Source organism: Polaromonas sp. P4_F6 (assembly GCF_056401275.1).
Genome location: NZ_JBFUJQ010000006.1, coordinates 1 through 114,898, shown reverse-complemented (window position 1 = coordinate 114,898; position 114,898 = coordinate 1). Strand labels below are relative to the sequence as shown.

At 63.6% G+C, this 114,898-nt stretch carries 94 protein-coding genes and 2 tRNA genes (1 of these 96 cut by a window edge); 44 read left to right on the top strand and 52 right to left on the bottom strand.

Annotation, left to right across the window (positions count from 1 at the left end; all coding sequences use genetic code 11):
* The 5 genes from AC1DUN_RS15720 to AC1DUN_RS15700 all read right to left on the bottom strand — a co-directional run.
* Window positions 1-413, bottom strand: the 5' portion of a protein-coding gene (locus tag AC1DUN_RS15720) for a TerC family protein (protein ID WP_477714770.1). It extends 364 nt beyond the left edge of the window; 413 of the gene's 777 nt are visible here — the first part of the coding sequence; it begins with the start codon at window positions 411-413; its stop codon lies beyond the left edge, outside the window.
* A gap of 59 nt (window positions 414-472) precedes the next feature.
* On the bottom strand, window positions 473-1,636 hold the full coding sequence (locus AC1DUN_RS15715) for an AI-2E family transporter (protein ID WP_477714769.1): 1,164 nt from the start codon (window positions 1,634-1,636) through the stop codon (window positions 473-475).
* A 17-nt stretch (window positions 1,637-1,653) separates the two neighbouring features.
* Window positions 1,654-2,376, bottom strand: coding sequence for an FkbM family methyltransferase (locus AC1DUN_RS15710; protein ID WP_477714768.1), 723 nt, complete (start codon window positions 2,374-2,376; stop codon window positions 1,654-1,656).
* 68 nt (window positions 2,377-2,444) lie between these two features.
* A complete protein-coding gene (locus AC1DUN_RS15705; RefSeq protein ID WP_477714767.1) occupies window positions 2,445-3,182 on the bottom strand; it encodes a LytR/AlgR family response regulator transcription factor in 738 nt (245 codons plus the stop codon).
* Window positions 3,179-4,243, bottom strand: coding sequence for a sensor histidine kinase (locus AC1DUN_RS15700; protein WP_477714766.1), 1,065 nt, complete (start codon window positions 4,241-4,243; stop codon window positions 3,179-3,181). Before AC1DUN_RS15700 ends, AC1DUN_RS15705 begins: the two co-directional genes overlap by 4 nt.
* A 224-nt stretch (window positions 4,244-4,467) precedes the next feature.
* Between AC1DUN_RS15700 and argH the strand changes: the two genes are divergently transcribed.
* The 4 genes from argH to AC1DUN_RS15680 all read left to right on the top strand — a co-directional run bounded on the left by argH (window position 4,468) and on the right by AC1DUN_RS15680 (window position 9,601).
* On the top strand, window positions 4,468-5,877 hold the full coding sequence (gene argH, locus AC1DUN_RS15695; protein ID WP_477714765.1) for an argininosuccinate lyase: 1,410 nt from the start codon (window positions 4,468-4,470) through the stop codon (window positions 5,875-5,877).
* A 76-nt stretch (window positions 5,878-5,953) separates the two neighbouring features.
* Window positions 5,954-6,613 carry a response regulator gene (locus tag AC1DUN_RS15690; RefSeq protein ID WP_074577708.1) on the top strand — a complete coding sequence of 220 codons (660 nt, stop codon included), beginning with the start codon at window positions 5,954-5,956 and terminating at the stop codon, window positions 6,611-6,613.
* The gene (locus AC1DUN_RS15685; RefSeq protein ID WP_477714764.1) at window positions 6,610-8,004 is read left to right on the top strand and encodes an ATP-binding protein; all 1,395 of its coding nucleotides are present in this window, start codon (window positions 6,610-6,612) and stop codon (window positions 8,002-8,004) included. The genes AC1DUN_RS15690 and AC1DUN_RS15685 overlap by 4 nt, the downstream gene beginning before the upstream one ends.
* Window positions 8,005-8,083: 79 nt before the next feature.
* Entirely contained in the window at window positions 8,084-9,601 is a 1,518-nt protein-coding gene (locus AC1DUN_RS15680) for a DegQ family serine endoprotease (RefSeq protein ID WP_477714763.1), read from the top strand.
* A gap of 44 nt (window positions 9,602-9,645) precedes the next feature.
* Here AC1DUN_RS15680 and AC1DUN_RS15675 read toward each other — a convergent pair whose 3' ends face one another.
* Both AC1DUN_RS15675 and AC1DUN_RS15670 read right to left on the bottom strand, forming a co-directional pair.
* A complete protein-coding gene (locus AC1DUN_RS15675) occupies window positions 9,646-10,293 on the bottom strand; it encodes a class I SAM-dependent methyltransferase (protein WP_477714762.1) in 648 nt (215 codons plus the stop codon).
* On the bottom strand, window positions 10,290-10,766 hold the full coding sequence (locus AC1DUN_RS15670) for a hypothetical protein (protein WP_477714761.1): 477 nt from the start codon (window positions 10,764-10,766) through the stop codon (window positions 10,290-10,292). The genes AC1DUN_RS15675 and AC1DUN_RS15670 overlap by 4 nt, the downstream gene beginning before the upstream one ends.
* A gap of 297 nt (window positions 10,767-11,063) precedes the next feature.
* On the opposite strand from AC1DUN_RS15670, the gene AC1DUN_RS15665 reads away from it, so the two are divergent.
* Window positions 11,064-11,921 (top strand): YhjD/YihY/BrkB family envelope integrity protein, encoded by an 858-nt coding sequence (locus AC1DUN_RS15665; protein WP_477714760.1) that lies wholly within the window; start codon window positions 11,064-11,066, stop codon window positions 11,919-11,921.
* A 33-nt stretch (window positions 11,922-11,954) separates the two neighbouring features.
* Here AC1DUN_RS15665 and AC1DUN_RS15660 read toward each other — a convergent pair whose 3' ends face one another.
* From AC1DUN_RS15660 to AC1DUN_RS15635, 6 genes are all read right to left on the bottom strand, one after another.
* Complete coding sequence (locus AC1DUN_RS15660; RefSeq protein WP_477714759.1) at window positions 11,955-12,689, bottom strand: hypothetical protein; 735 nt, start codon at window positions 12,687-12,689, stop codon at window positions 11,955-11,957.
* 24 nt (window positions 12,690-12,713) lie between these two features.
* Window positions 12,714-13,502, bottom strand: coding sequence for a DUF899 domain-containing protein (locus AC1DUN_RS15655; protein WP_477714758.1), 789 nt, complete (start codon window positions 13,500-13,502; stop codon window positions 12,714-12,716).
* A 47-nt stretch (window positions 13,503-13,549) separates the two neighbouring features.
* Window positions 13,550-14,161: a glutathione transferase GstA gene (gene gstA / locus AC1DUN_RS15650; RefSeq protein WP_477714757.1), complete on the bottom strand. Its 612-nt coding sequence runs from the start codon at window positions 14,159-14,161 to the stop codon at window positions 13,550-13,552.
* A 150-nt stretch (window positions 14,162-14,311) separates the two neighbouring features.
* Window positions 14,312-14,980: a Vgb family protein gene (locus tag AC1DUN_RS15645; protein WP_477714756.1), complete on the bottom strand. Its 669-nt coding sequence runs from the start codon at window positions 14,978-14,980 to the stop codon at window positions 14,312-14,314.
* A 44-nt stretch (window positions 14,981-15,024) separates the two neighbouring features.
* A complete protein-coding gene (locus tag AC1DUN_RS15640; protein ID WP_477714755.1) occupies window positions 15,025-16,245 on the bottom strand; it encodes a helix-turn-helix domain-containing protein in 1,221 nt (406 codons plus the stop codon).
* A gap of 64 nt (window positions 16,246-16,309) precedes the next feature.
* A complete protein-coding gene (locus tag AC1DUN_RS15635; protein ID WP_477714754.1) occupies window positions 16,310-17,212 on the bottom strand; it encodes an AraC family transcriptional regulator in 903 nt (300 codons plus the stop codon).
* 103 nt (window positions 17,213-17,315) lie between these two features.
* Between AC1DUN_RS15635 and AC1DUN_RS15630 the strand changes: the two genes are divergently transcribed.
* Window positions 17,316-18,053, top strand: coding sequence for an SDR family oxidoreductase (locus tag AC1DUN_RS15630; RefSeq protein WP_477714753.1), 738 nt, complete (start codon window positions 17,316-17,318; stop codon window positions 18,051-18,053).
* A 25-nt stretch (window positions 18,054-18,078) separates the two neighbouring features.
* Here AC1DUN_RS15630 and AC1DUN_RS15625 read toward each other — a convergent pair whose 3' ends face one another.
* Together AC1DUN_RS15625 and AC1DUN_RS15620 are read right to left on the bottom strand one after the other, a co-directional pair.
* A complete protein-coding gene (locus AC1DUN_RS15625; RefSeq protein WP_477714752.1) occupies window positions 18,079-18,792 on the bottom strand; it encodes a hypothetical protein in 714 nt (237 codons plus the stop codon).
* 45 nt (window positions 18,793-18,837) lie between these two features.
* Window positions 18,838-19,359, bottom strand: a complete 522-nt coding sequence (locus AC1DUN_RS15620) for a DinB family protein (RefSeq protein ID WP_477714751.1) — start codon at window positions 19,357-19,359, stop codon at window positions 18,838-18,840.
* 570 nt (window positions 19,360-19,929) lie between these two features.
* Here AC1DUN_RS15620 and AC1DUN_RS15615 point away from each other — a divergent pair.
* The 7 genes from AC1DUN_RS15615 to AC1DUN_RS15585 all read left to right on the top strand — a co-directional run bounded on the left by AC1DUN_RS15615 (window position 19,930) and on the right by AC1DUN_RS15585 (window position 32,578).
* Window positions 19,930-25,890, top strand: a complete 5,961-nt coding sequence (locus AC1DUN_RS15615; protein WP_477714926.1) for an alpha-2-macroglobulin family protein — start codon at window positions 19,930-19,932, stop codon at window positions 25,888-25,890.
* On the top strand, window positions 25,887-27,092 hold the full coding sequence (locus AC1DUN_RS15610; RefSeq protein ID WP_477714750.1) for a serine hydrolase domain-containing protein: 1,206 nt from the start codon (window positions 25,887-25,889) through the stop codon (window positions 27,090-27,092). The genes AC1DUN_RS15615 and AC1DUN_RS15610 overlap by 4 nt, the downstream gene beginning before the upstream one ends.
* Window positions 27,089-27,520: a GxxExxY protein gene (locus AC1DUN_RS15605; protein ID WP_477714749.1), complete on the top strand. Its 432-nt coding sequence runs from the start codon at window positions 27,089-27,091 to the stop codon at window positions 27,518-27,520. The genes AC1DUN_RS15610 and AC1DUN_RS15605 overlap by 4 nt, the downstream gene beginning before the upstream one ends.
* A gap of 82 nt (window positions 27,521-27,602) precedes the next feature.
* Entirely contained in the window at window positions 27,603-29,864 is a 2,262-nt protein-coding gene (gene pbpC / locus AC1DUN_RS15600) for a penicillin-binding protein 1C (protein ID WP_477714748.1), read from the top strand.
* Window positions 29,865-30,011: 147 nt separating this feature from the next.
* A complete protein-coding gene (locus AC1DUN_RS15595) occupies window positions 30,012-31,247 on the top strand; it encodes a TPM domain-containing protein (RefSeq protein WP_477714747.1) in 1,236 nt (411 codons plus the stop codon).
* A gap of 114 nt (window positions 31,248-31,361) precedes the next feature.
* Window positions 31,362-32,510 carry an alpha-hydroxy acid oxidase gene (locus AC1DUN_RS15590; RefSeq protein WP_477714746.1) on the top strand — a complete coding sequence of 383 codons (1,149 nt, stop codon included), beginning with the start codon at window positions 31,362-31,364 and terminating at the stop codon, window positions 32,508-32,510.
* Window positions 32,494-32,578, top strand: a tRNA-Leu gene (locus tag AC1DUN_RS15585). Before AC1DUN_RS15590 ends, AC1DUN_RS15585 begins: the two co-directional genes overlap by 17 nt.
* Window positions 32,579-32,616: 38 nt before the next feature.
* On the opposite strand, the gene AC1DUN_RS15580 is transcribed toward AC1DUN_RS15585, so the two are convergent.
* The 4 genes from AC1DUN_RS15580 to AC1DUN_RS15565 form a co-directional block, all read right to left on the bottom strand.
* Complete coding sequence (locus tag AC1DUN_RS15580; RefSeq protein WP_477714745.1) at window positions 32,617-32,877, bottom strand: hypothetical protein; 261 nt, start codon at window positions 32,875-32,877, stop codon at window positions 32,617-32,619.
* A 542-nt stretch (window positions 32,878-33,419) separates the two neighbouring features.
* A complete protein-coding gene (locus tag AC1DUN_RS15575) occupies window positions 33,420-36,143 on the bottom strand; it encodes an Ig-like domain repeat protein (RefSeq protein WP_477714744.1) in 2,724 nt (907 codons plus the stop codon).
* Between the two features lie 38 nt (window positions 36,144-36,181).
* On the bottom strand, window positions 36,182-39,346 hold the full coding sequence (locus AC1DUN_RS15570; RefSeq protein ID WP_477714743.1) for a LamG-like jellyroll fold domain-containing protein: 3,165 nt from the start codon (window positions 39,344-39,346) through the stop codon (window positions 36,182-36,184).
* 56 nt (window positions 39,347-39,402) lie between these two features.
* Complete coding sequence (locus AC1DUN_RS15565; RefSeq protein ID WP_477714742.1) at window positions 39,403-43,539, bottom strand: LamG-like jellyroll fold domain-containing protein; 4,137 nt, start codon at window positions 43,537-43,539, stop codon at window positions 39,403-39,405.
* A gap of 412 nt (window positions 43,540-43,951) precedes the next feature.
* On the opposite strand from AC1DUN_RS15565, the gene gspG reads away from it, so the two are divergent.
* From gspG to AC1DUN_RS15510, 11 genes are read left to right on the top strand one after another with little or no spacing between them, the layout of a single operon-like run.
* Window positions 43,952-44,395, top strand: a complete 444-nt coding sequence (gene gspG, locus AC1DUN_RS15560) for a type II secretion system major pseudopilin GspG (RefSeq protein WP_477714741.1) — start codon at window positions 43,952-43,954, stop codon at window positions 44,393-44,395.
* A gap of 31 nt (window positions 44,396-44,426) precedes the next feature.
* Window positions 44,427-45,665, top strand: a complete 1,239-nt coding sequence (locus tag AC1DUN_RS15555; protein WP_477714740.1) for a type II secretion system F family protein — start codon at window positions 44,427-44,429, stop codon at window positions 45,663-45,665.
* Window positions 45,666-45,695: 30 nt separating this feature from the next.
* Entirely contained in the window at window positions 45,696-47,489 is a 1,794-nt protein-coding gene (locus tag AC1DUN_RS15550) for a GspE/PulE family protein (protein WP_477714739.1), read from the top strand.
* Window positions 47,486-48,340, top strand: coding sequence for a hypothetical protein (locus AC1DUN_RS15545; RefSeq protein ID WP_477714738.1), 855 nt, complete (start codon window positions 47,486-47,488; stop codon window positions 48,338-48,340). The genes AC1DUN_RS15550 and AC1DUN_RS15545 overlap by 4 nt, the downstream gene beginning before the upstream one ends.
* Window positions 48,337-49,029 carry a hypothetical protein gene (locus tag AC1DUN_RS15540; RefSeq protein ID WP_477714737.1) on the top strand — a complete coding sequence of 231 codons (693 nt, stop codon included), beginning with the start codon at window positions 48,337-48,339 and terminating at the stop codon, window positions 49,027-49,029. The genes AC1DUN_RS15545 and AC1DUN_RS15540 overlap by 4 nt, the downstream gene beginning before the upstream one ends.
* On the top strand, window positions 49,026-49,673 hold the full coding sequence (locus AC1DUN_RS15535) for a hypothetical protein (RefSeq protein WP_477714736.1): 648 nt from the start codon (window positions 49,026-49,028) through the stop codon (window positions 49,671-49,673). The genes AC1DUN_RS15540 and AC1DUN_RS15535 overlap by 4 nt, the downstream gene beginning before the upstream one ends.
* Entirely contained in the window at window positions 49,670-50,314 is a 645-nt protein-coding gene (locus tag AC1DUN_RS15530; RefSeq protein WP_477714735.1) for a hypothetical protein, read from the top strand. The genes AC1DUN_RS15535 and AC1DUN_RS15530 overlap by 4 nt, the downstream gene beginning before the upstream one ends.
* The gene (locus AC1DUN_RS15525) at window positions 50,311-52,389 is read left to right on the top strand and encodes a secretin N-terminal domain-containing protein (protein ID WP_477714734.1); all 2,079 of its coding nucleotides are present in this window, start codon (window positions 50,311-50,313) and stop codon (window positions 52,387-52,389) included. The genes AC1DUN_RS15530 and AC1DUN_RS15525 overlap by 4 nt, the downstream gene beginning before the upstream one ends.
* A gap of 11 nt (window positions 52,390-52,400) precedes the next feature.
* Complete coding sequence (locus AC1DUN_RS15520) at window positions 52,401-52,811, top strand: type II secretion system protein (RefSeq protein ID WP_477714733.1); 411 nt, start codon at window positions 52,401-52,403, stop codon at window positions 52,809-52,811.
* Window positions 52,808-53,293 carry a type II secretion system protein gene (locus AC1DUN_RS15515; RefSeq protein ID WP_477714732.1) on the top strand — a complete coding sequence of 162 codons (486 nt, stop codon included), beginning with the start codon at window positions 52,808-52,810 and terminating at the stop codon, window positions 53,291-53,293. The genes AC1DUN_RS15520 and AC1DUN_RS15515 overlap by 4 nt, the downstream gene beginning before the upstream one ends.
* A 9-nt stretch (window positions 53,294-53,302) precedes the next feature.
* Window positions 53,303-53,785 carry a type II secretion system protein gene (locus AC1DUN_RS15510; RefSeq protein ID WP_477714731.1) on the top strand — a complete coding sequence of 161 codons (483 nt, stop codon included), beginning with the start codon at window positions 53,303-53,305 and terminating at the stop codon, window positions 53,783-53,785.
* A gap of 304 nt (window positions 53,786-54,089) precedes the next feature.
* Here AC1DUN_RS15510 and AC1DUN_RS15505 read toward each other — a convergent pair whose 3' ends face one another.
* The 8 genes from AC1DUN_RS15505 to AC1DUN_RS15470 form a co-directional block, all read right to left on the bottom strand.
* The gene (locus AC1DUN_RS15505; protein ID WP_477714730.1) at window positions 54,090-56,681 is read right to left on the bottom strand and encodes an Ig-like domain repeat protein; all 2,592 of its coding nucleotides are present in this window, start codon (window positions 56,679-56,681) and stop codon (window positions 54,090-54,092) included.
* Between the two features lie 41 nt (window positions 56,682-56,722).
* Window positions 56,723-60,586, bottom strand: coding sequence for a LamG-like jellyroll fold domain-containing protein (locus AC1DUN_RS15500; protein WP_477714729.1), 3,864 nt, complete (start codon window positions 60,584-60,586; stop codon window positions 56,723-56,725).
* 64 nt (window positions 60,587-60,650) lie between these two features.
* A complete protein-coding gene (locus AC1DUN_RS15495; protein ID WP_477714728.1) occupies window positions 60,651-63,662 on the bottom strand; it encodes a LamG-like jellyroll fold domain-containing protein in 3,012 nt (1,003 codons plus the stop codon).
* Window positions 63,659-66,508, bottom strand: coding sequence for a LamG-like jellyroll fold domain-containing protein (locus AC1DUN_RS15490; protein ID WP_477714727.1), 2,850 nt, complete (start codon window positions 66,506-66,508; stop codon window positions 63,659-63,661). Before AC1DUN_RS15490 ends, AC1DUN_RS15495 begins: the two co-directional genes overlap by 4 nt.
* Before the next feature lie 152 nt (window positions 66,509-66,660).
* Window positions 66,661-69,465 carry a LamG-like jellyroll fold domain-containing protein gene (locus AC1DUN_RS15485; RefSeq protein WP_477714925.1) on the bottom strand — a complete coding sequence of 935 codons (2,805 nt, stop codon included), beginning with the start codon at window positions 69,463-69,465 and terminating at the stop codon, window positions 66,661-66,663.
* Window positions 69,466-70,036: 571 nt separating this feature from the next.
* A complete protein-coding gene (locus tag AC1DUN_RS15480; RefSeq protein ID WP_477714726.1) occupies window positions 70,037-70,291 on the bottom strand; it encodes a hypothetical protein in 255 nt (84 codons plus the stop codon).
* Window positions 70,292-70,306: 15 nt separating this feature from the next.
* Window positions 70,307-70,708 carry a DUF3224 domain-containing protein gene (locus tag AC1DUN_RS15475; protein WP_477714725.1) on the bottom strand — a complete coding sequence of 134 codons (402 nt, stop codon included), beginning with the start codon at window positions 70,706-70,708 and terminating at the stop codon, window positions 70,307-70,309.
* 133 nt (window positions 70,709-70,841) lie between these two features.
* Window positions 70,842-71,606 carry an ArsR/SmtB family transcription factor gene (locus tag AC1DUN_RS15470; protein ID WP_477714724.1) on the bottom strand — a complete coding sequence of 255 codons (765 nt, stop codon included), beginning with the start codon at window positions 71,604-71,606 and terminating at the stop codon, window positions 70,842-70,844.
* Between the two features lie 17 nt (window positions 71,607-71,623).
* On the opposite strand from AC1DUN_RS15470, the gene AC1DUN_RS15465 reads away from it, so the two are divergent.
* Window positions 71,624-72,004, top strand: a complete 381-nt coding sequence (locus tag AC1DUN_RS15465) for a nuclear transport factor 2 family protein (RefSeq protein WP_477714723.1) — start codon at window positions 71,624-71,626, stop codon at window positions 72,002-72,004.
* Between the two features lie 216 nt (window positions 72,005-72,220).
* Here AC1DUN_RS15465 and AC1DUN_RS15460 read toward each other — a convergent pair whose 3' ends face one another.
* A complete protein-coding gene (locus AC1DUN_RS15460) occupies window positions 72,221-73,123 on the bottom strand; it encodes a c-type cytochrome (RefSeq protein ID WP_477714722.1) in 903 nt (300 codons plus the stop codon).
* Window positions 73,124-73,423: 300 nt separating this feature from the next.
* On the opposite strand from AC1DUN_RS15460, the gene AC1DUN_RS15455 reads away from it, so the two are divergent.
* Entirely contained in the window at window positions 73,424-74,605 is a 1,182-nt protein-coding gene (locus tag AC1DUN_RS15455) for a Y-family DNA polymerase (RefSeq protein ID WP_477714924.1), read from the top strand.
* Window positions 74,606-74,610: 5 nt separating this feature from the next.
* Here AC1DUN_RS15455 and AC1DUN_RS15450 read toward each other — a convergent pair whose 3' ends face one another.
* The 3 genes from AC1DUN_RS15450 to AC1DUN_RS15440 form a co-directional block, all read right to left on the bottom strand.
* Window positions 74,611-75,612 carry a phosphotransferase enzyme family protein gene (locus AC1DUN_RS15450; protein WP_477714721.1) on the bottom strand — a complete coding sequence of 334 codons (1,002 nt, stop codon included), beginning with the start codon at window positions 75,610-75,612 and terminating at the stop codon, window positions 74,611-74,613.
* Window positions 75,613-75,732: 120 nt separating this feature from the next.
* Window positions 75,733-76,185, bottom strand: a complete 453-nt coding sequence (locus AC1DUN_RS15445) for a GNAT family N-acetyltransferase (RefSeq protein ID WP_477714720.1) — start codon at window positions 76,183-76,185, stop codon at window positions 75,733-75,735.
* Between the two features lie 212 nt (window positions 76,186-76,397).
* Window positions 76,398-76,859: a DUF1569 domain-containing protein gene (locus AC1DUN_RS15440; RefSeq protein ID WP_477714719.1), complete on the bottom strand. Its 462-nt coding sequence runs from the start codon at window positions 76,857-76,859 to the stop codon at window positions 76,398-76,400.
* A gap of 836 nt (window positions 76,860-77,695) precedes the next feature.
* Here AC1DUN_RS15440 and AC1DUN_RS15435 point away from each other — a divergent pair.
* The 3 genes from AC1DUN_RS15435 to AC1DUN_RS15425 are packed head-to-tail and all read left to right on the top strand — an operon-like array spanning window position 77,696 to window position 79,762.
* Window positions 77,696-78,607: a DUF3034 family protein gene (locus tag AC1DUN_RS15435; protein ID WP_477714718.1), complete on the top strand. Its 912-nt coding sequence runs from the start codon at window positions 77,696-77,698 to the stop codon at window positions 78,605-78,607.
* Window positions 78,608-78,635: 28 nt separating this feature from the next.
* Entirely contained in the window at window positions 78,636-79,097 is a 462-nt protein-coding gene (locus tag AC1DUN_RS15430; RefSeq protein WP_477714717.1) for a group I truncated hemoglobin, read from the top strand.
* Window positions 79,094-79,762, top strand: a complete 669-nt coding sequence (locus AC1DUN_RS15425; RefSeq protein WP_477714716.1) for a cupredoxin domain-containing protein — start codon at window positions 79,094-79,096, stop codon at window positions 79,760-79,762. The genes AC1DUN_RS15430 and AC1DUN_RS15425 overlap by 4 nt, the downstream gene beginning before the upstream one ends.
* 8 nt (window positions 79,763-79,770) lie before the next feature.
* On the opposite strand, the gene AC1DUN_RS15420 is transcribed toward AC1DUN_RS15425, so the two are convergent.
* On the bottom strand, window positions 79,771-80,364 hold the full coding sequence (locus AC1DUN_RS15420; protein WP_477714715.1) for a hypothetical protein: 594 nt from the start codon (window positions 80,362-80,364) through the stop codon (window positions 79,771-79,773).
* Between the two features lie 12 nt (window positions 80,365-80,376).
* Window positions 80,377-80,958, bottom strand: a complete 582-nt coding sequence (locus AC1DUN_RS15415; RefSeq protein ID WP_477714714.1) for a DUF3455 domain-containing protein — start codon at window positions 80,956-80,958, stop codon at window positions 80,377-80,379.
* A gap of 235 nt (window positions 80,959-81,193) precedes the next feature.
* Between AC1DUN_RS15415 and AC1DUN_RS15410 the strand changes: the two genes are divergently transcribed.
* From AC1DUN_RS15410 to AC1DUN_RS15375, 8 genes are all read left to right on the top strand, one after another.
* Complete coding sequence (locus tag AC1DUN_RS15410; protein WP_477714713.1) at window positions 81,194-81,805, top strand: RNA polymerase sigma factor; 612 nt, start codon at window positions 81,194-81,196, stop codon at window positions 81,803-81,805.
* Window positions 81,802-82,545: an anti-sigma factor gene (locus AC1DUN_RS15405; RefSeq protein WP_477714712.1), complete on the top strand. Its 744-nt coding sequence runs from the start codon at window positions 81,802-81,804 to the stop codon at window positions 82,543-82,545. Before AC1DUN_RS15410 ends, AC1DUN_RS15405 begins: the two co-directional genes overlap by 4 nt.
* A 25-nt stretch (window positions 82,546-82,570) precedes the next feature.
* Window positions 82,571-83,335, top strand: a complete 765-nt coding sequence (locus AC1DUN_RS15400) for an alpha/beta hydrolase (RefSeq protein WP_477714711.1) — start codon at window positions 82,571-82,573, stop codon at window positions 83,333-83,335.
* A gap of 152 nt (window positions 83,336-83,487) precedes the next feature.
* The gene (locus AC1DUN_RS15395; RefSeq protein ID WP_477714710.1) at window positions 83,488-84,327 is read left to right on the top strand and encodes a PhzF family phenazine biosynthesis protein; all 840 of its coding nucleotides are present in this window, start codon (window positions 83,488-83,490) and stop codon (window positions 84,325-84,327) included.
* Between the two features lie 112 nt (window positions 84,328-84,439).
* Complete coding sequence (locus tag AC1DUN_RS15390) at window positions 84,440-84,910, top strand: tetratricopeptide repeat protein (protein WP_477714709.1); 471 nt, start codon at window positions 84,440-84,442, stop codon at window positions 84,908-84,910.
* Between the two features lie 107 nt (window positions 84,911-85,017).
* Entirely contained in the window at window positions 85,018-85,395 is a 378-nt protein-coding gene (locus AC1DUN_RS15385) for a DUF6632 domain-containing protein (RefSeq protein WP_477714708.1), read from the top strand.
* Window positions 85,396-85,410: 15 nt separating this feature from the next.
* Window positions 85,411-86,094 (top strand): cupredoxin domain-containing protein, encoded by a 684-nt coding sequence (locus AC1DUN_RS15380; RefSeq protein WP_477714707.1) that lies wholly within the window; start codon window positions 85,411-85,413, stop codon window positions 86,092-86,094.
* Between the two features lie 118 nt (window positions 86,095-86,212).
* A complete protein-coding gene (locus AC1DUN_RS15375) occupies window positions 86,213-87,520 on the top strand; it encodes an aminotransferase class V-fold PLP-dependent enzyme (RefSeq protein ID WP_477714706.1) in 1,308 nt (435 codons plus the stop codon).
* A 56-nt stretch (window positions 87,521-87,576) separates the two neighbouring features.
* Here AC1DUN_RS15375 and AC1DUN_RS15370 read toward each other — a convergent pair whose 3' ends face one another.
* Genes AC1DUN_RS15370 through AC1DUN_RS15360 form a run of 3 tightly spaced genes read right to left on the bottom strand, consistent with a single transcriptional unit; the run spans window position 87,577 to window position 89,100 of the window.
* Complete coding sequence (locus AC1DUN_RS15370) at window positions 87,577-88,188, bottom strand: DNA-3-methyladenine glycosylase I (RefSeq protein ID WP_477714705.1); 612 nt, start codon at window positions 88,186-88,188, stop codon at window positions 87,577-87,579.
* Window position 88,189: 1 nt separating this feature from the next.
* Window positions 88,190-88,483 (bottom strand): YciI family protein, encoded by a 294-nt coding sequence (locus AC1DUN_RS15365; protein WP_477661217.1) that lies wholly within the window; start codon window positions 88,481-88,483, stop codon window positions 88,190-88,192.
* A 23-nt stretch (window positions 88,484-88,506) separates the two neighbouring features.
* On the bottom strand, window positions 88,507-89,100 hold the full coding sequence (locus AC1DUN_RS15360; RefSeq protein ID WP_477714704.1) for a TetR/AcrR family transcriptional regulator: 594 nt from the start codon (window positions 89,098-89,100) through the stop codon (window positions 88,507-88,509).
* Between the two features lie 207 nt (window positions 89,101-89,307).
* On the opposite strand from AC1DUN_RS15360, the gene AC1DUN_RS15355 reads away from it, so the two are divergent.
* Window positions 89,308-89,640, top strand: a complete 333-nt coding sequence (locus AC1DUN_RS15355) for a hypothetical protein (RefSeq protein WP_477714703.1) — start codon at window positions 89,308-89,310, stop codon at window positions 89,638-89,640.
* Window positions 89,641-89,654: 14 nt separating this feature from the next.
* Window positions 89,655-90,515 (top strand): enoyl-CoA hydratase-related protein, encoded by an 861-nt coding sequence (locus AC1DUN_RS15350; protein ID WP_477714702.1) that lies wholly within the window; start codon window positions 89,655-89,657, stop codon window positions 90,513-90,515.
* Between the two features lie 11 nt (window positions 90,516-90,526).
* Here the strand turns inward: AC1DUN_RS15350 and queF are convergent, their stop codons facing one another.
* The 7 genes from queF to AC1DUN_RS15315 all read right to left on the bottom strand — a co-directional run bounded on the left by queF (window position 90,527) and on the right by AC1DUN_RS15315 (window position 96,720).
* On the bottom strand, window positions 90,527-91,354 hold the full coding sequence (gene queF, locus AC1DUN_RS15345; protein ID WP_477714701.1) for an NADPH-dependent 7-cyano-7-deazaguanine reductase QueF: 828 nt from the start codon (window positions 91,352-91,354) through the stop codon (window positions 90,527-90,529).
* Between the two features lie 17 nt (window positions 91,355-91,371).
* Window positions 91,372-92,271, bottom strand: coding sequence for an alpha/beta fold hydrolase (locus tag AC1DUN_RS15340; protein WP_477714700.1), 900 nt, complete (start codon window positions 92,269-92,271; stop codon window positions 91,372-91,374).
* A gap of 197 nt (window positions 92,272-92,468) precedes the next feature.
* Window positions 92,469-93,302 carry a 2OG-Fe(II) oxygenase gene (locus AC1DUN_RS15335; RefSeq protein ID WP_477714699.1) on the bottom strand — a complete coding sequence of 278 codons (834 nt, stop codon included), beginning with the start codon at window positions 93,300-93,302 and terminating at the stop codon, window positions 92,469-92,471.
* Between the two features lie 24 nt (window positions 93,303-93,326).
* On the bottom strand, window positions 93,327-94,103 hold the full coding sequence (gene yaaA, locus AC1DUN_RS15330; RefSeq protein WP_477714698.1) for a peroxide stress protein YaaA: 777 nt from the start codon (window positions 94,101-94,103) through the stop codon (window positions 93,327-93,329).
* An 88-nt stretch (window positions 94,104-94,191) separates the two neighbouring features.
* A complete protein-coding gene (locus AC1DUN_RS15325) occupies window positions 94,192-94,782 on the bottom strand; it encodes a DUF3501 family protein (protein ID WP_477714697.1) in 591 nt (196 codons plus the stop codon).
* 23 nt (window positions 94,783-94,805) lie between these two features.
* Window positions 94,806-96,155 carry a (Fe-S)-binding protein gene (locus tag AC1DUN_RS15320; protein ID WP_477714696.1) on the bottom strand — a complete coding sequence of 450 codons (1,350 nt, stop codon included), beginning with the start codon at window positions 96,153-96,155 and terminating at the stop codon, window positions 94,806-94,808.
* Window positions 96,156-96,297: 142 nt separating this feature from the next.
* Window positions 96,298-96,720 (bottom strand): rubrerythrin family protein, encoded by a 423-nt coding sequence (locus tag AC1DUN_RS15315; protein WP_007867167.1) that lies wholly within the window; start codon window positions 96,718-96,720, stop codon window positions 96,298-96,300.
* A gap of 301 nt (window positions 96,721-97,021) precedes the next feature.
* Here AC1DUN_RS15315 and AC1DUN_RS15310 point away from each other — a divergent pair, with 301 nt between their 5' ends.
* The 3 genes from AC1DUN_RS15310 to AC1DUN_RS15300 all read left to right on the top strand — a co-directional run bounded on the left by AC1DUN_RS15310 (window position 97,022) and on the right by AC1DUN_RS15300 (window position 102,047).
* Window positions 97,022-98,806: an FAD-dependent oxidoreductase gene (locus AC1DUN_RS15310; protein WP_477714695.1), complete on the top strand. Its 1,785-nt coding sequence runs from the start codon at window positions 97,022-97,024 to the stop codon at window positions 98,804-98,806.
* The gene (locus AC1DUN_RS15305) at window positions 98,803-99,018 is read left to right on the top strand and encodes a DUF2783 domain-containing protein (RefSeq protein WP_477714694.1); all 216 of its coding nucleotides are present in this window, start codon (window positions 98,803-98,805) and stop codon (window positions 99,016-99,018) included. Before AC1DUN_RS15310 ends, AC1DUN_RS15305 begins: the two co-directional genes overlap by 4 nt.
* Before the next feature lie 80 nt (window positions 99,019-99,098).
* Window positions 99,099-102,047, top strand: a complete 2,949-nt coding sequence (locus tag AC1DUN_RS15300; RefSeq protein ID WP_477714693.1) for a valine--tRNA ligase — start codon at window positions 99,099-99,101, stop codon at window positions 102,045-102,047.
* Window positions 102,048-102,112: 65 nt separating this feature from the next.
* Here AC1DUN_RS15300 and AC1DUN_RS15295 read toward each other — a convergent pair whose 3' ends face one another.
* Window positions 102,113-103,126, bottom strand: coding sequence for an NAD(P)-dependent oxidoreductase (locus tag AC1DUN_RS15295; protein WP_477661230.1), 1,014 nt, complete (start codon window positions 103,124-103,126; stop codon window positions 102,113-102,115).
* Window positions 103,127-103,251: 125 nt separating this feature from the next.
* Here AC1DUN_RS15295 and galU point away from each other — a divergent pair, with 125 nt between their 5' ends.
* Window positions 103,252-104,172 (top strand): UTP--glucose-1-phosphate uridylyltransferase GalU, encoded by a 921-nt coding sequence (gene galU, locus AC1DUN_RS15290; protein WP_477714692.1) that lies wholly within the window; start codon window positions 103,252-103,254, stop codon window positions 104,170-104,172.
* 41 nt (window positions 104,173-104,213) lie between these two features.
* On the opposite strand, the gene AC1DUN_RS15285 is transcribed toward galU, so the two are convergent.
* From AC1DUN_RS15285 to cysM, 3 genes are all read right to left on the bottom strand, one after another.
* Window positions 104,214-104,441: a sulfurtransferase TusA family protein gene (locus AC1DUN_RS15285; protein ID WP_007867181.1), complete on the bottom strand. Its 228-nt coding sequence runs from the start codon at window positions 104,439-104,441 to the stop codon at window positions 104,214-104,216.
* A gap of 73 nt (window positions 104,442-104,514) precedes the next feature.
* A complete protein-coding gene (locus AC1DUN_RS15280) occupies window positions 104,515-105,048 on the bottom strand; it encodes an NUDIX hydrolase (RefSeq protein WP_477714691.1) in 534 nt (177 codons plus the stop codon).
* 86 nt (window positions 105,049-105,134) lie between these two features.
* Window positions 105,135-106,037 (bottom strand): cysteine synthase CysM, encoded by a 903-nt coding sequence (cysM, locus tag AC1DUN_RS15275; protein ID WP_007867183.1) that lies wholly within the window; start codon window positions 106,035-106,037, stop codon window positions 105,135-105,137.
* A gap of 39 nt (window positions 106,038-106,076) precedes the next feature.
* Here cysM and AC1DUN_RS15270 point away from each other — a divergent pair.
* Window positions 106,077-106,161: transfer RNA gene (locus AC1DUN_RS15270), tRNA-Leu, on the top strand.
* Window positions 106,162-106,248: 87 nt separating this feature from the next.
* On the opposite strand, the gene AC1DUN_RS15265 is transcribed toward AC1DUN_RS15270, so the two are convergent.
* From AC1DUN_RS15265 to AC1DUN_RS15245, 5 genes are all read right to left on the bottom strand, one after another.
* Window positions 106,249-106,758, bottom strand: a complete 510-nt coding sequence (locus AC1DUN_RS15265; RefSeq protein ID WP_477714690.1) for a 2OG-Fe(II) oxygenase — start codon at window positions 106,756-106,758, stop codon at window positions 106,249-106,251.
* A gap of 161 nt (window positions 106,759-106,919) precedes the next feature.
* The gene (locus AC1DUN_RS15260; RefSeq protein ID WP_477714689.1) at window positions 106,920-107,108 is read right to left on the bottom strand and encodes a hypothetical protein; all 189 of its coding nucleotides are present in this window, start codon (window positions 107,106-107,108) and stop codon (window positions 106,920-106,922) included.
* A 17-nt stretch (window positions 107,109-107,125) separates the two neighbouring features.
* A complete protein-coding gene (locus AC1DUN_RS15255; protein WP_477714688.1) occupies window positions 107,126-109,438 on the bottom strand; it encodes a YcaO-like family protein in 2,313 nt (770 codons plus the stop codon).
* Between the two features lies 1 nt (window position 109,439).
* Window positions 109,440-110,447 (bottom strand): hypothetical protein, encoded by a 1,008-nt coding sequence (locus AC1DUN_RS15250; RefSeq protein WP_477714687.1) that lies wholly within the window; start codon window positions 110,445-110,447, stop codon window positions 109,440-109,442.
* 22 nt (window positions 110,448-110,469) lie between these two features.
* Window positions 110,470-114,855, bottom strand: a complete 4,386-nt coding sequence (locus AC1DUN_RS15245) for a putative Ig domain-containing protein (RefSeq protein ID WP_477714686.1) — start codon at window positions 114,853-114,855, stop codon at window positions 110,470-110,472.
* Between the last annotated feature and the right edge of the window lie 43 nt (window positions 114,856-114,898).

Here is a 114,898-nt window from a genome sequence, read left to right as displayed (position 1 = left end):
ATCATGTCGACGATCATGATCTGCACGATCACGGCGGCAAAGGTCGCCTTGACGGCGCTAGAGGCATGGCCCTCTTCGCCTTCCATGGACTGGTGAATTTCACCAGTGCTCTTCCAGATCAGGAACAGGCCCCCCGCGATCAGGATCAGGTCGCGGCCCGAGATTTCCTGCTTGAACACGGTAAACAGCGGCTCGACCAGCCCGATGATCCAGGACAGCACCAGCAGCAGGCCTATGCGCATGAACATGGCCATGAACAGGCCTATCCGCCGTGCCAGCTCCTGTTTGGCCTTGGGCAGCTTGTCGACCAGGATGGAGATAAAGATGATGTTGTCTATGCCCAGCACCAGCTCCAGCGCGGTCAGGGTGGCAAAGGCAATCCAGGCTTGCGGGTCGGTGAGCAGTTCCATCATGTGCATCTTTCCTGGCGCCTGGCCATCAACGGGACTATCCCCGCGTGCAGTTTATTCGGTCAAGAACCTAGAAATTCACCGATGGGTTTCAAGTCCTCCACCCGGTCGCAAATCGCCTTGACAATCATCAGGATGGGAATGCCCAGCAGCAGGCCCCACACCCCCCACAGCCAGCCCCAGGCCAGCAGCCCGATAAAGACCGCCACCGGGTTCATGCGGCTGGTGCGGCTGGTGAGCCAGGGCGTGAGCAAATTGCCGACCAGGGTGTGGATCAGCAGCGAGGCACCGCCCACGGCCAGCGCCATGTTGAGCGAGCCGAACTGCAAAAAACCGACCAGCGCCGAGCCGGCCGCCGTGACCAGCGAGCCGACGTAGGGCACCAGGTTCAGCACGGCCGCCGCAACACCCCAGACCGCGGCGTTGTCCAGGCCCAGGGCCAACAGCGCGAGCCAGGTCAAGAGGCCCACCAGCGCGCTGGTCAGCAGCTGCACCTGCAGGTAGCGCTGGATCTGGCCGGTGATTTCATTGAGCGCCTGCAGCGTGATCTTCTTGCTGCTCAGGCTGTCGCCCGCCAGCTTGAGCAGCTTGCGCCTGAAGGTGTCGCCCGAGATCATCAGGAAGTAGGTGAGGAAGACCACCACCGTAGCCTGGCCTATCAGCGCGATCAGGCCGACGGTGCCCGACCACAGGTAGTGCCTGATGTCGAAGCGCGCGGGCTCGACCACCACACGCATGGCGCCGCGCGTGGTGCCGGGTGCCGAGCTCTCCTGCGCGGCCTGCTCTATCTGCGATGCGGCTTTCTGCACGGTTTCCAGCGCGCTGTCGGAGCGGCCGCTGCGCGCCTTCACGGCCTGGCGGAACTTCTGCGCCGCCGCCGGCAGCGCCTCCACCAGCTGCGTCGCCTCGTCACCGAGCGACCAGGCGGTGCCGCCCAGGCCGCCCAGAATCGCCAGCAGCAGCACGGCCGCGCTCAGCCAGCGCGGCACCCGCCTGACTTCAAACCAGTTGACCACCGGCGAAAACGCATAGCTGAACAGCACGCCCAGCATCACCGGGATAAAAACGGCCTTGGCCCAGTGCAGCACGAACAGGAAAGCCAGGCCGGCCAGCACCACCAGCGACATGTTGCGGATATCGACCGGCATGTGAAGAAGCACACGCTGTGTTTCGGCGGCCAGGGCCGCGTCGGCCGGCCTCGTCGAGTCGGCTTCTTCCTGTGTCATGTGTCCCCCGTGTCCGTTCAAGTCGCCTGGCGCGAATAGCGAAACTTCCGCGATGGAAGCCCCAGGTAGTACTTACGCAGATATTCAAACCGGGCGGCCCAGGAAAACGTGTAGGACGCTTTCGCCGGAACGTACCAGCTGTTAAGGCCGGTTCGCAGCAGCAGCTGGTAGCCGTTGCGCTGCATCAGCGCATGTTTGTGGTGGTGGGTGACGTGGTCCTCGATCAGCACCAGCCGGGGCTGCCAGTGCGTGAAGTCAAAGCCCGACAGGGCGACCAGCTCATGCCCCTCGATGTCGATGGACAGCAAATCAAAGCCCACGGGCGCGCCGTGCTCGCGCAGCATGGTGTCCAGGGTTTCGCAGCGCACCGCCACGGTGGAACGCACCACCGCGCCCAGCGCGATGGGCCGGTCTTCCAGCGTCGAATGCGGGCCCGCGCGGTTCAGCTGCAGCAGCTTGCCGGCGTTCTCGGGGCTGGAGCAGGCCATCTCGATCACCGTGCCCTTGCGGCTTTGGCGCAGCAACGCGCAGCAATCCGGATCGGGCTCGACCAGCAGGCCGGTCCAGCCCAGCGCCTCCAGGTGCTGGGACTGGGAGTCCAGCACCGGGTCGTTGGCGCCCACATCCACGTAAAAACCAGGTTTGCCGGCAAAAAAGTCGCGCACCAGCTGCTGCTCGACGGCGGGCTGGTTGCTGAAGCGGTGGATGTGGCGCTGGGTGAAATCGGCGTATGGGGGCATGTGGAGAGGGAAAACAGGAAACGGAAAAAATAGAACCGGGGAATGCAGTGGGACAGGCGCCGCGCGCGTCAGGCCGTGATGGCCTCGCGCACCGCGCTGAGCTGGCGGCGCGAGACGGCCAGCAGCTCGTCGATGCCGTTGAGCCGCACCGCCCAGCCTTCGCCCTCCTCGGGGTCGAAATGTTTTTCGAGCGCGCGCACCGCATGCCGCGCGATCAGCGCGTTGCGGTGTATGCGCATGAAGCGCGCCGCGTGGCGCTCCTCCAGCTCGCTCAGCGAGCCGTCCAGGATGTAGCTGCGGCTGGCCGTGCGCACGGTGATGTACTTGAGTTCGGCCTTGAAATAAATCACCTCGGCCAGCGGCACCCGCTCGGTACGGCCCCGGTCCTGGATGATGAGCATTTCCTCGGCGGCCGGCTGGCCGGGGCGCGCGGCCTGCGCCAGGCGCTCCACCTTCTGCAGCGCCTGCTGCAGGCGTTCCAGGCGCACCGGTTTGGTCAGGTAGTCGATGGCTTCGAGCTCGAAGGCCTGCACCGCGTGCTCGGCATGGGCCGTGACAAACACCACGGCGGGCCTGCGCGCCAGCGTGGCGATCATCTGGGCCAGCGCGATGCCGTCGGCGCCCGGCATGCGGATGTCCAGCAGCACGGCGTCAAAGGCTTCGCGCTGCAGGGCTCCCATGGCCTCCGCGGCATCGGCCGCTTCCGCGCCCACCACCGCGGCCGGCGCCGTGCAGTCGCCCAGCAGGGTGCGCAGGCGCGACCGGGCCAGCGCTTCGTCGTCCACCACCAGCACCTTGAGTTTCATGCGGGAATCTCCATGCGTACCTGAAATATGCCGTCCTTGAACACAGTCTTGAATTTCGCCTCGACATCATGCAGCAAGGCCAGCCGCTCCCGCACATTGGCCAGCGCCAGGCCGTGGCCGCGCTCGCCGGCGCCCGCCGGCGTCGAGTTGGTGACCTTGATCACCACCGTGCCGCCGCGCTTGAGCGTGGAAATCCTGAGCTGCGCGCCGGTAGCGCTGGGCTCCACGCCGTGCTTGACGGCATTCTCCACCAGCGGCTGCAGCAGCAGCGGCGGCAGCTTGGCCTGGTCGGCCTCGGCGTCCAGGCTCCACTGCACCTGCAGGCGCTCGCCGAAGCGCACCTGCTCTATGGCCAGGTAGCGCTGGGCCAGCGCGATTTCCTGGCCCAGGGTGACCGATTCCGCGGGGTCGGCCAGCGCGTGGCGGAACAGCTCGCTCAGGTCTTCCAGCACGGCCTCGGCCTTGGCCGGCTCGGCGCGCACCAGCGCGATGGCGCTGTTGAGGGTGTTGAACAAAAAATGCGGGCGTATGCGCGACTGCAGCTCGGCCAGGCGCGCCGCCGTGGCCGCCGGTGTGCGCGCCTTGGCGCGCCAGTACAGGCCCGCCAGCAGCATGGCCGACAGCAAGGCGCCCGCCGCCGCGCTGGCCCACCAGGGCGCCGGGTTCAGGACCCCCATCAGGGCCAGCGCGCCGCAGCCATAAAGGCCTGCGGCGGCGCCCAAAACCGTGCCGGCCAGCCACTGAAGCGGCAGCCGCAGCCTGCCCAGGCGGTCCTTGAGGGCACAGGCGGCAATCAGCCAGGCCAGCGTGGCCGGCAGGATGCCGCCGGTCAGCAAGGCAAAGCGCAGCAGCCACCCCGTGAAATGGTCGGCGACGAACATGGCGGCCACGGCCGCCACCGCCTCGACGAACAGCACGGCCCGCAGTACCACCCCGACCTGGCAGGCGTCAAACATGCTGCTGCGCGCGCTGCCGCGGCGCGCGGGCTCCTCATAGCCGGAGACCACGCTGCCCAGCAAGGTGGATTCCCCGAAGTTGTGCGGATCAGGCGAAGGCTTCATGGCGTGCTTACATGGGTGAAAACGAAGCGGCGGGGCCGGGTTTGGCGGGTGGATAAAATCACCGTGATGCCGAGTATTGCACCGGTCGCGCCCCCGCGGCGGCGGCCTGGAAGACAATTAAAGGCCGTCGCCGGCCCGTGGCTGCCCAGAATAGCGCATCCGGCGCCCTGAATCCACGGCCCGGCACGGCCGGCACCCTGACCGCCACCCAAAGAAAGCCTGACGTGAACCAATTCGACAAAAAGTCCCAAGCCTGGTCTGCCCTCTTTTCCGAGCCCATGAGCGACCTGGTCAAGCGCTACACGTCCAGCGTGTTCTTCGACAAGCGCCTGTGGCAGGCCGACATCGCCGGCTCGCTGGCCCACGCCGAGATGCTGGCCGCGCAAAAAATCATCCCCGCGGCCGACTATGCCGACATCCAGAAGGGCATGGCGCAGATCACCTCGGAAATCGAGTCCGGCGCTTTTGAGTGGAAGCTGGACCTGGAGGACGTGCACTTCAACATCGAGGCGCGCCTGACCCAGCTGGTCGGCGACGCCGGCAAGCGCCTGCACACCGGCCGCAGCCGCAACGACCAGGTCGCCACCGACGTGCGCCTGTGGCTGCGCGGCGAGATCGACCTGATAGGCGGGCTGCTCACCGACCTGCAAAAAGCCCTGGTCGACATCGCCGAGAAAAACGCCGAGGTCATACTGCCCGGCTTCACCCACCTGCAGGTGGCCCAGCCCGTGAGCTTCGGCCACCACATGCTGGCCTACGTCGAAATGTTCAGCCGCGACGCCGAGCGCATGCGCGAGATCAGGAAACGCGTGAACCGCCTGCCCCTGGGCGCCGCCGCGCTGGCCGGCACCAGCTACCCGCTGGACCGCGAACGTGCCGCCAAAACCCTGGGCATGGTCGACGAGGACGGCAAGCCCCAGGTCTGCCAGAACAGCCTGGACGCGGTCAGCGACCGCGACTTCGCGATCGAGTTCACGGCCGCCGCCTCGCTGTCCATGGTGCACATCAGCCGCATGAGCGAGGAGCTGATCCTGTGGATGAGCCAGAACTTCGGCTTCATCCACATCCCCGACCGCTTCACCACCGGCTCGTCCATCATGCCGCAGAAGAAAAACCCCGACGTGCCCGAACTCGCGCGCGGCAAGACCGGCCGCGTGGTCGGCCACCTGATGGGCCTGATCACCCTGATGAAGGGCCAGCCCCTGGCCTACAACAAGGACAACCAGGAAGACAAGGAGCCGCTGTTCGACACCGTCGACACGCTCAAAGACACGCTGCGCATCTTCGCCGAGATGGTGGCCGGCATCACCGTCAAGCCCGAAGCCATGGAACAGGCCGCGCTGCGCGGCTATGCCACCGCCACCGACCTGGCCGACTACCTGGTGAAAAAAGGCATCCCCTTCCGCGACGCCCACGAAACCGTGGCCCATGCCGTGAAGGCCGCCACCACCCATGCGGTGGACCTGTCCGAGCTGCCGCTGGCCGTGCTGCAGGAATTCAACCCAAAAATCGAAAAAGACGTCTACGACTGCCTGAGTCTGCGCGGCTCGCTCAACGCCCGCAACATCCTGGGCGGCACGGCGCCGGCCCAGGTCAAGGCGCAGATCGCGCGCCACCGTGCGCGGCTGGGCTAAGCTGAACGCCAGCCGGCCAGCCTAAGTTCCGGCTAAGCTGCCCTTTGTAGACTGAAACGCTGCGAAGGACACAACAATGCGTTTATTGCTCGTCGAAGACGACGCCATGATCGGCGAAACCGTTTTGCAGGTGCTGCGCGCCGAGCACTACGCGGTCGACTGGGTGCGCGACGGCCGCATGGCCGATGAGGTCCTGCGCAGCGAACATTACGACCTGGTACTGCTGGACCTGGGCCTGCCCCAGCGCGACGGCCTGGAGGTGCTGCGCGCCCTGCGCGCGCGCCGCGACACCACGCCGGTGCTGGTGGCCACCGCGCGCGACGCGGTCGGCGACCGCATCGCCGGGCTGGACGCCGGTGCCGACGACTACGTCGTCAAACCCTATGACACCGACGAGATGCTGGCGCGCATACGCGCGCTGCTGCGCCGCAGCGCCGGCCGCGCCGAGCCGGCTTTTGAGCACAAGGGCGTGAGCTTGAACCCGGCCACGCGCGAAGCCAGCCTCAACGGCCAGCCCGTGACGTTGTCGGCGCGCGAGTGGGCGGTGCTCGAACCCCTGCTGGCCCGCCCCGGCGTGGTGCTCTCGCGCGCCCAGCTCGAGGAAAAACTCTTCAGCTGGAAGGACGACGTCAGCAGCAATGCCGTCGAGGTCTATATCCACGGCGTGCGCAAAAAACTCGGCAACGACATCATCCAGACGGTGCGCGGCCTGGGCTACCTGGTGCCCAAGCAATGAAGAATCCGGCGCCGCACTCATTAAGACGCAGGCTGCTCTGGTTTGTGCTCGCCGCGATCTTCCTCGCCGCCTTGTTGCAGGCAGCCACCGCCTACCGCGGCGCGCTGCAGCAGGCCGACTCGATGTTCGACGAGCACCTGCGGCAGATGGCGCGTTCGCTGCGCAGCGGCGTGCCCTTCAACCTGCCGCTGGACGAGACCGACGCCGACGACCGCTTCGAGGTCTATGTGCAGATCTGGGGCCAGGACGGCACGCAGATCTTTCGCTCCACGCGCTCGGCGCTGCCGCCGCGCGCGGTGCTGGGCTTTTCCGACGTGGAGGCCCACGGCAACCGCTACCGCGTCTACACCCTGCAGACCGCGCTGCAGACGGTGCAGATCGCCCAGGACCTGGACGCGCGCTCGGCCCGCGCGCGCGCGCTGGCGGTGCGCGCCGTGCTGCCCTTTGTGTTCCTGACGCCGCTGCTGATGCTGGCCGTCTGGTGGGTCATCAGCCGATCGCTGGCGCCCATTGAACGCGCCCGGCGCCAGGTGGCCGGCCGGCGCGCCGACGATTTGTCGCCGCTGGCCGCCGAAGGCCTGCCCGACGAGGTGCGGCCCCTGGTGGACGAACTCAACCTGCTGTTCGGCCGCGTGCGCGGCGCCTTCGAGGCGCAAAAACATTTTGTGGCGGACGCGGCGCACGAGCTGCGCTCGCCGCTGACCGCGCTCAAGCTGCAGGCCCAGGCCTTGCGCCGCAATGGCGGCACGCCCGCCGAACACGAGGCCGGCATCGCCCGGCTCAACCAGGGCATAGACCGGGCGATACGCCTGGTCGAGCAGTTGCTGGTGCTGGCCCGTGAAGAGGCCGGCGAAACCGCCGGGACAGCCGGCGCGGGCCAGGCCGCGGCCGCCGTGCCGGTGGACCTGCAGGAGGTCATCAAGCTTGCCGTGGCCGACGTGCTGCCGCACGCCCTGCACAAGCAGATAGACCTGGGCATGGTCGCGGGCAACCCCTTGCCGCAGCCGCCGCAGGTCACGGGCCAGGCCGAGGCCCTGCGCGTGCTGCTACGCAACCTGCTGGACAACGCCGTCAAGTACACACCGGCCGGCGGCCGGGTCGACGTGTCGCTGGCCCCGCAGGACGGCGAGACCGTGCTCGCGGTGGAAGACAGCGGCCCCGGCATAGACGAGCAGGACCGCGAACGCGTGTTCGACCGCTTCTTCCGCGCGGCCCAGGAGGGGAACGGCGCCGATGCGGCCCCGCCCACCGGCAGCGGCCTGGGCCTGGCCATCGTCAAGGCGATTGCCGGGCACCATGGGGCCACGCTGGAGCTGGGCCGCTCCGAACGCCTGGGCGGGCTCAGGGTTGAGGTGCGTTTTCCGGTTGCGCCGGATACTGGCTCCGCTTAAGCCCCGTCTAAGGCAGTGTCCCCATAGTTAGGTCCATCGGCACCGCGGAGTGCCGTAACCCAACCCAAGGAAGCACGCCATGTCATCCACTGCATTGAAGAACACCCGGCTTGTCGCCGCATTGCTGGCCGCGGGCGCCATTGGCGGCGCCGGCGTCGGCGCGATCAACATCCTGCATTCCGCCGCAACGGCCGCCACGCCGCCCGCCATCACGGCGCCCGCCGCGGCCGGCGGCGCGGCCTCCGTCCCCATGGCCCTGCCCGACTTCTCGCAGATCACCGAACGCTACGGCCCGGCCGTGGTCAACATCAGCGTGACCGGCACCACCAAGGTCCGCAATGAAGTCGCCCAGGGCGACGATGATGAGGATTCGCCTTTCTCCGGTGACCCCTTCTTCGAGTTCTTCAAGCGCTTCCAGCAGGGCCAGGGCCGCCCCGGCGCCCGCGGCAACGCGCCGCAACAGGAAATGCCCACACGCGGCCAGGGCTCGGGTTTTATCGTCAGCGCCGACGGCATCATCCTGACCAACGCCCATGTCGTGCGCGATGCGAAAGAAGTCACCGTCAAGCTCACCGACCGCCGTGAATACCGCGCCAAGGTGCTGGGCGCCGACCCCAAGACCGATGTCGCCGTGCTGCGCATAGAAGCCAAAAACCTGCCGGTGGTCACCCTGGGCAAGGTCAGCGAACTCAAGGTCGGCGAATGGGTGCTGGCCATAGGCTCGCCCTTCGGTTTTGAAAACACCGTCACCGCCGGCGTCGTGAGCGCCAAGGGCCGATCCCTGCCCGACGACAGCGCCGTGCCCTTCATCCAGACCGACGTGGCCGTCAACCCCGGCAACTCGGGCGGGCCGCTGTTCAACACGCGCGGCGAAGTGGTGGGCATCAACTCGCAGATCTACACCCGCAGCGGCGGCTACCAGGGCCTGTCCTTCGCGATTCCCATCGACGTCGCGGCCAAGATCAAGAACCAGCTTGTGGCCACCGGCAAGGTCGAGCATGCGCGCCTGGGCGTGGCGGTGCAGGAGGTCAACCAGGCTTTCGCCGACTCCTTCAAGCTCGACAAGCCCGAGGGCGCGCTGGTCTCCAGCGTTGAAAAAGGCGGCCCCGCCGACAAGGCCGGCCTGCAAAGCGGCGACGTGATCCGCAGCGTCAACGGCCAGCCCATCGTCTCCTCCGGCGACCTGCCCGCCCTCATCAGCCTGGCTGCGCCCGGCGACAGCCTCAAGCTCGACGTCTGGCGCCAGGGCTCGGCCAAGGAGATCAGCGCCAAACTCGGCAGCGCCAACGACAAAACCGGCGATGTCGTGGCCAAGAAGGACAACACCAACCACGGCAAGCTGGGCCTGGCCCTGCGCCCGCTGCAGCCCGATGAAAAGAAGGAAACCGGCATCGACGGCGGGCTGGTCGTCGAGCAAGCCAGCGGCCCCTCGGCCCTGGCCGGCGTGCAGCCCGGCGACGTGCTGCTGTCCATCAACGGCGTGCCCGTGAAAAACATAGACCAGGTACGAGCCACCGTGGCCAAGTCCGAAAAATCCGTGGCCCTGCTGATACAGCGCGGCGACAGCAAGATTTTTGTGCCGGTGAACCTGGGTTAAGTCAAACCTGAAGCGCGCAGCCCCTGGCGTGTTGCCCGGGGCCGCTAGCCTTCCTGCCTGAAGCCGAGCCGGGTCCAGGTGACATCGGCGGCAACATTGCCCGGCAGCAATGACCCGGTCTGGGTATTCAGCACGGCCTTAAGCCCATGCTGGTGCGCAAGCTCTATCGTCTCCTCCCCCGACACCTCAAACATGCGCCGCCCGGCGGGAATGGGCCCATGCCTGAGCGACAGCAGCATAAGCCCGCCCGGCGCCAGCAGCGACACCAGCCTGGGCATGCCGGCACGGCGCTCCGCTTCGTCAAGGTGCATCCACACCGCGCTCAGCATCACGACATCAAAGCGCTCCCCTCGCGACAGCACACCGTCCAGCCCGGGCAAGACATCGTCCAGCCATTCGATCAAAGGCGAAGGGTGAAGCCGCATGGCCGCCGTCCGAAACTCCGCCGTCGGCTCCACGGCCAGGACACTATGACCCTGCTCCGCGAACCAGGCCGCATCGACGCCGGTCCCCGCCCCTATGTCCAGGATGCGGCTCGGAGCCTTTGGCAAAAGATGCAGCTCGGCCTCGTGGCGTTTGACAAAGGGAATGGACTCGTACTGGGGAATCAGCGCCTCGGCTTGCTCGGCGTAGCCTTGGGTGCCTGGGGGGATGATGTTGTGGCCAATGGCCTTCAGTGTTCCGGGTTTCATGTTTCAGCCTGACCACGGGCTTTAAACGCCTCGACCAAAGCATAAAGCCGCCCCAAAGCCTGAGGCAACTCCGGCTCTGCCTCCAGAACATCTATCCTGTACCTCACAAGATGGAACTCGGCCTCGGTCCTGATTTCCCCCCGCGCCATCACCTTCTCGAGACGCGCAGCTTCAAGCAGCAGAAATTCGGAGTACTCCGCCGCCAGCGCATCGTGCAGCGCCTTTGACACCGCCCCACGCCACTGGCTATCCACTTCGCTAATAAGGTTGGGCATGTCCCTCAATCCCTGCTCCAGGCCGGAGACGATCTGTGAACTTGTGGGCTTGGCACCCTGTGGACGGGCCTCGGCAACAAAGGTTGGAACCCCGGTGGCGACCAGCGCGATTTCCCACGCCTTTTCATCCGGAATGGTGGAAATGGCCTGCGCAAAGCGTGCATAGGTCGCAAGGAGTTTTTCTGATTTTGATGCCAAGTTATTTTCTTGCAGATCTAGAGATCGGACAGCTGATTACAGCTCACGACTTTACCTGCGAGTGCCTTTATCTGCGTAAATCTGCGAAATCTGTGGATAAAAGAATCATCCGCAGATTTCGCAGATTTACGCAGATTGAAAACAAGATGTTTGTGCTCCCTTGCATGAAGGCCTGACCGCTACGCCGCAGCGCGCCCAGCCCTACTTTGTCGCGCAAACGCCGCGTTCATTCCTCCAGATCCCCGCATTTCTCAAGCCCCCAGCGTAAAACCGCACCACCCCCGCTATATTCCCCGCATGGCAACGACAACGAGCACAAGCAGCAGAAATCAAGGCGGCCTGATCAGCCGGCTGCTGCGGCGTGGCCGGGAGGAGCGGCTGCCCCAGGCGGCGGGCGGGCTGACCTTCACCATGGTGATGTCCATGGTGCCTTTGCTGGCGCTGAGCTTTGCCTTGTTCGCGCGCATACCGGCCCTGCATGCGGCCGGGGATGCGATACGTGAGCACTTGCTGCGCGGGCTGCTGCCGGACGGCATCGCGCGTACGGTGCTCAAGTATCTCGCGCAGTTCGCGGGCAATGCCGGCGGCCTGACGCAGCTCGGCTTTGCATTGCTGCTGGTGTCGGCGCTGGCGCTGCTCATGAGCGTGGAGACCACGCTGAACCGGATCTGGCAGGTCAAAAGACCGCGCCCGCTGCTGCGCCGGCTGGGCCTGTACCTCGGCATGCTGCTCACGGGGCCTGTGCTCATAGGCGCCAGCCTGTGGGCCGCGTCCTATCTGGCGACCGCCTCCAGCGGGCTGCCGGTGGCGCGGCCCGGCTGGCTGCCGCATGCGCTGAACATCGGGCCCATGGCGCTCAGCGCCGCGGGCTTTGCCTGTTTGTTCCGCTTTGTGCCGCACACCGTGGTGCGCTGGCGCGATGCGATCGCGGGCGGCCTGCTGGCCGGTGTCGCCTTCGAGCTGGGCAAACAGGGCTTTGCGATCTACCTTGCCAATGTGCCGACCTACCGCACGATTTACGGCGCCTTCGCGCCGCTGCTGGCTTTCCTGCTGTGGGTGTATTACTCGTGGTTGGTCACGCTGGCCGCCGCGCTGCTCAGCGCCAGCCTGCCGCGCGGCGGCTCGCAGGCCACACGGCGGCTTTCACGCGCGTAGGTTTCCAGCCACAGCCGTTGTTTTCGGGCCGAATTACGGCGCACAAGGCTTTACCATTGCCGCATGAAAACAACTTACATCCTCGGCGCCATCCTGGCCTGCAGCGTGATCGGAACTTTGGTCGGTGGCCGCGGCGTCAAGACCGGCATGCTGGTGTTGACGGCCCTGCTGTCGCTTTACGGCCTGTTTCGCCTGCTCGGTTAAATCCCTGAGGCGGCCCAGCCAAGGGGCAGCGGCCTTCACACCCCGGCAAACCCCGCTGGCCACCAGGCCGGTGACGGCCAGCATGGCCGCGGTGTGAAGCACCAAGGCCGCAAACGCCAGAGCCAACGGGCCCAAGCCGTCCATCCCTGCCAACGATGCCTGTCCCGCGCACAGCGGAACCAGCGCAGGCACCAGCATCAGGCCCGCGCCCTGCGCGCTGGCCATCATGAAAGACCACAGCGCCAGGCCGGCATGGCCCGCGGGCGCGCGTGCCGCCCTGGGCGCGCGGCCCCACAGGTGAAGCACAAGGCAGGCAAGCAACAAGCTGCCGGCCAGGACTTGCAACACAAAGCGGTCCATGGCCAGGCCCCACAGCACAACGCCGGCCACCAGCGCAATCGAGGCGGCATGCCCCACGGCAATAGGCCATAGCGCCCGCAAGGCCTGCGCACGGTCGCGCGAGCGCAGGCCCCAGGCGGCGGCGCAAGCCCAGCCGTTGGCGGGGTTGAGCCCATGCAGGGCGCCAACCCCCGCCACCACCAGCCACGGCCAAAGGCTTGCCATGATGCTTGCGCCGGCCTGTCCGCGTCAGGCTTTCGTGCTGCAGCACGAAGCGGCTTCGGGCGCGGGCGCGAACACAGCCTGGGACTCGTAGCGGTCGTGGTGGCGCACCCAGTCCATCTTGTAAAAGCCGTCATGCTCATCGCGGCCCTTGGGCGTGAGGTCCAGCATGTTGTAGGTGCCCATCATCACTTCCACACCGCGGCCGTAGGTGGAATAGGTGTGAAAGACCCGGCCCTCGCCGTCCTTGTAGAACAGGCTGATGCCGGGCGCTTCCTCGGCCGGGAATTCCGTCATGCCGTAGTTGTAGTTGACGGTGCCGTCGACGCGGTCCTGCGGCCTGAAGCTCACATGGAAGTCGTAGTTGAAGTCGCTGCCGTTGGACGACACCCAGGCGAACTGCCAGCCCATGCGCCGGCGAAAGCGCTCAATCTCGGGCAGGGTTGCGCGCGAGACGGCCACAAACGTCACGTCGCGGTGCTCCAGGTGCACCTGCATGCCGGCCGTGTGGTCGGCCATGTAGGAGCAGCTCGGGCAGCCCTGCTCCCAGCCCGGGCCGAACATAAAGTGCTGCACCATGAGCTGGCGCCGGCCTTCAAACAGCTCGGCCAGCGAACGTTTTCCTTGGGGCGTGTCGAAGACGTAGTTCTTCTCGATCTGGACCCAGGGCAAGGCGCGGCGCTCGCGGGCAACCTGGTCGCGCAGGCGTGTGAGTTCCTTCTCCTGCGCAAGCAGGGTTTTGCGCTCGGCCAGCCATTGGTCCCTGGGCACGACGCTGTGCTGGGTGGTGGATGTTTCGGTCATGGTGCTGTTCATGCTGTGCTCCTTGATGATGAGTAGGGGTGGTGACGGAAAGGTTTTGCTCAGGCGCTGGCGGCCTGTTCACGGCGCATCGCTGCCTGCACGGCGGGCCGGTCGGCGATGCGCGCCTGGAAGGCCAGCAGCCTGGGGAAGGCCGACAGGTCCAGCTTGACGAACTCCGCCCAGCGGGTCATCACAAACAGGTAGGCATCGGCCACGGTGAAGCGCTCGCCCAACAGGAAGGGCGCGCGGCCCAGCGCGGCTTCCAGCAGGCCGTAGTGTTTATGCAGGTGGGCCATGCGCGCGCCGCGCACCTCCTCGCTGCAGGCCGGGTTGAACAGCGGCATATAGCCCTGGTGCAGCTCGGAATTGAGGTAGCCCAGCATCTCCTGCAGGCGATAGCGCGCCATGCTGCCGTGGGCGGGCACCAGCTGCGCCTCAGGCTTGAGGTCGGCCAGGTATTGCACGACGGCCGGGCCTTCCGTGAGCACGCTGCCGTCATCCAGGCGCAGCGCGGGCACCAGGCCCTTGGGGTTGATGGCGAGGTAGTCTTCACCGTGCTCGGTGCGTTTGGCGACCACGTCGACCTTCACAAGTTCGATGGGCAGGCCCAGCTCATGGGCCACGATGTGCGGCGACAGCGAGCAGGCTGAGGGGCTGTAATACAACTTCATGGTGATCTCCTGGGTGTGCGATGCGGTTTGCGTCAGTCAAGGCGCTGCCCGACCCGTGCTGGTTCCGGGTGCGCTCGTTGTGGCCCTAAGGCCGGGGAAACTCTCAGCGCAAGGGCTCTAGCTGCCTTGCGCGCTGCGTTCTATGCGGCTTTACGCAGCCTTGGGCCGCCGCACGGCGCGGACCTTGCCGCTCTTGCCGCCGCCCGCGTAAAACAGGCCGGCGCCGTCGGACTCCAGCCCGCTGACGCCCACGCCCTGCGGCATTTCGAGCCGCGTGATCACGGCGCCGCTCTGGGGGTCTATGCGGCGTATCTCGCTCTCGTCGCCCTCCCAGGTGCCGTGCCAGAGCTCGCCGTCCACCCAGGTCACGCCGGTGACGAAGCGGTTCGATTCAATCGTGCGCTGGATGGCGCCCGTCTTGGGGTCGATCTGGTGGATTTTGCGGTCGCGGTACTGGCCCACCCACAGGCTGCCTTCAGCCCAGGTCAGGCCCGAATCGCCACCGCCGCCGGGCGCCGGGATGGTGGCCAGCACCTTGCCGCTGGCCGGGTCTATCTTGGCGATGCGCGATTCGGCGATCTGGTACAGGTATTTGCCGTCAAAGGCGGTGCCGGCATCGCCCGCGCAGTCCAGTGTGCGTGTCTGCTCACCGCTGGCCGGGTCGAAAGCGATCAGCTGGCTGCCCGCGGCGGCCCAGACGCGCTGGCCGTCATGGGTGACGCCGGCGATGTCGTTGATGCCGGGGAAGCCGTATTCGCGCACGATCTCGGCGGGGCGCGCCTTGGGTTCGGGTGTCTTGCTGAGGGTCTTGCTTGTCATCGTGCTTCCTTGTCGCGCCGTCCATCGACGCCATGGAGACAACTCTATCCAATCGGCAGCGCAGCGGGGAGTAACAAGATCGTCGTGAATCCCGCAAGCGGCGGCGCCAGCCAGCGTTGGGCCCGCGCCCGGCCCAGGGAGCGCACCCGCTGCTCGCCTTCCAACTCGGCCAGCGCGCGCTGCACCGTGCGCTGGCTGGCGCCCAGGGCCAGCGCCAGGGCCGAGGTGGACCAGGCCGCGCCATCCGACAGCAGCGCCAGCAGCGAGGCCTGGTCGCCGTCCAGCGGCGGCGCCAGCACGGCCACGTCGCGCCCACCCAGCGGCCTCAGGATAAAACCCCGGCCGGTCGCCTCAATCGCCGCGAGCGGCTTGACCAGCGCGCGCAGCCGGCCTATCTCCACCCTGAGGCGCGCCCTGTGTGTCTCGTCAGGGTGCCTGGTGCGAAACACCTTCGCAATCAAGGCCTCGCGCTCCACATCGCCGGGCCAGGCTTCGGCCAGTGCCCGGGCCAGCGCAAACAGCACAGGCCGGCGCGCCAGCGGCCGCCACTGCCCGCCGGCACCAACCCCATGCCGGCAGGCATCGACCACCAGCGCATCCGAAGCCAGCAGCGCCGACACCTCATCCAGGCGCAGCGCCTGCTCGCCACCCGAAGTGAGCCGCCGGGCCGCGGGCCTGTCCAGCGCGGCGCGTGCCTCCGCCACCTCGGCCTGCAGCGCAGGCACCTGCGCGCGTTCGGCCGCCGCCTGCGCACGCGCCAGCGCCAGGCGCGCCTCGCCGACCTGCAGCGAACGCAGCGCCAGCTCGGCCGCGGTCATTTCAGCCACCGCCCTCAGCGAGGGCCTGAGGCCGCGCGCATCAAGCCGCGCCAGCGCGGCCCTGGCCTCCTCAAGCCGGCCCAGCAATAAAAACCGGCGCGCCGTGACCAGCCAGGCCTGCAGCGCATTGGCATGGTCGGCATGCGCGTCCAGCGTGGCGGAGGCCGCCGCCAGCGCGCGCGGCGAGCCCGTGAAGTCGCGCATGGCCAGCGCCACCTCGGCCTCGGCCACCACACAGCGGGCACGCGACAAGGCCTCATGCGCGCCGAAGCCGCGCGCCGCGCGCCGCAGCAGTTCACGCGCGCGCGGGTGCTCACCGAGCTGGGCCATAGCAATGCCGCGCAAGGCCAGCGCCGGCGGATCGTCGCGCAGCGCCACCCGCTTGAGCGCGCCCAGCGCGTCACCGGCGGCCAGCGCGCGCGAGGAGGCGGTGATCAGGGAATCCATGGGCGTAGGCTACACCGTCCTGCGAATGTTGATAGACGCGCCGCAGGATCCGGAGCGGGCGCCATCACGCCGGGGACCGCCGCGCATAGCGACCTGGCGCCTGTCCCACATGGCGGCTGAACGCGGTGCTGAAGGTACTGGCCGAGCTGTAACCCACGCGCTCGGCCACCTCGACCAGCGCGACGTCCCCGCGGCTGAGCAGGTCTTTCGCGATGGCCATGCGCCAGGCCAGCAGGTACTCCATGGGCGGCAGGCCCACGGCGCGCGAGAAGCGCTCAAAGAAAGCCGACCGCGACAGCGCCGCCGTCTTCGCGAGCTCCACCACTGTCCATGCGCGCGCGGGCTCGCCGTGCATGTGCCGCATCGCGGCGGCCAACCGGGTGTCGGCCAGGGCGCGCAGCAGTCCCGGCGGAGCGCCTTCGGTGGGCGCGCCACGCAGCGCTTCGATGAGCAGCACTTCGATGAGCCGCCCGAGCACCAGCTCACGGCCGGGCCGCTGCGCCGTGGACTCCTCCCTCACAAGCTGCACCAGCAGCGGCAGCCGCCCTATGCCGCGCACATGCAACACGGCCGGCAGCAGCGAGACCATCAGGGCCGCATCGGGTGAATCAAAAGCGAAATAGCCGCCCAGCATGCGCACGTCGGGCGGGCCTTCAGGATTGCCATGGCGAATTTCACCCTCGGGCGCAGGCCCTGCCTTGGGATCGATCCACACGGGAGCGGCCGGCGCCACCGCGGACATCGTGAACCCGGGAGTGGCCGGCATCAGCAAAAAATCGCCGGCCACCAGCGTGATGGGCTGCTGCCCGTCCACGGCCAGGACGCATTCGCCCTCCAGCATGGTGCAGAAGCTCGGCTGGCCGAATTCCGCATAGCGCACGGCCCAAGCACCAGCGCCGCTGATCACCTTGGAATACACGGCGCGCGGCCTGAGCAGCGCGATGACTTCAGCGAGGGGGTCAACCATATCCGGACTTTTGCCAATTAATTACGGACTCTGAATTGTAGTAAGTCCTGTCTCTGAGCGATATCGTTACGCCACCTCAAACCCACACCCAAGGAAACACAGCATGAAAACCATTCTGATCACCGGTTGTTCTTCCGGCTACGGCCTGGAAACCGCGCGCCACTTCCACGCCCAGGGCTGGAGGGTCATTGCCACCATGCGGACGCCGCGAACGGAGGTGCTGCCGCCTTCGGAACACTTGCGCGTGCTGCCGCTGGACGTGACCCGGCCCGAGAGCATCGCCGCGGCGATCGAGGCCGCCGGCCCTATCGACGTCCTCGTGAACAACGCCGGCCTGGGCCTCTTCGGCGCCTTCGAGGCGACGCCCATGGCCACGGTGCGCGAGATCTTCGAAACCAACACTTTCGGCATGATGGCCATGGCCCAGGCCGTGTTGCCGCAGTTCCGCGCCCGCCGGGCCGGCCTGGTGGTCAACGTGACATCCACCGTGACGCTGGCGCCCATGCCGCTGGTGGCCGCCTATACCGCGAGCAAGACGGCGATCACCGGTTTTACCGAGTCGCTCGCATTGGAGCTGGCGCCCTTCAACGTCAACGTGAAGCTGGTCGAGCCGGGTTACGGGCCGGGCACGCGCTTCACCGCGAACGGGGCCGAACGCATGCAGGGCCTGATTCCCGAAGCCTATGCACCATTCGCGCAAAGCATTTTTGCCTCACTGGGAACGATGACGGCCGTGACCACCGCGGCAGACGTGGCGCAGGCGGTGTGGCGTGCCGTGAACGATGCGGACGGGACGCTGCACTACCCGGCGGGTGCCGATGCGGTCGCGCTTGCCCGGTAGTCCTGCTCTTTAACCTGCGTAAATCCTAGCTGCAACCACTTCCCGCCTGGGTCTTGCTACGGTCCACGACCACCACACCCTTGTCCAGCAAGGGCTTGACCTTGGCCATAAAGAGCGCGAGGTCTTGCGGTGTGTCACTCCCCGGCATGGACACTTCCAGAAGCCGGCCCTGGGGGAGTTGCCACTCCTCCACCTTGAACCCGCCGACGGCCACCCGTTTCATGCGGTTCTTGCAGCCCATCGCCTTCGCGCGCATGGTTTCGGGAAAATCAAGCGTCTTCTTCGCTTCACGCTCACAGGAAATCGAATAGGCCCGGCCGGGTTGCAGCGTCTGCAGCACCGAAATATCGGTTTCCTGCTTGACGCTGGTGTTTTTCCCCAGGGCGCAGGCAGCCTCCGTATCAAAGCCGCTGCCGAAGGGCTGCGGGCTGCGGTATTTCAGCGTCAGCTCGACCTTGCCGTCGGACCGGATGCGCCTGCGGCCGATTGCCGGCGGGTCGGTAAGCACCGGCGGCGCCGACACCGTGAAGTACTCCACCTCATACTCCGTGACCTTGCGGCCGCCCTCCAGGCCCATCACCGCCACGGCCTCCTCGGCGGACACCGGCCCGCCGCTGCTCCAGCGCAACGCAAATTCCGCGCCGCCGGCCCATGAGAGCACGGGCATCAGCAGGCATGCCACGCAGGCGCCGCGCAGCACGGAAAAACCGGCGCCGGCAAGGGTTGGCTCTTTTTTCATCACTGACTCCCTGTGTGTGTACAGCCCATCATGCGTGGGTGCTGCTTATTGTCGGCGCCCGGGCTCGCTCGCATGCAAAAACCGGGTGTACAAATCACGCGGAGGCGCCACCGACGCGCCGCTGATGACCTCACCCGCCGCGCCTCTGTGGTAACCGCCGTGGGTAATGATGTGCAGCAGGATCTCCTCCCGGCGCATCCGGCCCGAGTCCCCGTCGGTGAAGGTAAACCGGACCTCTTCCTGCAGCGCCGCCGGCGAAAGGCCGCTGGCGTAGGCCAGATACCAGGCATCCAGTGCCTGGACCGCCGCCGCCAGGGCCTCCAGCGCAGGCGTCTCTTTCGTATTGGTGGCGGTATAGCCATGGGCGCGGCCCTCCAGGTGCGCCTGGAAGATGCTGTCCGCCACATAGACATGGTTCAGGATGCGGATGGCCTTGTGCGCCTGGGCGGGATAGGCCGCCGCATCCACACCCGCAAGCGCCGCGAACAGCTCCTTGTTGGCCCAGGCCTTGTAGGCGAACAGGGACTTGAGGGATGAAAGGCCTGGTGAGGGATTTGTGTTTGGCACTGCGTGCTCCCAAGAAATGTGAAGAGTGTCAGCTGGACTTTGGTGACCCAATGAGGTTGGATACACGACTTTGCCTCATCAATGTCTCTATCGGCGTTCATCTGTGCCCCCTCGGGACAAAAAAGCTATCCGCAGATTACGCAGATTTACGCAGATTGAAAACAAGGCGTTTTGTGCTCAGGGGGTTGAAACTGATCTTCGTCCTTATCTCCATATGCCGGGCAGGCTAGTTTTTACTTCGGTTGTCTTATCTGCGTAAATCTGCGAAATCTGCGGATAAAAAATCGTCCGCCGATTGCGCAACTGAACGCAGATGGGGGGCAAGGCGCCTGTCATCAGATTGAGTGCTCGCGCTGCGACTTTCACGCGCTCAACAAGATTCGCATCATCATCTCTTATCTGGGTAAATCTGTGGATCGCGACTCGTCCCCAGAGGAAGGGACACCAAGGCCCGGTGAAAAGCCACCCCGACATCCACCCTGCATTTCCCCCCTTCATCGTACATATTTTGTTACATATAAATCAGCTACGCTCTGGCTTCCCGAAGGAGAAGGAAACGTGAGCCAAATAATGAAAAAAGCCGCCCTGGCACTGATCGCGGCGGCTTCGCTGCATGCCCATGCCCTGCAAGTCACCAGCCTCTCGCCCCAGGGCGAGGTCGCGCGCGTGCGGCAGATCGTCGCCAAGTTCGATGAAGGCGCCGTCAATTTTGGCGACCCGAAAGCGCCCGCCCCGCTGTCGCTGAGCTGCAGCGACGCCCAGGCCACCAAGGGCTCGGGCCGCTGGGTCAACGAGCGCGAATGGGCGTTTGAATTCGAGAACGACCTGCCGCCCGGCGTGAGCTGCACAGTCAACCTGGTCGGCACCTTCAAGTCGCCCAAGGGCCTGCCTGTGGCCGGCCCCTCTTCCTACAAGTTCAACACCGGCGGCCCGTTCATCCAGAACCTGCGCCCCGGCACCTACCAGCGCATCGACGAAGAGCAGTACTTCCTGCTGCAGCTCAACGGCCCGGCCACGCTGCAAAGCGTTCGCGAGAACGTCTGGTGCGCCGTTGAAGGCCTGGGCGAGCGCGTGCCCGTCAAGCTGATCGACGGCAAGGAGCGCGAGGAGCTGCTCAAGTCCCAGGGTCTGGACAAGGCCGCGGCCGGCGAGCCGCTGCGCTACGTCACCCTGGCCTGCAACCGGCGCCTGAGCTCGGCCAGCAAGCTGCAGCTGGTTTACGGCAAGGGCGTGAGCACACCCAGCGGTGTGCCCAACTCGGTCGAAAAACGCTACAACTTCCAGGTGCGCGAGCCCTTCTCGGCGTCCTTCAGCTGCGAGCGCGAGAACGCGCAGTCGGCCTGCCTGCCGATGCGGCCCATGAGCCTGTCCTTCAACGCGCCCGTGCCGCGCAAGCTGGCCGAGGGGATACGCCTCAAAGGCGACAAGGACACGCTCAAGCCTTCTTTTGAAGAGGGTAACAGCGACGGTGACAACGTGGTCACCAACATCACCTTCAAGCCGCTGTTTCCTGAGCAGGCCCAGTTCTCGCTTGAACTGCCCAGCAACTTCAAGGACGCCTCGGGCCGCACGCTGCGCAATGCCGACAGCTTTCCGCTGAAGGTGGCCACGGGCGCGATGCCGCCGCTGGCGAAATTCGCCGCCTCGCCCTTCGGCATCGTTGAGCGTTTTGCCGAACCCAATACCAAACCCGGCGACCCGGCCCTGCTGCCGGTCACGCTGCGCAATGTGGAAGCGGCCCTGCAGGTCAAGGGCCTGGCCCCGGGCGCCGGCAAAGTCAGCGACCTGCAGCCGCGCACCGACGCCGACATCATTGCCTGGTTCCGCAAGGTGCAGCGCTATGACGAGTACGAGATTCCGCGCAAGGCGGCCGCCGCCGACATCAAGGGCCCGCTGCCCAAGGCACTGGACTCGCAGGGCAAGGACTATGTGCAGTCGCGCATGCTGTCCTTGCTGGGCGGCCAGGCCGGTGTGAAGACGCTGGACCTGCCCAAGCCCGTGGGCGGCGACCCGCGCCCCTTTGAGGTCGTCGGCATCCCGCTGGCGCCCGGTTTTCACGTGGTCGAGATCGCCTCGCAAAAACTCGGCACCTCGCTGCTGGACGAGCGCCACGGCGCGAGCCGGACCATGTATGTGCGCACCTCGGCCCTGGTGACCAACCTGGGCGTGCATTTCAAGCTGGGCCGCGAAAATTCGCTGGCCTGGGTCACCACACTCGACAAGGGCACGCCGGTGGCGGGTGCCACGGTGCGGGTCTCGGGCTGCAATGGCACCGAAGTCGCCAAGGCCGCGACCAATGCGCAGGGCATCGCGAACTTCGCCGACCTCTCGTCGGAGCCGCCACACTGCGCGGGCAGTGACTCCCGCGACGCCTACTTCGTCAGCGCGCGCAGCACGGTGGCCGGCGTCGAAGACCTGGCCTTTACCTGGAGCGACTGGCACAAGGGCATAGAGCCCTGGCGCTTTAATGTGCCGACCAGCCGCGACCCTATGCCCGACGAGCGGGCCCACACGATTTTTGACCGCACCTTGCTGCGCGCCGGCGAGACCGTGTCCATGAAACATGTGCTGCGCACCGAAACCAGCAAGGGCTTCGGCCTGCCCGAGGGCACGCCGGCCACCCTGGTCGTCACCCATGTGGGCAGCGGCCAGCAATACACCCAGCCCATCAGCTGGCGCAAGACGGCCACCGGCGGCCTGAGCGCCGAGAACACTTTTGCGATCCCGCCGGCCGCCAAGCTGGGTATTTACGAAGTGCAGCTCAAGGCCCCGAACGACAGCGGCAAGGGCCGCGGCAACCGTGCCCGCAGCTTCACCAGCGGGCAGTTCCGCGTGGAAGAGTTCCGCCTGCCGGTGCTCGAAGGCCGCATCAACCCTTCCGAGAAGAAGGCGCTCATCAATGTGAAGTCCGTGCCCACCGACGTGCAGATCAACTACGTCTCGGGCGGCGGCGCCGTCAACCTGCCGGTGCGTGTGTCGGCGCTGGTGCGCGCCAAATCCCTGAGCTACAGCGACTATGAGGAATTCAACTTCATGCCGCCGCGCAACAACCGCGACAGCGGCGGCAACCAGGACAACGAAGAACGCACGGCCTCACAGGACCAGCGCGTGATCGCCGACAAGCTGCCGCTCACGCTGGACCGCAACGGCGCGGGCAAGCTCACGATCAACGACATTCCCGCGCACAGGCAGCCGCAGGAGCTGCTGATGGAAGCCAGCTATGCCGACCCCAACGGCGAGGTGCAGACGATACGCAGCGTCTCCACCGTCTGGCCGGCTGCCGTGGTGGCCGGCATCAAGACCGAGGGCTGGGTCTCGAGCAGCCAGAAGATACGCTTCCAGGCGCTGGCGCTGGACCTCACGGGCAAACCCGCGGCCGATGTGTCGCTGGAAGTGAAAGCCGTGGCGCGCATCACCACCACCAGCCGCAAGCGCATGGTGGGCGGCTTTTACACCTATGACAACAAGACCGAGACCAAGGACCTCGGCAGCGTCTGCAGCGGCAAGAGCGACTCGCGCGGCCTGCTGCTGTGCGACACCAAGCTCGGCGAGCCGGGCGAGGTGGAACTCATCGTGACGGCCAAGGACAAGGACGGCAACAGCATCCAGGCCGCCAGCAATGTCTATGTCACGCGCCAGGGCGAGCTCTGGTTCGGCGGCGAAGACCACGACCGCATGGACGTGCTGCCCGAAAAGAAAAGCTACCAGCCCGGCGAGACCGCCAAGTTCCAGGTGCGCATGCCTTTCCGCTTCGCCACGGCCCTGGTCGCGATTGAACGCGAAGGCGTGATCGAAACCCAGGTGGTGCAGCTCAACGGCCAGGACCCGACCGTCAACCTGCAGATCAAGGACGGCTGGGGCCCGAATGTGTACGTCAGCGTGCTGGCCCTGCGCGGCCGGCTGCGCGAGGTGCCCTGGTACAGCTTCTTCACCTGGGGCTACAAGGCGCCGCGCGAATGGTGGACCTCCTTCTGGTACGAAGGCCGCGAATACGTGGCGCCCACCGCGCTGGTTGATTTGAGCAAGCCAGCCTTCCGCCTGGGCGTGGCGGAAATCCGCGTGGGCACCAAGGCCCACCAGCTTGAGGTGAGCGTGAAGGCCGACAAGGAAAGCTACGCGGTGCGCGGCCAGGCGAAAGTCACCATCACGGCCAAGCTGCCCAACGGCCAGCCGGCCGCCAATGCCGAAGTGGCGCTGGCCGCGGTGGACCAGGCGCTGCTGGAACTGATGCCCAACGACAGCTGGGATTTGCTGGGCGCGATGCTGCAGCGCCGCTCCTGGGGCGTGGAGACCTCGACCGCGCAGATGGAAATCATAGGCCGCAGGCACTACGGGCGCAAAGCCGTGGCGGCCGGCGGCGGCGGCGGGCGCAGCAACACGCGCGAGCTGCTGGAAACCCTGCTGCTGTGGAACCCGAGTGTGGTGCTGGACGCCAAGGGCCAGGCCGTGGTGACGGTGCCGCTCAATGACGCGCTGACGACCTTCAAGATCGTCGCGGTGGCCGATGCCGGCACCGGCCTCTTCGGCACCGGCCAGACCTCCATACGTGCCACGCAGGACCTGCAGATCATCAGCGGCCTGCCGCCGCTGGTGCGCGAGGACGACCAGTTCCGCGCGCAGCTGACCTTGCGCAACACCACCAAGGCCGCGATGAAGGTCGAAGTGAGCCCGCGCGCCACCCTGCTCGACCTGAAACCGCAGACCGTGGACATCCCCGCCGGCGAGGCGCGCGAGGTGGCCTGGATGGTCACCGCACCCGCGCAACTCGCGCTCACGCGCGCCGAAGCCATCCTGTGGGAGATTGAGGCGAAAGACACCATCAGCGGCGCGCGCGATGGCCTCAAGGCGCGCCAGCGCATCATCCCCGCTGTGCCGCTGACGGTGCAGCAGGCCACGCTGGTGCAGGTCGACGGAAGCTTCACGCTGGACGTGAACCCGCCGGCCGACGCCCTGCCGGGCCGCGGCGGCCTGAAGATGTCGCTGCAACCCAAATTGGCCGAAGGCATGGACGGCGTGCGCGATTACTTCGCGATGTACCCCTTTATCTGCCTGGAGCAGAAAACCAGCAAGGCCGTGGGCCTGCGCGACGGCAAGCTCTGGCAGACCGTGCTGGCGCAACTGCCCACCTACCTCGACAGCGACGGCCTGGCCAACTACTTCCCGCCGCGCGACGGCGAAGCCAACCGCGGCAGTGATGCGCTGACGGCCTATTTGCTGGCCGCCACGCACGAAGCTTCGGGCATCAACCCGGCTTTTGCCCTGCCCGACGAGGCCCGCGCGCCCATGGAGCGCGGCCTGATCGCATTCGTGGAAGGCCGGATCCAGCGCGATTTCTGGAGCCCGCGCAAGGACCTGGACGTGCGCAAGCTGGCCGCGCTGGAGGCGCTGTCGCGCTACGGCAAGGCCCAGGGCCGCATGCTGGGCAGCATCACCATCGCGCCCAACCAGTGGCCCACGCATGCGGTGATCGACTGGCTCAACATCCTCAAGCGTGTGGCCGACGCGCCGCAGCGCGAGCAGCGCATCGCCGAGGCCAACCAGGTGCTGCGCTCGCGCCTGTCCTTCCAGGGCACCAAGCTGGTCTTCAGCACCGAGAAGGACGACTACTGGTGGTGGCTGATGACCAACGGCGACGTCAACACCGCGCGCCTGATGCTGGCCGTGATGGACGACCCGGCCTGGAAGGACGACATGGGGCGCCTGGCCAACGGCTTTATCGCGCGCCAGCAAAAAGGCGCATGGCACACCACCACGGCCAACCTCTGGGGCGGCCTGGCACTCGACAAGTTCTCGGCGAAGTTTGAAGCCACGCCGGTGGCCGGCGTGACCAAGGCCACACTGGCCGCGGCCGCCGCGAGTGCGGCCAGCGTGGAGTGGGCCAAGGTCGACCGCGTCAAGACCACGGACGCGGCCGGCGCGCCCAACCAGACCACCTTCTTCGGCGCACCCGCCTCGCCCGGCAACCTGCGCAACAACAGCATGTTCCTGCCCTGGGGCAGCGCCGCGAAAGACACGCTGACGGTGACCCACCAGGGCCCGGGCAAGCCCTGGCTCACCCTGCAGTCCATCGCGGCCATCCAGCTCAAGGAACCGTTTAATGCCGGTTACCAGATCAAGAAGACCATCACGCCGGTGGAGCAGGCCGTCAAGGGTGTCTACACCCGCGGCGACGTGGTGCGCATCTCGCTGGAAGTCAACGCGAGCGCCGACATGACCTGGGTGGTGATCAGCGACCCGGTGCCCGGCGGCGCGACCATCCTGGGCGGCGGCCTGGGCCGCGATTCTGAAATCGCCACCAGCGGCGAGAAAAAGACCGGCACCGGCTGGCCCGCGTTTGAAGAGCGCAGCTTCGAGGCCTTCCGCAGCTATTACGAATACCTGCCCAAGGGCGTGGTCAAGATGGAATACACCGTGCGCCTGAACAACGTCGGCGACTTCGCGCTGCCGCCCAGCCGCGTGGAAGCCATGTACGCGCCCGAGATGTTCGGTGAATTCCCGAATGCGCGGGTCAAGGTGGAAGCCGCGAAATGATCCAGCGCCGCGCCGTAGCCGCTTCGCTCGCAGCAGGCATTGCCCTGCCGCGCGTGGCGGCCGCGGCCGCCGCCGACTGGCAGCGCAGCCTGGGCTATCCCACGGGCTGGGGGCCCAACCGCAGCTGGACCGACAAGGACTACCGCATCGGCAATTATTCGGGCGGCTATGAGGCCATGTTCCGCGCGCGGCCCATCGCCGCGCCGGCGCAGGCTTCTTCCTTAGTCGTGGCCTCGGCTGACAACCTCAAGGCCTTTGCGCCGGTCGCGGAATCGGCGGCGGACTACCTCAAGGCCTGGCCGGTGAGCGGCCTGCTGGTGGCGCGCAAAGGCCAGGTGCTGCTGGAGTCCTACCAGTTCGATCGCAAGCCCGAGATGCGTTTGACCAGCTGGTCCATGGCCAAGAGCGTGACCTCCCTGCTGCTGGGCATCTGCCTGGACCGCGGCCTGGTCCGCTCCATGGACGACACGCCGCAGATGTATGTCGAGGACCTCAAGGGCACGCTGCACGGCGGCATTGCCCTGCGCCACCTGGCGAATATGTCCAGCGGCGCGGCCATACTGCACGACCGCGACAACCCCACCATCTACCCGCGCGCCTTCTCCGGCGCCAACACCGACCTGGAAGCCGTGGTGCGCGGCTGGAATACCGTGCAGGAGCCGCCCGGCACCCGCTACAACTACAACGAGCTGTGCCCGCTGACCATAGGCATGGTGATTCGCCAGGTCACCGGCCAGCCCCTGGCCTCCTTTTGTGAGCAAGCCCTGTGGCAGCCCCTGGGCGCCGAGGGCGGCGCCAGCTGGCTGTGCGACAGCAAAGGCAAGGAGTTCAACTGCATAGGTTTTGGCGCGCGGCTGCGCGACTGGGCCCGGCTGGGCCAGCTGATCGCGCAGAACGGCGCCATCGAAGGCCGCCAGGTCGTCAGCAAAAAATGGATAGACGAATGTTCCTCCTGGTCGGCCGCCGATACCCAGGGCCGGCACGGCACGGCCATGCGCTACTTCGGCTACAAGAATTTCTTCTGGCACCCCAAGGCCGACGGCAGCTGGATGATGATGAACGGCCACCACGGCCAGCGCGTGCTGGTGGACCGCGTGACCCAGACCGTGCTGGTGCAGACCGCCGTGGAGGCCGAAGGGCCTTGGCAGGCGCAGCTGCTGCAGCTTTTTGGCGCGGCGACCAAGCTGGGGTTGGCGGTATGACAGCCCCTTTCCGGGAGATGAATCCGCAGATGAACGCAGATACAGACAAGCGTGATACACAAACTTTCGCGGTCATTGGTGCCGCCATGGCTGTTCATACTGAACTTGGTCATGGCTTTCTGGAGCCCGTCTATCAGGAAGCACTTGCCTGGGAGTTTCAACAACGGGGGATTGCATTTGAACGGGAAGCTGCCCTACCCATTCATTACCGCAACGTTACGCTGTCCACTGTCTATCGTTCAGATTTCATTTGTTTTGGCGAAGTTATCGTAGAGTTGAAAGCTCTCAATAGGCTATCGGGGACTGAAGAGGCACAAGTCATCAACTATCTAAAAGCCGCCAAACTTCAAAAGGCACTCTTGATTAATTTCGGCGCGCCAAGCCTCGAATACAAACGTCTTATCTTCAATCTGCGTAAATCTGCGTAATCTGTGGATGATTTTTTTATCCGCAGATTACGCAGATTTACACAGATTAAGAAATCCGAATGCGAAGTTGCAGGTAAAGCGTATGGAAATACAGGTGAAGAATAGTTTCAAGGCAGGTTTGCTTGTCTTTTCGTTCCTGATGAGTTGCGCCTGCCCCGCCCATGCCGTCGCCACCTTCGACGAAGTCAAACGCGACTTCAAACCCTCAGAGACCCTGGTGCTGGACCGCAACGGCGAGCTGCTGCAGCGCCTGCGCACCGACAAGGCTGTGCGGCGCGGCCAGTGGGTTGCCTTGCCCGATGTATCGCCGGCCCTGCGCACAGCGCTGGTCCTCAGCGAGGACAAGCGTTTTTACGAACACAGCGGCGTGGACTGGCGCGCCGTCTCGGCCGCGGCCTGGGGCAATCTGTGGAACACCAAGACCCGCGGCGCCTCCACCATCAGCATGCAGCTGGCCGGGCTGCTCGATGAAGACTGGCGCGCCGGCGCGGGCGGGCGCAGCCTCACGCAGAAAGTCGGCCAAACCGTTTCGGCCCAGGTGCTGGAAGCGCGCTGGCGCAAGGACCAGATCCTGGAGGCTTACCTCAACCTGGTGCCGTTTCGCGGCGAGATGGTGGGCATAGACGCGCTGAGCCGCACGCTGTTCGGCAAGGCCGCGCACGGCCTGGACGAACGCGAGGCGGCGATCGCGGCCGCGCTGGTGCGCGCACCCAATGCCAAGGCGGCGCAGGTCTCGCAGCGTGCCTGCGGTGTGCTCAAGGTCATGCAAGCACCCGCCAAGGTGGATTGCACGGGCCTGGATTTGTTTGCCAGCGCCGCGCTGCAGCGCAAGGCTTTTGACGCGAGTGAGGGCGTGGCGCCGCATCTGGCGCGCAGGCTGGTAGCCGCCCAGGCCGGCAACACCCAGGGCCGGGCTAACGCGCCCCGGGCATTGGCCTCCACCGTTCGCGCCCCACTCCAACGCTTCGCCGTGCAAACTCTCACCCAGCAGCTGCGCGAGCTGCGCGGCCGCCACGTCGAAGACGGCGCCATCGTGGTGCTGGACAATGCCACGGGCGAGGTGCTGGCCTGGGTGGGCTCCTCGGGTGAACTGAGCGACGCGGCCGAAGTCGACGGCGTGTTGGCGCTACGCCAGCCCGGCTCCACGCTCAAGCCCTTTTTGTACGCGCAGGCGATGGCCGAACGCCGCATCACCGCGGCTTCGCTGCTCGAAGACTCGTCCTCGCAGATACAGACCTCGGGCGGCCTTTACATCCCGCAAAACTACGACCGGCAATTCAAGGGCCTGGTGTCGGCGCGCACCGCGCTGGGCGCTTCGCTCAATGTGCCGGCCGTGCGCACGCTGGTCATGGTCTCGCCCGACGCCTTCCACAAACAGCTCAAGGCCGTCGGCCTGCCGCTCAAGGAATCGGGCGACTACTACGGCTACAGCCTGGCGCTGGGCAGCAGCGAGGTTTCGCTGCTGTCGCTTACCAATGCCTACCGCACCTTGGCCAACGGCGGGCGCTACAGCGCGCCCTCGCTCGCGAAAAATCCCAAGCCCGTCTTCAAGCCGGCGCTGGACGCGCGCGCCGCCTTTATCGCCACCGACATCATGGCCGACCCGCTGGCGCGCGCGCGCACCTTCGGCACCGACAGCGTGCTGGCCACGCGCTTCTGGACGGCCGTCAAAACCGGCACCAGCAAGGACATGCGCGACAACTGGGCCATGGGCTTTTCGCAGCGCTACACCGTGGGCGTGTGGGTGGGCAATGCCAGCGGCGCCCCCATGTGGGACGTGAGCGGCACCAGCGGCGCGGCGCCCATCTGGGCGGCGCTGATGAACTACCTGCACAGGACAGAACGCAGCCGCGCGCCCACACCGCCCGCCGGCCTGGTGCAAAGCCGCACGCAGTTCGGCAATCAGGGCGGCACGCCGCTGGAGGCGGCGCGCAGCGAATGGTTTATCCAGGGCACGGAACAGGCAATGTTTGCCGCGAATTCCAGCACCGGCGATTTCGGCCCGGCCAAGGCCTCCAGGCCAGGCAAAAAAACGGCGGCCGAGCCCGACGCCCCGCCCCGCATCACCGCCCCGGCCTCGGGCACCATCATCGCGCTGGATCCGGACATCCCGCCCAAACACCAGCGCATCAGCTTCAGCGCCGAAGGCCGCGGCACACGCTGGCTGATGGACGGCAAGGAGTTCGCGCGCGGCCCGCAAGCCCAGTGGCTGCCCTGGCCGGGCCGGCATGTGGTGCAGCTGCTCGATGCCGGCGGCAAGGTCGCCGACGAGATCAAATTCGAAGTGCGCGGCGCCGGGGTGCGCGAGGCCAGCGCACGTGGCGGCGCGGCCGCCAAACGTTGACCCTCAGCCATCCGCATGCCCCAACGCCAAACCGCCCTGCCATCCCCGGCATCCCTGCCTCCCCCGGTAACGAGGCGCCTCTTCCAAACCCTGCTTGTACTCTGTGCGGCGCTGTGCATGCTGAGCGCCGGCGCCCGGCAAATGGCCGTGCCGACAGACACCGCACAAACAGCCGAAGCGGCCGACGCCGCGCAAATTGCAACCCCGACCGACGCTGCGCAGATAGCCGTGCCGACCGACGCCATAAAGGTGCCCGTGCCGCGCTACAGCGCGCGCGTGGTCGACACCACCGGCACTCTGAACAGCACGCAGATCGCGAGCTTGAACGAACAGATCCTGGCGCTCGAGGCAGACACGCGCGCGGCGGTGGTCGTGTTCATGTTGCCGACCACGGGGGAAGATGCCATTGAGGAATACGCCATGCGCGTGTTCGAGGCCTGGAAATTGGGTGACACGAAGCGCGATGACGGCATCCTGATCCTGGTCGCCACAGAGGACAGGCGCATGCGCATCGAGGTCGGCCAGGGCCTGGAAGGCAGCGTGCCCGACGTGCTGGCGGGCCGCATCATCGACGAGCAGATGAAGCCACGTTTTCAGGCCAGGGACTACGCGGGCGGGCTGCAAGCGGCCATCGACCACATAGGCGCCGCGGTCCGCGGCGACGCGCAGCCCGTGGAAGACACGGGCCGCGGCGTCACGCCCTTTGGCTGGGCTTTTTTGGCCTCCTTGCTATGGGGTTTCGCCGTAGGTGCGGCTCGCGCGCACCGCAAGTGGAAATGGAAGTGGCCGGTGACGATGGGCGTGGCCGCCGCCCTGCCGCTGGTGGCGGCCGCCGCCCTGAAGGCGCCCGGCCTGGCGGTCGTCTTGCTGACTTTCCCGGTACCGCTGGCGTTTGCGCTGGGTTTCGGCTGTGGCCGCTCGCGCACCCTGCGCAGGGTGGTCGGCGGTATCGCATTGGTGATCTGCCTGATGGCCGGCATGGCCTATGCGGTGGGCGCCAACAGCTTCGGCCTGGGTCTGCTCTACGTCGCAGGGGGCGCTGTTGCCTGCCTGCTGCTGGGCATCATCGGTGCGGGTGCTTACATGGCCTTCAAGCGCAGCCTGCTGGAGTTCGGCGTGCGCTGCGCGCTAGTGGCCGCCATCGTGGGCTATGTGGCTTTCCAGAATCCACCCGACCTGCTTTTTATAGACTTGGAATCCTGGTTGCCCACTGGGATCGCGGCCGGCCTGGCCATGCTGTTTGGCTTCTTCCCGGGCAGCGTCAGCACCAGCAGCGGGGGCGGCAGTTCATCGGGCAGCAGTTCGAGCTCCAGCTCCAGTTCCAGCAGCCGGAGCTCGTCGGGCGGCTCCAGCAGCGGCGGCGGGGCTTCCGGCAGCTGGTAGAGGGACGGCCGTGGCCGGCGTACCCTTGTTGAAATAATTTGAAGCCCGGCAAAATTTATTCAATCGCCGGACTGCCCAAACCCTTAGCATTGGGCGACCAAGGAGACTATCACCGTGCCCGTGATCACCAATATTGAAGACCTGCGCGTCCTGGCCAAAAAACGCGTGCCCCGCATGTTCTACGACTACGCCGATTCCGGCTCGTGGACCGAAAGCACCTACCGCGCCAATGAAAGCGACTTCCAGAAGATCAAGCTGCGCCAGCGCGTCGCCGTCAACATGGAAAACCGCAGCACGGCCACCACCATGATAGGCCAGCCGGTCGCCATGCCGGTCGCCATCGCGCCCACGGGCCTCACGGGCATGCAGCACGCCGACGGTGAAATCCTGGGCGCCCGCGCCGCCAAAAAATTCGGCATCCCCTTCACGCTCTCGACCATGAGCATCTGCTCCATCGAAGACGTGGCCGCCGGCACGGATCGCCACCCCTTCTGGTTCCAGCTCTATGTGATGAAGGACCGCGCCTTTATCGAAAGCCTGATAGACCGCGCCAAGGCGGCGAATTGCTCGGCACTGGTGCTCACGCTGGATTTGCAAATCCTCGGCCAGCGCCACAAAGACCTGAAAAACGGCCTGAGCGCCCCGCCCAAACCCACACTCTCCACCATCCTCAACCTCATGACCAAACCGCGCTGGGGCCTGGGCATGCTGGGCACAAAGCGCCACGGCTTCGGCAACATCGTCGGCCATGTCAAAGGCGTGGAGAACATGGGCTCGCTCTCGGAATGGACGGCCAAGCAGTTCGACCCGGCCCTGAACTGGGGCGACGTGGAGTGGATCAAAAAACGCTGGGGCGGCAAGCTGATCCTCAAAGGCATACAGGACGTTGAGGACGCAAAACTGGCCGTCAACTCAGGCGCCGACGCGCTCATCGTCTCCAACCACGGCGGCCGCCAGCTGGACGGCGCGATGTCCTCCATCTCCTGCCTGCCCGAGATCATCGCGGCCGTCGGCAGCCAGATCGAAGTGCATATGGACGGCGGCATACGCTCCGGCCAGGACGTGCTCAAGGCCATTGCCCTGGGCGCCAAAGGCACTTATATAGGCCGCGCCTTCCTCTACGGCCTGGGCGCCATGGGCGAACAAGGCGTGACCAAGGCGCTGGAGATCATCCACAAGGAGCTGGACCTGACCATGGCGTTTTGCGGGCGAACGGATATCAAGGCGGTGGATAGCGGGATTTTTGTGCCTGGGACTTATTGAGGGCTGGGTGCGGGGGACTCAAAATCCCCCGCTGCAAGGCGTGCCGGTTCGATTCCGGCGTCGGGCATCATGGCTCTTCAGCCATGAGCACAGTTCTCGCCGGAGTTCAGCCTGGCGACTGATTCTTTAGAACGAACCTGATGCCGTAGCCATACGCGCCTAGAAAGACCACGATTAATAAGCACTTGACCAGAGTGGGATAGGACGACGCCCCAAGCGGGGCTATCAGCGCCAGCCCGCCGATGAACCAAGTGAACCACGCCGCCGGCTTCACGTTGATCATTTCAAGTTCAATCGCCCCTATCACAAGCGAGGCCAGCAGCACCGCAAGACTAGCCAAGATGGGATAGTTGTGAAAGAAGGTCACGGCATCGAATTGTGCTGAAGCTTGCCCCATACTGCGTTGAGTTTCGCGTCGATGGATCCGTCTTTTTCGCAGTCGCTTGACCCTATCACAACCCTGAAATGTGGCTCTTCAGTCTTGTGTGAAGGGCACGACCAGTGGCTCCTCATTGATGGAAAAACGGATCAACCAAGCACGGAAATCCACACCCCTGGGTCAAACCTCAGTGGACTTCGACAACTATCCTTCAACAACTCCATTGAATAGAGGCGGCACATTTTGAAATGCTCGTATCGATCCGCACTCTAAAAAGAACTTGGCTTTGTGATCGATCAATATTAATCGATCACTTTCGAATCTCTGAACCTCAAAGTCAACAGGACCCCACGCAGCTGAGGATTCGATGCGTGTACAACCATTGCAAATGAGATGGATATTCTCCGCATTATTTTTCCAAGTAACACGGATAATTAGCTCGCTTAGAGAAGCAGAATACTCCCATATAGTGGCCGCTCCACTCCGAGAACTCTCAATTGCTTCATGCAACTCAATACGTTGGTGGGTCATCATTTAAGTAGAAAGCCGCGTAAATAGAAATATGTTTTCTCAAAAAGACTTTGATTGTTGAGGACTGTCGCCAGTTCAGAATTAGTAACATTATTGCGCATACCAAAATCTATAGGCGCCTTAACTGCCGCTGCTACATTAATCCCCTCTAAATTAAAGTGAATCGTTTTTGCATTTGAAGCAGCTTGATTGAAAAATGGTTCAAAAGGGCCATTCCACTTCCCAAGACCAGCGCCCTCCCATTGGTGATAATTTAGAGCCCCAACGCTCTTAGAAAATTTTCCAAGCGCATTCGCATCTTCGCCTATTTTAGAAAGCCCCAAAGCAATGCTTGGTGTGCATTGTTCCGCCGCCGGTGATTTCATTAACGTTTGCGCAGCCTGCGCCACGGGCGTCAATTTTGAGACTGCATTGGGCACTGCCGCAATTGTAGGAACTGCGCCATTGACATAACCATATCCAGCACCGGTGGCGAATGATGCTGTTGTGATCACCCAAGGTGCTTCTACCGCAAGCCAGACACACACAGCCGCTACAGGGCCAATGCACAGCCCAGTTGGATCAATCTGGCTTAACGGATTGCCCTGTACGTAGCCAAATGTGTTGACTCCACCGGCCAAGCCGATAGGGTCGCTTTGCATGTATCTACCCAGTCTGGAGTTGTACTCCCGATGCCAGTTCTGGAGTAGTCCGCTCTCGGCATCAAACATCTGTCCGGGGAGTCGCTGGTTAAAGCTGAAAGTCCCCAGGCTACTCGGGTTTTGATCTGGTGCCGTGGCCCCAAATGCCTCGGCCGAGTCCCAGCGCCAGGCAATCGCTTCATCGCTCTGGCGCGTGATGATGCGTGGCACACCAAGCTGATCGGTCGAGACGTTGTAGAGGCTAATCGCGATGTTTCCGGCAGCAGCAGCCCCCGTCTGCTTGACCACGCCCACTGGACGACCTAAGTAAATGGTTTCGTAGAGCGGAATGCCGTTAGCATCGTACTCGCCCAGCAGCTTGCCTTCTTCGTCATAGACGTAGTAGGTCGCACCTGTCGGCACCAGCGCCGTTGGCCCAGTCTTGCCAACCCGCAGTTCCAGCGCGTTGTAGCTATAGGTGACCGTACCACCCGCATTGGTCATGGTTGCCAGTCGCCCCCGGTCGCTATAGGTATAGGTATTGGTACCGTCACTCGTGATATTGCCGGCGGCGTCATGCACCACCGTAGCCGTACCGCCCACATCTTGAATCTGGGTCAGCTTGTTGCTGGTGGCCGAGATGGTGTTGGGGTAGCTGGTGCCGCTGATGACTTTGGCCGTGCGATTGCCCGTGGCGTCATAGCTGTATTGGATGGCCGTGCTGCCCAAGGTCGCGCTGATCAGTCGGTTCAGGTTGTCATAACCAAAGCTTTGGTCCACTGCGGGAACCGGGCTTCCATTGCTGACATGGGTGTAACCCGTGATGCGCCCTGCGGTGTCACGAAGAATGGTACGGCGAATGCCGGTGGTTGTCGGGTCACCCAGGTTGTACGCGCTGATCTGGCCGTTGGCGTCGTAGCTGATGGCCTGTGTCTTGGTGCTGGCCCAGGTCCAGCCGGTCATCTTGCCCTCCGCATTGGTGGTGATGGCATTCAACATTGGCAGCGTGCTACCGGTATTGGTACTCACACCATTGGCATTCGGCGGGTTGACCGTGATGCCCGAAACCACACCTTGTGCGTCATAGCTGTAGTTAACACGCGTTCCGCTGGGGTAAGTGATTGCGGTCAGCTTGTCCAGCGCACTTCCGCTATCCCCCCAGGTGTAGCCCACGGTGAAGGTTTTAGCCCCCGTGGTCTGGGTTTTACCGGTCTTGCGGCCCATGCTGTCATAGCTGTAAGTCACCTGGCCACTGGCGTCGGTGATTTTGGTCAGTTCGCCTACGGTCGCCGGTGTTGGGGTCGTTCCACCGTCGTATTCAAAGACGCTCCCAGTGCCCGTGGCATAGCTGATGGTTTTGAGGCGGTCCAGGTTGTCGTAGCTGTACTGGGTCAGCTTGCCCCTGGCGTCGGTCTTGGTCAGGACGTTGCCTTTGGCGTCATAGGTGTACTGGCTGGCACCCGTGTCCGGGCTGGTCTGGGCCGTGACGTCACCAAGGCCGTTCGGGCTGTAGGTCGTGGCCAGGTTGCGCGGGTCGGTGACCTGGGTCAGGCCGTCGGCGGCGTTGTAGGCAAAGCCCGTGGTCGTTGGCGTCGCGCTGCCGATGTTCGCCGGCTGCTGGGTCTGGATGGGACGGCCCAGGCTGTCGTAGTAGGTGTAGGTCGCCAGGCCGTTGGGGTCCAGCACCGTGGTGGGCCTGCCCATGGCGTCGTAGCCGTACTGCCAGGTCAGGGTGCCGGTGTTGATGGCAACCACGACAGCGCCGGAGGTCGAGGGGTCGTTGTTGGTGTCGCCGGCGTATTCAGCGCTCAGGGTGTGACTCCCGAGGGCGAGCGAATTGGTGGCAAAGCTTGCCACGCCACCACTCAAGGCGCTGCTGCCGACCGTGGTGCCGCCGTCCTTGAAAGTAACAGTGCCTGTGGGGCTGGCGCCCGTGACCGTCGCAGTCAGCGTGATGTTTTGCCCGACCGGGGCGGTGCCGGTGCTGCTTGAAAGTGCCGTGGTCGTTGGGCCGGCCAAAGCCATGGCCGGAGCAACAAGGAGCAGCAGCACCACGCGGCTTAGCCATGCGGTAAAGGCTTTGAAAGGGCTAGGACTGCTCATGCGGGCTCCTGCTTCGGTGAGGGTTGTGGTTGTAGTGTTCAATTGCTCGCTCCCGTGACTTGTTGCACGCGGTTCAGGGCGTCATAGACGCGCGTGATATTTCTTTGCAGGTTGCCGGAGGGGTCTTTGACCTGCTCGCCTGTCTTGTTGCCGGCGTTGTCGAGCGTGTAGGTGACGGTGTTGCCTTTGGCGTCGGTCACGCCGGTCAGGCGGTGCGCGGCGTCGTAGCTGTAGCCCAGGGTTGTGCCGTCGGGCAGGGTCGCGCCCGTCATCTGGCCCGCGTTGTCGTAGGTGTAGGTCGTGGTCCGCGCGGTACCGCCGGGTGGCGTGACCGTCACGCTGCTGGTCCAGCCCCTGGCCGTGTAACTCATGTCCGTCACGATGCCCTTGGGGTCGACCATCCGGCTTACACGTCCCATTCCGTCGTACAGAGGGAATTGCGTTACGTGGCCGGACGGGTTGGTGATCGACTGGAGGTCACCCGCCGTATGGCCTGTGGCGCCTGGGTCAATGACAAGGCCAGTATTCGCATGCGCTTGCGTGGGCGGGGTGAAATTGGCCGTGTAACGGGCCACGCCCTTGGTGATGCGAATATCGTCCAGATAGCCATTGAACTCACGATCACCTCCGGTGTAGCCCCCACCAATGCGAAGCGGGTTGGGTGAATCCATCTTGGGCCACGTGGCCCGCGAGGCTTGCAGCACTCCGTTGATAAACAGCCGGGCCGTTGTCCCGTCGTCGGAAAGTGCAACGTGGCTCCAGGTGCCAACCTGCAATGCCGTTGTGCTCGAGAGCCCGGTTGTAAACAGCCAGGACACGTTATCTGACGAACCAAGGATGTTGATGAGACCGGTCGATGCAGTCATATCAATCCTGATTGGCGCGTATCCGATGTGATCGGTTTGCATCAGCAACCACGTACCAATCGCCTTGAGACTTGACGGCCGGATCCAAAATTCAATCGTATAAGCGCCGGGCAAATGGAAGTCGGGACTGTCAGCCACCGTGAGCGAGGTATTAGATGCATCCACCCCGTCAAAGTACAGCGAAGAGCCGCCGAATTTGCTCTGCGCGGTCCCTATGCTCGCGCCGCCCACCACCGTCACGGTTTTGGGATTCGGGCTGCTGTCGACAATGGTGGTCGACCCATTGGCGCCGTCGCCATGCAGCAGCAAGCTGACGTTGTCAAAGTTCGAGTCCCCATTGACGCCGGCACCGGTGTCGGAGTAATAGCTGCTCGCATCGGTGCGGCTAAGGAGACGGCCGCTTGCGTCATAGCTAAATACCGTGGCCCGGCCGGGAACGGCTGGATCGGGCGTGCCGTTGCCCAGGGTCGCCTGTACGACCTGCTTGCACACCAAAGGCATGGACTTGCCGTTGGGCAAAGCCGGCACGCTGCTGCAGTTGGCGGGGATGCTACCCTTAAACGGATCGGGCTGGCCGTGGTAAACCGTGCTGGTGAGCAGCAAAGGCTGGCTTACTTTGACGGGCAGTCGCCAATCAGGATGCCAGCTGGTTTCAGTCTTGCGGCTTCCAGCGGGCAAGATGGAGCCGCTAGGCAGGACACTGGTGCAGGCCACCGTGGTGGACAGGCCTTCGACTCGCACGGTCTCGCGGTTACTGCTGTCATAGGCATAGCAGTTGCGCTGGCCGCTGAAGTCGTCGGCGGATGTCAGGTTGCCGCTGGCGTCAAAGGTAGAGGCATTGCTAGAGGCCCCATAGCCAGAGCCCGCAGGCTGTGAAAAACCCGTCGGCAACGGATAACCCAGCACATTGCTGTTACTGGCATTGGCAGTCCCCCCGTTAGGCCGGGTGAGTTGCACGCCGGCCGGGGCTTGCCATTCATGCGTACGGGTGGTGAGCTGTGTTCCGGTGTCGTAAGTCTGCGTCACGGTGACCTGCGGTGGCGTCGTGTAACTCACCGAAAATTTGTCCACGCCGCCGGCATGCTCGGTCGACAGCGCACGGCCGGCAGTGTCATAGGCAAAGGTCGAGTAGCGTACGCCCAGCTCGTCAACCACACCCGTCAGGGCCCAGGGCAAGGAGGTGTTCTCATAAACGAACTGGCGGGTCTTGGCGTCCGGCCAGGTCAACTGCTTCAGGTTGCCGTTAGCGTCAAAGCCGGTGGTAATGATGCGCCCTATGGAATCGCTCACGCTGGCGATCAGCCCATCGGTTGCGGCCCCGCCGGCCAGCAGGCTATAGGTAAAGCTCAGGCTGCGTCCGTTGTTGTCCGTGATTTTTTGCAGGTAGCCGGCCGCAGGTGCTGTGACGCTTGCGGCTGTGCTGTAGCTGAAGGCGAGCGTGTTGCCGCTGGTGTCCGCCCAGCTGAGGAGCTGACCTGCCGCGTTGTAGGTTTCGATACTGCGCGACTTCGCATCGACATAACGATAGCCGCCGGAGACGGCCGTGAAAGCTCCATTCACATCCGCATCGGCGATATAGGCGCTACCCGAGTAACGAAAGCTGACCGTGTGGCCGTTGCCGCGGTACAAGGTTACTCCCATGCCGCCGGTTCCCAGCACCAGGTTTCGGTGCAGGCTGCTTTCCCACAAACCGCCGAGCGCGGGCATGTTGCCAAAGGTTCTGGCAGTCTTGCCCGCGGCCAGCGCTGCGGCCTGCTTGGCACTGTCGTAGGTGAAGACCAGCGGCTGCCCTCCCACGCTCATGCCGGTGGCAACGGGCTCCACCTTGGCACCAACCAGTGGATAGATGGGATTGCCTTCGCACCATGGGCAACTTGAAACCTTGGTGGACCGAAGGATATCCACGACCGTGCCGCCTACACCTCCTGGAGTGCACCCGTCATGGGCGGCATTTTCTGCATAATTGGCGTTGCAGACGCAGCTGGTTCCCGACTGCGTCGAATGGGCCGGGCAACTGGTCGCTATGGTGCAGTAACCAGAGTCGTATGCGTAAACCCCTTTGTGCGAAACACCGCAAATTACCTGCTCCGGAGTCGTGTAATAGGGCTGAGGGACCAACACGTCATAGTTGACAGAGTCTTTAAGCAACATAAACGGGACTCCCTCAAACGATCCAAGCGCTTGGCAAGATGTCGCCAGATCCGTGGAGCATGGCCCATTCCCCGCATAGACGCCTTGATGGGCCGGGATCATCGGGAAAGCAGCCTGGACTGCGGGAGAAACCGCAAACGCCAGGACGAAAACCGCGAGAACACGACGCATCAGGTTTTTCAACATAAGAAGCCTTTAAAAACGACTGGGATGAGCTTGGGTACGGTGCGTCTGCACTGTTCTCAATGGCTCGCACCCGTAACTTGTTGCACGCGGTTCAGGGCGTCGTAGACACGCGTGATGTTTCTTTGCAGGTTGCCCGAGGGGTCTTTGACCTGCTCGCCGGTCTTGTTGCCGGCGCTGTCGAGGGTGTAGGTGACGGTGTTGCCTTTGGCGTCGGTGACGCCGGTCAGGCGGTGCGCGGCGTCGTAGCTATAGCCCAGGCTTGTGCCGTCGGGCAGCGTTGCACCGGTCAGCTGGCCTGCGTTGTCGTAGGTGTAGCTGGTCGTTCTGGCCGTGCCGCCCGGAGGCGTGACCGTTACGCTGCTGGTCCAGCCGCGTGGGGTGTAAACCATGTCGGTCACCACACCTTTGGGGTCCACCATCTGGCGCACACGCCCTGCCCTGTCGTACAGCGTGAACTGCGTGACATGGCCCGCGGCGTTGGTCACGGTCTGCAGGTCGCCGGCGGCATGGCCGGTTTCATTGGGCGCGGTGCCGCTAAAGGCGGCCGCCGTGTAATAGGCATAAGTCGTGGTGCGGTTCAGCGTGTCCTTGGCGGTCAGCACGCGGCCGGCGGCGTCGTAGGTGTACTGGGTGGTGACGATGGAGGTATCCACCGGCACGCTTGCGACGTTGGGCGCGGGATAGGCTAAGGGTATGAAGTTGCCGGTATAGCGCCCCTGCCCCTTGGTGATCCGGATATCGTCGTAGTAGACGGCGTTGGAGGTGTTGTTAAAGCCAAAAACCACGAACCCGTCGACGCTGCCGACAGCGGTGGCCCAACCACAATTCACGCCGCTCTGACCATTGACATAGCTGTACACGGTGCCGGCAATTCTCACAAAGGCCACATGAATCCAGGTATTGGCCAAACCGGTCAGGCTTTCACCGAATACACAGGATGGTTGACCAGTGCTGCTTTGCAGTACAAAACGGTTGTTCACAAAAACGAATTCTTGATACGGTGCGCCGCTGCCGCCCAGTCGAACCGCAATCACCGCGGCCGTGGTGCTCGCGGGCTTCATCCAGAACTCCACCGTGAAGTCGCCGGAAAGCGCGAAGTCGCCGTTCACCCTACCGAAATTGCTGTAATTGGTCGCGCCAGGAACATAGAAGGACGAGCCCCCAAACTTGCTCTCCGTGGTGCTGATTTCCGCATTCCCGTTGAGCGTGCCGCTTCTTGCCAGCGGGCTACTGTCGACAATCGCCTTGGAGCCATGGACGCCGTCGCCGTGCAACAGCAGTATGTTTTTCGCGTAATGGGCGTCCGCCATCTTGGGCTGCGCGGGATTGAAGTCCAGAGGATCGCCAAACTGCTGGGCTGGTGGCGTGAATGCTCCCCAGTAGCGAACCGCGCCGTTGGTGATCCGCACTTCGTCCAGGTAGCCATTCAGACTGCCTCCCCCATTGAATTGCTGGCGCCCCAACTCGAAGCGCCCGAGAGCAAATGCTTCCGAGTCGTTGTAGTAGGTGGTGGCACCGGCCTGCACGCCGTCCAGGTGCATGATCCAGTTGCCGTTGCTGCGGCTCAATGCGATGTGATGCCACACGCCGGGCGTGATGACGGGACCCGTGATTGTTCGGTCGCTGCTGTAACCCGTCCAGTACGCATAGAGTTTTCCTGTCGAGTCAACGCCGACGCGGCCGTTGCGCTGGTTTGAACTCGGGTCACCACCCCAACCAAATATGATGCGGTCCGAGTTGATGGGCGCATTGAGTTTCACAAACATCTCGATGGTGAAATCACCGGTGATCTTGAGTGTGTTGTCGGGGCCGTAGCCGTATGCACCACCGCTGGTCGTGCTGTCCAGGTTGATGGCCCCTGTGCCGAATTTGCTCTGGGCCGTCGTGGCGGAGGCTGCACTCCCCCGGCTGGTTAGGTTTTTCCGGTAAATACTGCTGTCCGCGATCACCGGTGAACCATTGCCGTCTTCACCATGCAGCAACAGCACCACCTTGTCGATCAAGGCGTCGCCGCTGGAAGCCGACGGGTTGTCAAAGTAGGGGCCGTTGGCCATCTCGACCACCGATTTACACAACAGGTTCAGGGGCGCGCCATTGGCCAGCGCGGCAGCGGGCGAGCAACTGGCTGTCGCGCCGCCGTTCTTGGGATCAGGCTGGCCCTGGTAGACCAGGGTGGTGACCGACCCTGGCTGGGTCGTCTGCTTGGGTACCCGCCAGTTGTCATCCCAGGTGGTGGTGTATTTACGCGCGCCGGCCGGCAAGGCGGCCGTGGTCGGCAGCACGGTGGCGCAGTCCACCGTAGTGGCCAGGCCCTCTACACGCGTGACCTCCTGGTTCTTGCCGTCATAGGCGTAGCAAGCGCGCACGCCCTGGAAGTTGTCATGCGACAGCAGGTTGCCACGCGCGTCGTAAGTCGAGGCATTGCTGGTCGCCGGGGAACCGGATCCCGCGGGCTGGCTGATGCCGGCCAGCACGGGGTAGCCATTGGGCATCACGACATTGGTTGTTGATGTCGTCCCGGTGGCATCCGTGACCTGCAGCCCCGTCGGCGCCTGCCAGGTGTGGGTGCGGTAGTAAGTGCCGGCCACCAGGGTTTCAGTGACGATCGCCCGCGGCGGCGTGGTGTAAGTCGCACTGTAATGGTCGATGCCCAGGGCCCCGTCGCTCGAAATCGCCCGACCCGCCGTGTCATAAGCCCAGGTGGCCAGGCGCACATTGTTCTCGTCGGTCTTGCCGGTCAGGGCCCAGGGCAGGCCGGTGTTCTCATACTGGAAAGTACGGACCTTGCCGTCCTGCCAGGTCAAGCTGCTCAGGTTCTTCGCGCCATCGTAGGCAGCCGTGATGGTGCGGCCGTCGGGCGCGGTGATGGTGGCAATCAGGCCATCCGAAGTGGCGCTTCCGCCCACTGGCAGCGTGTATGTGAAGCTGATAGCGCGGCCCATGTTGTCGGTCACCTGCGTCAGGTAGCCGGCCGCCGGCGCGGTGGCGCCCGTCGCGGTGCTGTAGCTGTATGTGAGGGTATTTCCGTTCTTGTCGGCGGACGAAGTGATTTGGCCCGCGCCGTTATAGGTTTCGAGCACGCCCGAGGCCGAATCAAAGAAGCGGTAGCTGCCGGAAACCACGGTCAGGGTGTCATTGATGCCGGCATTGGCCACATAGCTGCCGCCGGGTGCGCTCAAACCAAAGCTGGTGACGCGGCCGGTGCCGCGATAGGCTTCAATGCCGACGTTTCCGGCCTTGACGTTCAGGCGCTTGTGAAAGCTGCTGCTCCACAAGGGGCCAAACGAAGGCAGGTCCTTGAACTGAGCCGCGGAGGCAAGTCCATCGGCCTTGGCCACCATCTGGCGCAGGGTGTCATAGGTGAGGTACAGCGGCTGGCCGCCTATGCTCAACTCGGTGGGAACGACCTCTATTTTGGCGCCCGTCATGGGGTAGATCGGGTTGCCCCCGAAGAGCCGGCCCTGGCAAACCGGGCAGTCCTGCAGCCCTGAATAGATGTCGACAACGTTGGCGCAGACCCCCTCGGTGCTGTTGGCACCCGTCTTCACCAGGCGCGCATCCTGGCAGGAAAATCTGACGTAGGCGTGCATATCGGCATCCCCGCCGTCAGAAACCTGCACAACACCATCCCAGCCCTGGCAAGAACCGGTGTTGCAACTCCAGGTGGTGGTGTCGGTTCTCTTCAAGCCGCAATAAGCATTGTTGTTGGCCGCAGCCGGACTCGAAGGCTCAAGGCAATTGTTGAGCTGGCCTTGGCCGGCTTGCGTACCAAAGGCTTGCTTGGAAAAAACAGAGGTCGTTACATAGGTGGCGCCATAACAGGAGCCGAAATCGCACACGCCTGGCTTTCCAGAGGGCCAGGCCGCGTTGTAATTAAGCTGGACCGTTGACACCATCGCGTCATAAAAATCATTGACGGTCGCGAAGCAATTGCCGACCAGATGCCGGTCTCCATAAATCTCGGTGGTGGAATTTGTCTGTGCCCCACCGTTGGTCCAGCAATAGTCCAGGCGCGGACTGGCCGCCGTCGTCGCGGCCAGAGCCGGCGCCATGCAAGCCAGCAAGACCAGGCCGCAAAGCCAGCGCGCAAAGCTCATGTAGAGGAAGCCGACGTGTTGTGAACCTGCCGCCGCGCCCGAACGCAGTCGCTCCACCCGCACCCCACCCGGCGCAAGCCCTTGAAACAATCCCATGGAATCCCTCGTTGATTTTTCTTGTCGCGCTTATCGCTTATCGCGCGCGTCAGCCGCACAAACGAGCCCGAAGTCTAGTGAGGGGCATTGCGCCTGTCACCCTTCATCTGGATGAGGCAAATCGTGAGTGTGCATATGAGACAACGAAATCTTCCGCTGTGAATATTTCGCCCTTATCAATGCCACACTCTTCTGGCAGAATCCGACCGGCCTTGGCGTTGGTATGCGGGGCTTCAGTTCAATTTCAATTTGAATTGAGTACCTTTTCAGTATCAAGCTGCGCGAAATTAAGAAGAACGCAGACAGCGAGCGGCACCGCCGTTCAAGCAAAAATAAATATTTATCGCGTTGGCAATATGCATCCAAGCATTTCCCTGGGAGGGGAAACTTTTTGAATCTCTTCATGCCCCCGATGCAAACCCGTTCCGTGCCTGCGGGCCAGCAACGCGCGCGCGGCTTCACGCTGCTGGAGCTGCTGGTGGTGGTGGTCATCATCGGCCTGCTGGCCGGGCTGGTCGCGCCGCGCTACTTTGACTCTGTCAGCAAATCCAAGTCCAAGATCGCCAAGGCGCAGATCGAATCGCTCGACAAGGCGCTGGACCAGTACCGCCTCGATGTCGGGAGCTACCCGACAGCCGAGCAGGGCCTCAATGCGCTGAACACCCAGCCTTCGGGCGTCAGCAAATGGCAGGGGCCCTACCTCAAGAAAGCCCTGCCGGCCGATCCCTGGGGCAATGACTACGCCTATGTGCTGCTGCCGGGTTCAGGCGGCATCGACATCATCTCTTACGGTTCCGACGGCAAGCCCGGCGGCACCGGCGAGGCGCAGGACGTCTCGCTGCGTTCGGCCAACTGACGGCGCTACCCCAAGCGCCGGAAGCTTTCATATGGCCGCGGCTCACGCCACCTACGAGGTCGTCACCCGCGACAGCGCGGGGCGCATCGCGTCGCGCCAGGTGCGCGCGGCCACGGCGGCCGAAGCGCTGGCGCAGACCGCGCGCGGCGGCTTCACGGTGCTGAGCTGCGAGGCCGCCCAGGAGGCAAGCGCCGGCCTCGGCGGCCTTGGCAAACTGGTGCGCGGCAAGTCCGCGGCGCCCTCACGCGCGGGACTGGACACCGCTTCTTTCTCGCAGGACTTCGCGGCGCTGATAGACGCGGGCCTCAGCGTCACCGAAGCGCTGCAGACCCTGAGCATCAAGGAAACGGCCGGCGCGCGGCGCGAGCTCATGGAGCAGGTGACGCGCGCGGTGTCGGAAGGCCGCAACCTTTCCGCGGCCATGCAGCTGACGGGCGCTTTCCCGGAACTGCTGGTCGCCACGGTGGAGGCCAGCGAGCGCACCGGCGACCTCGGCAAGGGCCTGGCGCGTTACGCCGCCCACCAGCGTGAAATGCAGGCGCTCAAGGACAAGCTCATAGGCGCTTCGGTCTACCCCCTGGTGCTGCTGGTGGTGGGCGGGCTGGTGGTGATGTTCCTGATGGGTGTGGTGATACCGCGCTTCGCGGGCCTCTTGGACGGCACGCGCACGCAGCTGCCCATGCTGTCCTCGGGCCTCATGGCCTGGGGCCGGCTGGTGGCCGACCGGCCCTGGGTGCTGGCACTGTTCTTCGGCGGCGTGTTCGCGCTGGGGGCCTGGGTGGTCGCGCACTTTCGCGCGCACGGCGTGCGTTCGCGCTGGCTGCAGCGCATTCCTTATATCGCCGGCGTGATTCGCGAGTTCCAGCACCTGCAGCTTTACCGCACCATGTCGATCCTGGTTTCGCGCGGCATTGTGATCCACCGCGCGATGGCGCACGGCGCCAAGCTGCTGGGCGACGCGGACCGCGAACGGCTGGAGCGCGCCATCGTGCTGATGCGCGAAGGCCTGAGCATGAGCGCGGCCCTGTCGGGCGCGGGCCTGTCCGATGCCGTGGCCACCAGCATGCTCAAGGTGGCGGAACGCACCGGCTCCATGTCGGAGATGCTGGAGCGCATCGCGCAGTTTTACGAACGCCGGCTGCAGCGCTCCATCGACGTGGCCACGCGCGTCATCGAGCCCGCGCTGATGATCGTGATAGGCACCGTCATTGGCGCCATCGTGGTACTGATGTATTTGCCCATCTTCGACCTGGCTTCCACCTTGTCCTGATCCTTGTCCTGATACCTGAAGCGCCTTCCCATGAACGCCCCCCTCCCCCTTGTTTCCCTTGCGCCGCCGGTCGAAGCGGCCGCCGGCCAGGTCGGGCGCGCGCTGATGCAGCAAGCCGTGCAGGCGGCGGCAGTGGGTTCGCGCCTGCAGTGGATGGTGCAGCAAAGCGGGCTGGAGGCCGAGCAGGTGCTGGCCGAGGTCGCGGCCGCACTGGGCCTGCGCGCCATGGCCACGCAAGAACTGCAGGGCATAGCACCCGACTTCGAGCTGATCGCGTTTGCCGACTGCCAGGCGCGCGGCTGCCTGGCCGGCTGGTCCACGGCTCCGTCCGGCGAGAGGCTGCGCACCGTGGTCGTCAGCGACCCGCTGGACCTCAAGGGCCAGGAATGGATAGACCTGCAGCTGGGCGGCACGGGCGCGGATGAAGTTGTGCGCGGCCTGGCGCTGATCGAAGACGTGCAGGCCTGGCTGGCCCATGCCGAGCGCAACCTGATGGCCATGGGCAGCGCGCAAGAGGAAGATGCCGGCGGCCTGGCGCAGGCGGAATCCGTCGATGCCTCCGTGGTGGTCCTGTCCATCGCGGGCATAGAGACCACGGCCAACCCGCTGGTGCGCCTGGTCGATTCGATTCTGTACGACGCGCTCAAGATGGGCGCGTCCGACATCCACTTCGAAACCCAGCCGGTCGGCCTGCACGTCAAGTACCGCATCGACGGCGTGCTGGAAAACGTCAAGCGCATCGACAGCGCCGAGATGGGGCAGCAGGCGATTTCGCGCATCAAGGTGCTGTCCGAACTCGACATCTCCGAGCGGCGCACGCCGCAGGACGGCCGCTTCAAGGTGCGCGTGGAGCGGCGCGAGATCGACTTTCGCGTCTCCATCATGCCCAACCTGTTCGGCGAGGACGCGGTGCTGCGCGTGCTGGACCGCAAACACCTGACCGGCCAGTTCCAGACCCTGAGCCTGGACACGCTGAGCTTCGCGCAAAGCGCCAAGGACTTTATCCGCCAGGCCTCGGGCCTGCCCTACGGCCTGCTGCTGGTGACCGGGCCCACCGGCAGCGGCAAGACGACAACGCTGTACGCGGCGATCTCCGAGATCAACACCGGCCTGGACAAGATCATCACGATTGAAGACCCCATCGAGTACCAGCTCAAGGGCGTTCTGCAGATTCCCGTCAATGAGAAAAAAGGCCTGACCTTCGCGCGCGGGCTGCGCTCGGTGCTGCGCCACGACCCGGACAAGATCATGGTGGGCGAGATACGCGATGCCGAGACCGCCCAGATCGCGGTGCAGGCGGCGCTCACCGGCCACCAGGTGTTCACCACGGTGCACGCCAACAATGTGTTCGACGTCATAGGCCGCTTCAAGAACATGAACGTCGACAGCTACAGCCTGGTGTCGGCGCTGACCGGCATCGTCGCCCAGCGCCTGCTGCGCGCGGTGTGCGCGCATTGCGCGGTCCCCGCCGGCCTGGCGCCCGAGCAGCTCACGCGGCTGGGCATTCCCGCGGAGCGCCTGGACCTGGGACAGGCGAAGTTCATGCAGGCCGTGGGCTGCGCGCATTGCCGCGGCACCGGCTACAAGGGGCGGTTGGCGATTGCCGAGACGCTGGAGATGGACGACGACATCCGCGACCTGCTGGTGCGGCAGGCGCCCATCTCGCAGATCAAGCAGGTGGCGCGCGGCAAGGGGTTCATGAGCTTGCGCGACTCGGCCGTGGCCCTGGCCATGAGCGGGCAGACCACGGTGGAAGAAATCAACCGCGTCACGCCGCGTGAAAACCTGCAGGCCGCGCCGCCCGCGGAGGCCGTCCCTTCATGAAGCCGGTGATTGAGCTCGACATCGGCGCCTCCCAGCTGCGGGCGACGCTCAGGCCAGCCGTGGCCGGCTGGGGCAGCCGTGTGCTGCGCAGGCTGCAGCGACAACGCAGGCCGGTTGAACCCACACCGGCCGCCGCGCTGACCGAAACAGCCAGCTGGGCGCCCGGCGCCACACGCGCCGAGACCCTGGCCGCGCTGCTCGAAGCCGGCGCGCAAGCCCTGCAGGCGCTGCGCGCGCGCTACCCCAGCTCACTCGACGGCAGCCGCCTGGTGGTGCGCACAGGCGTGAGCGCTTCTTATGTCGGCGTCGCGCCCATGGATGTGTCTTCGCCCTCGGCGCGTTCGGAGCAACAGCTGCGGGCCGTGGCAAAAGCGGTGACGCAGGAGGCCATGGGCGCGGAGGCGGCGGCGCACGACGTGCGCTGGCGCATGGAGGCCAGCCAGGCGCACCTGTGCGTGATCACGCTCGAATCAGCCCTGGTCGCCGGCCTGCAGGCGCTGGCCCAGGCCCAGCGCATGGCACTGGCGAGCTGCCAGCCGGCGATTGTGGAGCGGCTGGACAGCGAACTCAAAGCCAGCAGGCGCCAGCGCGATGCGCGCACGCTGGTGTGGACGGAGCTGGACGCCTTGGGCTGCCGCCATGCGGCGCTGGGTTTTATCCGCCTGGTGGACGGCAGCGCCGTGAATGCCTGGCGCACCGTCACGCAGGCGCCGTCGGACGCCGGCGACCCCTGGCTGCAGCCCGCGCTGCAGCGCTTCCTGATCGCCTCGGGCGCGGGAACTGACGAGCAGGTCATTCCCTGCGCCTGGCCTGCCGTCGTCGCCACCACCACCACGGAGCTTGCAACATGAGCCGGCGCCTGGTCGAAAGCCCTTTTGAATTCGCGCCGGACGCAGCGCGCTACCGCCCGCTGAGCTGGCTGGTCCTGGCCACGGGCATTTGCATCGCGCTGGCCGGCCTCTACATCAGCTTGCGCGCCGGCGCGCAGCTTGAGGGCGTGCGCTCGCAGCAGGCGAAGATATCGAAACAGCAAAACGCGCTCAGCGAGCAGCTGCGGCGGGCCGAGAACAACCCCGCCATGCTGGAAAAGATCAAGGCCAAGCGCCAGCTCGAAGCCTTGCTGCAAACACCGTGGTCGCTGATGTTTGAAGCCCTGGAGGCCGCGGCAGACACCGTCGAAGGCCGGGTCACCCTGCTGTCCATGGTGCCCAACACCGCCAACCCGGCCAGCCGCAAGATAGAGCTGACCTTGATGGCGTCGAACTACCCCTCCATGCTGGCCTATACCGAGGCGCTCAGCACGGTCAGCGGTTTCTCCGATGTGCGCATCGTGAGCCACCAGTTGGACGAACGCAGCAGCCCGGCCACTTTTCGATTCCGCCTGACGGCGGGCTGGAACCGTTTGAACGAAGGGGTGTTTCTGGCCAAAGAGCCGCCTGCCGGCGCACTCCTCTCACAGACGCCGCTGACACCGTTGATGCCGGCGCAGGTCTCGGCCCCCGCATTGAAGCCCGGCCTCAGCAAGGCGCCCTCGCCATGACGCGCGGCCCCGCTTTTATCACCACGGCGCTGGGCCGCTCGCTTGGCCGTTTTCGCGGCGGCGCGGGCCTGGCGCCGCTGCGCGCCCTGGGCTGGCCTGTGCTCTGCGGCCTCGGGCTGGTGCTGGTGGGCGCCCTGCTGCTGGGGCTTTCGCAGCAGTTGCGCCTGCAAAAAAACACGCTGCAGCTGGAACTGCGCCAGGCCCAGAAGCCGGGCCCCAAACCCGCCGCGAGCGCCGTGCGTGGCGTGCCTGTGATTTTTCCGCCGGCCAGCGACTACACGGCCGACCTGGCGCAGATTTTTGACATTGCCAAAAGCCAGGGCATTGTGCTGGCCAGCGGCGACTACCGCGACGCGGACGCTACAGCCCTGGGCCTGGACACCCGCCTGGTGGACCTGCGCATCAACGAGAACTACGGCACGCTCAAGGAATTCCTCGCGAGCGTGCTCAACGCCATGCCCCACGCGGCGGTGCAAGAGTTGCGCATAGAACGCAAGGACGGCGCCACCGTGAAGCACCAGGTCTTCCTCAAGCTGGCGCTGGTGTATTCACCGCGCACGGCCTCCGCCCAGGGCGCGCAAGCCGCGCCCAGGAAGACGCCGGCCAGCGCCCCCGAAGCGGGCGGCGCGAAAGGCATGCCGTGAACGCGGGCAGCCCCAAAGCCGGCTGGAAAAAAACCGCCGTGCTGGTAGCGGCCGGCCTGGGCAGCTTTGTGCTGGCGGCCGCCATGCAGGGCAAGCTGCAGGCAGGCGACGACGACCTGGACCTGGCGGCGGCACCGCGCCAGCGGCCGGCGCCGGCTGTCCCACCGCAGGCCGGCGCCGCGCCTGCGCCCCCGGTAGAGGAAACATCGCAGCGCGTGGACGTCGCGATGAACAGCCCCAGCCTGCGCATGAACAAAATGGTGGTGCGTGATCCTTTCGGCCCGCTGGCGCCCGAGTTTGTGCCCCCGCCCCAGGTGGTGGCGCCGCCTCCACCGCCGCCCGCTCCCGTCAAGGCCCACAAGCCGCCACCGCCGCCCGTGGCCGTAGAGCCCGCGCCGCCACCACCCCCCACGGCACCGCCGCTGCCCTTTACCGCGGTGGGCGCCATCCAGGGAAAGAAGATCGCCAACGGCCAGCTGCAAGCCTTTATCCAGCATGGCGACAACCTCAGCGTCATCCAAAAAGGCGACACCGTCGCCGGCAGCTACCGGGTGGACGAGATCACGTCCGACCGCGTGGTGTTCACCTACCTCCCCCTGGGGCAAAAACAATCGCTTCAACTTCTGGACAACCCACGATGACAACCATTGAACACAATGCCGGGCTTTCCGGGAGGGCTGCCACAACAAGGGGCTTGGGCGAACTGCGCGGCCGCATGACACCGGTGGCCTCCAGCGTGCTGGCCTGCCTGCTGCTGACGGCCTGCGCCGGCGCGCGCTACCACCAGGACGGCATGAGCCAGATCGGCGAGGGAAATATAGACACGGGCATCGCCTCGCTCAAAAAAGCCACCGAGCTCGACGGCAGCCAGTCTTACAAGATCGACTACCTGGTGCAGCGCGACAGGCATGCCGACACCTTCGTCAAGCAGGCCGACCAGCTGCGGGCCAGCGGCGACATCGCCGGCGCGCGCGACCTTTACGGCCGGGCGCTGGCACTGAATCCCAGCAACATCCGGGCCGCGACCGCGCTCAAGGCGCTGGACCAGGACGCGCGCAACGACCAGCTGCTGGCCGAGGGCGAGCGCTACCTCAAGGAGGGCAAGCTCGACGCGGCCGGCGAGCGCGCGGCGCGCGTGCTGGCCGACCAGCCCACCCACAAGCAGGCGGCGCAGCTGCGCAAAGCCGTGCTGGACGCCAGGGCCGCCGCCGAGCTGGAGCGCGAACGTTTCCGGGAGGCGAAGTCGGTCATGAGCTCGCCGGTAACGCTGCAGTTCCGCGATGCCACCATGCGCACGGTGTTTGAGGCGCTGTCGAAATCCACCGGCCTGAACATCCTGCTGGACCGCGAGGTCAAGGCCGACGGCAGGGTCACGATTTTTGTGAAGGACGTGGCGGTCGAGGACGCGATCGACCTGATCCTGATGCAGAACCAGCTCGAAAAACGCATCATCAACAGCAACACCATGATGGTCTACGCGGCTACGGCCACCAAGCAGTCGGAGTACCAGGAATTGACGGTGCGCTCCTTCCGCGTCACCAACAGCGACCTCAAGTACCTGTCCGGCATGCTCAAGACCATGCTCAAGCTCAAGGACGTGTCGGCCGACGAGCGCAGCGGCCTGCTGGTGATACGCGACACGCCCGAGACCCTGCGCATCGCCGAAAAACTGATCGCCCTGCACGACGAGCCCGACCCGGAAGTCATGCTGGAGGTGGAGGTGCTGGAAATCTCCGAGGGGCGCAACAGCAACCTGGGTGTCCAGCCGCCCAACGCCATCACCATCAGCACGCCCACGGGCGGCGCGACTACGCCGGGCGGCACCGTCAGCAACCTCACCATCAGCCAGCTGCGGCAGCTGGGCATGGGCGGCCTGACCGTGACGCCGATTGCCGGCACCCTCAACTTCAAGCTGCAGGACACCGAAACCCGCATCCTGGCCAGCCCGCGCATACGCGCGCGCAACCGCGAAAAAGCCAAGATCATGATTGGCGACCGCGTGCCCACCATCATCAACAACGTCACGCCGGTCAATGGCGGCTCCTCCGTCGTCACCGGCACCATCACCTACCAGGACGTCGGTCTCAAGCTCGAGTTCGAGCCCCAGGTCTATGCCAGCAACGACGTGGGCATCAAGATCAACCTCGAGGTCAGCAACATCGCGCGTGAGTTCACCGACACGCAGGGCAGCCGCTCCTACCAGATAGGCACACGCAACGCGAGCACCTTTTTGCGCCTGGCCGACGGCGAAACCCAGGTGCTGGGCGGCCTGATCACCGACGAGGAGCGCAACACCGCCGACAAGATCCCGGGCCTGGGGCACCTGCCCGTGGTCGGGCGCCTGTTCGGCAACTCGAGCACCAACAAGTCCCGCTCCGAAATCGTGCTGGCCATCACGCCGCGCGTGCTGCGCAGCTACGCCAACCTGGGCACTGAGCGCTCCAGCGTGTTCTCGGGCACGGCGTTGACCCTGCGCGACCGGCAAATCCTGGCCGACCCCGTGGGCGGCCTGAGCCTGCCCAATTCGACAGGCGCCCGCCCCGCGCCCGCGCCCACACCTGTCAGCGGCATCTCGCCGGCGCCGCAGCCACCCGGTGCGCCCGGGGTGCCGGGGGCGCCATCGCCCGCCGTTCCGCAGGTACCCGCGCAAACGGCTCCCGCCATGCCGCTGGGCGGTGGCGGCCTGCCGCCGCCTCCGCCCATGATCCAGCGTTGACAAGAGGCGTCGTGGTTTTTTCCTCCAGCCGCCCGCGCACGGGCCATCGCCCTGAAGCCGGCTTCACACTGATAGAGCTGCTGGTGGTGTTCTCCATCCTGGCGCTGCTGCTGACGCTGGCCACGCCGCGTTACTTCAAGGCGCTGGACGGCGGCAAGGAAAAAGTCCAGGCGCAAAACATCGCCACGCTGCGCGACGCGATTGACAAATTCCGCGCCGACCAGGGCAAGTACCCGGCGCAGCTGCAGGAGATCGTGGACAAACGCTATTTGCGCGAGATCCCGCTGGATCCGGTCTCGGGCTCACGGGCCTGGGAAACCCTGCCCTTCCCGACCAGCGCCGAGCCCGGCATTTACGACGTGCGCGCGCCCAACGCACCCGCCCCCTTGCCGCCGGCAACCACGGAAAGCGCCGCGCCATGAAGCAGCCTGCGCAGCGCGGCTTCACGCTCATCGAGCTGCTGGTCTCGCTGGCCATTGTGGGCCTGCTGGCCATGGTGGCCGTGCCGCTGACCCAGGTGGTGCAGACACGCGCCAAGGAGGCCGAACTCAAACAGGGTTTGCGTGTGATACGCCAGGCGCTGGACAGCTACAAGGCAGCCTCCGACGCCGGCGTGATTGACAAGGGCGTGGGCGCCTCAGGCTACCCGCCCTCACTGGAAGTGCTGGTCACGGGCGTGCCGCGTTCCGCCGCCTTTGGGTTTTCAGCCCAGCCCTTTGTGCTGCTGCGCCGAATCCCGCGCGACCCGTTTGCCGAAGACCCGGCGCTCAGCGACGCGCAGACCTGGAACACCCGCGCCTACAGCAGCAGCGCCGAGGCGCCGCAGCCGGGCGCGGATGTGTTTGACGTCTCATCAAAATCCGCCAAGCAAGGGCTGGACGGTACGGCTTACCGCAGCTGGTGAGGGCGAGCCGTGAAAGCCATCCGTTCAAGCAAACCTTTGGCCGGCCAGTCAGGCCTGGTCCTGCTCGCGGTCTTGATTTTTCTGCTGCTCACCACGCTCGGCGCATCGGCCATGGTGGAGCTGCAACGCACCCACACCCAGCGCGCCAAGGAGGCTGAGCTGCTGTTTGTCGGCGATCAGTACCGCCGTGCGATCAAGTCTTATTACAGCAGCGTGCCCGCAGGGAAAAGCCAGTCCCCGCCGCGATCCCTTGAGGACCTGCTGGAAGACAAACGTTTTCCTATGCCGGTGCGCCATTTGCGCCGCCTCTACCCGGACCCCATGACGGGCGAAACCGACTGGGTGCTGGTTCAGGGTGCGGGCGGTATTCTGGGTGTGCACAGCCGCTCCACACAAAGCGCTTTCAAGAAGAGGGAGTTCCCGATCCAGTACCGGGATTTCCAGGACAAGGAGACTTATGCGGAGTGGGTGTTTGTGGCTTCGGTGAATTGAGGTAGCGCTCTCAAAATTTCACAGAAATCCCACACCCTGTCTTTTGCCCATTTGGCAAAACGCAGGGGAATTTGTGAATCGAATTCCCGCCAATCCCATCGAGGAGCAAACGTAAGACACCACTTCATTCTTTTGGGCTCGACCCAAACCTCTCTGCGCATAGGCGTAGCACGATCAAGTAGATGATTACCACGCCAAATGCAATTGGATCGCCCAGCGCAGTGCGGAGCCAGCCTTGCCCAAGACCCAGCACAACGACACCCGCTAAATATATAAGTTTTTTACGCATGGGATTCACCGCCTATTACTTTCGACACGTGCATCTGTTTGGGTCGGGAGCATCCGAGACCATCTTCTTTGCCCCTTGGTAGGCTCCCTGGTATACAGCGTTATCGACGATGCGATCCTCGTGAGCAGCCATGCGCTCTGCAATCTTTGAAGCCCGATTCGGCGTTTGCGCCCGCCCTAACTGTTCCGACAGATTTCTCAAAGCACCTCCTGAACCTCGTGAGCTCCCGACAAAAGGCACCCACTTTGGATATAGACCCTTTAGACCATTTAGCGCTCCAGGTGCAAAGGCCCCAACTGCAGCCGCTACACCAATGTTCCACAGGTCGTAGTTCTTCCAGTCAAGGGCGTCGCAGCCATCCTTATAGTTGCCGTACGCTTGCATTGCAATCTCGATACCCGCTCCAATAATGATTCCCGGCACATTGATGAATTGTCCAGTTGGGTCAACGGCGGAGGTCGGATCACCTTCTGCATACGCAAAGGTATTTATACCACCGGACAATCCAATTGGATCGGACTGCATATACCGCCCGATACGCGGGTTGTACTCGCGGTTCCAATTCTGGAACAAGCCGCTCTCGGCATCAAACACCTGGCCGGGCAAGCGTTGGTTAAAGCCGAAGACTCCCAGGCCGGCCGGATTCTGATCCGGCGCAGTCGCACCAAAAGCCTCAGCCGAGTCCCAGCGCCAAGCAATCGCGTCATCGCTTTGACGAGTGATGATGCGTGGTGCGCCGAGCTGATCGGTTGAGACGTTGTAGAGACTGATCGCGATGTCGCTAGCACCGGCTGTGCCGGTCTGCTTGACCACCCCCACCGGGCCACCCAGATAGATGGTTTCGTAAAGAGGAACGCCGTTAGCATCGTACTCCCCAAGCAGCTTTCCTTCTTCGTCGTAGACATAGTAGCCAGCGCCCGTTGACACCAAGGCCGTAGGTCCGGTCTTTCCAACCCGCAGCTCCAGCGCGTTGTAGCTGTAGCTCACGGTTCCCCCGGCATTGGTCATCGTCGCCAGGCGACCCCGATCACTGTAGGTATAGGTATTGATACCGTCGATCGTGATATTTCCAGCGGCATCATGTTGTATGGTCGCCGTGCCACCCACATCCTGGGTCTGGGTCAGCTTGTTGCTGATGGCCGAGATCGTGTTGGGGTAGCTGGTGGCGCTAATGACCTTGGCCGTACGGTTGCCCGTGGCGTCATAGCTGTATTGGATCGCCGTGCTGCCCAGCGTGGCGCTGATCAGGCGATTCAGGTTGTCATAACCAAAGCTCTGGTCCAGCGCCGGAACAGGGCTTCCATTGCTGACATGCGTGTAACCCGTGATGCGCCCTGCGGTGTCACGGACGATGGCGCGGCGAATGCCGGTTGTTGTGGGGTCACCCAGGTTGTAGGCGCTGATCTGCCCATTGGCGTCATAGCTGATGGCTTGCGTCTTGGTGCTGGCCCAGGTCCAGCCGGTCATCTTTCCTTCTGCATTGGTGGTGACGGCATTCAACATTGGCAGCGTGCTACCGGTATTGGTGCCCACACCATTGCTGTTCGGTGGATTGACGGTAATACCCGAAACCACACCCTGCGCGTCATAGCTGTAGTTGACCCGCGTTCCACTGGGATAGGTAATCGCAGTCAGCTTGTCCAAGGCACTTCCACTATCGCCCCGGGTATAGCCCACGGTAAACGTCCTGGCCCCCGTAACCTGGGTTTTACCGGTCTTGCGGCCCATGCTGTCGTATGTGTAGACCACCTGGCCGCTGGCATCGGTGAACTTGGTCAGTTCACCGATGGCGCCTGGGATCGGAGTGCTGCCACCGTCGTATTCAAAGACCGTTCCCGTGCCCGTGGCATAGCTGATGGTTTTGAGGCGCTGCAGGTTGTCGTAGCTGTACTGGGTGAGCTTGCCGCGGGCGTCGGTTTTGGTCAGGACATTGCCGTTGGCGTCATAGGTGTACTGACTGGCGCCCGTGTCGGGGCTGGTCTGGGCCGTGACGTCACCAAGGCCATTAGGGCTGTAGGTCGTGGCCAGGTTGCGCGGGTCGGTGACTTGGGTCAAACCATCGGCGGCGTTGTAGGCAAAGCCGGTGGTCGTTGGCGTGGCGCTGCCGGTATTGGCCGGCTGCTGGGTCTGGATGGGGCGGCCCAGGCTGTCGTAGTAGGTGTAGGTTGCCAGGCCGTTGGGGTCGAGCACCGTTGTGGGCCGGCCCATGGCGTCGTAGCCGTACTGCCAGGTCAGGGTTCCGCTGTTGATGGCCACAACGACCGCGCCAGAAGTCGAGGGATCGTTGTTGCTGTCGCCCGCGTATTCAGCGCTCAGGGTATGGCTGCCCAGGGCAAAAGAGTTTGTACTCAAGGTGGCCACACCACCGCTCAAGGCGCTGCTGCCCACCATGGTGCCGCCATCTTTAAAGGTGACGTTACCCGTAGGACTCGCGCCCGTAACAGTCGCAGTCAGCGTAATGCTTTGCCCGACCGGCGCGGTGCCGGCGCTGCTTGAAAGCGCCGTGGTCGTCGGGCCGGCAAAGGCCATGGCCGGGGCCATGAGGATGAGCAGCACCAGGCGGCTTAGCCACACGGTAAAAGCTCGGATCGGGCTAAGGCTGCTCATGCTGAATCCTCCTGCTTGAGTGATGGTGGTTGTGGTGGTGTTCAATTGCTCGCTCCCGTAACTTGTTGCACGCGATTCAGGGCGTCGTAGACGCGCGTGATGTTTCTTTGCAGGTTGCCCGAAGGGTCCTTGACCTGCTCGCCGGTCTTGTTGCCCATGGCATCCAGGGTGTAGCTCACGGTGTTGCCTTTGGCGTCGGTCACGCCGGTCAGCCTGTGCGCCGCGTCGTAGCTATAGCCCAGGGTTGTGCCGTCCGGCAAGGTGGCGCCCGTCATCTGGCCTGCGTTGTCATAGGTGTAGCTGGTGACGCGAGCCGTTCCGCCTGGCGGTGTCACCGTCACGCTGCTGGTCCAGCCGCGTGGGGTGTAAACCATGTCAGTCACCACGCCTTTGGGGTCCACCATCTGCTTGACGCGCCCTGCCCTGTCGTAAAGCGTGAACTGCGTGATATGGCCTGCAGCGTTGGCAATGGACTGAAGGTCTCCTACGGTATGGCCCACAGCGTTCGGGTCGGTGCTCGGTCCCGAATTCGGAAACGCTTGCGTGGGCGACGTGAAGTTGGCGGTGTAGCGGGCCACACCTTTGGTCACCCGGATATCGTCCATATAGCCCTCAAACTCACGATCCCCCGCGATAAAGGATCCACCGATACGCAGCAGGCTGGGTGAATCCGTTTTGGGCCATGTTGCGCGCGAGGCTTGCAACACACCATTGATAAACAGCCTCGCCGTCGTTCCGTCATCGGCCACTGCAACATGGCTCCAGGTGGCGAGTTGCAGCGCCGTCGGGCTCTTGAATCCATCCGTGAACAGCCATGACACGTTGTCGGACGAACCATAGAGCCAGATGAGGCCTTCGGGCGACAGATTGATCTGCAGCGGGGCCGGAACAGACCCGGTGGTCTGGTTAGCCTGGAAGAACAGCCATGCGTTGGCCTTGAAGCTCGAGGGCCGTATCCAGAACTCAACTGTATAGGCGCCGGGAAAATGGAAGTCGGGACTGTCGGCCAGCGTGATTGCGGTATTGGACGCATCCACCCCGTCAAAGAACAGCGAGGAGCCGCCGAATTTGCTCTGCGCGGTCCCTATGCTAGCGCCGCCCACAACGGTCACGCTCTTGGGATTCGGGCTGCTGTCGACAATGGTTGTCGATCCATTGGCACCGTCACCATGCAACAGCAGGCTGACCGACGCCATGTCCGGGTCCGGCGCCTGGGCAGTGCCAGAGAAATTCGTGTCGCTGTAGTAAGCGTAAGTAGTGACGCGGTTCAACGCATCCTTGGAGGTCAGCGTACGGCCGGCGGCATCATAGGTAAAACTTGCGTCGGGCCCCGACGCGGGAAGGTAGGCGGCAACACCGGGGAATTGGGCCGCAGGTGGCGTGAAAGCCGCAGAATAACGCGCCACACCTTTGGAAATACGGATCTCATCCATGTTCCCGGTGAAAGCGACCGTTTCCCCGCCCTTGCCGATATACAACGGCCCTGTGAGCGCGGCAAAAGGCGTGTAGGCGGCAGTGCTGGTCGAAGGAACGCCGTTGACGTAGACCGACATCGTGGTTCCGTTCCCCACAATGGCAATATGCTGCCAGACATTGGCGGTAATCGACGTCGTGGGAAACACGCCGACAATCTCCCAGTTGTTCACGGCCGCGTTGCTCTTGAGAATACGAACGGCGTTGTTCTCAAGATCAATCTCAAAGGGCGAATAAACCGCGCCAAGCCGTGTGGAAATGAGGCTCTGAATGCCCCCAATGGAACTGGGCTTCAGGAAAAACTCGATGGTGAACGGCGACGACCCGAAGTTGAAGTCAGTTCCGGCCGGCACCGAGATGTATCCGCCGTTGGCGAAGGCCGCCGAACCGGTGCCGAATACTTTCGATGCCGTTGAAATAGACGCACTGCCGGTCACTGAAAGCGTTTTCAGGGCCGCGCCATCGTCCACAAAGGCCGTCGAGCCGTTCGTTCCGTCCATATGAAGCAAGAGCGAATTGGATGCCGCGTTGGGATCGGTGGAGCCGGCTCCGGCAGCCGCCGGGTTCGCGAGCTGGACAATCCTCTTGCACACCACGGGCAGGGGTTTCCCATTGGGCAATGCCGGCGCAGGGGTGCAATTGGCCGCCGCATCGGCGTTCAAGGGGTCCGGCCGGCCCTGGTAAACCAGCGTGGTCAAGGTCCCGGGCGTGGCACTCGCAACCGGAAGCCGCCAGTCCGGGTGCCAGCTGGTCGTGAATTTCCGGGCCCCCGCCGGCAGGCTGGCGCCGGCAGGCAGCACGGCACTGCAGGCCGCGGTATTGGACAAGCCCTCCACCCGCGTAATCTCCCGGTTCGAACCGTCATAGGCGTAGCAGCTGCGCACGCCGTCGAAGTCGTCCCGCGAGAGTAGATTCCCGGCGGCATCAAAGGTGGAAGCGCTATTGGCGGCGGCACAACCCGAGCCTGCCGGCTGGCTCAGGCCAGTGGCCTTGTTCAGACCGCCCACCGTGCTGGAAGCAATGTCCGAGCTTTGGCCATTGGGCAGGGCGAGAACCACATTGCTGGGCGACACCATGCCGTGGGCGCGGGTGGTAATGGTCGTTGCGGCATCGTAGGTCTGCGTGACGGCCACGGAAGGTGGAGTGCCGTAAGTCACGCTGTAGCGGTTAACGCCACCGGCGAGTTCGGTGGAGACGGCACGGCCGGCGGCATCGTAGGCGTAGGTGGAGTAGCGGCTGCCCAGTTCGTCCACCGAACCGGTCAGCGCCCACGGTAGGCTGGAGTTTTCATAAACAAAAGCCTGTGCGGTATTGTCGGGCCAGGTGAGCTGCACCAGGTTGCGGTTGGCGTCGTAAAGGGCGCTGATGGTCTGGCCCATGGAATTGCTGACGGAACTCACCAGGCCATCGGTGGCGGCATTACCGCCGGAGGGCAGTGTGTAGCTGAACCTGATACTGCGGCCGACGTTGTCGGTTGCCGACATCAGGTAGCCGGCGGCCGGGGCGCCCGTGCCCGCTGCCGGGCTGTAGGCGTACGTTATCTTGTTACCGCGGCCGTCGGCTTCAGAGGTGATCCGCCCTGCGCTGTTGTAGGTTTCCTGGATCTGCGAAGAGGTCTCCACGTAACGATAGCCGCCGGAAATGGCGCTCAGAGCGTCTTTGTGGTTGCCCATGGGCGCATAGGAAGCATTCGTCGGGTTGTAGCGAAAACTCACGACGGTGCCGTTGCCGCGCATGACTTGTATGCCGAACCCACCCGCGCCTATGACGATGTTCTTGTGCAGCGAACTCTCCCATAACGCACCAAAGGCAGGAATGTTGCCGAATGCAGCGGGTGTTTTGCCCATGGACGCGGCAGCAAAGACCTTGCGGTTGTCGTAAGTCACACGCCATGGCTGGCCGCCAACCGCAAAGCCCGTGGAGACGGTGTGTGTCTCGGCCCCCGCCAAAGGCGTGATGGGCTTGCCGACCGTGATCACTCCGGGAGCCGGGCATCTTTCCGGCTGGGAACTCACAGGTACATCAACAATGTTGCTGGTGCTGCTGTTGAAGCAGCCATCCTTGAGAGGATTCTCGGAATAGCCCGACTTGCAGACACAAGTGGTTCCGCTGGCTTCCGCGCCGTCGGGGCATACCGTGGGCGTCAGAACGCATTTACTGGCCGTGTAGCAAGTAATCCCCTTGTTCGGAATGGTGCAGGTAAAACCAGTCCAGGTGCCCATAGGCGGCAGCACCGGCTCAGCGGACTGCGCAACACCGAACACCCCCTGGAAATTCCAGGCATTGCATGATTGAGTCGCCGTGGGCATGCAAACGCCCCCGCAGTCTATCGCCCCTCCATACGTTTCTTCCGCCAAAGGCTTGACGGCAGCGATTGCGAGGCCGGAAACCATGGCCGTGACCCACATCAAACCAAGAAATGCTTTTTTCAACACGTCGACTCCTTGCCTGCTATCAGATGTAGTTTCAAAAATGGCTGGACTTACACGATTGGCCTCAATTGGAGGCTCCCGTCACTTGTTGCACACGGCTCAAGGCGTCGTAAACCCGCGTGATGTTTCTTTGCAGGTTGCCCGAGGGGTCCTTGACCTGCTCGCCTGTCTTGTTGCCCGTGGCGTCGAGCGTGTAAGTGACGGTGTTGCCTTTGGCGTCGGTCACGCCTGTGAGGCGTTGTGCCGCGTCATAGCTATAGCCCAGCGTTGTGCCGTCAGGCAGCGTGGCGCCCGTCATCTGGCCTGCGTTGTCGTAGGTGTAGCTGGTGACGCGGGCCGTGCCGCCCGGCGGGGTGACTGTGACGCTGCTCACCCAACCTCTGGGGGTATAGCTTGTGTCCGTCACGATTCCTTTGGGATCCACCATCTGCCGAACGCGCCCCGCCCTGTCGTACAGGGTGAACTGGGTCACGTGGCCTGCCGCATTCGTGGCCGATTGCAGATCTCCCGCCGTGTGGCCCATCGCGCTGGGATCCAGGACGACACCCACATTGGGGAAGGCTTGAGCAGGCGGCGTGAAATTGGCGGTGTAGCGCGCCACGCCGGTGGTGATGCGCAGGTCGTCGATATAACCGGGGAAATAGGCCTCCGAGGACACGATCGCCTCACCCCCTATCGTCACCGGCGTCGCAGAGCTTTGAACGACGGCACTGGAGGCCGTTTCATTGACCAGGATGCCATTGACAAAAGTTCTCAAGAAGCCTCCGCTCCGTGTTGCGGCGATGTGGCTCCACTGGTTCAGCGGAATGGCCGCCGCACCTGTGGCCACCCCCGTCGAGGATTCAAAGCTTGAGCCGTTCCCGGTGATGGACATCTGGATATACAAGATGCTGGTCGCGTCCGAGTAAAGGCGCAGCCACCACGACCTGCCGCTTCCTGGGGTCCCCGTGTCCTTGCCGGCAATGATCGCGAACCGGGTACCGCCGTAAGACGCAAAAACAGAGGTCGGATGGACCCAGGCCTCCATCGTGAAATCATCGCTTCCAAGGTTCAGGAAAGCCGGATCCGGCACGGACAGATAGGAACTGCCATTCAGGAAAATGGACGAGCCGCCGAATTTGCCCTGTGCGGTACTGATCTTTGGGGCTCCCACAGGGGTCAAAGCCCTATTGCCCAAGCTGCTGTCCGTGAACGCGGTGGATCCGTTGGCGCCATCACCGTGCAACAGCAAACTCACCGAGCCCATGCTTGGGTCGAACGAGCCCGGGGGCTGCGCGGGCGAAAAGCTTGTGCCGCTGTAGTAGGCATAAGTGCGTGTCACAAAGCCATTGGAATCCGTCTGCGTGACGGGCAAACCCTGGCTGTTGTAGGTCCAGCTGGTAGTGCGGCTGGCAAGGGTGGCGGTGTCCGTCACCGTCCTCGTCAACGGGTTGCCCTGCCCGTCGTAGGTGTAGGCTGTTGTGCGCCCGGCCTCGGTGACGAGCACGGGCAGCTTGAAGGTGTTGTGCCACTGTGTCCCGCTGGTCTGCGCTTCGGGCAGACCGGCCGCCTTGGTGGTACTCAAGGGAAGGCGCCGGTTGATGTCCCAGGTGTACAGGGTGCTGACGCCCAGGAAATCGGTTTCCTGCGTGACAAAACCATTGACGTCCTGCAGGCGAGTGGCCGCAGAGCCGGCGCCGCTTGCAGCAGGTTTGTCCGCGCCCACGACGGCGAGCTTACCTGCGGCTGTGCCGTAGTTGTAGGTGCGCTGGGTTCCGATGGGATCGGTGACCGTGGTGCCCGCACCGGCGGAGGCGGGATAGCTCACGCTGTACAGGTCGGCGTTGAGTGCGTAGCCGCTGCTGGTGGCACGGCCCTGGCTGTCATAGGCCACCGTGGCCAGGCGGTTCGCGTTCTCGTCAACGATGCCGGTCACCAGTTGCGGGAAATTGGCGTTCTCGTACAAATAGGTTTTGCTGACGATGCCGGTGCCGCTGCCGGCCGGATAGGCGACTGCCGTCAGACGCGATGCGGCAGCAACCCCGTCGTAGGTGTAGTTGATGAGGCGCCCGTCCGGCAAGGTCACGCTGGCCAGTTGGCCGGCACCGTTGTAGGTGAAGCCCAAGGTTCGACCGAAGTGATTGCTGACGGCAATCAGCAACCCTGTCGCCGGCGCTATGGCGGCAGGCGTATTGGTGGTGCTGTAGCTGTAGGCAGTGGTCCAACCATTGCGCTGGGTCACCGTGAGCAGCTTCCCCGCGTTGTCGAATTGCCATGCCGAGTCGTCGTCCAGGCGCTTGTAGAGCAGGCCGGACGCGTTGGCAACCAGCGTATCCGCGCTATTGGCCGGCACCCAGGTTCCGCTGGTGGCGTTCCAGTTGAAAACACGTACGCTGCCGCCGCCAAAAAGAATTCTGGCGGCGCTGCCTGCGGTTCCCGCCGCGCCAACCCGCCTGAGCGCGGTCGCGTGATTGTGCGACCAGGTCTGCCCCAAACCCGCCGTTGCCATACCCGCCCCCATCGCCCGGCTGCTTCTGAAGCTTCTCACAAGCGCCAAGGCATCAGGGCCTTTCCCTTGGTGGTCGCTGTGCTCAAAAACTTTCTCGCCCGTGGCCGGGATAATGGGCCTGCGTGTGCACATTCCATCTTGCTCGGGAATGTCGGCCACAGGTTCCGGCGGCGTTATGTCGGGACGGCTGCATGTCATGCCTCCCGAGTCGTGGGAAAACCCGGCCGGGCACTCAGTCCTCACAATGCCACCCGAACCCGCAAACCTGTTATCGGGGGTGTATATGGCGCAACTGGCCCCGCCGTGAAATGGTGAGTAACCTGCCTGGCCCCGGTTTGGATGGCACTGTTCGGCTATCGGCGCACAGCCGAACTCATTTTGCGCAATGAACTCATAGGTGGCGGCGGGGCAAATGGGGTTATTCCAGGGAGAACCCGCGCCTTTAGGCCAACCCCAGATTTTTGTCGCAGGAACCGTTTCAGCGGATGCCCATCCACCCATGCAGAAAAATGCAAGCACCAGCCAAAGCGCCGGCATTGGCTTTGCCCTAACCCGGTCCGTCGGGCTTTGAATACCTTGGATTTTCAATTGCTGGCTCCCGTGGCTTGTTGCACGCGGTTCAAAGCGTCGTAGACACGCGTGATGTTTCTCTGCAGATTGCCCGAAGGGTCTTTGACCTGCTCGCCGGTCTTGTTGCCGGCGTTGTCGAGGGTGTAGGTGATGGTGTTGCCTTTGGCGTCGGTCACGCCGGTCAGGCGCTGCGCGGCGTCGTAGCTGTAGCCCAGGGCTGTGCCGTCGGGCAGGGTCGCACCCGTCAGCTGGCCTGCGTTGTCATAGGTGTAAGTGGTCGTTCTGGCCGTGCCGCCCGGTGGCGTCACCGTCACGCTGCTGACCCAGCCTCGGGGGGTATAGGCCATGTCGGTGACGATTCCCTTGGGGTCAACCATCTGTCGCACGCGCCCGGCCCTGTCATACAGGGCGAATTGCGTGATGTGCCCTGCTGCGTTGGTGATGCTCTGCAGGTCCCCTGCCGTGTGGCCTACGGCATTGGGGTCAATGACCGGTCCTGTATTTGGAAATGCCTGTGCTGGTGGCGTGAAGTTGGCGGTGTAACGGGCAAACCCTTTGGTGATTCGCAGGTCAGAGAGATAACCGTTCCATCCCCCTGCACCTATCGAGTCGGCGCCGATGGCAATATTGCGCGAAGAAACATTCAGGCTAACGGAAAGAGCCGAAGAGCCAACACTCACGCCATTGACGTACAGGGTCACCAGGTTGCCATTGCGCACCGCGGCAAGATGATTCCAGGTGTTCAGGGCTAGTGCATTAGGCGCATCGACAACGGCAACCAGTGAGCTGCCAGCAAAAAACGCGACCTCTGGCCGCCCCGCAATGGTGAGCAATCCAAAGCTGGCGTTGCCATTCACACCCAGTTGGTACTGGCCCACGATGCTTTGAATGCCCGATGCATAGCCTGTGGTGTTGTTCGCTTGGTAGACCCAGCTTTCAATGGTGAAGTCTCCTCCATCGAACTGGAAGGCTCCTGCGGCGGGCGTCGATATATAAGAACCTCCACCGTCAAAGTAAATTGAGCTGCTACCAAATTTGCTTTGAGCCGTGCTGATCTGCGTATTACCCAATACCGTCAAGGGCCTGGGTGACAGACTGCTGTCCACGATGGGCGAACCGGCCGTACCGATGCCATTGAGCAGCAAGCTGACGCGGTTCCACTCAGGATCTCCGTTCGACACAGCTCCGCTAAAGCTGGTGCTGCCGTAATAGGCGTAGGTCTGCTGGACGGCGCTGTTGGTGCTTTGAGTAGCGACCAGGCCTTGAGGGTTGTACGTCCAGCTACTGGTCCGACTCACATTGGTCGCGGCGTCCGTGACGGTTTGACTGAGTTTGTTGCCCTGTGTGTCGTAGCTGTAGGCAGTGTTTCTTCCCGCCTCGGTCACGAGCGCCGGCAACCGGAACGTGGGGTGCCACTGCGTTGTAGTGGTCTGCATTTCGAGCAATCCTGCTGCTTTCGTGGTGCTCAAGGGCAGTCGCCGGTTGATGTCCCAGGTGTACATGGTGTTGACGCCCAGAAAATCGGTCTCTTGCGTGACGAAGCCATTGGCATCCTGCACCCGGCTGGCGGCGGAGCTGTTGCCGTCGCCGCTGGGTTTGTCTGCGCCGGTGACGGCGAGCTTGCCTTTGGTGCTGCCGTAGCTATAGGTTCGCTGCGTGCCCAATGGGTCAGTGACCGTGGCCACTCCGGCTGCGCCGTAGCTGACCGTGTGCAGATCGGCCCCGCCCGCGTRCTGGCTACTGATGGCGCGACCATCCGCGTCATAGGTATAGGTGGCTAGCCGGTTGCCCAGTTCATCGATGATGCCGGTCAGCAACTGAGGATAAGTGGTGTTCTCGTAAAGGTAAGTCTTGCTGACCGTGTCACCAGCGATACCGGGATAGCTGACGGTGCTCAGCCGGCCCTGGCTTGTCACGCTGGTAAAGCTGTCGTAGCTGAAGCTGATGGTCCGGCCGTCAGGCGTCGTCATGCCGGTCAATTGGGCGTTGGCGTTGTACGCGAAGTTGAGGTTGCGCCCGAACTGGTTACTCACGCGAGTCAGCAGGCCCGCGACCGGCGCGGTCGTGGAGAGTGTGCCGGCCGTGCTGTAGGTGTAGCTGTTGATCCAGCCGTTCCTACGGGTTACCGCGAGCAGCCTGCCGGCGGCGTCGAACTGCCAGAGGCTGTCGTCGTCCAGCCTCTTGTACAGCAGCCCGAGTGTGCTGGCGGTCAAGCTGTCGGCGCTGTTGGCGGCATCCCAGGTGCCGGTACCGGCGTTCCAGTCAAAGATGCGCACGGACCCGTCGCCAAAATTTACCCGGGCTTTGTTGCCAGCTGTGGATGGCGGCCCTTCCAGGTTCACCGACACCGCATGGTTGTGCGACCATGCCTGGCTTAAACCGGCCTCAACCGCAAACCCTTTGGCGCCTCCAACCGCCCACTGGCTTCGGTAGCTGCGCACAAACGCCAACCCATCCGGGCCGAAACTTTCATGGTCCTGCTCGGTTTGAGTCTTCTCTCCCGTTCCGGGAATGATGGGATTGGCGACGCGCTCGCCGTCAGCTCGTGGACAGGAATTTGGCGTTGGCTCCGGCTCGGGTATGGCGGGGGGCACCCAGCACACTAGGTTGATCCCGGCGTAGGCGGGGCTGTGGTAACGCGAGCCATCCTGAAATGCGTGGGAGTAATACCAGGACACACCTGGTGAGCAGGAATCCAGTAAATAGGGGATCCGCCATCGAATGGGGTCGGTGGCATTCGTCACATCCACATCGGCTTGCGCTGCGCCACACCAACTGCCCGCACGGCGAGCTGGTATGTCAGCCCCATAGTAAAAATAGTCGGGTCTCTCTCCAACAGGACACGCCGTCATGCTGGTATTCATGTACTCCTTTCGAATGCCCAGCAAAGAGCTTTGGGCAAAGGATGAGACCGCTGCCGCGGACGCCAGGCCGCAAAGCAGCAACGCCCGGCAGCCCCTGGCCGCCAACCCCAAATGCCTCTTGTTAGATCTGACAGCGGCTTCATGCAAATTCATCAATTGCTCGCTCCCGTGACTTGCTGGATCCGGTTCAGGGCGTCATAAACGCGCGTGATGTTTCTTTGCAGGTTGCCCGAAGGGTCTTTGACTTGCTCGCCTGTCTTGTTGCCGGCGTTGTCCAGGGTGTAGGTGATGGTGTTGCCTTTGGCGTCGGTCACACCGGTCAGGCGATGCGCGGCGTCGTAGCTGTAGCCCAGGGTGCCTCCGTCAGGCAGGGTCGCACCTGTCAGCTGGCCTGCGTTGTCATAGGTGTAAGTGGTCGTTCTGGCCGTGCCGCCCGGTGGCGTCACCGTCACGCTGCTGGTCCAGCCGCGTGGGGTGTAGGCGACGTCGGTGACCACGCCCTTGGGGTCCACGATCTGACGCACGCGTCCTGCCCTGTCGTACTGCGTGAACTGGGTGACGTGGCCTGCGGCGTTGGTGATGGACTGCAGATCACCCGCCGTATGGCCCACCGCATTGGTGCCGCCGACAACGATGGACGGACCGTTATGCGGGAAGGCCAGCGCGGGCGGCGTGAAGCTGGCCGTATAGCGGCCCACACCTTTGGTGACCCGGACGTCATCCAGATAGCCGTTGAAGTAAGCAAAATTAGCCGTATTACTCGAGCCGCCAATCCGGGGCGAGCCCGCGTATGTGATATTTGTCGAATCGGTCACGGATGACTTTTGAACACCGTCAATAAAAACTCTGAGTGTTGTCCCTGTGCGCGACACGGCAACGTGTTGCCAGGTATTTGCGGCGATCGGCCCGCCCCCGGCAATTCCCGCAATGTAGAAACGCCCCACCTCCACCGTGGTGTTGTTCAGCAGAAATATGAACTCTCCGCTGCCTCCGCCAAAAATGCTTTGGTACTGGGGGCTGGAAAGAGACAAGGGGTATATCCATGCCTCGATGGTGAAATCCCCGGTCCCAAAATTGAAGTTGTTGCCGGGACTGGCCGGCAGGGACAGATAGTCGCCAGTGCCACCAAAAGCCATAGCCGAACCGCCAAATTTGCTTTGCGCGGTGCTGATCCTGGCGCCACCCACCGCCGTGACAGTTTTGGCCGCGGGAGCGCTGTCCGCCATCACCGTGGAGTTGTTGGCGCCGTCGCCGTGCAACAGCACACTGACCGACTGGATGTCCGGATCAAAAGGGTCCGGCGGTGGAAGTGGCGCAAAACTGCCGGTGGCGTAATAGGCATAGCTGCGTGCCGTCACGCCATTCGCGTCAGTTTCCGTGGCGAGCAGGCCTTGGGGGTTGTAGGTCCAGCTGGCGCTATGGCTGGCGTTGCTGGCGGTGTCGGTCACGGTCTGGCTCAGCGTGTTGCCCGCGCTGTCATAGGTATAAGCGGTCGTCCTGCCGGCTTCGGTCACCAGCACCGGCAAGCGGTGGGTGGTGTGCCACTGCGTGCTGCTGGTTTGCGCTTCGGGCAGGCCCGCCGCCTTGGTGGTGCTCAAGGGCAGGCGCCGGCTGATGTCCCAGGTGTACATGGTGTTCACGCCCAGGAAGTCGGTTTCCTGCGTGACAAAGCCGTTGGCATCCTGCACGCGGCTGGCGGCCGAGCTGTTGCCGGCCCCGCTGGGCTTGTCGGCGCCGGTCACCGCGAGCTTGCCCTGGGCGATGCCGTAGTTGTAGCTGCGGGTCGTGCCCAAGGGGTCCGTCACGGTGGTGGCGCCGCCGGTGGAGGCTGGGTAGCTGACGCTGTACTGCTCCACGCCTTGCGCCAGCTGGGAACTGATGGCCCGGCCCTGGCTGTCGTAAGCGTAGGTGGCCAGGCGGTTGCCTTTCTCGTCGATAACACCGGTGACCAGCTGGGGAAAGCTTGCGTTCTCATAAAGATAGGTCTTGCTGACGGTGCCGCTGCCGCTAGTGGCCGGGTAGCTGACTATCGTCAGGCGCGACGTTTCCGCCGTGCCGTCGTATCCATAAAGAGTGGTCTGGCTACCGGGCGCGGTCACGCTGGTGAGCTGGCCGGTCGCGTTGTAGGTGAATTGGAGAGCTCGCCCAAACTGGTTGCTGACGCCGATCAACAGGCCTGCCGCCGGCGCGATGCTGATCGGGGTGGACGCATTGCTGTAGCTGTAGGTGGTGGTCCAGCCATTTCTTTGTGTGACGGTCAGGAGTTTTCCGGCGCTGTCGAATTGCCAGCTGCTGTCGTCGTCCAGGCGTTTGTAGAGCGGGCCTGAGGCGTTGGCGGCCAGCGTGTCAACACTGTTGTCGGGCACCCAGCTGCTGGTTGCCACCTCCCAGTGGAAGGCGCGCACACTGCCGTTTCCAAGAAAGACCCTTGCCGTGCTGCCCACGCTGCCCGCTGTGCCGTCCTGACTGAGGCGGATGGCGTGGTTGTGCGACCAGGTCCGACCCAGGCCTGCTTTGGCTGGGCCTGTCATGGCGCCCAACAGGCGGCCGCTTCTGTAGTTTCTGGTGAAGCTCAGCGCCGCGGGACCTTGGCCAGCGTAGTCTTCGTGGTCCAGGATCTTCTCGCCAGTAGCAGGGATGATGGGGTTCGGGGTTTTGAAGCCGTCGGGTGGTCGCTGACAGGAGTTGCCGTTACCTGCACTTTGGGTAGGCGGCTCGACTTCGACAGGCCTTGCCGAATCACATGCCGTAAGCTGATGAGACCAGGGGACCGGGGTTCCAACCCACCCATTTGCGTTATTGACGGAGTAATAAGTGCCGCTGACCAAACCCGTAGTTTCATTCACCGACGACAGCGAGAAGTAGTAGGTAAATCCGTCAATGTATGGACCGTTATGTTGGGCAACATATAAAGAACCGCCCACTGCGGCCGTGCTGCAGGCACTGAACCCGTACATCCAGCCTGGTTTGGCATAAGCAGATGCGCCGCTGACGCAAAAAAGAACGCAGCACACCAATCGACGGAGAGGCCACGTACGCAAAAGGTTGCCGCCGTAATCATGGAAATCCTGGACTCGGTCGCGATTGATAGCCTTGTGCGACCAAGCATGATTTACGCGCCCCTCCCCCGGCGCAAGCCCTTGAAACACTCCCATGGAATCCCTCGTTGATTTGTTCTTGTCGCTCTTATCGCGCGCGAGCACGCGGTGAGCCCGCAGTCTAGTGACGGGCATTGCACCTGTCACCCTCCACCTGCATGAGGCAGATCGTGAGTGTGCGTATGAGGCAACGAAATCTTGCGTCTTGAAAATTTCGCGCTTATCAATTTCACAGGCTTCTGGCAGAATCCCGCCGGCCCATGCCACGCCGAGGGCGATTTCAATTCAGCTTCAATTTGAATTGAGTACCTTCTCAGTAGTCGAATGCGTGAAGTTACGAAGAAATAATTTGCGCGACAGCGCGCGCGTCACGGCACGCCGGATTGGCTAAAAAATATTTTTTCGCGCGTACCGGGCTTGGCCAGAAGGCTCAATAGCCCAGCGGAAACCACACGCCACGCTGCGTCACCAAACCCATATTGGGCCGGACGTGGTTCTCGTCCAGCATGCTGACGTCAATATCCTCAATCACCGTGCAGGCCGGCAAGGATTGCTCAAATACCCGGTCCTTGAGGATCTGAACCGCATCGTCATAGCTATAGGCTGTTACGCCGCAACCGACGTTCAGTATGGAATAAGGCGGAAGGCCCTCAAAAGAAAACCAGAATCGGTGAAGCTGGGCCACGCCTATTGCGCCATCTCACGACTGCGGCGCAATCTCATAGTCCATCACATACGAATGCCTGCCATCGGCAATCTGTATGCCCAGCGTGCCGCTCAGGCCCGTGAGTTCATCGGTCCCTGAATCGGGCACCACGCTGACCGTCAGCTGGGGCGCGCCGCGGTTCATGGTGCCGCTGTGCTGCAACACGAAGCTGCCGCTTTTGCCGTGTAACGTGCCGGTCACGCGCTCGATCGCGACATAACCGGCCGAGCCTTTGACGGCCGTGCCGGCGCTCAGCATCTCGCCCTGGCTGGTGGCTTGCAGGTCGCCGCTGAAAGTCTTGTTGATGGAGAGGCGTCCCATCAGCGGGCCCGCGTCCGCATTCGCGAGCGCTTGCGGCGCGAGCTTGACCTCAAAGGTTCCGGTGGCTTGGGGCATGGCGTTGGCTTTCGGGTTGATGGCAATGCCAATAATGCCAGAGCCGCGGACGCGATGTGCAGAGACCCAGCGACGGCGATTTTTCACCCTGCTTGCGAGACGCTTGAGGTGGGCAAATTCGCACAACCCAAACTCACAAGCGCGGGAACAGCCCCGCGCGTCTGAATGCATCCCATCCTGCAGGTGTAATGCTGACAGTCCGGGAATGCCCTGAGCGCAAAACCAGTCCGCGGTTGACGCAGACGTCAAGAAATGAGGCGGCCAAGGCGCCACCAAGATGGGGCGCACTTTCGGTGATGTCAGAGCAGGGTCGTGCGAAGACACGGCACTGCGTTCGCGCGTGACTGAGATCAAGGCCAAATTCGGTGAAACCCTCTGTGCCGATGGTTGTCAGTTGAAACTCAGACTCCTTGTCCTTGCACTCAAGCCACCCTGCAGACAGAATCCCCTGCAGCAGGTCCACACCAAACCTTCCGGCAAAGTGGTCATAGCATGTGCGCGCCTGCTGGAATTGCGCTGAATTTTTCCTGGGCAGACGCGCAAGCAGTGATCGGTCTGCAGCAAGCTCTGCGGCCAGTGCTGCCATGCTCTCGATCATGCACGCCACTTCTGAATTGGCGATGCGGTATTCCCGCGCCCGCCCATTGCTTTGCACTTCGAGCAATCCGCCTTCGAGCATCAAGGCCAGATGCCGGCTCGCGGCCTGAGCTGACACATCCGCGCAGGCCGCCAATTCGCCAGCTGGGCGCTTTGAACCGTCGATCAGTGCCCAGGCCATGCTGGCGCGCACCGGGCTGGACAACAGCGAGGCAACGGCGGCGATATCAGGTAATTCTTCCATGCTTAACAGGTTTGTGAAACGAGAGCACCATGCGCGAATGGACACTGAGGTCTTCATTCACTCCAGGAGATCTTATGAACATCATCGAAATCCAGTCGACCTTGCAAACCTATTTCGACGTCATGTACGAATGCGATATGGAGAAATTTGACCAGGTCTTCCACCCGTCCTGCTCACTATTCACCGCCGGCGGCCCGGACCTGGTGGTCAAGCCCTTTGAGCAGTACCGCCGGGAGATGAGCACGAGGACTTCTCCGAAGTCCCGCTCCCAGTCCCGGGACAAGGAGCGCACCGTCAAAATCGACTTTCTTTCCGATGAAATGGCGCTCGCACAGGTCCGTGTCCAGATCCACGACAAACTGTTTGCCGATAACCTCAACCTGGTGAAGGTCGGGTTAAGGTGGATGGTGGTCGCAAAGATCTACTATCTGCTGGAGCTCGTTTCACAGCACTGAAAGCGACCGGTATTCACAGCTCAATGCAGTGGATTATTGGCTTTAGCCACCTAGATTCAAAGCAGAAAATTTATGGCACCGGGCATCGAATAATTTGATGCTCAAGCTCGCCACAATCGCCCGAAATGGCGGTTGCGCCATCAAGAGATGGCAAAAGCCTGCAGGCTCAGGGGTAAGTACGCCGTGAAACCTGGCTTGCGGAAAAGTATGCCGTTGCTAGCGCTGCCCGAATGGCTTTGCCGGCACCGTCTGCAGATAGGCATACAGCGCCTGCGCGTCGACGTCGTTGAGCGCGCGCAGCGACTCGAAGGGCATGACGCTGATGGCGGTGCCGTCAGGGCGTTTTCCGCTGCGCAGCATCGCGACAAAGGCACCGGCGTCCTTGTAGCGCGGCATGGCGCTGCCCTCGCCGGGCGTCAGGTTGGCGGCGGGCGCCCAGTCGGGCGGGGCGCCGGGGATCTTGCCGCCGGCCAGGCCCGCGCCGTGGCAGCCTATGCACATATTGGCAACGTAAGCGCCGTGGGCCGCGGTCACGCCTTCGGCAATCGGCTTGGCGGGCGGCAGCGTGTGGTCGATTTTTTGCGCGGCGTCCTTGACGACATCAAAGGCATAGAGCACGCGCACCGGCAGGGGCAGGTCCAGCACGGCGGCGGCGCCCACCTTGGGCGGCATGGCCTTGACGTAGGCGACCAGCGCGCCCAGGTCTTCGTCGGTCAGGCGGTTGTAGTCTTCGCTGGGCATGATGAAAACCGGCCGGCCGTCGGGCTTGACGCCGTGGCGCACGGTGCGCACCCAGTCTTCGGGTGTATAGCGCGCCACCACATTGCCTTCACCCGGGGTAATGTTGGGGCCGGCCAGGCGCATGCCCTTGCCGTCGTTCATGAATTCGCGGCCCGCGCCGTTGGCGCCGTGGCAGTCGGCGCAACCGCGCGAGTTGTACAGGTAGGCGCCGCGCTCCAGCGCCTGGGCCGTGGCGGCGATGGCCACGGGCTGCACGGCCACCTTGACCTGGCGCTGACTTTTGCTGTCAGCCATCTGGCTTCCAACCACGGCCGTGCCGGCCAGCAACAGCACCACGGCGCCGGCAATACCGGCGCTCCATTTAATCCATCGTTTCATCGCGTTTTTTCCGGGTCTTGTTGTGGGGTGCAGGCTGGGTCGCTTCATGGGTACGCTTGCGCTGTTCTGGGCAAAGGCGGGATTTTAGAAGTCGTCTAAGGAAATAACAGCGGAAATATTTGCCTGCAGCCGCGCTTGTTGCTGTCGCCAGGGGTGCACCAGCCTTGCGGCTGGGCGGCCCAAATAGGGCCGAATCGTGTCGAGCCGGCGGTGCCGGCCAGCCCGAATTGCTATGCTTGCCGGGTGAGCGACCCGTCCCCTTCCCCTGCCGCCAAGATTCGCCGCATTGCCCACCTCGACATGGACGCTTTTTTTGCGTCCGTCGAGCTGCTGCGCTACCCGCAGCTCAAGGGCCTGCCGGTGGTCATAGGCGGCGGCTGGCGCAAGGTCGACGAGGAGCTTCGCGCCGCGCAGGGCGAGCGCCCGCTGCGTTTTATCCCGGTGGAAAGTTTTCCGCTGCTCAAGGACTATGTAGGCCGCGGCGTGATCACCACAGCCACCTATGCGGCGCGGCAGTTCGGCGTGGGTTCGGCCATGGGCATGATGAAAGCCGCCAAGCTCTGCCCGCAGGCGATTGTGCTGCCGGTGGATTTTTCGGAAATCCGCAAATACTCCCAGCTCTTCAAGAGCACCATCACCGAGATCGCGCCGCTGATGCAGGACCGCGGCGTGGATGAGGTGTATATCGACTTCACCGAGGTACCCGGCGGCCAGCGCGAGGGCGGGCGCGTGCTGGCGCGGCTGATCCAGAAGGCGATTTTTGAGAAGACCGGCCTGACCTGCTCAGTCGGCGTGGCGCCCAACAAGCTGCTGGCCAAGATGGCCAGCGAGTTCAACAAGCCCAACGGGATTTCCATTGTTTATGAATCCGACCTGCAGGAAAAAATCTGGCCGCTGCATGTGCGCAAGATCAACGGCATAGGCCCCAAGGCCGGCGAGAAGCTCGCCAAGCTGCACGTCCACACGATTGGCGAACTCGCCGCGCAGGACCCGGGCTGGCTGGTCGACAACTTCGGCAAGGCCACGGGCGCCTGGATGCACGAAGCCGCCTGGGGCCGCGACGACAGGCCGGTCGTCACTGAAAGCGAGCCCGTCAGCATGAGCCGCGAAACCACCTTCGACCGCGACCTGCACGCGGTGCGCAACAAGGCCGAGCTGGGCGCCATCTTCACCGACCTGTGCCTGCGGCTGGGCGAAGACCTGCAGCGCAAGGGCTACGTCGCCAAGACCATAGGCATCAAGCTGCGCTACGACGACTTCAAGATCGCCACGCGCGACCAGACCGCTGACAGCTACACCGACGACGGTGCCACAATCCGGCGCCTGGCCGGCCAGTGCCTCAAGCGCGTGCCGCTGGAAAAAAAGCTGCGCCTGCTGGGCGTGCGCGCCGCCACGCTGGCCCGGGCCGGTGAGGTGCCGCTTGCCGACGAGAAAAAAGATCCGGAGCGCGCCGAACCGAACAGCACCGACCAGCTGTTCTGACGTCGCTAAGCTGGCAACTGCAACGCCTCCCATTGGCGTAGCAATTCGACCTGTCGGTGGAGTTGGCCGGTCGTCATGGCTTGGGAACCCCAAACCGGTACTCGGCCCGCGTACTCTCCGAGCAACCAGAATTGCCGCACCGCCATGAAGCGTGCGATGGCGGCAAGGTCGGCATCCGGGACCGGGCGTCTGTCCCGGTAGGCGGAGATGAAATTTTTCCACTGCATTTCCACCTTGCCGCTCACCTCACCGTCAGGCACGCGCGGGTACAGGTTCCATGGGTAGACAGCAAGCTCATACGCCAGATAGCCCGGGCCCGCCTCGTCGAAATCGAAGAATATGGCCTGGCGCTGCCCTTCAGTGTCGGTCGTGACGAAGTTGTTCTGACCATGTGCGTCGCCATGGCATAGCACGCGACTCAATTCACCCATGGCCAGGATTTCATCGTGTAACCGCAAGCCCAGCTTCTCGAATTGCGGGCGCAATTCGCCGGTCATGGTCGGCGCGCGCAGCAGTCCCTCCAGCGGCCTGAGGAGAAGGTAGTTCAGGTCAAGCACATAAGCGCTCCCCGGCCCCTGGTAGCTATCGCCTCCTTGGTGCAAGGCGGCCAATCCGTGCGCGAAGGCCTGCACGTCAGCGGCTGCTTCACCCGTGAATTCTCCATCCAGATATTCGAAGAGCATCAGCATCCGGGCGCCTTCCGGCAGCGGCACCTGTATGGCGACCTCACCGGTCGCCGTTGTCACGCAGCGGGAGACCCGGCAGCCGACGTGGGCCCAGTGCGCCAGTGCCGCGGCTTCGAACAACACGTTCGGACCACCCCGCGGCCGCTCAGCAGACAGACGCGCCACAACGCGCCGCCCGCTGGCAAACCCCAGTCGATAGACCTGATTGAAACTTCGCCGCAGGAACTCGCTCTCGACGACTGCGCCGAGTCCATAGCGGGCCTGCACAAGGGCGGCGATGCTGCTTGCCGTTGGCGTCGATTGCGCGATTTCCAGTTGCATGTTTGTCCCGCAAGAAAGAAGGGCGCGATTATGGCGCAACGGCGCGCAGGCTTGAACGGCGGCTTCCGGCCTGATGCCGCCATCCTGGCTCAAGCCGCAAGGGCCCAAAGCAGGTTGTCGCTATTTAGCCGCCGGAATTTCGTATCTCGCAAATGAGGTGGCCCCTTTCTGAACGACGCTGTGCAGCGTGAAGCCGAAGTCCTCATAGAGCTTGCGTAGCCCTTGCCGGTCCGCGACGCAGTCCAGCCGAAGATAGGCGCGCTCGAGCTGTTGGGCGCGAGCCCGGGCATACGTCAGGAGCTCAATCGAGACCCCTTTCTTTGCCCACGCTCGACGAATGGCGAGCTTGTGAATGAAGGCAGAGGTGCCCGGCAGGATCTCGGGCCAAAAATAGGTGTCCTCCAACTCGAACTTCATGACGCCAACCACCTGCTCGCCGTCACGGGCGACGTGGAAGAGCCCTGCGCTTGTGTCCTGCAGGACACGTTCGTGGCCAATATCGGCTCCTGACCAAAGTGCCCTACCACCGTCGGCGAGCCAGCGGGCGGCGTCCTGCAGGACGGAGGCAATCATGGGTGCATCTGAGGGGTGCGCTTCCTGGATGTGCATCGCGGCAAAGAGAGGTTGATGTCAATGGTGGAGTGACCGCGCTGAAGATCCCCTGTTGGCCTGCAGTCGCCGATGGGATGACAGGCATTCTGCCAGCGCTTTGGGCCTGAAGCGGGCGTAGGCTGCCCGCATGCCTCAATCCAACGAAGATATCTCAGCCCCCGTCAAGGACCCTGTCAGCGCGCCACCACCACGATTTCATCCTGGTGGTTGGCAATGTGAAACGCGTGGGCCATAGCGAAGTCGGCCTTGCCGAGCGCGCCATAAGCAAAGTGCGGCTTGAGCGGGCCCTGGTGGCGCGTGAAGCGCTCAATCGCGGCACGCAGCCGGGCCGATGCGGGATGCCAGTCGCCTTCATGGTGAAGGGCTGGCGCGCCGGGGATCGGCTCGCTGAGGCTGTGGCTCATCTGCCCGCGCCATTTAAAAAACGCAAACGCCGCCGCGCCGGCGGTGTTCTGGAAAAAAACGCTTTTGGGCTGCGGAAAGCCGTCCAGGCTCATTTCCACGCTTTGCGCCATGTGCTCCAGCACCGAGACCATGGGCCATTGGCCCGTGGTTTTGACGCCGGCCGCCTTGTCCAGGCTGTCCAGCCAGCGCAGGGCGTCATCGAGTGAGCCTACTTTGGGGAGGTCGGCCATTACAAAGTCTCCGGTTAAAGCCAGTGCGGTGGCGGCTAGGAAGTGGCGGCGGTTCATGGCCGGAATGCTAGCAGTCGAGGGGGCGGCTGCGTGTTCCCCAGGTGACTGGTTGCCGGGTCTTGCGCCGGCGGGTGCGCTCTTTCCCTCTCTTTAATCTCCTCTGTGCTCTTGCTTAGAGCGGCTGGCCGGGGGTTGCCCGGCGGCAACTCACTTTTCTTTTGCTTCGCCAAAAGCAAAGTAAGCAAAAGAAAAGGCGACCCTGGTTCCTGCGTCCCTTCGCTTCGCTACGGGCAGCCTGCGGTGCTCGGTCCAGACGGGGTCAAAAACAACTCGCCTGCGGCTCAAACAAGTTTTTGCCCTGATCCGTCTGGCCCTGTGCTCCTCGGCGCATCCACAAGGGGTGGGGACAAAAATACCAATACCGAAAACCACAAGGACACGCCATGGCGTGTCCTTGTTTGTATTTGTCTTCTTTGTCTTTCGGTATTTGGTTCCCGATTGCCCCGTCCTGGCTGGGCCGAGGAGCGCAGAGACAAGCGGATAAGGGCTGGCGTTGTCTGAGCGGAGTGAAACGCAGCGAGTTTAGCCAGACCCCGCTTGGCTCGAGCACCACAGGTTGCCCCGTAGCGAAGCGTAGGGGACCCAGACTGCGGGTCGCCTTTTCTTTGCTTACGTTCTTTTGGCGAAGCAAAAGAAAGTAAGTCGCCCGCCGGGGCGAGACCCGGCCAGCAGAACTAAGCAAAACCCACTCCGTTAGAACAAAACAGAAAAAAACCTGAATCCACCTCACCTCCCCGCCCGTATTCAACAAAACCCAACAAACCCAAGCCCCCACCATGCAAAAAGCCTTTTACCCCCTCCTCACCGGTCTGCTCATGGCCGCGGCCGCCCACGCCGATACGGGCAAATTGCTCCTGACCGGCGGTGTCAGCAGCATTGAAGGCGCGGCCGGCGGCGGGTTGACGCCCTGGGCTGTCATCGGCAGCAATGCCACGGCGGGGGAGACGGGCGGCTCGGCCTATCTGACCCATGTTGGTACGCGCGACTACGGCCTGCACATCTACGGCGCGGCGGTCGGCATCCATGATCGCTATGAGTTTTCCATCGCGCGGCAGGACTTCAACACGCGGGATACCGGCGTGGCGCTGGGCCTGCCCGGGCTGCATTTGAAGCAGACCATCGTGGGCGCCAAGCTGCGCGTGCTGGGCGATGCGGTGCTCGACAGCGACACGCTGATGCCGCAGGTGGCGGTGGGCGTGCAGTACAAGAAGCTGGGCTCGACCGGGCTGGACGGCACGCTGGCCGCGCTGGGGGCCAAACGCTCGGGCGTGGATGTGTATGTGAGCGCCACCAAACTTTTCCTGGGCCAGAGCCTGCTGCTCAACGGTACGTTGCGCGCGACCAAGGCCAACCAGAACGGACTGCTGGGCTACGGCGCGACCTTGGGCGGCAATGAAAACCGCTACAGCCTGCAGCCGGAATTTTCAGTCGCCTGGCTGCTGAGCAAGAACGTCGCCGTCGGCGCGGAATACCGCTTCATGCGCAACAAGCTCGAGAGCGCAGGCCGTGCAGCGGGCCTGGGCAACGGCTTGCGCTCGGAAGACTGGAAGGACATCTTTATTGCCTGGGCGCCCAGCAAAAACCTCTCGCTGACGCTGGCCTATGTGGACCTGGGCGTGATCGTGCCCGCCACCAGCGGCAGCCGCAAGCAGACCGGTTATTACCTCTCGGCTCAAGTGGCTTTCTAAATCCCTCCCCACCATTGAAGGACACGTCATGAACAAAACCCTGATCTGCCTGGCGCTTGCGGCCGGCAGCCTGCTGTCATCCGGCGCCGCGCTGGCGCAAACCGCCGCCCCTGGCGACCAGCTCTACAAAGCCTTTGGTGAAAAGCCCGGCCTGGTCGCGCTGATGGACGACTTCATGGTCCGCCTGCTGGCCGACCCGCGCACAGGGCCGCACTTCCAGCCGGCCAACCAGCAGCGCGTGAAGGAGCAGCTGGTGGAGCAGCTTTGCGCGCTGAGCGGCGGCCCCTGCGTCTACAAGGGCGCGGACATGAAAAGCGCGCACGCCAATCTGGACATCAAAAAATCCGACTTCCATGCGCTGGTCGAGGTGCTGCAGCAAAGCATGGACGCCAAAGGCATTCCGTTTCGCAAACAGAACGAAATGCTGGCGCTGCTGGCGCCCATGAACCGCGACATCATCACGCCGGTGGAAAGCGCGGCCAAGCCATGAACGCGCGTCTACACGCCATCAGCTTTGCTGCATTGCTGGCGCTCAGTGCGGCGGCGCAGGCCGGCACCCTGGTGGTGTCGGTGCTCGACAAGGAGGGCAAGCCGGTGCAGGACGCGGTAGTGGTGGTGACGCCGGCCAACAAAAACGCCAAACCCAAAAACCCGCTGCCGCCGCAAGCCACCATCAGCCAGGAAAAAATGCAGTTCATCCCGGCGGTGACGGTGCTGCCCGTGGGCGCGAAGCTGCAATTCGTCAACAACGACCCCTGGGACCACCATGTGCGCAGCTCACCCGCGGGCATGGGCCAGTTCAACGCGGCGAATGCCGGCTTCGAGCTGCGCCTGGAAGGCAAAACCGAGGGCAAGCCCGCCAGGTCCGGCGAGGTGACGCTGGACAAGGCCGGCGCGCTGGGCGCGACCTTGCTGGGCTGTTTTATCCACGGCTCCATGCGTGGCTACATCTATGCCAGCGAATCGCCCTGGGCCGGCAAGACCAGCGCGGAAGGCATTGCCACCTTCGAGGACCTGCCCGAGGGCACGGCCCAGGTGAAGGTCTGGCAGGCCGACCAGCTGATAGACATCGCGCCGCAGCAGGTGACGGTGGGCACGGTGCAGGCCAAAAATGTCATGCAGCTCACGGTGGTGCCGCGGCGGCGCAGGCCCTGAAGCCCCCCTTAACGCTGGCTGTCGTCCTTCTGGGAGTCCGGCTCCAGCGGCGCCAGGTCGGATGAATAAACCCGGTCGCCAATTTGCATGGCCCGGCCCTTCTCCCAGGCAGCCTCAAAGGCGGCGAGCTCTTCCGCGGTGGCGCGCTCATGGCGCCGCACCGGCGGCCGCGAATCGCCCGCGTCCTGGCCCGTGCGGAGCACGGCGGGACGGCTGGCCGAGAAGCCCTGGATCTGTTCATTGACCTGCCAGTACACGCCGCTGACCAGCAGGTTGTAGCGCGCGACGGCATTTTTGGCGATGGCCGCACCCACCTCGGCCAGCCGGGCGGGCGCGCCTTCCCGGCTGTCCAGGAAGTCGGTGGACAGGTCCACCAGCACCATGTACTGGTGGCCCCGCTTGTCATTGCGCACCACGCGGAATTTGTAGCTGGCCGACAGGATCCCGTGGGCCTGCATGGTCACCCGTATGGCTTCGTACAGCAGCTCGCGCCTGAACTCCATGCGCTCGTCAAGGTTCATCTTGACCGGGCCTGTTTCAGGCCCCGCGGCCCCGGGCTTGGGGCTTTTACTGGCGCTAAAGAGGTTCTTGAGCACGGACATGCTGCCCTCGCTTCAGGGGTTTTTGGCGGCAAAGAACACGTAGTCGGCGGTATAGCCTTCCTTGACGCGTTTGCCGGCGTCGGCCTGCGTGGCGCAGCCCCTGGCCGGTGCATTGCCGCCCTCGGTGTTCAGGCGCTGCACGCTGGTGACGGCAGCCATCTTGCCGGGCATGCCGGCGGATTTGGCCGTCAGCAAAAGCAGCGGGATGTCGGCGGGGCGTTCGCCGTCGGCCCTGGCCTTCACCGTGCCCACGGTCTTGCTGCCATCCAGGGCCGCCCAGTGCGGGCCGGCGCCATGCGTGCCGACTTTTTCGTCCTTCTGGTTAAAGAGGTCCGCTTCGGGCGCGACAAACACCCAGGCCCAGCCGCCCTTGTCGCTGGCGCGGCATTCGTAGATTTGCGAGCCCACCGCATGCCAGGTGAAGGCCGCCTGCTCGTTGTCGGCCGGCTTGAGCGTGGCGGGCGCCGGCTTGCCGGCGTAGGCCTGTGCGGCCGGGCCGCTGACGCAGGCGCTCAAGAGGCCCGCGCACAGGGCGGCGGCCACAAGGCCCGCATGGAGCCTGGGTTGGGCGACAGCAGTTGCAATCGATGTCATGGCGATCTCCTGGAAGGAGTCCTGCCCATATTGACAGGTCTCCGGGTTAAAGAAAAGAAAAATGACGGGTAAAAATGCCCCAACAACCCCACGGGCGGAAGGGGTGTGGGCCGGCGCGGCGTCCGGCCTACCGGGGACAAACGCCGGCCGGCGCAAATCGGATGCGTTTTCCCGCAAAAAATGTCCATTTCCGCTCGCGTTTGCCGCCCAGGCGGAACTCCCTATACTCAGCCGCATGAAATTGGCCGACACGGACACCCGCAGCCTGCAAACCCTGATCGCCGGCGCGGCACAAGGCGACCACGCCTGCTTTGCCGATATCTATGAACGCACCCACACGCATCTGTTTGGCGTCGCCGTTCGTATATTGGGACAAGGACAGGCGGCCGAGGATGTGCTGCAAGAGGCGTATGTGAGTATCTGGAAAAGCGCGGCCGGCTACCGAAGCGAGGTGGACGGCCAACCCATTCAACCCATGACGTGGCTGATCGCCATCGTTCGCAACAAGGCGCTGGACGCCTTCCGGGCACGCGCGCGCCGCAAGGAAAGCGAACTGCCCGAATCGGGCGAACTGGACGAGGAAGCCATTGAAAGCAGTGCCGCGCCAGCCCCCAGCGCCATGCAGCTGCTGGAGCAGGCCACCGAGGCCCTGCATATAGAAGGCTGCATGAACGCGCTCGAGGGTAGCCACCGGCAAAGCCTGGCGCTGGCCTATTACCAGGGCCTGTCGCATACCGAGGTCGCCGCGCAAATGGGCGCGCCGCTGGGTTCGGTGAAAGCCTGGATACGGCGCGGCCTGGAAAAACTCAAGGGCTGCCTGGCCGCGCAGGGGGTGGTGGCGTCATGAGATACACCAACCCCGAATTGCTCGAACACCTGGCATCGGCCTATGTGCTGGGCACGCTGGCCGGCGGTGCGCGCCGCCGCTTTGAACGCCTGCAGCGCGACCGCATCGACGTGCGTGTGCGCGTCACACAGTGGGAGGCGCGCCTGGGCCAGCTGGCCCTGTCGGTGCCGGCGCACAAGCCCTCGCCCCGGGTGTGGGCCGCGATCGCGGCGCGCACGCAGCCTGCGGGCGCGCGGCAGGCGCCGCAGGGCAAAACCTCCTGGCTGGGCTGGCTCAAGCCTGCGGGCTTTGGTGTTGGCGGCCTGGCGGCCGGTGTGGTCGCGGCCAGCGTATTTTTTATGGCCATGCCCACCCTGTTCATGTCCAGCGACCAGCTTGCCATGCGTTCGGGCGAAAAGCTGCCGCAGAGCTATGTGGGCCTGCTGACCGACGCCCAGGGCAATGGCAAGCTGCTGGTCAGCTCGCTGCGCCACGGCAAGACCATGACGGTCAAGGTCATAGGCCCCATCACAGCGCCCGCCAGCGGCAAGCTGGTGCTGTGGGCCGTGCCGGCCAACGGCCCGGCCTTCTCGCTGGGCGCGGTGCCGACCAGCGGTTCGGCGGTGTCCATACTGCCCGATACCTCGGAAAAACTGCTGTCCAAGGTCGGCAAGCTGGTGGTGACGCTGGAGGCGGACGCCAACCCGGCCAAACCCGGCGAGACCGTGGTCTTCAGCGGCAACTGCGCCAAGCTGTGGTGAGCCTCCGCGGCCAACACCCCCACCCATGGCGCGCGCGGTGACGGTTTTTGTGGCGGTCCTGCTGCTGGCCTACCTGGCCCTGTGCGCGGCGCTGTTTATCTACCAACGCTCGCTGATTTATTTCCCCCAGCCCAAATCCTGGGGCGGCCCGGCCACGACGCAGCAGCTCCAGGTCAAGGATGCGGAACTGGTGCTCACCGCGCGGCAAAGCACCGGGCCCAAGGCCATCGTCTACTTCGGCGGCAATGCCGAAGACGTTTCGGCCAACCTGCCGTCTTTCGCGCAGGCGTTTCCGGGCCATTCCATTTACCTGCTTCATTACCGCGGCTACGGCGGCAGCAGCGGAAGCCCCAGCGAGGCGGCGCTGCAAAGCGATGCCCTGGCCTTGTTCGACCACGTCGGCAAAACCCATTCGGAGATCACCGTGGTGGGCAGGAGTTTGGGTTCAGGCGTGGCCGTCTGGGTCGCCAGCCAGCGGCCGGTGTCGCGCCTGATCCTGGTGACGCCTTACAACAGCATCCAGGAACTGGCCGCGCAGCGTTTTCCCTGGTTTCCCATCTCCTGGCTGCTGGTCGACAAGTTTGAATCCTGGAAATACGCGCCCCAGGTCACGGCGCCCACGCTGCTGATTGCGGCGGGGCAGGACGAGGTCATCCCGGCGGCCAGCACCGAAAAGCTGTATGCGCAGTTCAAGAAGGGGACGGCCGCGCTCAAGGTGCTGCCTGGGACCTCGCACAACACGGTTTCGCAGCACCCGCAGTACTTGCCCTTGTTTCAATCGATGCTGTGAGCGCCGCGTCCAGCCGGCCAAGGATGCTGCACTTTTTATTTGGTCCGCGCATACTGCCATGTGGCCTTCATTGGCAACAGGCGCTTTGAGCCGGCGTTCAAGGGAGGGGACCACCTCCGTCTATCAAATGGAAGAGAAAAGGGAAAGAAAAAATGAATGTTTTGAAGATCGCTGCGTTTTCTGATGGAAGCACAGGCGGCAACCCCGCCGGCGTGATGATCACCGGCTTCTTTCCTGCCGACGCGGAAATGCAGCGGATCGCCGCGGAAGTGGGTTTTTCGGAAACGGTTTTTGCCGTCCCGGCAGGCGCCGGCTGGCGGGCGCGCTACTTCTCGCCGGAATCCGAAGTGCCTTTCTGCGGCCACGCAACGATTGCCCTGGGCGCGGCGCTGGCCCTTCAACACGGCGATGGCGTGTTTGCCCTGAGCCTGAACAAGGCCGACATCACGGTTGAAGGCAGGCGCAACGGAGACACCATTGCCGCCGCGCTGCAATCGCCGCCCACGCGCAGCCAGGCTGCGCCGGAAGCGCTGGTGCAGGCCACCCTGGAGCTGTTCGGCTACGGGCCGCCCGACCTGGACCCGCGCATTGCGCCGGCATTGGCCCATGGTGGCGCGGATCACTTGGTGTTGACCCTGAACAGCCGCGAAAAGCTGGCGGCCATGCAATACAAGCTGAACGCGGGCCGCGAACTGATGAACAAGGCGGGTTTGGTGACCATCCTCCTGGCTTACGCGGAAACGCCCCGGCTTTTTCACACGCGCAACCCCTTTGCGTCGGGCGGTGTGTACGAAGACCCGGCGACAGGCGCGGCCACCGCCGCTTTTGCGGGTTACCTGCGTGACCTGGATTGGCCGCACGGAGGCGCGATCGACATCGTGCAGGGTGAGGACATGGGTATGCGTTCGCGCTTGCATGCCCAGATTCCGCCTGCCCCGGGAGCCTCGATCAAGGTTTCCGGGACGGCGCGCATCATGCACGAGCTGGCTTAAGCCCATTACAAATAAATACGAGTTTCCCTGCATCCAATTTCCCTGTCACGTCGTTTGTATAAGGTGCTGATTTGCAGCGCATCCCATTGACCCACACTTCAAGGAGCCCGACATGAACGCTTTTTCCATCCGCAACTTCATTGCCCTGCCCGTTGTCGCCCTGGCCCTGGCCGGCGCTGCCGTCGCAGCCGATATCCAGACCACGCCGGTGCAGAACGCGCAGATCGACGACTTCGCAGCCGGCAAAAAGGCCATAGACGCCAAGAACTGGTCCGAAGCCGTGAGCAGCTTCAACAAGGTCGTGGCCAAGAACCCGAAAAACGCCGACGCCTACAACTACCTCGGTTATTCCAACCGCTGGCTGGGCAAGTACGACGAGGCTTTTGCCGCCTACGGCAAGGCCCTGGCACTGGACCCCAACCACAAGGGCGCGCTCGAATACTCGGGCATCGCCTACCTCAAGACCAACCAGAAGGCCCAGGCCGACGCCCAGTTGGCCAAGCTGCAGGCCATCTGCGCCAACTGCGAAGAAACCCGCGACCTGGCCAAGGCCGTGGCCGAGTACAAGCCGGCCGCCAAATAAGAAGAGCCCAAGAAGCACCCGAACCCCTTCCGGCGCCGCCGTGCCGCCGGGAGGTTTTGCCAGCGGTTTGACATGCGCGGCCTGAGCTGATTCGAAAGAGAAAAACCATGACCGACGCCAACCGCCTCAAATACCTGCGCATCGCGCTGCTGCTGATGGGGCTGACCTTTATCTTCGCGCTGTGGCCGCTGACCATGGTCTGGCCTTCGGGCTGGTCCTGGCATGCCGAGGGGCACTCCTACTACCTGGAGATGATCCTCGGCCTCTACGCGACGCTGGGCGTCTTCCTGCTGCTGGCGTCGCGCAACCCGCTGGCCCACCTGAGCCTGATCTGGTTTACCGTCTGGTCCAGCATCGTGCACAGCGGGATCATGGCGGTGCAGTCCTTCAGCGGCCAGCACACCATGGGCCACCTTTGGGGCGATGTGCTGGCGCTGTTTGTGGTGGCCGCCGTGCTGGCCGTATTGACACCTCGCCAAGCCTGAGACGAAAGAAATTCCATGACACACGCTTCTTCTTCATCGCGGATGCTGGCATCCACCCTCTTGTTGCTGGCCGGCCTGGCTTTTTCCGCGGGGGCCGGCGCCGCAAGCCTCTCCGTCCTGGTGCTCGACAAGGAAGGCAAACCGGCGCCCGATGCGGTTGTGGTGGTTGTGCCCTCGGCCAAAACCGGCGCGCCGCCCAAGCCCCTGCCCGAGCAGGTGACGATTTACCAGGAAAAAATGCGCTTTGTGCCGGCCGTCAGCGTGGTGGGCGTAGGCGCCAAGGCCCAGTTCGTCAACAACGATCCCTGGGAACACCATGTGCGCGCCTCGGCCGCCGGTGCGGCGCAATTTAATACGGCAGCGGGCGAAGGCTTTGAGCTGCGCCTGGACGGCAAACCCGAAGGCAAGCCGGCCAAAACCGCCGATGCCACTTTCAGCAAGGCCGGCGCCGTGCTGCTGGGCTGCCACATCCATGGCTCCATGCGCGGCCATGTGTATGTGAGCGATTCGCCCTGGGCCGTGCTGACGAATGCCGAGGGCGTGGCGCAAATCGAGCAATTGCCCGAAGGCGCGGCGCAAATCAGGGTCTGGCATGCCGACCAGCTGATAGACATCGCACCGCAAGCACATACCGTGACGGCCTCGCCGGGCAAGCTCACCTTGCAGCTCAGCGTGGTGCCGCGCCGCCGCCGGATCTGAGGGAAGCGGGCGCACACCCGCCCCCTGCCGGCCAACAGGCCGCAGCCATGACGACATATGCCTGACATGTCCGGCGGATAAAAACCCCGGACATCACTCACTCGCAAGGATACGTCTCATGCTGCATGCCAATCGCCGCGGTTTTGTCATGGGCCTCATGGCCACCGCCTCGATCACCGCCGTCAAGGCCCAAACCTCAACCCCAGCCGCCGCCCGCAGCCTGCCGCCCCTGCCCGCGGGCGAGGCGCAGGCCATCGCCACCGACCGCGGCTACTGGGCCGCCGTGCGTTCGCTCTACACCGTGACGCCCAAAACGGTGAACCTGGAAAACGGCTACTGGGGCATCATGGCCGATCCGGTGCGCAGCGAGTACCAGGCCAAGACCGACATGGTGAACCGCGAGAACTCCTACTACGCGCGTTCGCAGTTCGACGGCGATGCGGGCGAGGCCCGCAAGCTGCTGGCCGCCGCCGTGGGTGCCGCCCCCGGCGAAATCGCCTTCACGCGCGGTGCCACCGAAGCCCTGCAGCTGCTGATAGGCGGCTACAACAAGCTCAGCCCCGGCGACAGCGTGCTGTTTAGCGACCTGGACTACGACTCCATGCAGTACGCGATGAACTGGCTCAAGGACAGGCGCGGCGTAAACGTGGTGAAGTTCAACATCCCCGAACCCGCCACGCGCGAAGCCGTGCTGCAGGCCTATCGGGAAGCCCTGGCGAGCAACCCAAAAACCAGGCTGCTGCTGCTCACGCATGTGAGCCACCGCACCGGGCTGGTGATGCCGGTGGCCGAGATCGCCGCCATGGCCAAAGCCCGCGGCGTGGACGTGGTGCTGGACGCCGCGCATTCCTGGGGGCAGATCGACTTCAAGGTGGCCGACCTCGGCGTGGACTTTGTCGGCTTCAACCTGCACAAATGGATAGGCGCGCCCGTCGGCCTGGGTTTTATGTACATCGCCAAGGGGCGCCTGACCGACATAGACCGCGCGATGGCCGACGAGGACTGGCCGGCCGACGACATCCGCTCGCGGGTGCACAGCGGCACCTCCAATTTCGCGGCCTTGCTGACCCTGCCGCGGGCGTTGGCCCTGCATGCGGAAATCGGCCCCAAGGCCAAGGAGCTGCGCCTGCGCTACCTGCGCGACTACTGGGTAGCCCGCGCCCGTGAATTCAAGGGCGTGGACATCCTGACGCCGGACCAGCCCGGCATGGCCGCCGGCATCACCTCCTTCCGCCTGGCCGGCAGGAGCACGCCGGACGACTACAAGGCGCTGGTGGCGCAGCTGCGCGACAGCTATGGCGTGCTGACGGTGCGCCGCACCGGCGTGGCCAGGGGGCCTTGCATACGCGTGTCGCCGGCGCTCTACACCACCGAGGCCGACCTGGACCGACTGGTCTCGGCCTTGAAGGCCTTGGGCACCGCCTGAGCCGGCTTGCCGGGAACTGCCCCCCTTGAATTGCGAGATGCCGGTGTGCGCTCAATTCATTGAGTGGGCAATAGGAGCGCCCGGCGCGCTCGCTTTACCTGGGTTCGCGTGACACATTCCTTCGCGTGGTCGTTGATCAGCCCCACGGCTTGCATGAAGGCGTATACGGTAGTCGGCCCCACGAACTTCCAGCCCAGTTTTTTCAACTCTTTGGACAATGCATGTGATGCCGCCGAAGTCGAAATAGTTTGCGGCTCCGCAAGCTGCGTGGCCTTCGGCTCGCGGCTCCAGAAAAAAGACGCCAGCGAGCCTTCGCGATCCACCAACGCCTCGGCCATGCGGGCGTTGTGAATCACTGCCTCGATCTTCCCGCGATGACGCACGATTCCGCTGTCGGCGAGCAATCGCTTGACATCACGTTCATCAAAGCGAGCAACACGCCGGTAGTCAAAGTTCAGGAAGGCCGCTCGGAAATTCTCGCGCTTGGCGAGAATGGTGCGCCAGCTCAGGCCTGACTGGAAGCCCTCCAGGCACAGCTTCTCGAACAGGCGCAGGTCATCGGTGACCGGAAAGCCCCATTCAGTATCGTGGTAATGGAGGAACTCCGGGGCGGCGGCACACCAACGGCAACGTGGCTGTCCATCGGGCCCTGGAAAGATCGCATCCATGTCAAGCGTGACCCAGCAGGAACTGCAGACGTTCGTCGGTCCTGTTGAGGGCTATTTCCGCAATTTCGGCCTCGACCACGTTTTCCGCCACAAAGGGATCGAGCGCCACACGCGCTTGCAGCGCTTCGCGTGTGGTGTTGTGCGCTAGAACCATGCCACCTTGGTTGCCTGCGAGGCTACCCGTCGCAAGAAAGACCTCATCGTCGAACCCTTGGCCTATCCAGCGCTTGTGCTCCGCCATGTGCTGCGCCGCCTGGCCCTTGTTGCTTGAAAACCTGAGAAAAATACAGAACATGAACAACCCTCTTGAAGTGATGACTAGCGCGAACCGCTTGAGACGGCCTTTTTTGCGGTGGCACAAGACCGGACCCAGGCTGTCGTGAGGTCCACCTCATGCCGCACGAAGTCTTCGTCGTGCAGAGACTGCGCCAGCACAGCCACACCCTGGCTGCGCGCCAGGAGATGCAGAGCAAGGGCATCCGCGTCTTTGCCGCGGCCCATTTCCTGGAACTGGCCTCGCAGCCACACCCGGAAGATATCCAGGATGGCATCAGCGTCACCTTGCCCCGGATGCCCGAGCTTTGCCAGTTCCATGCATAGGGTGCCCACTGGACAACCATGGCGCATGATCTTGGACTGATTGCGTATCAGCAGGGTAACGAAGAGCTGGATGCGGTCTTGCGCGTTTTTGCCATCGGCCTCCCATTGCGCCAGCATCGCGCGCGTGCGCTTGAGCCGCTCGGTAATAACTGCCGCCAGGATTTCATCCTTGGTCTTGAAGTGATGGTAGAAGTTGCCCCGCGAAATCTTCACGGCATCCGCAATGTTCGAGAAGGATGTGTGTTCGAACCCTTGCTCATAGAACAAGGTGTCTGCAGCTTGGACGATGCTGTCGCGGGTCGGTGTGGCCATGAATAAGGCAATGAATCTGAATTTCGCGAAATTCTAGGACGGTCATCCTAATTCGTCAATTGCAGATCGGCAGAATCCCGGCGTATTCATCGCGGGCCGGATAGTCGTTCTTGATGCCGAAGTCCGGCGTTTGGACTAACTCGCCGGGGTTCGGCCGTTGACAGAAGCTTTCACGAAACTTACATTGAAGCCTCGCACGGAGGCTTTATGTTTGATCCCTCTGACCCTTCCAACCCGTCTTCAACATCGGCCCGGTCGCTGTACTGGCATCACATCACGCTGGCCCAGCTGCAGCGTGTCAAGGACTGGCGCGAGGCGCAGCGGGGGGCGCACCCCCTTGAATGCCAGATCTGGGAAGCGGTGCTGACCGCCTGGCTTATGGGCTGGACGGGCTGGCTGCCGGCTTATGCCTTTGAGGCGGCCTGGGCTTACCCGCTGTGTGTGCTGGGCCTGCTGGCGCCGCGGCTGTATGTGTATGCCAGGGCGCGCGCGCACCTTGCGCGGCGTCTCAGGTGTGACTGGCTGGAATTGGTCGTCTGAACTAGAGTGGTGGGATGAATGCTCCTACCCCACCCTCCCTGACCTGCTTCACCCTCAACACCAGCCATCACATCGCCCACCTGGTGCTCAACCGCCCCGAGGCGATGAACACCATGCATCCGCTGTTCTGGCGCGAGCTGGACGCGGCGCTCACGCATATCCACCAAAGCGGCGAGGCGCGTGTATTGGTGATCTCGAGCACCGGCAAACATTTCAGCGCGGGCATGGCGCTGGAGACCTTCGGCAGCGAGATCGCCCTGGACGACAGCAGCCCCGAAGGCCGTGCCGCCATCTTCGACCTGCTTGCCGGCATGCAAGCCACCTTCAGCAAGCTCGAGAGCCTGCGCATCCCGGTGATCGCGGCCATCCAGGGTGGCTGCATAGGCGGCGCGGTCGACATGGTGACGGCCTGCTGCCTGCGCTACGCCACGGCCGACGCGTTTTTCTGCATCCAGGAAATCAACATCGGCATGGTGGCCGACGTGGGCACCTTGCAGCGCCTGCCCAAGCTGCTGCCGCTGGCCGTCGTCAAGGAGCTGGCCTACACCGGGCGCCGCCTGCCCGCCGCCAGGGCGCTGGGCTATGGCCTGGTCAACGAGGTGTTTGAGTCCAGCGAAGCCATGCTGGCCGCCGCCATGCAGTGCGCGAACGAAATCGCCGCCAAGCCGCCGGTGGCCGTCTGGGGTACCAAGCAGGCCGTGCACTATGCGCGCGACCACTCGGTGGACGACGCGCTCAAACAGATGGGCTGGCTGCAGGGCGCGATCTGGAGCAACGCGCATGTGCGCGAATCCGTGACGGCCATGAAGGAAAAGCGCGCGGGGCAGTTCCCGGGGTTGACGCCGCTGAAAAACTTCAGCGAGTTCGGGCAGTAAACGCAAGCCGCCTATTGGCGCGCGGTGCGCACGCTGGATGGCAGCGCCTGCGGGTGGCTGGTACGGAAGGGGTTGATGTCCAGCCCGCCGCGGCGCGTGTAGCGCGCATAGACCGAGAGCTTGAGCGGTTTGCAGCGCGTCCAGATGTCCATGAAGATGCGCTCCACGCACTGCTCATGGAACTCGTTGTGGTTGCGAAAGCTCACCAGGTATTGCAGCAGGCCTTCCTGGTTGATCTGCGGGCCCGCGTAGCGTATCTGCACGCTGCCCCAGTCGGGCTGGCCGGTGACCAGGCAGTTGCTTTTGAGCAGGTTGCTGGTCAGGGTTTCCTCGACGGGCGGCTCGTCGAATTCGGCAAACAGCAGTTCGGGCGCGGGCTGGTAATGGATGCACTCCACGTCGAGGCGGTCCAGGTTCAGGCCGTCGAGTTCATGCACGGGTTCGCGGTCGAACAGCTCGGGGCCCAGGGTGGTGATGCCTACGCCGGTGCCGACCACGGCATTGAGGTCGGCGCGTATGCGTTCGCGCACCTCGCGCGCGTCGGCAAAACGCGTGTTGTTAAAGCTGTTGAGGTAGAGCTTGAAGGACTTGCTCTCGACGATGTTGGGCGACTCGCAGGGCACGGTGATGTGGGCCAGCGCCACTTGTGGCTTGCCGCGCAGGTTGAGCCAGCTCAGCTCAAACGCCGTCCACAGGTCGGCGCCGAAAAAAGGCGGCGTGCCGGTCACGCCGATTTCGGCGCGCTTGCCCTCGCGCGGGATAGGGAAGAGCAGCGAGGCGTCGTACTGGTCGATATAGGCCGAGGCCTTGCCCAGCTGGGATTGTTCAGGGGTGTTCATGTGGACTCGATTGTCTTCTAACCCGCAGTTGTGGCCCTGAAGTGGGGAATCAAGAGGGCCAATAAACGCTCCACCACCCCGGGCGGCAAATCATGGCCCATGCCCTCAATGCTTTCAAAGCGCGCGCCGGGAATGCGCCTGGCCGTGTCCTGGCCGCAGGCCATGGGCACCAGCGGGTCGGCGCGGCCGTGCAGCACCAGCGTGGGCGCCTTCACCTGGGCCAGCGCCGCGGCGCGTGTGCTGTCGGCGGCAATCGCCACCATCTGGCGCAGCACGCCTTGCGGGTGGAAGCTGCGTTGCGCCGCGGCGGTCATTTTTTCGCGCAGCTCGGCCTCGGGTGTCGGGAAGCCAGGGCTGCCTATGGCCTTGAGCAGCTTGACGGTGTGGTCCACGGCCGCCTGCACGCCCTTCCCGGCGGGCCGGCTCAACAGCACGCGGGTGACGGCCGGGCTGGCCTCAGGCAGGCCGCGCGCACCGCTGGAGCTCATGATGCTGGTCAGGCTGAGCAGGCGCGAGGGCGCCAGCACCGCCACGCGCTGCGCGACCATGCCGCCCATGCTGACGCCCACCACATGGGCCTTGGCGATGTGCAGCGCATCGAGCACGCCCACGGTGTCGGCGGCCATGTCCTGCACGCTGTAGGGTGGGCGTATGCGCCAGCCCAGGCGGAACTTGAGGCCTTCCCAGAGCAGGCTGGGCGACCCCAGGTGGTCGAAGTGCTGCGACAGGCCTATGTCGCGGTTGTCAAAGCGCAGCACCCGAAAACCCGCATCGGCAATCGCCTGCACCATGGCCGGCGGCCAGGCGATGAGCTGCATGCCCAGGCCCATGATGAGCAGCACCACGGGCCGGCCCGTGGTGTCGCCGGGGTGGGTGTCTTCGATTTCGATATCGATGCCGTTAGCTTTGATTTTCATGAGGCATTATGGTCTTCGCTCCTCAAAACGCCTCCATCACAGCGTCGCCTACGCGTCTCGATACCCGCTTTCAATCTGCGTAAATCTGCGAAATCTGTGGATAAAAAATCATCCGCAGATTTCGCAGATTTACGCAGATAAAGAAATAAAGAAACCGTGAGGCGGAGTTTTTTGTTCTGCGGATGAGGGATTGGAGTTCAAATGAATTCGCGTTCTCGGAGCCACTTGGTAGCAATCCACTTCTCGCCTGATTTCACCGGCTCACCTCCATGCAGCGTGAGGCTTGCGGGATGCGCCAGCGCATAACTGAAAAACACCGCACTGCCCTGCTGCGGCCGCACGCGCAGGCCTATGTCGGGGAACACCGTGGCGCCGCCCTCTTCGGGCTCGCGCAAATACATGATGAGGCTGGCCACGCGCTGGCCGCCGCGCCGCAGTATGGCGGCGGTGCCGGGCTCGCCGGGGTCGAAGTAGTCGTAATGCGGCTTGTACTCGGCGCCGCGCCGGTAGCGCAGCACCTGCAGGCCTTCGCCATTTTGTACCGGCCAGTTCAGCAGCCTGGCGATGCGGGCCTCGATGCGGCGAATCGCCTCGTTCTCGCCGCGCGTGTAGAACATGCCGTGGCTGGTGCGGTCGTGGTTGAGCTCTTCGCCGCCGGTGCGTATGTCCACGGTCAGCGAGCGTGCCAGGCGCGATTCGGCCGCCGCGATGAGCGCCTCGCATTCTGCGGCGCTGAGCAGGTTGTCGAACACCCAGAGTTCGGGCGCGCTGCGGTGTTCGCGCACCATCACCCATTTGTCGCCCGCGTCCACCATGGCGCCGGCGGCGTCGGCCCGGACGCTGGGCACGGCCTGCGCGGGCTGCGGCATCGCCGCTTCGCCGGCGGCCTGCAAGCCCAAAACCCGGTTGGCGGCGGCGGCATGCCAGCCGGCGTCCAGTAGCGCCTGGAAAACCTCGTGCTGCCCATGACCGGCCGCGAGCTGCTGCGCCACCCAGTCCTGCATCTCGCGCGTGATGGCCTGGGTTTGCATGGTCGTGGGCTGGGGGGTGCGGCCTCAGGCGGCCTGTTGGCGCCGGAACACCAGCCGGTCGGGTTCCGAGGCCTTGGGGTCGAAGCGGTAACCCTCGGCGTCAAAGCTCTCAAGCTTTTTGACCGTGGCGATTTTTTTCTCGATCGCATAACGCAGCATCAGGCCGCGCGCGCGTTTGGCGTTAAAGCTGATGATTTTGTACTTGCCGCCCTTGAACTCCTCGAATACGCAGCTCACCACGCGCGCCTTGAGCACCTTGCGGTCCACGGCCTTGAAGTATTCCTCGCTGGCCAGGTTGATGACCACGGGCGTGGTGTCGGCGGCGGCGCGTTCGTTGAGGTAGTCGGAGATTAACGAGCCCCAGAACTGGTAGAGGTTTTTGCCCTGGGGCGTGGCCAGCGCCGTGCCCATCTCGAGCCGGTAGGGCTGCATGCGGTCCAGCGGCCGCAGCACGCCGTAAAGGCCGCTCAGGATGCAGACATGGTCCTGCGCCCAGTCGAGTTGCGCGGCACTCAAGGTCCTGGCGGCGAGGCCGCCATACACATCGCCGTCAAAGGCCAGCGCGGCCTGTTTGGAATTCTTGGCGGTGAACCTGGGCGACCAGGCCTGGTAACGCGCCACGTTCAGGCCCGCGAGCGCGTCCGACAGCTTCATCAGGCTGCTGATCTGCTGCGGGGTCTTGGTCTTGAGCACTTCAATCAATTGCGCCGACTGGCGTGTGAACAGGGCTTGGGTGTGGGTGTCTACGTGGGGCGGCGTGTCGTAGTCCAGCGACTTGGCCGGCGAGATGAGAAACAGCATGCTTTGAGTTGTTGGAGTAAGGCCAGTAAGGCGAAACCCCCACTTTACGACAGGCGTGCTGCAACACGGGCACGCGCCGCAAAAAACCTTAAACCAAATCGCTGGCCAATGAAGCCAAGGTCTCCGCGGGAATGCTCACATGCGCCGGGTAATGCGTATGGTCGCAGCCGAGCTTGACGCCGGCGCCGGCTTTGACCGCCGCGCGCATGGCCGGGTCCAGCTCGAAGCGCACAAAGTGCACGGCCGAGGTTTTTTCGTCGTTCTCGCGGTCCATGTCTTCGTCAGCGATCGCATAGACGCGGCCATGGCCTTCGACCTCGATGAACATGCGGTCCTCCACACCGATCAGCCGGGCCAATTCACGTTTTCGCTCGCTGACGTCGGGGTACTCCAGCATCAGCGTGCCCTTCCAGTTGGTCCCGTCGGGCATCAGCGGCGCGTAGGCCTCTATCTCCTGCTCTATGCCCTCCTCTTCAAAGATTTTCTCGATGCGCAGCATCTCCTGGATCTGGTAGCGGATGCTGGTCTCGCTTTCAAACTGCAAGTTGACATGCTCGCCCAGGCGCACGCTGCGCAGCTTGCGGTGGGCGATGATGGCGGGCTTGTTCTCCTTGCGGTATTTGCTGTAGGCCTCCAGCGTCATCAGGGATTCGCGGGTGATCTTTCCGGTGGTCTTCATGGCGGCGTCCTGCTGGTCGGGGCTTATTTCAGGCCGTAGGCCGTGCGTATCAAGGTGAGCGGGTGTTTTTGCGGCGGCGCGCCCAGGCTGTTGACCTCAAAGCCCTGGGCGATATGGTGGCCGCCCAGCGGGCAGTCGCTGCTGATGACGTCGGGCGGGCCGCCATCCTTGTGGCTGGCCATGGCCTTGAACAGCGGCTTGCCGATTTTCATGGCCTGCTGGTGGTAGGGCACCTTGACGCCAAAGGTGCCGGCATGGCCGGAGCAGCGCTCGTGCGTGTGCACGCTGGTGCCAGGCACCATCTTGAGCATCTCCTCGGTTTTCTTGCCGATGTTCTGCACGCGGCCGTGGCAGGGAATCTGGTAGCTGATTTTGCCCAGCGGCGTGGGGAATTCGGTCTTGAGCAGGCCGTCGCGCCTGCGCGCCATCAGGTATTCAAACGGGTCCCACATATGCTCCTTGACGAGCTGCACCTCGGCGTCATCGGGGTACATCAGCGGCAGCTCCTGCTTGAACATCAGGGTGCAGCTGGGCACGGCGCTCAGGATGGCGTAGCCCTCTTTCGCGTATTTCACCAGCACCGGGATGTTGGCCTCCTTGCTGGCGTTGACCGAGGCCAGGTCGCCGAGCTCCAGCTTGGGCATGCCGCAGCATTTTTCCTTTTCCACCAGCACATAGGGCACTTCGTTGTGGTCCAGCACCTTGAGCAGGTCGTGGCCTATGCCGGGCTCGTTGTAGTTGATGTAGCAGGTTGAATAAATCACCACCTTGCCGGGCGTCTTGGCCCCGTCCTTGACGGCATGCGGCGGCGATTCGGGCGCGCCCGAGCGGAATTTCTTCGTCGCCAGGTCCGGCAGCCAGGCGTTTTTGTCCACGCCCAGCACTTTTTGCATCACGGCGCGCGCCGGTTTGGTCTTGTTGACCGCATTGGCCACCTGGACCACGATGGGAATGCCGGCGAACTGGCCGTGCACGTCGGTGGACGACAAAAACCTTTCACCGGCGCCGACCTCGCCCTTCTTGAACTTGATGGCCTTGGCGCGCAGCATGGTGTGGGGAAAATCGAGGTTGAACTCGTGCGGCGGCACATAAGGGCATTTGGTCATGTAGCAGAGGTCGCACATATAGCACTGGTCGACCACTTTCATGTAGTCCTTCTTGTCCACGCCGTCGACCTCGCCGGTCTTGCTTTCGTCGACCAGGTCAAACAAGGTGGGGAAGGCGCCGCACAGGCTCACGCAGCGGCGGCAGCCATGGCAGATGTCGAAGATGCGCTCCATCTCGTGCAGGGCCGCTTCTTCGTTATAGAAGTCCGGGTTTTTCCAGTCGATCGCGTGGCGCGTGGGCGCCTGGAGGTTGCCTTCTGTGGCCATGTCTTGTCTCTTCCATTGCTCCCTCGCCCCATCGGGGAGAGGGTTGGGGTGAGGGGCTTCAGCCAAGGTGAAGGCAAGGCTCAATCTATCGCCTCCCGCCCTCACCCTAACCCTCTCCCAGAGGGAGAGGGAACAAGCAGCCTTAATCGACCAGTTCGGCCAGCGCTTTTGAATAGCGGTTGGCGTGCGAACGCTCGGCCTTGGCCAGGGTCTCAAACCAGTCGGCCACTTCATCATGGCCTTCGTCGCGCGCGGTCTTGGCCATGCCGGGGTACATGTCGGTGTACTCGTGGGTTTCGCCGGCGACGGCGGATTTGAGGTTGTCGCGCGTGGCGCCGAAGGGCAGGCCGGTGGCGGGGTCGCCGCATTGCTCCAGCCATTCGAGGTGGCCGTGGGCGTGGCCGGTTTCACCTTCCGCGGTGGAGCGGAACAGCGCGGCCACATCGGGCTGGCCTTCAACGTCGGCCTTGTTCGCGAAATACAGGTAGCGGCGGTTGGCCTGCGATTCGCCGGCAAATGCGGCTTTCAGGTTCTCTTCCGTCCTGGAGCCTTTGAGAGCAGCCATGGAAATCTCCTTCGTGGGTTGATGGATGAACAAATCGCCAATGCTTCAAGCCAAGCCGCAGATGTCCAGCGCGAGGACTGAAGACCAGAACACCTTAGACCTGTTCGGCCGCTTCGTCTAATTGCCGGAGTCAATGTATGAAATTAATAAAAACTATAAATACGTAACTATTGATAACACTTATCAATTACAGATTGAGCGGCCATAGAGCTTTCGCTGTAGCGGCCGACGGGGCCATCATCGGAATTACGTTATGGTAGATTGATTACGAATAGGTAAACAGAACAAGAGGCGCAGACCCATGCCTGAGACAACGCAAATTCACGACAAGGCCCCCGCCGCGCTGGCCACCACCTTCAGCAACGGCTATGAATTCGCCCAGGGCGCGGGTTATGCCCTGCCTGAATACCCTTTTGTGGCGCCGCCGGAGCTGCGCACGGGTGAAGTCAAGCGCCACGCCGTCGCCATCGTGGGCGGCGGCATTACCGGGCTGACGCTGGCCTGCGCGCTGGCGCAGTACGGTGTGCGCGCCGTGCTGCTGGACGAGGACAACACCGTGGGCGTGAAGGGCGCGTCCTCGCGCGGCATCTGCTACGCGCAAAAAAGCCTGGAAATCTTCAAGCGCCTGGGTATTTACGAACGCATCGCGGCCAGGGGCGTGCAGTGGAGCGTGGGCCGCACCTTCGCGGGCAAGGACGAGGTCTACGCCTTCGACCTGCGCCAGCAGCAAAGCCATTCGCTGAGCCGGCAGCCGCCCTTTATCAACATCCAGCAGTTTTATGTCGAGGGTTTTCTGGTCGAGCAGCTCTACAGTCCCGCACCCGAAGACCAGCTGGTCGATATCCGCTGGAGCCACCGCGTCACCGGTTTTGAGCAGAACGCGGACTTCGCGACACTGCAACTCGAAACGCCGGCCGGCGCTTACGTCCTGGAGGCCGAACATGTGATCGACTGCAGCGGCTCGCGCAGCCCGTTTCGCGCCTGGTGCGGCGCCACGGTGACGGCGCAGCAGGGCGACGACCGCTGGTGCATTGCCGACGTGCGCTTCAAGAACCCGCCGCCGGCGGAGCGCCACACCTGGATAGAAGCGCCGTTTAATGAAGGCCGCGCCGTCTGGCAGCACCTGATGGCCGACGGCGTCTGGCGCATCGACTACCAGATGCCGCCGCAGGCCAAACCCGAGGAGGTCAGCCGCGAGGATGTGGTGCGCGCCCGCCTCAAAGCGCAGTTCAAAAGCCAGTCGGGCCAGACGCTGGGCGACAGCGACTATGAGATCGTCTGGGTCGGCCCCTATGCCTACCGCAGCGAATGCCTGGACAGCCTGCGCCACGGCCGCGTGTTTTTCGCCGGCGACGCCGCCCATGTGATGAGCCCCTTCGGCGCGCGCGGCGGCAATTCGGGCGTGCAGGATGCCGACAACCTGGCCTGGAAACTGGCCGCCGTGCTGCAGGGCCGCGCCGCGCCCGCCCTGCTGGACAGCTACCACCACGAACGCCATGAGGCGGCCACGCACAACGTGCGGGTCACCAACCGCACGGCGCGCTTTTTGCGGCCGGCCGACGGCGCCGAGCGGCTGTTCCGCAGCGCAGCGCTGGGCCTGGCGCGCGAGCATGTGTTTGCCCGCCAGCTCGTCAATACCGGCCGCATGTCCACGCCCAGTCACTACACACACTCCAGCGCCTGCGGGCCGGCCGGCGGGCGGGCGACGCAGAACGTGGGTTTTGCCTGGGCCGACGGCCGCCCCGGTGAGCTGCTGGACCTGCTGGGCTGGGCCCACGGCCGTTTGCTGCTGCTGAGCTTTGGCGATGTCTCCGCCGCCGCGCTGGCTCGCCTGGCGGCGCTGTCGGTGGAGGCCGGCCTGCGCTGCGTGCAGGTGGTGGGCCCCGGCGAAAAAGCCGCGGCCATGGAACACGTGGTCGACACGCAGGGCCACCTGCAGGCGACCTGCCATGTCTTCGGCCACGCCTGGGCGCTGCTGCGGCCCGACGGCCATGTGGCCGCCACCGGCGAGAGTGTGGACGCGTCGCTGGTCCATGCGGTGGCCGCCGCGCTGGGCGCCGGCCCCGGCGGAAAGGAAAACCCATGAAAACCGACAGCCCCCTGAGCACGCGCCTGCATTTCCAGGACGCCGACGCCTTTTACGAGTGCCTGCTGGACGCCCACCAAGGCCTGAGCCGCGAGGAATCCGAGCTGCTCAATGCCCGGCTGATCCTGCTCATGGCCAACCAGCTGGGCGACACCGCCGTGCTGCGGGCCTGCGTGGCGGCGGCCGCAAAGACCGCGGCCGCGCCGGGATAGGCCAGGCCCAGCGGCCCCGGGGCCGCCCAGTCGAATAAAATCGGGGCAGTTTCCCCCAACCCCAAGGCGGCATCCCCTCGATGCCGTTTTTCATTGCCCCCATGACCAACGCTGCCGCCCCTGCCCCTGCCGATACCGCCACTCCCGCCGCGGAGGCCGTCAAAGTCCCCACACCGGGGCTAGACAGCCTGGCCAAATCCTTCGAGCCGGCCGCCATTGAAAGCCGCTGGGGCCCCGAATGGGAGCAAAGCGGCCAGTACGAGCCCACGCTGGACGCGGCCAAGCCGTCGTTCTCCATCCAGCTGCCGCCGCCCAATGTGACGGGCACGCTGCACATGGGCCATGCCTTCAACCAGACCATCATGGATTCGCTCACGCGCTACCACCGCATGCGCGGCCACAACACCCTGTGGGTGCCGGGCACCGACCACGCCGGCATCGCCACGCAGATCGTGGTGGAGCGCAAGCTGCAGGGCGAAGGCAAAAGCCGCCACGACCTGGGCCGCAAGAACTTCGTCGCCAAGGTCTGGGAATGGAAGGAAGAGTCCGGCACCACCATCACGCGCCAGATGCGCCGCATGGGCGACTCGGTGGCCTGGAAGCACGAATACTTCACCATGGACCCGAAGATGTCCACGGTGGTCACCTCGACCTTTGTGAAGCTCTATGAGCAGGGCCTGATCTACCGCGGCAAGCGCCTGGTGAACTGGGACCCTATCCTCAAGTCCGCCGTGTCCGACCTGGAAGTCGAGAACGAAGAGCGCGACAGCTTCATGTGGCACATCGAGTACCCCTTCAGCGACGGCCCGCAAAAAGCCGCCGACGGCACGCCGCTGCGCGGCATGCATATCGCCACCACGCGGCCCGAGACCATGCTGGCCGACGGCGCGCTGGCGGTGCACCCTGATGACGAGCGCTACAAACACCTGGTCGGCAAGATGGTCGACCTGCCGCTGTGCGACCGCCAGATCCCGGTGATCACCGACGACTACGTGGACCCGGCTTTCGGCAGCGGCGTGGTGAAGATCACCGGCGCGCACGACTTCAACGACTACCAGGTGGCCCTGCGCCACGACCTTCCGCTGATCACCATCTTCACGCTGGACGCGAAAATCAACGAAAACGGTCCTAAGCAGTACCAGGGCCTGGACCGCTACGACTGCCGCAAGGCCGTGCTCAAGGACCTCGAGGAACAGGGCTTCCTCGAAAAAGCTGTGCCGCACAAAAACATGGTGCCGGTCTGCGCGCGCACCGGCGCGGTGGTCGAGCCCATGCTGACCGACCAGTGGTTCGTCGCGCTCAGCAAGGTCAGCGAGCAGGACCCGACCGGAAAATCCATCGCGCAGAAGGCGCGCGACGCCGTCAGCAGCGGCCAGGTCAAGTTTGTGCCCGAGCAGTGGGTCAACACCTACAACCAGTGGATGAACAACATCCAGGACTGGTGCATCTCGCGCCAGCTCTGGTGGGGCCACCAGATCCCGGCCTGGTACGACGAGGACGGCAAGGTTTATGTCGCCACCAGCGAGGAAGAAGCGCAGAAGCAGGCGCCCGGCAAAAAGCTCACGCGCGACGAGGATGTGCTGGACACCTGGTACTCGTCGGCTCTGGTTCCCTTCTCTTCCTTGGGCTGGCCCGAGAAGACCAAGGAGCTGGACCTCTTCCTGCCCTCCAGCGTGCTGGTCACCGGCTACGACATCATCTTCTTCTGGGTCGCCCGCATGATCATGATGACCACGCACTTCACCGGCCAGGTGCCGTTCAGGGACGTGTACATCCACGGCCTGGTGAAGGACGCCCAGGGCAAGAAGATGAGCAAGTCCGAAGGCAATGTGCTGGACCCGGTCGACCTGATAGACGGCATAGAGCTCGCGCCCCTGCTCGAAAAACGCTCGCAAGGCCTGCGCAAGCCCGAGACCGCGCCGCAGGTGCGCAAGAACACCGAAAAGGAATTTCCCGCGGGCATCCCGGGCTACGGCGCCGACGCGCTGCGCTTTACCTTCGCCTCGCTGGCCAGCCTGGGCCGCAGCATCAACTTCGACAGCAAGCGCTGCGAGGGCTACCGCAACTTCTGCAACAAGCTCTGGAACGCCACGCGCTTCACCTTGATGAACTGCGAGGGCCAGGACTGCGGCCTCGAGGAACACACCAAGGAACAATGCGCGCCCGGCGGCGAGTTCCACAACTACCTGAGCTTCTCGCAGGCCGACCGCTGGATCTCGTCGACCATGCAGCGCGTGGAAGCCGACGTGGCCAAGGGCTTTGCCGACTACCGCCTGGACAACGTGGCCGGCAGCATCTACCAGTTTGTCTGGGACGAGTTCTGCGACTGGTACCTGGAAATCGCCAAGGTGCAGATACAGACCGGCAACGACGCGCAAAAGCGCGCCACACGCCGCACGCTGATACGCCTGCTCGAAGCCATCCTGCGCCTGGCGCACCCGGTGATTCCTTTCATCACCGAAGAGCTGTGGCAAACCGTGGCGCCCATTGCCGGCAAGAGCGGCAAGTTCATAGGCACCGCGCCTTACCCGCAAAGCCAGCCCGAGAAGATCGACGAAAAGGCCGAGGCCCATGTCGCCAAACTCAAGACCCTGGTGGACGCCTGCCGCAACCTGCGCGGCGAGATGAAAGTGTCACCGGCCACGCGCCTGCCGCTGTTTGTGCTCGGCGATGCAGCCTTCATGAACAGCGTGGCGCCGGTGCTCAAGTCGCTGGCCAAGCTCAGCGAAGTGAACGTGTTTGAAGACGAAGCCAGCTGGGTCGCCGCGGCACAGTCAGCGCCCGTCGCCATCGTCGGTGAAGCGCGTCTTTGCCTCTACATGGAGGTCGACCTCGCCGCCGAAAAAATTCGCCTGCAAAAGGAAGAGACCCGCCTGGTGGGCGAGATCGCCAAGTCCGAGACCAAGCTCGCCAACGAAGCCTTCGTCAACAAAGTGCCGCCGGCCGTGCTGGAGCAGGAACGCAAACGCCTGGCCGACAACCAGGCGGCACTGGCCAAGATCCGCGAACAGCTGGCACGGCTTAAATAAGCGCGAACGCCGCCCACAAAAAAGCCCCGCTTACCGGGGCTTTTTTATCAGCTGGTGTCCCGTCATCAGCGGACGGTTTCGGGCTCTGACCATTGCGAGGGCGGAACGCTCCCCGGCATCTCCAGGTCCATGGGCGCACTCGGCAACTGGTCCATCCCGCTGTGCTGCGTGCTGATGGCTTCATGCATGCGGTGCGCCACATACCAGCTCGAGCGCAGGCGCGCCTCGCGTGTGTGCGAGCCCAGGCGCGGCGTGACGAACAGGTTCTTCAGGCCCTTGAGCGGCGAGGTGTCGCCCAGGAAGCTGGCTTCGGCGCCGTCCAGGATGCAGGCCTCTATGCGGCCGTCGCACAGCGCCGCGGCCAGCGCGGCTTCGTCAAACAGCTCGCTGCGGCTGATGCCCACCCACAGCTGGTTGCGCCTGCAGGCGGCCAGCAGTTTTTCATTCACAAAACCGCGAAAGCGCGTGGCGTAGAGCATCTGCACCGAGACCGCGTCGGCCTGGCTGACGAGTTCAGACAGGGACACCGGCTGTATGCGCAGGCGCTCCCAGATGGGCGCCGTGTGGTGCACCGCCGGGTCGTAGCCGATCAGCCGCACGCCCAGGCCGTTGAGCATGCCGGCCAGCGTGTGTGCCGTCGGGGCCAGGCCCAGGATGCCCACCGTGCTGCCATGCAGCTCGCGCCCCATCTGCGTTGTYGGGTGGCGCCGCCCCATCAGGGCCGAGACCAGGCCGCGGCGGTACAGCAGCAGCAGGCTGCTCAGCAGGTATTCGGCATTGGAGCGCACATTGGCGCTGCTGGCATGCACGACCTTGATGTCGCGCTCCTTGCAGGCCTCGAGATCGGTGTTGTCCGTGCCCACGTGCAGGCGGCCCACGGCCCTGATCTTGGGCAGGAAGTCGAGGAATTCGCGTGTCACCACGGTCTGGCGCGGGAACACAATGCCCTTGGTCTTGTAGGCGATCTTGCGCAGCGAAGTCAGGTCGTCGGCGAGCTCGGGGTGATAGCCCACGCTGTGGCGGGTTTCCAGCCAGGCCATTGCCTCGGGCACCAGCGCGTCAAGAAGTAAGATGTCCACCCAGTGAGTCCTTTTTTCCCGCAGACCGCAGATCGCGCGGTTTGACCACGTCAAGTCGAGCCTTTGTCCGACCTGAGTCATGTATCAACAACGCAACACTCTAGTCTTTTCTCCGATCAAAGTCGATGCAAAAATTTACATTACACAAAGCTGTATTCCCGGTTGCCGGCCTTGGCACCCGGTTTCTTCCGGCCACCAAGGCCCAGCCCAAGGAAATGCTCCCCGTTGTCGACAAGCCGCTGATCCAATACGCGGTGGAAGAGGCTTACGCGGCAGGCATCCGTCACATGATTTTTGTGACAGGACGCAATAAACGGGCCATAGAGGACCACTTTGATACTGCTTACGAGCTCGAAAACGAGCTGGAGGTAGCTCAGAAGCTCGCCTTGCTGGATTTGGTGCGTTCCGTCCAGCCCGAAGACATGAACTTTTCCTATGTGCGCCAGCCCCGCTCCCTGGGCCTGGGCCATGCCGTGCTGTGCGCCGAACACCTGGTCGGCCAGGAAGCTTTTGCCGTGCTGCTGGCCGACGACCTGATGGTCGGCCCCAAGGGCGGCAAGCCGGTGCTGGCCCAGATGGCCGAGCAGTTCAAAGAGCTGCAGCAATCCATCCTGGCGGTGCAGGAAGTGCCCCAGGACCAGACCCGCCGCTACGGCATCGTCGCGACCGACGGAGCCGCCAGCGCCGGCCTCATGAAAGTGAAAAAAATCGTCGAAAAACCGGCGCCCGAAGTGGCCCCCTCACGCATGGGCGTGGCCGGCCGTTACATCCTGACGCCGGCGATTTTTGAGCACATTCGCAGCCAGAAGGCCGGCGTGGGCGGTGAACTGCAGCTGACCGACGGGATCTCCAGCCTGCTGGACAAGGAAACCGTTTATGCCCTGCAGTACGAAGGCAAACGCTATGACTGCGGCAGCAAGGAAGGCTTTCTGGAAGCCACTGTCGAGCTGGCGCTGCAGCATCCCGAGGTGGGCGTGCACTTCCGCAATTACCTGGACAACCTGCAGATAGGCTGGTCGGGCCGGGAACGCCGCAAACAGGCCTGAAACCTGGGCGGCCGGCGCCCCGGCGACACCCCAATGGCGCTTTAACGCCGTTTCAAGACGTGGATGAAGTCGCTGCCGGCGACCTGCTGCTCAACCAGCTCGTTGCCGGTCTGCTTGGCAAAAGCCTGGAAATCGCGGGTCGAGCCGGCATCGGTGGACACCACCCGCAGCAACTGGCCGCTCAACATCTCCGTCAGCGCCTTTTTGGCTTTCAGGATGGGCAGCGGGCAATTCAGGCCGCGGGTGTCGAGTTCTTTGTCGATGTTCATGAAAATCCTTGGGTTGCCGCGATTTTAAGCAAAGCGTAAAGGCCCTGAACCGGGCTTTACCCCAGCCAGCGGGCTATTCGGTGCGCTTGGCCCACTCCACAAACTCAGGCTCATGGCCCCGCGTGCGCAGCCAGTCGGCCAGCGCATAGCCGGTGCCGGCGGGCCAGCATTTGAGCTTGTCCAGGTCGTACAGCCGGTAATCCACCAGCTCGGGCGACAGGCTGACCTCCCCGGTGCAAACCGCGTGGTAGGCAATGATCACCTGGTTCATGCGCTGGAAGTCGTAAACGCCTATCAGGTCCAGCGCGCTGGTTTCCAGGTTGGTTTCTTCCTTGATTTCGCGCTCTATGCCACCCTGCGGCGTCTCGCCCGCTTCCATGAAACCCGTGATCAGTGCATACATCTTGCCCGGCCAGGCCGCATTGCGCGCCAGCAGTACCTGGCCGTGGTATTCGATCACCGCGGCCAGCACCGGCGTGGGGTTGTTCCAGTGGGTGAACCCGCAGGCCGGGCAGCGCAGACGCGCCTTTTCCCCGCCGTCCTCCATCTGCGACACCATGGCCAGCGGCGTCGCGCAGTTCGGGCAAAACCGGAATTCATGGGTCATGGCAGGCGATCAGAAGGGAAAATAAAAGAAAGAAAACGCGGCCGCCGCTATTTTTTCAATAGCGACAGGGCCTCGTCAGTTGGGCGTCAAGCCGGAAACACGCCGGTGGACAGGTAACGGTCGCCGCGGTCGCAGACCACAAACACGATCACCGCGTTTTTCACGGTCTTGGCGATCTCCTGCGCCACCCAGAGGGCGCCGGCAGCCGAGATTCCGGCAAATATGCCTTCCTCGCGCGCCAGGCGCCGGCACATGTCCTCGGCGTCGGCCTGGCTGACCAGCACCAGTTCATCGACCTGGCGCGGGTCGTAAATCTTGGGCAGGTATTCCTGCGGCCATTTGCGGATGCCGGGGATGCGCGAACCCTCGCTGGGCTGGGCGCCAATCACCTTGATGGCCGGGTTTTTCTCTTTGAGGTAGCGCGAAACCCCGGTAATCGTGCCCGTCGTGCCCATGGCGCTGACAAAATGTGTCACCTTGCCTGACGTATCTGTCCATATTTCGGGGCCCGTGGTCTCGTAATGGATGCGCGGATTGTCGGCATTCGCGAACTGGTCCAGCACCCGGCCCTTGCCCTCTTTCTGCATCTGGTCGGCCAGGTCGCGCGAGTATTCGATGCCCGCGCTTTTGGGCGTCAGGATCAATTCGGCGCCAAAAGCCTTCATGGTCTGGGCCCGCTCAATGCTCAGGTCCTCCGGCATGATCAAGACCATCTTGTAGCCCTTGATCGCGGCCGCCATGGCCAGGGCAATACCCGTGTTGCCCGAAGTGGCTTCGATCAAGGTGTCGCCCGGCTTGATGTCGCCGCGCTCCTCGGCGCGCTTGATCATCGAGAGCGCCGGCCTGTCCTTGACCGAACCGGCCGGGTTGTTGCCTTCAAGCTTGCCGAGGATCACATTGCCGCGTGCGGCGTTCTCGGCGGCATAAATACGTTGCAGCGCGACCAGAGGCGTCTTGCCAATCGCGTCTTCAATGGTGGGATAGTTCATGACCACACTGTGCCATAATTTGAGGCTTCGCTCATTCCAGCCCGGGTGGTGAAATTGGTAGACGCAGGGGACTCAAAATCCCCCGCCGCAAGGCGTGCCGGTTCGATTCCGGCCCCGGGCACCACATCCCGAAAGCCGGACGGTTTCAGACCGCTCCGGCTTTTTCTTTGCAGGCAGCGCGGCAAAGACAAGCGCCCCTGCGGGCGCGGGGTCACAGCGCAGTATCCAGCCGCCAGAATTTGAAGACCAGCACGCGCCGGTCGTTCGGGCAAATCCGCGAGACCGACCTGCCCACGTGCTTGGGGTCACCCTCGGCAATCACGACACGCCCGGGTTTAGGCATGACGGCGCTGGTAATTTCGTCCTGGTCATCAAAAAAGAGGGTTTCTCCTGCCCAGGCGATGTTCCATTCCTTGCTGCAGTAGACAAGCACCGTCACGTGATGGGTCCGATGATCTTCTTCAACGATGTCCTGGTGCACCTGTCCTTCCGTGCCGAAAGTATTGGCGCTGAGCATGCATTCATACAGGCGCACCGGAAACCCCAGGTGGGCTTTGACCTGGTTCCAGCAATCGGTGACCACCTGCAGGCTCTCGTCCAGCGCCAGCAGTTTGGGTTCTACATCTTCCTCAAACGGTTTCTCGGCAAACGCCAGCGGGTAATACCAGTGCATGTCCAGTTCGTGGGACTTGAAGCGCTCCCAACGATTGAGGAAGTGCATGGGTATCCAGGAAACCGTTTCGATCAGCTGATCCCGAAATTCGGTGGAAAACAAATCGTCCACCACCCTGACATGAGGCGCCAACAACATACTTCTGCCCTGAAATAAAAAAACGCAGGGCCCGGCGACGAGGACAAAACCCCGTCACCGCCCTTCATCCATCAACGATCGATATGGTCGCCGCCGCCGCCGGAACCCAAAGGCAGGCCGACTTTATGCGGCAAACGCACACGCTGCACGGCGCTCCACTTGCTGTGGGTGCTCAGGGTATTGCCCACAGGATTGATTTCCTGTTCGCGTGACGGAACTCCCTTGGCGGTTTGAGGTTTGGGGGTCTGGGTTTTTTTCATGAAATCTCCTGTGAAGGTTAAGGAAAGGGATGCGGGAATTTTGATCCAGGATGGACGCGAGGAACCATTCCCAAAGGTTCTCGCTGGTGGCCGAAAGAAATGGGCAGTAAACCGGGGACCAGCACTTTTACCACCGAAAGCGGCGTTCGCCCCTGGTCAACAAAGCAATGCGCGGGCGTGATGTCGACCATCACGGGGCTCAGGCCGCGAGCCGCAAAGCGGTTTGCCAGCTGCCCGGCCGTCTTGAACGAAAGCGGCCTGATCGGGACTTCAGATGCACCGGATCCGGGAAAAAGAACGCGATCCGCACGCCGGAAATACCGCTTGAGCCCATACAGCTCGAAATGATGATCCGTCGTGGCGACATCTGCCGGGCCTGTGATCTGCGGCTCGTGGCCGTGGATCCAGGCATAAACCCGGGCCTCCGTCTCGTCCAGCGCGCCTTCAAGCGCTTTTTTGAAATCCGCGCTGGCAGCCGTTCCCATGGTGGTGAAATGCATGGCTTCGTGCTGGACCGCCACAAGGCAGACGTGGGCCCAGGGAGAATCCAGTTTCTGCACAGCAACCCTGCAGCCCGCCTGCTCAAGCGCGTGGATACGCTTGCGGATCTGCGGCGACACATGTGAAAAGCTGATGGCCTGGCCGGGTGCTTGTGCCAGCCAGTGCCTCATGAAGGCATCGCGCTCTATCACTTCAAGAAGGGCGCGAAACACCGCATCGTCCCTCGAAGTGCTGGCTGCGCAGCCCGATGAAGTCACTTGCGAGAAAGGCCGCCGCGGCGCTTTGGCATGCGGCGCCAGGCTCGCGCGGGAAAACACCAGTTCGGCAAGAACCCGCACGGCTTTTCCTGACTTCAGGTCAAGCCCCGCAGTCCACAGGTGGGCCACATCCGGATCGAAACGTTCATAGGGAAACTCTTCGCTCGCATACTGCCTTTCGGCATACGCCACAAACTGCCTTGGATCCAGTCCGTCCGGCAGCGCGTTCAGGCGTTCCCAGGTGAGCAGTCGAGGCTCCCGGAATCCTTCGCGCTCGACGGCTTCCGCGCAGGCTTTGCGAAATGCAAGCCAGGGGTCGGCATCCCTGCCCCAGGTGTGGGGACGGCCGTCGTCCGACGTGACCACCTTGGCGCGGGCCAGGTGAAACGGCATGGCAAAGCGGGCCGAATCACCATCCACCCACGCGAAATCCAGATCGGGCGAGCGGTCGATCATGTGGACCTGCTCAGGCGTAGGCTTGGCGCCGAAGATCGCCGAACCCAGCACCAGGTCTTCCGCCTGGAGCCGGCACATCTTGCCGACAATGGTTTCGTAGTAACCCCCTATCGTCGCGAACCCCAGGCCAAGCTGCGAGGCGCTCAAGCCGGCGTTGTGCAGGCCCGCGCCGGCCTCCATAAAAAGGTACTGCAGGGAACGGTTGCGGTAGCGCATGGCGGCCACCTGGGGGTCTGCCGCCAGAAAGACGGCGCCGGCGGCATAGGTCAACTCCCAGGGCTTCGAAAATGCCCTGGGCAACAACTGCTGCCCTTGCCCCACCGACTCCAGTGCCACTGCGCCTTCATCCGGATAGCTGACCCGGTAAACACCGGGCGCGTAGGAACCCACTTTTTTCTGCAAGGCCACAAACACCCGCACGAGCTGCATGCCGCCGGCCGAAGCAATGGTTCGCTTCGGCGTGACATAGCCGACTCTCTCGTGTTTGACGCTCACCACGCCCGCCACCGACCAGAGCAGCCCCAGCAGGGCACGCTCTGAAATGTCTTTTTCGGCGAAGGTGTAGGTCGACACGCGCTCCGCGAAAAAATCCCGCAGCGGCATCGCCGACACTTTTCGCGTGCCCGGTGGAAGCGCTTGCGCAGCCCCATCCTTGTTCCACAGAAATCTCCGGCAGATCTGGTTCGTGACGGCCGCATCCGCCGACAACCCAAAAGGGCTGCCCTGGAAGGCGTAGCGTGCCGCGTGCGCACTGGCCAGGTTGCCATCCATCAATGCACCTTGCTCCAGCAGGAATCCGATGAACTGGCTGAACTCCTGCGCATCGAAGCCGGCGGGCAGGCGCTGCAGGATCTCGCGCACCGTTCGCGTCCCATCGCAAAGCCGAAACACCTGCGCGAGCAGGGCCCTGGGCGCCCGCACTTCCACGTCCTGCATGGCATGGCGAACCACAAGCAGCGTTCCCTCCAGCCTGCAGGCCCCGGCCAGCATCGGCGACAGGCGATCAGGGTCCAGAAAGCTCGCCTTCACATCGGCGGGAGTCGTTTCATTGAGAACCCCGTTGAGCGCCAACGCAGCGGGCCTGCGGGAAGGCAAAGGGCTGGATATGGCGGCCATATCAGGATTTTTTTCCCGCACCGAAGAGGGAGAAAAAGACGAGCGGATATCCGTCCGGCGGAAGTATGGGGTTTGAGTTGATCTCCAGCCACCAGACCTTGCCGGCCTCATCGACCACGCCGTCAACCGAATACAGCACGGGCGCCTTGAAACGGCGAAGGCTCTCCTGTCCGGCCTTCACCCCCATTGCGTCAACCTGCTGCCTGACGGATGCATTGATCCGGCCCAGGTCATTGTCCGCCTCGGCGGTGGGCGATGTCGGCGCGTACTGGCGGCCGTAGCGAAAGTCGATCCAGACTTCGCGCCCCTTGGCCAAAACGTCCGTGGGCCTGACCTGCTGGAAGGCCAGCGAAGAAAGCACGTTTCCATTGCCCGCTCCGGAATCCAGCGTTTTCCCCGTGCGTGCCAGGCGCGATTCGATCAAGGCCTGCACGGTGGAGACGCCGTCGCCGATCACGGTCGGGTAGGCGTGCACATGGGCATAAAACGCCGTTGCACCCCAGAACCAGACTTTCAGGTTGGTACCCACAACAAACTGCTCGGCAAAATCAACGCCGTTTTTTTTATCTTTCGGCGGATCCTCTTTTGCCGCCGGCGCTTCCCCTGCGCTCCGGTGAGGTCCCGAGATCTGGTACCCGAACGACCCGGTCGACCGCTTCACCAGAAAGCCCTCTTTCGCGTCACTGACGGACAGCCATGTGGCCGGCGAACTGAGCTCGGCCTTTGTCAGGAAATCCTTGAACAGCAACTTGTCCTGGGACAAATCCCAGTTCAGGATGTCATAAGGCATCCATCCTATAAACCCCGTCACATCCTTGACAAGCTGTGTCGTGTAGGCCATCTGCCCCTTGTGGTTGACCAGAAACCTGGGCTTGAGCGTGTAGTAACGATTGCGCAGTTTCACCTCCAGGTTGAAGGTTCTGACATCCAGGTCAACCTGGGCATCAGAACCGTCGGCCCAGGCCTTGACGGCCCGGAAATGATTCAGCGTGACGGGGATATAGGACATTGATTGGAAAAACGGTCTAGGCTTATTGCCAGTTGGCGGCAATCACCGACGCAAGCGCGGTTGAGTAGTTTGAAGGCAGGGTGGTCTGCCCCGCCGCCGGCGGCGAGAAAGCAGCCATCGCGCTCACCAGGTTCTGCACCTGGCTGGCCAACAGTGTCTTGCTTCCATCGGTGGTCTTGAATTCCTCCACCCTGTACTGCGAACCCAGGTACCAGTTCGCCAGGATGAACTTGTCGTCCGTCCCGACAATGCTGGCCTCCAGGTCGTTGTTGACCTGGCGGAACCAGACCTGGTCGGCCGCGATCGAAGAAAGGAACTTCACGGTGTCGACGTTGCCGGCCGTGCTGTCGTTTTCGTAGATGGTGTCTACGTTCGAGCCTCTTCCGAGCAGGTACCCGTCGTTGCCGGTGCCTCCTTCGAGCGTATCGGCTCCTGCTCCGCCATCCAGCGTGTCGCTTCCTCCAAAGCCTTGCAAAAGGTCATTGCCGTCGCCGCCGGACAGTACATCATTGCCGGTGCCCGCACTGAAGTTCGAGAGTATTCCGTAAACACCGCCCCCCCCAAATCCAACAAGGTCTGCTTTCCCGTCACCATTAATGTCGGCAAGGCTGCGTGGATACTGGTTATTTGTGGTCCAGCCCTGCGCGTAAGTGAAGAGCGAGGGAAAGAATTGAGGCGTGCTGAAGGTTCCGTTGGCCAAGCCGAACGCGATGGAGGGCCCGCTGCTATCAAACCCCACAATGTCGGCCCGGCCGTCGCCATTCAGGTCGGCCAGCTCCCTCGGTGTGGTGTTTTGAGAGGTCCATCCACCTCCAACTGCGCCTGAGCCGAATGCGCTCAGGGTCTTATAAGCGGCGCCGAAAGTACCATTTGCATTGGCCAACGCTACATAAGTTCCATCGGCGGCAAATCCAACGATGTCGGCGCGGCCGTCGCCGTTGACGTCGGCCAGCTTGCGGACTGTCTGGTCGTTGTTGGTCCATCCATCTGCGTCGCTGAAGCTGTAGGTTCCGGTGAAAAAGTCCTGGAACGTGCCATTGGCATTGCCGAGGGAAACAACCACCCTGTCGCCGCCGAAACCCACAATATCGGCACGCCCGTCACCGTTGACATCAGCCAGTTCCCGCGCGTAGCGCGTCTGGGTAGTCCAACTGCCGCCATCCGAACCCGCTCCGAACCGGCTCAGCACAAACTGCGAGGGGTTAAAACCGCCACTGCCATTCGCGAGGGCAACGTAGGTGCCTGAACCGCCAAAGCCCACGATGTCGGCCTTGCCGTCGCCGTTGACATCAGCCAGCTTACGCAGGTAGGTGTCATTGTCGGACCAGCCCTGGTTGCTACCGAATTCCGAATTCACCTTTGTGGCTACGGCATAGCTACCGTTCACCTGCGCCAGACTGACGTAAACACCAACGCTTGAAAAGCCCACAATATCGGCACGCCCATCCCCATTCACATCCGCCATCGCACGCGGGTACACGTTGGCACTGCTCCAGCCGTCATTTACCGCAAAACCGCCATAAAGTAGATTCTGGGACCCAAAGGACAGTTCCATATCGTCGCCCTGCAGCACGTCGTTGCCGGCACCACCGTTCAACGTGTCGTTCCCAGCGCCGCCCTTAAGGGTGTTGTTCCCGCTGTTACCCGTCAACACATTGTTCAGGGCATTGCCCGTGCCGTTGATGGCGGCGCTGCCCGTCAGCACGAGGTCTTCCACGTTGGCGCCGAGCGTGTAGCTCATACCTGCGTTGACGGTATCGTTACCTTCATTCGCATTCTCGACAATCGTGTCCGACGCATCGGCCACATAGGTATCGTCACCAGCGCCACCGATCAGTGTGTCGGCTCCCGCGCCTCCATCCAGGGTGTTCGCGGCGGTGTTGCCCGTCAGCACATTGTTCAACGCATTGCCGGTCCCGTTAATGGCGGCCGTACCCGTCAATGTCAGGTTCTCCAGGTTGGCACCCAGCATGAAGCTGGTGGACGCGTTGACGGTATCCGTGCCTTCATTCGCATTTTCGATCAGCGTGTCCAGAGCATCCGCGATATAGATATCGTTACCGGCCCCGCCAATCAGAGTGTCGGCGCCCGCGCCCCCGTCCAGCGTATTCGCGGCGCTGTTGCCGGTCAGCACATTGTTCAAGGCATTGCCGGTGCCATTGATGGCCGCGGTTCCCGTCAGCACCAGGTTTTCCACATTGGCGCCCAGGGTGTAACCGAAGCCCGCGTTCACCGTGTCCGTGCCTTCACCGGCGGCCTCCACAACCGTATCGGAGGCATCGACAAAATAAACATCGTCACCGGCCCCGCCCGCCAAGGTATCGGCCCCGGCGCCGCCGTCCAGCGTGTTCGCGGCGGCATTGCCGGTCAGCACGTTGTTCAGGGTGTTGCCCGTGCCGTTGATGGCCGCAGTTCCCGTGAGCACCAGGTTTTCCTGGTTGACGCCCAAGGTGAACGCGACCGACGCGTTCACCGTGTCAATGCCTCCGGAATCCGACACCGTGGTTTGCGCCACCACATTGGGAACCCAGTTCGTTTGCGGCACCATGACGGACACCCAGGTCTGCACATACACCGGCTGCCCGCTTTCGTCGTAGCCGTTTTCAGTGTAGATGTAGTAACCCTGGTCCACATAGGTCGTGACGTACTGCCCTTGGTCTACATAGGTTGTGGTGGTCGTGGTTTCAACAACGCTGTCCCCGGCGGCATCGACAAAATAAACATCATCACCCGCGCCGCCATCCAGCACGTCCGAGCCTGTGCCGCCGTCCAGCAGGTCATTGCCCGCCCCTGCCTTGAGCGTGTCGTTCCCGGCCAGACCGTAAAGCCAATCCCGGCCTGCCGTGCCGGTCAGGGTCTCCGCGGAAGCGGTCCCGTTGATCACATTGACGATGTCCAGCGACAGTCCCGCATTGACGAAGGCGCCGGCACCGTCGGTCGCCCTGATCACCACGCCCAGGATGCCCGCCGCCGTATCCGGCGGTGTCCCGGACAATGTCCGCGTGGCCGCATTGAAGCTCAGCCACGAAGGCAATGCCGACCCATTGGCCAATGCCGCGCTGAAGGACAGGCTGTCGCCCACATCCACATCGCCGAAGGTGCCCGCCGGCACAACATAGCTGAAAGCCTGCAATTCGGCCAGCTGCTGGTTCTGCAGGGCAACGAGCACCGTCGGCGCGTCATTGGTGTTCACCACTGTCACGTTGAAGGTGCTGCTGGCCGCCACTCCGGCCGTGTCCGTGGCGGTCACCTTGAGCGCCAACGCACCCACATCGGCATTCAGCGGCGTGCCACTGAAGGTGCGGGTTGTTGCGTTAAACGCCAGCCATGAAGGCAGTGCCGCACCGCTGGCCAGGCTGGCGCTGTAAGCAAGGACATCGCCCGCATCCACGTCACCAAACGTGCCTGCCGGCACGGTGTAGCTAAAGGCCTGGTCTTCGTTCACCTGCTGGTTCGGCACGGCAACCAGGACCGTCGGAGCGTCATTGGTATTGGCCACCGCCACATTAAAAGCGCTGCTGACCACCGCCCCGGCCATGTCCGTGGCGGTTACCTTGAGTGCCAGGGTGCCCACATTGGCATTCAGCGGCGTCCCGCTGAAGGTGCGTGTCGTTGCGTTAAACGCCAGCCATGAAGGCAGCGCTGTGCCGTTGGCCAGGCTGGCGCTGTAAGTGAGGACATCACCCGCGTCCACATCACCAAACGTGCCCGCCGGCACGGTATAGCTGAAGGCCTGATCTTCGKTCGCTTGCTGGTTCTGCAAGGCAAGCAGGACCGTCGGCGCGTCGTTGGTATTGGCCACCGTCACGTTGAARGTGCTGCTGGCGGCAGCCCCCTGAGTGTCGGTCGCCGTCACCTTCAATGCSARCGCGCCSACRTYGGCATTCAGSGGTGTWCCGCTGAAGGTTCGGGTCGCCGCATTGAATGTCAGCCACGACGGAAGGGCAGCGCCACCCGCCAGGCTGGCGCTGTAGGTCAGGGTATCGCCCACATCCACATCGCCAAAGGTTCCCGCCGGCACAACATAGCTGAAGGCCTGGTCTTCGTTCACCTGCTGGTTCTGCAAGGCGGTGAGCAACACAGGCGCATCATTGGTGTTGGCCACCGTCACATTGAAGACGCTGCTAACTGCGGCACCCGTTGTGTCCGTTGCTGTGACCTTGAATGCCAGCGTGCCCACATCGGCATTCAGCGGTGTCCCGCTGAAGGTGCGGGTGGTCGCGTTAAACGCCAGCCAGGAAGGCAGCGCCGCACCGTTGGCCAGGCTGGCGCTGTAAGTCAGGGCATCGCCCGCGTCCACATCACCAAACGTGCCCGCCGGCACGGTGTAGCTGAAGGCCTGATCCTCGTTCGCTTGCTGGTTCTGCAAGGCAGCCAGGACCGTCGGCGCGTCGTTGGTATTGGCCACCGTCACGTTGAAGGTGCTGCTGGCGGCAGCCCCCTGAGTGTCG

What these genes read in the sequence shown, in the direction of transcription:
- AC1DUN_RS15635 (WP_477714754.1), bottom strand. Translation starts at nt 17,212, where the DNA reads ATGGTTGACCCCCTCGCTGAAGTCATCGCGCTGCTCAGGCCGCGCGCC.
- AC1DUN_RS15450 (WP_477714721.1), bottom strand. Translation starts at nt 75,612, where the DNA reads ATGCAACTGGAAATCGCGCAATCGACGCCAACGGCAAGCAGCATCGCC.
- AC1DUN_RS15320 (WP_477714696.1), bottom strand. Translation starts at nt 96,155, where the DNA reads ATGGCCACAGAAGGCAACCTCCAGGCGCCCACGCGCCACGCGATCGAC.
- AC1DUN_RS15525 (WP_477714734.1), top strand. Translation starts at nt 50,311, where the DNA reads ATGACAACCATTGAACACAATGCCGGGCTTTCCGGGAGGGCTGCCACA.
- AC1DUN_RS15700 (WP_477714766.1), bottom strand. Translation starts at nt 4,243, where the DNA reads ATGAAGCCTTCGCCTGATCCGCACAACTTCGGGGAATCCACCTTGCTG.
- AC1DUN_RS15380 (WP_477714707.1), top strand. Translation starts at nt 85,411, where the DNA reads ATGACACACGCTTCTTCTTCATCGCGGATGCTGGCATCCACCCTCTTG.
- AC1DUN_RS15395 (WP_477714710.1), top strand. Translation starts at nt 83,488, where the DNA reads ATGAATGTTTTGAAGATCGCTGCGTTTTCTGATGGAAGCACAGGCGGC.
- AC1DUN_RS15415 (WP_477714714.1), bottom strand. Translation starts at nt 80,958, where the DNA reads ATGACATCGATTGCAACTGCTGTCGCCCAACCCAGGCTCCATGCGGGC.
- AC1DUN_RS15470 (WP_477714724.1), bottom strand. Translation starts at nt 71,606, where the DNA reads ATGAAGACCTCAGTGTCCATTCGCGCATGGTGCTCTCGTTTCACAAAC.
- AC1DUN_RS15385 (WP_477714708.1), top strand. Translation starts at nt 85,018, where the DNA reads ATGACCGACGCCAACCGCCTCAAATACCTGCGCATCGCGCTGCTGCTG.
- AC1DUN_RS15570 (WP_477714743.1), bottom strand. Translation starts at nt 39,346, where the DNA reads ATGTTGAAAAACCTGATGCGTCGTGTTCTCGCGGTTTTCGTCCTGGCG.
- AC1DUN_RS15460 (WP_477714722.1), bottom strand. Translation starts at nt 73,123, where the DNA reads ATGAAACGATGGATTAAATGGAGCGCCGGTATTGCCGGCGCCGTGGTG.
- queF (WP_477714701.1), bottom strand. Translation starts at nt 91,354, where the DNA reads ATGAACACCCCTGAACAATCCCAGCTGGGCAAGGCCTCGGCCTATATC.
- AC1DUN_RS15540 (WP_477714737.1), top strand. Translation starts at nt 48,337, where the DNA reads ATGAGCCGGCGCCTGGTCGAAAGCCCTTTTGAATTCGCGCCGGACGCA.
- AC1DUN_RS15675 (WP_477714762.1), bottom strand. Translation starts at nt 10,293, where the DNA reads ATGAAACCCGGAACACTGAAGGCCATTGGCCACAACATCATCCCCCCA.
- gstA (WP_477714757.1), bottom strand. Translation starts at nt 14,161, where the DNA reads ATGAAGTTGTATTACAGCCCCTCAGCCTGCTCGCTGTCGCCGCACATC.
- AC1DUN_RS15605 (WP_477714749.1), top strand. Translation starts at nt 27,089, where the DNA reads ATGACAGCCCCTTTCCGGGAGATGAATCCGCAGATGAACGCAGATACA.
- AC1DUN_RS15685 (WP_477714764.1), top strand. Translation starts at nt 6,610, where the DNA reads ATGAAGAATCCGGCGCCGCACTCATTAAGACGCAGGCTGCTCTGGTTT.
- AC1DUN_RS15410 (WP_477714713.1), top strand. Translation starts at nt 81,194, where the DNA reads ATGAAATTGGCCGACACGGACACCCGCAGCCTGCAAACCCTGATCGCC.
- galU (WP_477714692.1), top strand. Translation starts at nt 103,252, where the DNA reads ATGCAAAAATTTACATTACACAAAGCTGTATTCCCGGTTGCCGGCCTT.
- AC1DUN_RS15425 (WP_477714716.1), top strand. Translation starts at nt 79,094, where the DNA reads ATGAACGCGCGTCTACACGCCATCAGCTTTGCTGCATTGCTGGCGCTC.
- AC1DUN_RS15680 (WP_477714763.1), top strand. Translation starts at nt 8,084, where the DNA reads ATGTCATCCACTGCATTGAAGAACACCCGGCTTGTCGCCGCATTGCTG.
- AC1DUN_RS15435 (WP_477714718.1), top strand. Translation starts at nt 77,696, where the DNA reads ATGCAAAAAGCCTTTTACCCCCTCCTCACCGGTCTGCTCATGGCCGCG.
- AC1DUN_RS15710 (WP_477714768.1), bottom strand. Translation starts at nt 2,376, where the DNA reads ATGCCCCCATACGCCGATTTCACCCAGCGCCACATCCACCGCTTCAGC.
- AC1DUN_RS15660 (WP_477714759.1), bottom strand. Translation starts at nt 12,689, where the DNA reads ATGGCAAGCCTTTGGCCGTGGCTGGTGGTGGCGGGGGTTGGCGCCCTG.
- AC1DUN_RS15445 (WP_477714720.1), bottom strand. Translation starts at nt 76,185, where the DNA reads ATGATTGCCTCCGTCCTGCAGGACGCCGCCCGCTGGCTCGCCGACGGT.
- AC1DUN_RS15515 (WP_477714732.1), top strand. Translation starts at nt 52,808, where the DNA reads ATGAAGCAGCCTGCGCAGCGCGGCTTCACGCTCATCGAGCTGCTGGTC.
- AC1DUN_RS15335 (WP_477714699.1), bottom strand. Translation starts at nt 93,302, where the DNA reads ATGCAAACCCAGGCCATCACGCGCGAGATGCAGGACTGGGTGGCGCAG.
- AC1DUN_RS15555 (WP_477714740.1), top strand. Translation starts at nt 44,427, where the DNA reads ATGGCCGCGGCTCACGCCACCTACGAGGTCGTCACCCGCGACAGCGCG.
- pbpC (WP_477714748.1), top strand. Translation starts at nt 27,603, where the DNA reads ATGGAAATACAGGTGAAGAATAGTTTCAAGGCAGGTTTGCTTGTCTTT.
- AC1DUN_RS15280 (WP_477714691.1), bottom strand. Translation starts at nt 105,048, where the DNA reads ATGACCCATGAATTCCGGTTTTGCCCGAACTGCGCGACGCCGCTGGCC.
- AC1DUN_RS15305 (WP_477714694.1), top strand. Translation starts at nt 98,803, where the DNA reads ATGAAAACCGACAGCCCCCTGAGCACGCGCCTGCATTTCCAGGACGCC.
- AC1DUN_RS15645 (WP_477714756.1), bottom strand. Translation starts at nt 14,980, where the DNA reads ATGACAAGCAAGACCCTCAGCAAGACACCCGAACCCAAGGCGCGCCCC.
- AC1DUN_RS15325 (WP_477714697.1), bottom strand. Translation starts at nt 94,782, where the DNA reads ATGAAGACCACCGGAAAGATCACCCGCGAATCCCTGATGACGCTGGAG.
- AC1DUN_RS15615 (WP_477714926.1), top strand. Translation starts at nt 19,930, where the DNA reads ATGAAAAAAGCCGCCCTGGCACTGATCGCGGCGGCTTCGCTGCATGCC.
- AC1DUN_RS15640 (WP_477714755.1), bottom strand. Translation starts at nt 16,245, where the DNA reads ATGGATTCCCTGATCACCGCCTCCTCGCGCGCGCTGGCCGCCGGTGAC.
- AC1DUN_RS15285 (WP_007867181.1), bottom strand. Translation starts at nt 104,441, where the DNA reads ATGAACATCGACAAAGAACTCGACACCCGCGGCCTGAATTGCCCGCTG.
- AC1DUN_RS15310 (WP_477714695.1), top strand. Translation starts at nt 97,022, where the DNA reads ATGCCTGAGACAACGCAAATTCACGACAAGGCCCCCGCCGCGCTGGCC.
- AC1DUN_RS15440 (WP_477714719.1), bottom strand. Translation starts at nt 76,859, where the DNA reads ATGGCCGACCTCCCCAAAGTAGGCTCACTCGATGACGCCCTGCGCTGG.
- cysM (WP_007867183.1), bottom strand. Translation starts at nt 106,037, where the DNA reads ATGAACTATCCCACCATTGAAGACGCGATTGGCAAGACGCCTCTGGTC.
- AC1DUN_RS15625 (WP_477714752.1), bottom strand. Translation starts at nt 18,792, where the DNA reads ATGAAAAAAGAGCCAACCCTTGCCGGCGCCGGTTTTTCCGTGCTGCGC.
- AC1DUN_RS15690 (WP_074577708.1), top strand. Translation starts at nt 5,954, where the DNA reads ATGCGTTTATTGCTCGTCGAAGACGACGCCATGATCGGCGAAACCGTT.
- AC1DUN_RS15350 (WP_477714702.1), top strand. Translation starts at nt 89,655, where the DNA reads ATGAATGCTCCTACCCCACCCTCCCTGACCTGCTTCACCCTCAACACC.
- AC1DUN_RS15390 (WP_477714709.1), top strand. Translation starts at nt 84,440, where the DNA reads ATGAACGCTTTTTCCATCCGCAACTTCATTGCCCTGCCCGTTGTCGCC.
- gspG (WP_477714741.1), top strand. Translation starts at nt 43,952, where the DNA reads ATGCAAACCCGTTCCGTGCCTGCGGGCCAGCAACGCGCGCGCGGCTTC.
- AC1DUN_RS15550 (WP_477714739.1), top strand. Translation starts at nt 45,696, where the DNA reads ATGAACGCCCCCCTCCCCCTTGTTTCCCTTGCGCCGCCGGTCGAAGCG.
- AC1DUN_RS15420 (WP_477714715.1), bottom strand. Translation starts at nt 80,364, where the DNA reads ATGTCCGTGCTCAAGAACCTCTTTAGCGCCAGTAAAAGCCCCAAGCCC.
- AC1DUN_RS15300 (WP_477714693.1), top strand. Translation starts at nt 99,099, where the DNA reads ATGCCGTTTTTCATTGCCCCCATGACCAACGCTGCCGCCCCTGCCCCT.
- AC1DUN_RS15715 (WP_477714769.1), bottom strand. Translation starts at nt 1,636, where the DNA reads ATGACACAGGAAGAAGCCGACTCGACGAGGCCGGCCGACGCGGCCCTG.
- AC1DUN_RS15630 (WP_477714753.1), top strand. Translation starts at nt 17,316, where the DNA reads ATGAAAACCATTCTGATCACCGGTTGTTCTTCCGGCTACGGCCTGGAA.
- AC1DUN_RS15465 (WP_477714723.1), top strand. Translation starts at nt 71,624, where the DNA reads ATGAACATCATCGAAATCCAGTCGACCTTGCAAACCTATTTCGACGTC.
- AC1DUN_RS15430 (WP_477714717.1), top strand. Translation starts at nt 78,636, where the DNA reads ATGAACAAAACCCTGATCTGCCTGGCGCTTGCGGCCGGCAGCCTGCTG.
- AC1DUN_RS15610 (WP_477714750.1), top strand. Translation starts at nt 25,887, where the DNA reads ATGATCCAGCGCCGCGCCGTAGCCGCTTCGCTCGCAGCAGGCATTGCC.
- AC1DUN_RS15655 (WP_477714758.1), bottom strand. Translation starts at nt 13,502, where the DNA reads ATGAACAGCACCATGACCGAAACATCCACCACCCAGCACAGCGTCGTG.
- AC1DUN_RS15705 (WP_477714767.1), bottom strand. Translation starts at nt 3,182, where the DNA reads ATGAAACTCAAGGTGCTGGTGGTGGACGACGAAGCGCTGGCCCGGTCG.
- AC1DUN_RS15545 (WP_477714738.1), top strand. Translation starts at nt 47,486, where the DNA reads ATGAAGCCGGTGATTGAGCTCGACATCGGCGCCTCCCAGCTGCGGGCG.
- AC1DUN_RS15405 (WP_477714712.1), top strand. Translation starts at nt 81,802, where the DNA reads ATGAGATACACCAACCCCGAATTGCTCGAACACCTGGCATCGGCCTAT.
- AC1DUN_RS15250 (WP_477714687.1), bottom strand. Translation starts at nt 110,447, where the DNA reads ATGTCCTATATCCCCGTCACGCTGAATCATTTCCGGGCCGTCAAGGCC.
- AC1DUN_RS15565 (WP_477714742.1), bottom strand. Translation starts at nt 43,539, where the DNA reads ATGGGATTGTTTCAAGGGCTTGCGCCGGGTGGGGTGCGGGTGGAGCGA.
- AC1DUN_RS15370 (WP_477714705.1), bottom strand. Translation starts at nt 88,188, where the DNA reads ATGGATGCGATCTTTCCAGGGCCCGATGGACAGCCACGTTGCCGTTGG.
- AC1DUN_RS15535 (WP_477714736.1), top strand. Translation starts at nt 49,026, where the DNA reads ATGACGCGCGGCCCCGCTTTTATCACCACGGCGCTGGGCCGCTCGCTT.
- AC1DUN_RS15475 (WP_477714725.1), bottom strand. Translation starts at nt 70,708, where the DNA reads ATGCCCCAAGCCACCGGAACCTTTGAGGTCAAGCTCGCGCCGCAAGCG.
- AC1DUN_RS15260 (WP_477714689.1), bottom strand. Translation starts at nt 107,108, where the DNA reads ATGAAAAAAACCCAGACCCCCAAACCTCAAACCGCCAAGGGAGTTCCG.
- AC1DUN_RS15360 (WP_477714704.1), bottom strand. Translation starts at nt 89,100, where the DNA reads ATGGCCACACCGACCCGCGACAGCATCGTCCAAGCTGCAGACACCTTG.
- AC1DUN_RS15355 (WP_477714703.1), top strand. Translation starts at nt 89,308, where the DNA reads ATGTTTGATCCCTCTGACCCTTCCAACCCGTCTTCAACATCGGCCCGG.
- AC1DUN_RS15400 (WP_477714711.1), top strand. Translation starts at nt 82,571, where the DNA reads ATGGCGCGCGCGGTGACGGTTTTTGTGGCGGTCCTGCTGCTGGCCTAC.
- AC1DUN_RS15365 (WP_477661217.1), bottom strand. Translation starts at nt 88,483, where the DNA reads ATGTTCTGTATTTTTCTCAGGTTTTCAAGCAACAAGGGCCAGGCGGCG.
- AC1DUN_RS15340 (WP_477714700.1), bottom strand. Translation starts at nt 92,271, where the DNA reads ATGAAAATCAAAGCTAACGGCATCGATATCGAAATCGAAGACACCCAC.
- AC1DUN_RS15455 (WP_477714924.1), top strand. Translation starts at nt 73,424, where the DNA reads ATGGACGCTTTTTTTGCGTCCGTCGAGCTGCTGCGCTACCCGCAGCTC.
- AC1DUN_RS15265 (WP_477714690.1), bottom strand. Translation starts at nt 106,758, where the DNA reads ATGCACTTCCTCAATCGTTGGGAGCGCTTCAAGTCCCACGAACTGGAC.
- AC1DUN_RS15505 (WP_477714730.1), bottom strand. Translation starts at nt 56,681, where the DNA reads ATGAGCAGCCTTAGCCCGATCCGAGCTTTTACCGTGTGGCTAAGCCGC.
- AC1DUN_RS15315 (WP_007867167.1), bottom strand. Translation starts at nt 96,720, where the DNA reads ATGGCTGCTCTCAAAGGCTCCAGGACGGAAGAGAACCTGAAAGCCGCA.
- AC1DUN_RS15575 (WP_477714744.1), bottom strand. Translation starts at nt 36,143, where the DNA reads ATGAGCAGTCCTAGCCCTTTCAAAGCCTTTACCGCATGGCTAAGCCGC.
- AC1DUN_RS15485 (WP_477714925.1), bottom strand. Translation starts at nt 69,465, where the DNA reads ATGTACGGGTTCAGTGCCTGCAGCACGGCCGCAGTGGGCGGTTCTTTA.
- yaaA (WP_477714698.1), bottom strand. Translation starts at nt 94,103, where the DNA reads ATGCTGTTTCTCATCTCGCCGGCCAAGTCGCTGGACTACGACACGCCG.
- AC1DUN_RS15665 (WP_477714760.1), top strand. Translation starts at nt 11,064, where the DNA reads ATGGCAACGACAACGAGCACAAGCAGCAGAAATCAAGGCGGCCTGATC.
- AC1DUN_RS15375 (WP_477714706.1), top strand. Translation starts at nt 86,213, where the DNA reads ATGCTGCATGCCAATCGCCGCGGTTTTGTCATGGGCCTCATGGCCACC.
- AC1DUN_RS15255 (WP_477714688.1), bottom strand. Translation starts at nt 109,438, where the DNA reads ATGGCCGCCATATCCAGCCCTTTGCCTTCCCGCAGGCCCGCTGCGTTG.